The sequence below is a fragment of the Klebsiella sp. K5-306 genome (assembly GCF_051835185.1).
Taxonomy (GTDB): Bacteria; Pseudomonadota; Gammaproteobacteria; order Enterobacterales; family Enterobacteriaceae; genus Klebsiella; species Klebsiella oxytoca.
In genome coordinates this window covers 1-115,343 of record NZ_JAIFJY010000005.1, presented here as the reverse complement: position 1 = coordinate 115,343, position 115,343 = coordinate 1, and the positions used below count along the sequence as shown (strand labels likewise).

Sequence of the window (115,343 nt, the reverse complement as noted above, 5' to 3'; positions counted from 1 at the left end):
CATTGACGGCGACGGCGGCTGGCTGCTGCCGGGACTTATCGAGCTCCATACCGACAACCTGGACAAGTTTTTCACCCCGCGACCGAAGGTGGACTGGCCCGCCCACTCGGCGATGAGCAGCCACGACGCGCTGATGGTCGCCAGCGGCATCACCACCGTGCTGGATGCCGTGGCTATTGGCGATGTCCGCGACGGCGGCGATCGTCTGGAGAACCTGGAAAAGATGATCAATGCCGTGGAGGAGACGCAAAAGCGGGGCCTCAACCGCGCCGAACACCGGCTGCATCTGCGCTGCGAACTGCCGCATCACACCACTCTGCCGCTGTTCGAGAAGCTGGTTGGCCGCGAACCGGTGAGCATGGTCTCCCTGATGGATCACTCCCCTGGCCAGCGCCAGTACGCCGACCGCAGCAAATACCGCGACTACTACCAGGGCAAATACCATCTGACCAACGAACAGATGGACGCCTTCGAAGAGGAGCAGATGGCGCTGGCGGCTGCCTGGTCACAGCCCAACCGGCAGCGCATCGCCGCGATCTGCCGCGAGCGGAATATCGCGCTGGCCAGCCACGATGACGCTACCTGCGAACATGTGCTCGAGTCACGCCAGCTTGGCAGCGTTATCGCCGAATTTCCCACCACTATCGCCGCAGCGCAGGCCTCGCGCCAGCATGGGATGAGCGTCCTGATGGGCGCACCGAATATCGTGCGCGGCGGCTCGCACTCCGGGAACGTCGCCGCCCATCATCTGGCGGCCAGCGGACTGCTGGATATTCTCTCCTCCGACTATTATCCCGCCAGCCTGCTGGATGCCGCTTTCCGCATCGCTGACGACGAGGGCAACGCTTTTACCCTCGCGCAGGCTATTCGTCTGGTAAGTCAAAACCCGGCGCAGGCGCTGGGGCTGCACGACCGCGGGGCGATTGCCGAAGGTAAGCGGGCGGACCTGGTGCTGGCGCGCCGTCACGGCGAGCATATCCATATCGATCACGTCTGGCGGCAAGGTAAGAGGGTCTTCTGATGGCAGGAAAACTGATTTGGCTGGTCGGTGCCTCCGGCTCCGGTAAAGACAGCCTGCTGGCGGCGCTGCGCCAGCGTGAGCATCCACAGCTGCTGGTAGCGCACCGCTACATTACTCGTTCGCCCAATGCGGGTGGTGAAAACCATATCGCCCTCAGCGAGCGAGAGTTTTTTACCCGCGCCGAGCAGCATCTGTTTGCCCTCAGCTGGCATGCAAACCACCATTACTACGGTATTGGCATCGAGATTGACCTGTGGCTGCACGCCGGGTTCGACGTGGTCGCTAACGGTTCACGCGCGCACCTTGCGCAAGCGCAGGCGCGCTATGCTGACGCCCTCCTGCCTATCTGTTTGCAGGTTTCACCGGAGGTGCTCAGACAACGCCTGGCGCGGCGCGGGCGGGAGAACGAAACAGAAATCGCCCAGCGCATGGCGCGCGCGGCGCGCTATACGCCGAGCGCGTGTCTGACGCTAAATAACGATGGTCGCCTTAGCCAGTCGGTGGACGCTCTGGTTTCGCTGATTCGCATTCACGGCAACCGACGCGAACGGCAGCCAGCCTGACGCGCGAGGAGAAAGCATGAGCCTGAGTATCCGCTTAACCGGCACCGGCGGCGCGCAGCTGGTGCCGGTTTTTGGCTGCGATTGCCCCGCCTGTCGCCGCGCCCGCGCCGACGAAGCGCATCGTCGTCGCCCCTGTAGCGCGATAGTTAAATTCAATAGCGCGGTGACGCTGCTCGATGCCGGGCTGCCGGATCTGATGACGCAGTGGCCCGCCGGCAGCTTTCAGCAGTTTCTGCTCACCCATTATCATATGGATCACGTACAGGGGCTGTTCCCCTTGCGCTGGGGCGTGGGCGAATCCATTGCGGTATACGGCCCCCCGGATGATCAGGGCTGCGATGACCTGTTTAAGCATCCGGGCCTGCTGGATTTCAGCCACACCGTCGAACCATTTGTGCGGTTTGAACTTCAGGGATTGCGCGTCACGCCGCTGCCGTTGAATCACTCAAGGCTCACGTTTGGCTATCTGCTGGAGTCGGCCCATAGCCGGGTCGCCTGGCTCTCCGATACCGCCGCGCTGCCGGAAAAAACGCTGAAGTTCCTGCTGAATAATCAGCCGCAGCTTATCATCATCGACTGTAGCCACGAGCCGCGCCCGCAGCCGCCGCGCAACCACTGCGACCTGAACACCGTGCGGGCCATTAACCAGGTCATCGGCTGCCCGCGAGTGATCCTCACTCATATTAGCCACCGCTTCGACGCGTGGATGATGGAGCACTCTCTGCCGGCGGGGTTTGAAGCGGGATTTGACGGCATGGAGACTGTGCTGCCTTAACCAAACTTCATTGTCCCTTCACTTAACCTCACTATCTTCCCTGCGAACTTAACCATCTGAAGGGATTCACATGACCACAACACGACGCACGCTTCGCCATGCCTGCTGGTATGCATTCATTGGCCCCTATATTGGCCTGCTGTGGGCCATCGTCGCCATCGTCATACAGTCGCGCCGTTCGGTGGGTAGTTTCTTTGAATTTGTCTTTTCTGAACTGCCGTATTTTCTCATCGTCCCCTGGGCTGCTGGCGCCATCCCGGCGCTACTGACCGGGATTGCCGTCGCTTTTTTGCCCACGGGCATTCATGCGATTCATTACCGGCGTATCCTCGCCAGCGCGACCATTGGCCTGGCCATATGCGCGGCAATACCGCTAACCGGCGTGCTGCTTTTCTCCGATACCGATCTGACGACCTTTATTCTGCGTGGTCATGGGTTCCGGGTAATCGCAGGTTCTGGCCTGTTCTCTGGACTGATTATGGGATGGCTGATAGCCTATCTGCCGGGCAGGGAGCAGAGAAAAACGCCAAATGAATAAGTTCCTGCATCATATCGGCTGGTTTGCGGGGCTCGGGCCGATGATTCTCAGGCTTCCGCCGCGGATCGCGGCACATCGGTAACCCTTATCCAGACGGCCCGGATCCTCCGACGATCGCACACCAGCAGCCCCTGCCCCGGTATTCAACACGCGTGAAAACGCTGGATAAAGAGCCCCTGGCAGCGTTAACATAGCGGCGCTTTCCTCTCCGTATTATCGCGGCTGCTGAACCCGATTAATCTGAGAGAGAAAAGACCATGGAAACAACCCGTAGCCGGGGCTGGCGCATGGCGCAAAAGCAGCGCAATAAGTCTCGCGATGTTCACACCGCCCTCTTACGTTTTCGTCGCGAGAAAAACTGGAAGCATCTCTATTTGCGTTCAGAAAAATTGCTACGCGCCGCGCAGCTGGGAATGGAATATCCCCGTAAAACTCGTCGCCAGCTGGCGCATCAGGGAATGGAAGAGCTGTTATCGAATTGATCAACGTGCTGTTTGTTTGTAGCCGCAATCAATGGCGAAGCCCGACGGCGGAACAGGTGTTCCGCCGTTATCCTGGCATGAACGTGCGCTCTGCGGGCACGAGCCGGAACGCCAGAAAACCCCTTACTCCTGAACTGATTAACTGGGCGGATATTATCTGCGTGATGGAGCAGAAACATAAAAATCGACTGGTCGCTGAATATCGTCGCCTGGTCGAAAATAAACCGCTTTACGTGCTGGATATCCCCGACGACTACCGCTATATGGACCCCGAACTTGTCGCCCTGCTGAAAGAGCTGGTCCCCGCCCTGCCCGAACTGAGCTAATTTTCTATCACCGTTTTACCCTGACTTCATCCTCGCTTCACAGTAGTGAAATACCTTTCCCGACGGACAAAAAAACAGGGAAGGAAACGATCGTGACAGGACGAATGATTCATCATGCAGGCTGGTTCGTGGCCCTTGGGCCGTTAATACCGCTACCGCTCATTCTCTTTTTACCCAGGGTCATCTCAGTTGATGAGCTCCTCAATCATCTTCCGGAAGTATTATCCCTCACCTGGGGTATTGGCTTTTTACCCGCATTGTTAACCGGCATTTTCATGGCTATCCTGACGGGCCACGCTGATTGCGCCTGGTACTATCGAATGCTGGCAGGCGGGATTGCCGGGCCTCTGATAACGGCCATTTGCTGCGGCATCATCGGCGCTTTTATTCCGATGTTTTTCTATTTAATCCCGCTGTTGCTTATCTCGGCGCTGCCGTCCGGCATCGTTATGGGACTGCTGATTCCCTGGCTCCCGCCGCGGATCGCCCGGCATCAGTAATCATCATCCAGACGACGCCAGTCGTTTTCTAACTGTCGCCGATCGCTGTCCAGCTGGCGCTGACGCTCGTCAAGCTGGCGGCGGCGATCTTCAAGCTGTCGTCGTCTGTCTTCATACTGCCGCTGGCGATCGGCGCTTTGCTGACGGCTGCCCTGATAGCGCCCATCATCATAGTCATCGTCGTCGGAACGGCTATCGCCCGGGTGGTAAGCATCGTTAATAGCCTGCTGAATATTGCCGATAGCGTCGTCGATCACATCGGCGTGCGCCAGCTGGCCGGCGAGGGATAGGGTGCAAAAAAGCAAAGCGGTAGTATAACGTTTCATAAAGCCAGTCTCATCGGTGGGCTGGCTTTACGTTAATCAAGCGCTACCGCGGCGAGTAGCGGAGGAATCTCAAATCCGCTGCTGCTCAATCGCGCCGATCGCGTCTACCCGCCCCTGGTGGCGCCCCCCCTCGAATTCGGCATCCAGCCAGGCATCGACGATCATTTTTGCCAGTTCAAGGCCGATCACCCGCGCGCCAAAGGCCAGAATATTGGTGTTATTATGCTGCCGTGAAAGCTGCGCCGAGTAGGGCTCGCTGCACACCACCGCCCGAATACCGGGATGCTTATTGGCAGCGATAGAGATGCCGACGCCGGTGCCGCAGATCAGGATCCCGCCGTCGACCTCACCAGCGGCAACGGACTCAGCGACGGCGCTGGCATAGCGCTGATAATCGGTACGTTCCGTAGACCATGCGCCTTTATCCACGACGTCAATCCCGCGCTGGCGCAGATGCGCAACGATATCATCTTTCAGGATAAAACCGACATGATCGCAGCCAAATGCAATCCTTTTCATACTTAGCCTCGCCTGTTGTTAACTTTACAAGGATGGTTGGCGTTGTGATTTAAACGCCTAAAAATGCCCCCGGAAACGCTGAAAATAGCATCATCCGGCTCCTTTCTACACGCTGATATTTTACAAATCAAGTCGAAAACGTTATTTAACGCCATATGCACTTTTCAGAAAAAGAACCATATAAATCACACAATAGTATGATTTATAATGAATTTATTGCATGTAAAAGTAAAAATGAATTTTAGCAAAACTTCACAATAAACATAACTTTATAAAAAAATAAATTTTGTGAAGTTGGCGGTATCTTTTTTGTTTTGCCTGTGGTGATATAGTGTCGTCTTCATTTTATGGACAAAGAGAAAGCGATGAGTCAGTCAGAATCCAGTTCGCTCCCTAACGGTATCGGCCTTGCCCCCTGGCTTCGCATGAAGCAGGAAGGCATGACCGAAAACGAGAGCCGTATCGTCGAATGGTTGCTTACCCCCGGCAATCTCAGCGATGCGCCGGCCATTAAAGACGTCGCGGAAGCGCTGTCGGTATCAGAAGCCATGATCGTTAAGGTTTCTAAGCTGCTCGGGTTTAGCGGTTTTCGTAACCTGCGCAGCGCGCTGGAGGCCTACTTTTCGCAATCTGAGCAGGTGCTACCGACCGAGCTCTCCTTTGATGAAGCGCCGCAGGATGTGGTGAACAAGGTGTTTAACATCACTCTGCGCACCATTATGGAAGGCCAGTCGATCGTTAACGTCGACGAGATTCACCGCGCGGCGCGCTTTTTCGCTCAGGCTAACCAGCGCGATCTTTACGGCGCGGGCGGCTCCAACGCCATCTGCGCCGACGTGCAGCATAAATTTTTACGTATCGGCGTGCGCTGCCAGGCCTACCCGGACGCGCATATCATGATGATGTCCGCCTCGTTGCTGAAAGAAGGCGATGTGGTGCTGGTGGTTTCACACTCCGGGCGCACCAGCGATATTAAATCCGCGGTGGAGCTGGCTAAAAAGAACGGGGCAAAAATTATTTGCATCACCCACAGCTATCATTCGCCGATTGCCAAATTAGCTGATTTTATTATTTGTTCGCCAGCACCAGAGACGCCTTTATTAGGCCGAAACGCCTCAGCGCGTATATTACAACTGACATTATTAGATGCATTCTTTGTTTCCGTTGCCCAGCTTAATATTGAACAAGCGAATTTAAACATGCAAAAAACCGGCGCAATTGTTAATTTCTTTTCTCCAGGCGCGCTGAAGTAAATAAAAGCCGATCCCACATCAGTGGGATCAATAAAATTGTATCTTACACCGAGAGTATTGATATGAATAAATATCTGAAACTTTTCAGCGGCGCGGCTATGGGCGTAATGTTATCCACCAGCGCCTTTGCCGCCGCCGATTATGCCGTGGTCTTAAAAACCTTATCCAACCCATTCTGGGTGGATATGAAAAAGGGTATTGAAGACGAAGCCAAAACCCTGGGCGTGAGCGTCGATATTTTTGCCTCACCTTCTGAAGGGGATTTTCAGTCGCAGCTGCAGCTGTTTGAAGACCTGAGCAATAAAAACTACAAAGGTATCGCCTTTGCACCCCTCTCATCGGTAAACCTGGTGATGCCGGTGGCTAAAGCCTGGAAAAAGGGCATCTATCTGGTCAACCTCGATGAAAAAATCGATATGGATAACCTGAAGAAAGCCGGCGGCAACGTAGAAGGTTTTGTCACCACCGATAACGTGGCGGTCGGGGCAAAAGGCGCAGAGTTTATCATCGACAAACTGGGTGCTGAAGGCGGCGAAGTCGCTATTATCGAAGGCAAAGCCGGTAACGCGTCCGGTGAGGCCCGCCGCAATGGCGCCACCGAAGCTTTCAAAAAAGCGAGTCAAATCAATCTGGTTGCCAGTCAGCCTGCCGACTGGGACCGCATCAAGGCGCTGGACGTCGCCACCAACGTGCTGCAGCGTAACCCGAACGTTAAAGCGATCTACTGCGCCAACGATACCATGGCAATGGGCGTCGCCCAGGCCGTCGCTAATGCCGGCAAAACCGGCAAGGTACTGGTGGTCGGTACCGACGGCATTCCTGAAGCGCGCAAAATGGTCGAAGCCGGACAGATGACCGCCACAGTCGCCCAGAACCCGGCGGATATTGGCGCTACGGGTCTTAAGCTGATGGTCGATGCTGAGAAGAGCGGCAAAGTCATCCCTCTGGATAAAGCCCCGCAGTTTAAGCTGGTGGACTCCATTCTGGTGACGAAATAAGACTGACCTTGTACTGACGGTTGCCCTCACCCCGACCCTCTCCCCCACGGAGAGGGTGAAAATATAAGGAAAATCTATGCTCACGCCATATATTTCAATGGCGGGGATCGGCAAATCCTTTGGCCCGGTTCACGCATTAAAATCGGTTGATTTAACTATTTACCCCCATGAAATACATGCGTTATTAGGGGAAAATGGTGCCGGTAAATCAACGCTGATGAAAGTTCTGTCGGGAATACATGAACCGACCAAAGGCACCATTACGATTAATAACGTTAACTACGACAAGCTTGATCATAAATTAGCGGCCCAGCTCGGCATTGGAATTATTTATCAGGAACTCAGCGTCATTGATGAATTAACGGTGCTGGAGAATTTATATATTGGCCGCCATCTGACGAAAAAAGTCTGCGGCGTCAACGTGATCGACTGGAAAGAAATGCGCGTGCGGGCGGCGATGATGCTGCTGCGCGTCGGGCTGAAGATCGACTTAGACGAAAAGGTGGCAAACCTCTCCATCAGCCACAAGCAGATGCTGGAAATCGCCAAGACGCTGATGCTTGATGCCAAAGTTCTGATCATGGATGAACCGACCTCCTCGCTGACCAATAAAGAGGTGGACTATCTGTTTCTGATCATGAATCAGCTGCGGAAAGAGGGCACCGCCATTGTCTATATCTCGCACAAGCTGGCGGAAATACGCCGCATCTGCGACCGCTACACGGTCATGAAAGACGGCAGCAGCGTCTGCAGCGGGATGGTCAGCGAAGTGAATAACGATGACATCGTTCGTCTGATGGTTGGCCGCGAACTGCAAAACCGCTTCAACGCCATGAAAGAGAGCACCGGCAATATCGCCCGCGAGACGGTGTTTGAAGTGAAAAACGTCACCAGCCATGACAAGAAAAAGGTACGCGATATCTCGTTTAGCGTGAATCGCGGCGAAATTCTCGGTTTTGCCGGACTGGTCGGTTCCGGGCGCACCGAACTGATGGACTGCCTGTTTGGGGTTGATAAACGTAGCAGCGGTGAGATTTACCTCAACGGCAAAGCGATCTCCCCCCGCTCGCCGCTGGACGCTTTAAAGAAAGGCATGGGCTACATCACCGAAAGCCGCCGGGAAAACGGCTTTTTCCCCAATTTTTCTATCGCCCAGAATATGGCAGTCAGCCAGAGCCTGAAGCGCGGCGGCTACAAAGGGGCCATGGGGCTGTTCCGCGAAGGCGACGAACGCAAAACGGCGGAAGAGCAGCGCAAGCTGCTGGCGCTGAAGTGCCATTCGGTCGATCAGAACATTACCGAGCTATCCGGCGGTAACCAGCAGAAGGTGCTGATATCGAAATGGCTATGCTGCAGCCCCGAAGTGATCATTTTTGACGAGCCGACGCGCGGTATCGACGTGGGCGCAAAAGCCGAAATTTATAAAGTGATGCGCCAGCTGGCCGATGACGGAAAAGTCATCCTGATGGTGTCATCCGAACTACCTGAAATTATCGCCGTCTGCGACCGCATTGCCGTGTTCTGCGAAGGGCGACTGACGCAAATCCTGACCAATCGCGACGATATGAGCGAAGAGGAGATTATGGCATGGGCACTACCACAAGAGTAAAAGGCGATATGGACGAGAAAAAACCGTTTAACTTCGCGCTGTTCTGGGATAAATACGGCACCTTTTTTATCCTCGCTATCATCGTCGCCATCTTCGGCACCCTGTCGTCGGAGTACTTCCTGACGACCAACAACATTACGCAGATCTTTGTCCAGAGTTCGGTCACCGTGCTGATCGGCATGGGCGAGTTCTTCGCGATCCTCGTCGCCGGGATCGACCTGTCGGTCGGGGCGATCCTCGCGCTCTCCGGGATGGTCACCGCCAAGCTGATGCTGGCGGGCGTTGACCCGTTCCTTGCGGCGCTGATCGGCGGCGTGCTGGTCGGCGGCGCGCTGGGCGCCATCAACGGCTGTCTGGTCAACTGGACCGGGCTGCATCCGTTCATTATTACCCTCGGCACCAACGCCATCTTCCGCGGTATCACGCTGGTTATCTCTGATGCCAACTCGGTGTACGGCTTTTCATTTGATTTCGTTAACTTCTTTGCCGCCACGCCGCTGGGCATCCCGGTGCCGGTGATCTTCTCGCTGATTGTGGCGCTGATCCTATGGTTCCTGACCACCCGTATGCGCGTCGGCCGCAATATCTACGCGCTGGGCGGCAACAAAAACTCCGCTTTCTACTCCGGTATCGACGTCAAGTTTCACATGCTGCTGGTGTTCATCATTTCCGGTATTTGCGCCGGACTGGCGGGCGTGGTCTCCACCGCGCGTCTCGGCGCAGCAGAGCCGCTGGCCGGTATGGGCTTTGAAACCTACGCCATCGCCAGCGCCATCATCGGCGGTACCAGCTTCTTCGGCGGCAAAGGACGCATCTTCTCGGTGGTCATCGGCGGCCTGATTATCGGCACTATCAATAACGGACTGAACATTCTGCAAGTACAAACCTACTACCAGCTGGTGGTAATGGGCGGATTAATCATCGCGGCTGTCGCCCTCGACCGTCTTATCAGTAAGTAAGGAATTTATCATGAAAATTGCTCCCTCTTTAATGTGTATGGATCTGCTGAAATTTAAAGAACAGATCGAGTTTATCGACCAGCATGCAGACTATTTTCACATCGATATCATGGACGGTCATTTTGTGCCGAACCTGACCCTGTCGCCGTTTTTCGTCGGCCAGGTCAAAAAGCTGGCCAGCAAACCGCTGGATTGCCATCTGATGGTCACCCGCCCGCAGGATTACATTAGCCAGCTGGCGCAGGCGGGGGCGGATTTTATCACCCTGCATCCGGAAACCATCAACGGCCAGGCCTTCCGCCTGATCGAAGAAATTCGACGCCACGGCATGAAAGTCGGGCTGATCCTTAACCCGGAAACCCCGGTTGAGACCATGAAGTACTACATTCATAAAGCCGACAAAATCACGGTAATGACCGTCGATCCGGGCTTTGCCGGACAGCCGTTTATCCCGGAGATGCTGGAGAAAATCGCTGAACTTAAAGCCTGGCGCGAGCGCGAAGGGCTGAACTACGAGATCGAAATCGATGGCTCCTGCAATAAAGCCACCTATGAAAAACTGATGGCGGCGGGCGCGGACGTCTTTATCGTCGGCACTTCGGGCCTCTTTAATCACGCCGAGAAGATTGAAGAGGCGTGGCAGATCATGGTCGAGCAAATTCTGGCGGCAAAAAACGAGGTACAGCCTCATGCAAAAACAGCGTAACGTCGTCGCGGGCGTGGATATGGGAGCGACTCATATCCGTTTTTGCCTGCAAACGGCGCAGGGCGAAGCGCTGCACTGCGAAAAGCTGCGTACCGCGGAGGTGATTAACGCCGACGGCCTGGTTAACGGCATTAAAAACCTGCTACAGCAGCAGCTAAACCAACATGATGCCCGCTGCTGCGGGCTGGTGATGGGGTTTCCGGCGCTGGTGGCAAAAGACAAGCGGACGATTATCTCCACCCCCAACCTGCCTCTGGCCGCTGACGATCTGTATAACCTGGCGGACCGGCTGGAAGCGGCGCTGGGCTGCCCGGTGGAGTTTTCCCGCGATGTGAATCTGCAGCTCTCTTTTGATGTGCAGCAGAACGGCCTGCAGGAGCAGGAGGTGCTGGCGGCCTATCTTGGCACCGGTATGGGCTTCGCGGTCTGGCTAAACGGCGGGCCGTGGACCGGCGCCCACGGCGTGGCGGGCGAGCTGGGGCATATCCCCCAGGGCGATGACGCCCTCACCTGCGCCTGCGGCAACCCCGCCTGTCTGGAAACCGTCTGCTCCGGCATTGCGCTAAAGCGCTGGTATGAACAGCAGCCGCGCGCGTACGAACTGGGCGAGCTGTTCGTTCATGCCGCACAGGAGCCGTTTGTGCAGCAGTTGCTGAATCATGCCGCCCGCGCCATCGCCACCAGTATTAACCTGTTCGACCCCGATGCGGTGATCCTCGGCGGCGGCGTAATGGATATGCCCGCTTTCCCGCGCGACGCCCTAATCACCAGGGTTAAAACCTACGTTCGCCGTCCGCTACCGTATCAGGCCGTACGCTTTATCGCCGCTTCCTCCTCGGCGTTTAACGGCGCCCGGGGCGCGGCGGCGCTGGCGAGAAGCCGTTATTTGACCTAGCCCAATAAGCGCAGCACCGCTTTCAAGCCTGCCCGCTATCCTCCCCGGAAGCGGAGCTGCGCCCCTCCCGGGCTATCCATCATCGTCTGTCCGAGCGCGTCACCTGCTCCCGCGTCGACACGTCAAAACTGACGATAGCCTGTTTTTCGTCAGCATTTCGCCCAAAAAAACAACGTATCATCAGGCGATACCCACAATGAAAACATGGCATAGAAGATGCATAGTGACGGCGCGATAGCGCGTATGCGCCAATTGATTAACTGGAGCAAGACCGATGAAAAAAGTCGTCACGGTTTGTCCGTATTGCGCATCAGGTTGCAAAATCAACCTGGTGGTCGATAACGGCAAAATCGTTCGGGCGGAAGCGGCACAGGGGAAAACCAACCAGGGAACCCTGTGTCTGAAAGGCTATTACGGCTGGGACTTCATTAACGATACCCAGATCCTTACCCCGCGCCTGAAAACCCCTATGATCCGTCGCCAGCGCGGCGGCAAGCTGGAATCCGTCTCCTGGGATGAGGCGCTCGATTACGTCGCCACTCGCCTCAGCGCTATTAAAGAGAAATATGGCCCGGACGCGATTCAGACTACCGGCTCGTCCCGCGGAACGGGTAACGAAACCAACTATGTGATGCAAAAATTCGCGCGCGCCGTTATTGGTACCAATAACGTCGACTGCTGCGCTCGCGTCTGACACGGCCCATCGGTTGCAGGTCTGCACCAATCGGTCGGTAACGGCGCTATGAGTAATGCCATCACCGAGATCGACAATACCGATCTCGTGTTTATCTTCGGGTATAACCCGGCAGATTCACACCCTATTGTGGCGAATCACGTGATTAACGCCAAACGCAACGGGGCAAAAATCATCGTCTGCGATCCGCGTAAAATTGAAACCGCGCGCATTGCCGATATGCACATTGCGCTGAAGAACGGCTCGAATATCGCGCTGCTCAACGCTATCGGGCACGTGATTATCGAAGAAGACCTCTACGATAAATCCTTCGTCGCCAGCCGTTCTGAGGGCTTCGAAGAGTATCGCAAAATCGTCGAAGGCTACACGCCAGAGTCGGTGGAAGAGATCACCGGCGTGAGCGCCCAGGAGATCCGCGCCTGCGCCCGTATGTATGCCAGCGCGAAATCCGCCGCGATCCTGTGGGGCATGGGCGTGACCCAGTTCTACCAGGGCGTGGAAACCGTACGTTCGCTGACCAGCCTGGCGATCCTCACCGGCAACCTCGGCAAGCCGAGCGTCGGCGTCAACCCGGTGCGCGGCCAGAACAACGTTCAGGGCGCCTGCGACATGGGCGCGCTGCCGGATACCTATCCGGGCTATCAATACGTTAAGTTCCCGGAGAACCGCGAGAAGTTCGCCAAAGCCTGGGGCGTCGATAGCCTGCCGGCGCACACCGGCTACCGCATCAGCGAGCTGCCGCACCGCGCGGCGCATGGCGAAGTGCGGGCGGCGTATATTATGGGGGAAGATCCGCTCCAGACCGACGCCGAGCTGTCCGCAGTGCGTAAGGCATTCGACGATCTGGAACTGGTTATCGTCCAGGATATTTTCATGACCAAAACCGCCTCAGCGGCCGACGTTATCCTGCCGTCCACCTCGTGGGGCGAGCACGAAGGCGTCTATACCGCAGCGGACCGCGGCTTCCAGCGCTTCTTTAAAGCGGTAGAGCCGAAATGGGACCTGAAAACCGACTGGCAGATTATCAGCGAAATCGCTACCCGGATGGGCTACAAGATGCACTACAACAACACCCAGGAGATCTGGGACGAGTTGCGGCATCTGTGTCCGGATTTCTACGGCGCCACCTACGAGAAAATGGGCGAGCTAGGCTACGTCATGTGGCCGTGCCGCGATGAGTCCGACGCCGATCAGGGGACCTCTTATTTGTTTAAAGAGAAGTTCGATACCCCGAACGGTCTGGCGCAGTTCTTCACCTGCGACTGGGTCGCGCCGATTGACAAACTCACCGAAGAGTACCCGATGGTGCTGTCGACGGTGCGCGAAGTCGGCCACTACTCGTGCCGTTCGATGACCGGTAACTGTGCGGCGCTGGCCGCGCTGGCGGATGAACCTGGCTATGCGCAAATCAACACCGCCGATGCCGAACGTTTGGGCATTGAGGATGAGGCGCTGGTGTGGGTGAACTCGCGTAAGGGCCGTATTATCACCCGCGCGCAGGTCAGCGATCGTCCGAATAAAGGGGCGGTCTATATGACCTACCAGTGGTGGATTGGCGCCTGTAACGAGCTGGTTTCCGAGAACCTGAGCCCGATAACCAAAACGCCGGAGTACAAGTACTGCGCCGTCAACGTTGAGCCGATTGCCGACCAGCGTGCCGCTGAGCAGTACGTCATTGATGAGTACAACAAGCTGAAAGCCCGCCTGCGCGAAAGCGCGCTGGGTTAATCGGACCGCCTCCCCGGAGGCGGTGCTTCGCACCTGGCCGGGCTACCGGACCGCAGAAGACTGTGAATCAATCCCCCCGGATGGCGGCTAACACCTTATCCGGGCTAGCGGACCGCAGACGACTGTGAATCTGTAGCCCGGGCAAGGCGCGTCGGCGCCGCCCCCGGGGAAACAGACGGCACGATTATTCGGATAAACCATAAGTATCCCCCACGAGTTCCCGGCGTTTTCTTCTTCTTCCCCTGCCTTTATACTGCTCGTTATGTCCTCTACCGATAATAAAAAATGAAATACCTCTATTTACTGCTGGTGATAGCAAGCTTCACCTCAGGCGCCATGGAACCAGGTAGCCAGTATAGACAGCAGGCCGAAGCCGGCGATCCACGTGCACAATATTACCTGGCGGATACTTACGTCAGTTTCGGCGATTTTCCCCAGGCCGAATTCTGGGCGCAGAAAGCCGCAGACAACGGCGATGGCGACGCGCTGGCGCTGCTGGCCCAGCTCAAAATCCGCAATCCTCAGCAGGCCGACTACCACCAGGCTAAAGTGCTGGCGGAAAAGTCCGTACAAACAGGCAGCAAGGCGGGGGAAATTGTTCTCGCCCGGGTGCTGGTGAACCAGCAGGCCGGTACGCCGAACTACCCCCACGCCATCACTCTGTTACAGCACGCCGCGCAGGATCCGGAAAGCGATTCAGCCGTTGACGCTCAGATGCTGCTGGGGCTGATTTACGCCAGCGGCGTTCATCTTCCGGAAGATGATGTCAAAGCGACGCAGTACTTTAAAGAGAGCTCTGCCCTCTCCCGTACCGGCTACGCCGAATACTGGGCCGGGATGCTTTTCCTGCAGGGGGAAAAAGGCTTTATCGAACCGAACCGGCAGAAAGCGCTGCACTGGCTCAACGTTAGCTGTCAGGAGGGGTTTGATACCGGCTGTGAAGAGTTCGACAGGATAAGTAAAAGATAAGAAAAAGCCCGGCGCAGCCCATACGCCGGGCTTGTTGGAGATGTTCACCAGCCGATCTGGCTGGAGTGTTTCGGCCGGGTCAGGCGTTAGCCGCCGACAGAAACGCGACGCTTTTCTCTCAGGCCCGGTGCGATGTCACCGGGCTTTCTGTTTTATTGCGCCGTTTTATCAAATTTGCCCAGCACTTCACGCTCATACGCCAGCGCTTTTTTGCGGTCAAATTTGTGTTCCCACTTGGCGATAACCAGCACCGCCAGCGCGTTGCCCACCACGTTCAGCGCGGTACGCGCCATATCGAGGATACGGTCAACGCCGGCGATAAACGCCAGACCTTCCAGCGGAATGCCCACGCTGCCCAGCGTCGCCAGTAGCACCACGAAGGAGACGCCCGGTACGCCGGCAATCCCTTTCGACGTCACCATCAGCGTCAGCACGAGGGTAATTTCCTGCCAGATGGACAGATCAATACCGTACAGCTGGGCGATGAAGATAGCCGCAATACTCTGATACAGCGTCGAGCCATCGAGGTTAAAGGAGTAGCCGGTCGGCACCACGAAGCTGGTGATCGACGCTGGCGCGCCGTAGGCTTCCATCTTCTCAATAATACGCGGCAGCACGCTCTCGGAGCTGGCGGTAGAGTAGGCCAGAATCAGCTCATCCTTCAGAATGCGGATCAGGGTCCAGATGCTCAGTCCGCATACCCGCGCCACGATGCCAAGCACCACCAGCGCGAAGAACAGAATGGCGAAATAAACCAGAATCACCAGCTTCGCTAGCGGCCACAGTGAAGCGAAGCCGAAGGTCGCCACGGTCACCGAGATCAGCGCGAACACGCCCACCGGCGCGTAGCGCATCACCATATGCGTCACTTTAAACATGGTTTCAGAGATAGAGCGGAACACCGTGACCAGCGGTTCACGATGGGTAGCGGGCAGCGAGGAAAGGCCTAGACCAAATAGCACCGAGAAGAAGATGATCGGCAGCATGTCGCCCTTCGCCATCGAAGCCACGATATTGGTCGGTACCAGCGAGAGGATGGTGCCCATCAGGCCATGCGCGTGGCTCTGTACTTCTGCCGTGGTGTTTTGATATTTCGAAATATCCACCGCCGCCAGCTGCGACATATCAATGCCGCTTCCTGGCTGAAAGACATTAGCCAGGGTAATCCCCAGCACGATGGCCACCGTGGTGATCACTTCAAAATAGATAATGGTTTTCGCGCCGATACGGCCCAGCTGCTTCGCATCGCCTACGCCGGCAATGCCGACCACCAGGGTCGAGATGACGATCGGTACGACGATCATTTTAATCAGATGGATAAAGATATCGCCCGCCGGGGTCAGCAGGTTCGAGATTAACCAGTCACGGCTTTCGGCGTGGTAATGCAGGTAACTGCCCAGAAGTATGCCCAGCACCAGAGCCAGCAAAATTTGCCAGGCCAGGCTGACTTTTGTTTTTTTCTTCACTACAGACTTCCTCGATGAAAGGCGCCATTCCAGGAGGTAATGGCACCCACTGAAAGGGGTATGAATTGTGTTGCGTTGCTTTATGGGGTTATTTAACGCGCAATATCAGTATCATTTGCACGGCATGCTGCGCAAGTCTTTAAGAACAGCGGTTTACTCTGGTTTTATGCATAAACTCGCTAATATCCCCAACTTATCTTGCATAAGTATTTGTTATAAAAAATATTTAATAAATTCATTTTCTATAAATCCATTTCAGAAATTATTTCACCTCAAAGTTTCATTTGATTGATTTTCATTCAGTTCAATCAATGCGTGATCTGTCCCCCAAATAGCAAACAAAGCCGCCAAAGCCCCTACTATTAACGTTTATTTGACATATATTTAACAACCTACAGGAGAAAAAAAGCCATGAGCCAAATACATAAACACTCTATTCCCGCTAATATTGCGGAACGCTGCCTGATTAACCCGGAACAGTACGAGGCGCAGTATCAGCAGTCCGTCACCGACCCTGATGCCTTCTGGGGCGAGCAGGGCAAAATTCTCGACTGGATCAAGCCCTACACGCGCGTGAAAAACACCTCGTTCGCGCCGGGTAATATCTCCATCAAATGGTACGAAGACGGCACCCTTAACCTGGCCGCTAACTGTCTCGATCGCCATCTGGCGGAGCGCGGCGACCAGACGGCCATCATCTGGGAAGGCGACGACGCCAGCCAGAGCAAAAATATCACTTATCGCGAACTCCACCGTGATGTCTGCCGCTTTGCCAATGTCCTGCTCGACCTCGGCATTAAAAAGGGCGATGTCGTGGCTATCTATATGCCGATGGTGCCGGAAGCCGCGGTGGCCATGCTGGCCTGCGCCCGCATCGGCGCTATCCATTCGGTGATTTTCGGCGGCTTCTCACCGGAAGCGGTCGCCGGACGTATCATCGATTCCAACTCCCGCCTGGTGATCACCTCTGATGAAGGCCTGCGCGCCGGTCGTGCGATCCCGCTGAAGAAGAACGTCGACGACGCGCTGAAAAATCCGCACGTGAAGAGCATCGAAAACGTGGTGGTGTTTAAACGTACCGGCGGCAAAATCGACTGGCAGGAAGGCCGCGACCTGTGGTGGAGCGATCTGATTGAGAAAGCCAGCGCGGAACACCAGCCTGAAGAGATGAACGCTGAAGATCCGCTGTTTATCCTTTATACCTCCGGCTCGACCGGTAAGCCAAAGGGCGTACTGCATACTACCGGCGGTTACCTGGTCTATGCGGCCTCAACGTTTAAATACGTTTTTGACTACCATCCGGGCGACATCTACTGGTGCACCGCCGACGTCGGCTGGGTCACCGGCCACAGCTACCTCCTGTACGGTCCGCTGGCCTGCGGCGCGACGACGCTGATGTTCGAGGGCGTACCGAACTGGCCAACCCCGGCGCGCATGTGCCAGGTGGTCGACAAGCATCAGGTCAACATTCTTTATACCGCCCCCACGGCGATCCGCGCGCTGATGGCGGAAGGCGATAAGGCTATTGAAGGCACCGACCGCTCTTCCCTGCGCATTCTCGGCTCCGTCGGCGAACCAATTAACCCGGAAGCCTGGGAGTGGTACTGGAAGAAGATCGGCAACGAGAAGTGCCCGGTGATGGACACCTGGTGGCAAACCGAAACCGGCGGCTTTATGATCACCCCGCTGCCCGGCGCCATTGAGCTGAAGGCCGGTTCCGCGACGCGTCCCTTCTTCGGCGTTCAGCCGGTGCTGGTGGATAACGAAGGCACGCCGCTGGAAGGCGCCACCGAAGGTAACCTGGCGATCGCCGACTCCTGGCCGGGCCAGGCGCGTACGCTGTTTGGCGACCACGAACGCTTCGAACAGACCTACTTTTCGACCTTTAAAAATATGTACTTCAGCGGCGACGGCGCGCGCCGTGACGAAGATGGCTACTACTGGATCACCGGTCGCGTCGATGACGTGCTGAACGTTTCCGGCCACCGTCTCGGAACCGCCGAAATCGAATCGGCGCTGGTGTCGCATCCGAAAATCGCCGAAGCGGCGGTGGTCGGCATTCCGCATAACATCAAAGGCCAGGCCATTTACGCTTACGTCACTCTCAACCATGGCGAAGAACCGACGCCGGAGCTCTACGCCGAGGTGCGCAACTGGGTCCGTAAGGAGATTGGCCCGCTGGCGACGCCGGACGTGCTGCACTGGACCGATTCGTTACCGAAAACCCGTTCGGGCAAAATCATGCGCCGTATACTGCGCAAAATTGCCGCGGGCGATACCAGTAATCTCGGCGATACCTCAACGCTTGCCGATCCTGGCGTGGTGGAAAAACTGCTCGAAGAGAAGCAGGCCATCGCTATGCCATCATAAACTAACCGATCCCCTACACCCTCTCCCCACCAGGGGAGAGGATATAAATACCCACTCCCCAAGGATTTCAGGTAGCAGGAAAGCGGTAAACAGGCTGACTCCCGACAGTTAACTGCCGGGGGGATAAGTGTTGCCGACGACCGGCGCGTGGATGACAAAAGGGAACCTCTGGAGACGCTATGATGAACGATCAGATTTGTCAGCGGATAGAAAATAGTGCGCATTTTAAGGAGCTTGTTGCAGCCCGGCAAAGGTTTGCCGCCATCCTGTCACTGATTATGCTGGTGATTTATGTGGGCTTTATTCTGCTTATCGCCTTTGCCCCCGGCTGGCTGGGCACGCCGCTGCATGCGGGAACCAGCGTCACCCGGGGTATTCCGATTGGTATCGGCGTGATCGTTATCTCTTTCGTATTAACCGGAATATACGTCTGGCGGGCAAATGGTGAATTTGATCGGCTGACAAAAAGCATTCTCAGCGAGGTTAAAGCATCATGAAGAAAGTCCTGACGGCGCTCGCCGCCACGCTCCCTTTGACCGTCAATGCCGCAGATGCCCTCACCGGCGCGGTACAGCGCCAGCCGACCAACTGGCAGGCGATCATCATGTTCCTGATTTTTGTCGCCCTGACGCTGTATATCACTTACTGGGCGTCAAAACGCGTACGGTCACGCAGCGACTACTACACCGCTGGCGGCAACATTACCGGTTTCCAGAACGGTCTGGCGATTGCCGGCGACTTTATGTCGGCGGCCTCGTTTCTCGGTATTTCCGCACTGGTTTACACCTCCGGCTACGACGGGCTGATCTACTCGCTCGGTTTCCTCGTCGGCTGGCCGATTATTCTGTTCCTGATCGCCGAACGCCTGCGTAACCTCGGCCGCTACACGTTTGCCGACGTGGCCTCCTATCGTCTCAAACAGGGGCCGATTCGCACCCTTTCCGCCTGCGGTTCGCTGGTGGTAGTGGCGCTCTACCTCATCGCCCAGATGGTCGGCGCGGGTAAGCTGATTCAACTGCTGTTCGGCCTCAACTACCACGTCGCGGTAGTGCTTGTCGGCGTGCTGATGGTGCTCTACGTCCTGTTTGGCGGCATGCTCGCCACCACCTGGGTGCAGATTATTAAAGCGGTCCTGCTGCTGTTCGGCGCCAGCTTTATGGCCTTTATGGTGATGAAGCACGTCGGCTTCAGCTTCAATAATCTGTTCACCGAAGCAATGGCGGTGCACCCGAAAGGCTCGGCGATTATGAGCCCCGGCGGACTGGTAAAAGATCCGATATCGGCGCTCTCGCTCGGCCTCGGGCTGATGTTCGGCACCGCGGGTCTGCCGCATATTCTGATGCGTTTCTTCACCGTGAGCGATGCCAAAGAAGCGCGTAAGAGCGTGTTCTATGCCACCGGCTTTATGGGTTACTTCTATATTCTGACCTTTATCATCGGCTTCGGCGCCATCATGCTGGTGGGGGCGAATCCGGCGTTCAAAGACGCGGCCGGGCAGCTTATCGGCGGCAACAATATGGCGGCAGTGCATCTGGCGGATGCGGTCGGCGGCAACCTGTTCCTTGGCTTTATCTCAGCGGTCGCCTTCGCCACGATTCTGGCGGTGGTTGCAGGCCTGACGCTGGCGGGTGCATCGGCGGTGTCTCACGACCTGTACGCTAACGTGTTCCGCAAAGGCGCGACCGAGCGTCAGGAACTCAAGGTGTCGAAAATTACCGTACTGATCCTCGGCGTGGTGGCGATTCTGCTGGGTATCCTGTTCGAGAATCAGAACATCGCCTTTATGGTCGGCCTGGCGTTCTCCATCGCCGCCAGCTGTAACTTCCCGATTATCCTGTTGTCGATGTACTGGTCGAAGCTGACCACGCGCGGGGCGATGATTGGCGGCTGGCTGGGTCTGCTGACCGCGGTGATTTTGATGATCCTCGGTCCGACTATCTGGGTGCAGATCCTCGGTCACGAAAAGGCGATATTCCCATATGAATATCCGGCGCTGTTCTCTATCGCCGTGGCCTTTATCGGTATCTGGTTCTTCTCTGCTACCGATAGCTCCGCGGAAGGCGCGCGCGAGCGTGAACTGTTCCGCGCCCAGTTTATTCGTTCTCAGACCGGGATCGGTATTGAGAAAGGTCAGGCGCATTAATGATTACCCCTACCCCGGCCTGACGGCTGGGGTAGGGGTGATTCTAGTTATAGGTAAATGTTATCGTTCCGCTGGCGTTGGCCGTTCCAGGCGTCACTTCAGCCCCGGTTTTGTAATAGTTAGTCGAAAAGATGAGCGAGTTCGATGCAGCAGCGCCGCCGGGATTATTCGGGTAGGTGAAGGTTGCGTAGCTGGCCTCAGCTCCGGCATTCAACGTTACACTTCTGCTGGATGTACTTAAATAAAAACTGGTGTTTAACGGTATGACCTTCCCGTTGAGGCTTAACTGCACACCCACACCGGTTGCTACGTTTTCCCCCGCCGTTAACGCAATAACGCTCCTGTTCGGATTATCGCCTTCGGCTTCAGTCGCCGTCACACGCATTGATATATTGGTTCCGGGTTCGCAGGAAAGCATCAGCGTTTGCTGGGCGGAGCCGGCTGTCGAGGAAAGAGTAAACTCACTCGTTTTCACGGAGCCCATAGGGAAATTCAGCGCGGTCGTACCTGCCGTACAGCCCATCGGCGTCAGCTTGATTTGCGTCGTACCGCTGATGTGCAGTTGGGAAATAACCATCGTGCCAGTGCTATCTTTAAGCGAAACCGATGAGATAGGGTCCTTTATCGACAGAGAGCTGTTGCTGGCGATTGCGCCTCCCGTGGCCACCAGCTGTAGCTGGTAGGCGGGTGAATAGTTTGTTGTGGCATAGATATCTAAAAACCCCCCTGGTTTTCCAAGATAAAACTCTGAGTCGCCAATATAATGCTCAGTGTAATCAGGGAGAAAATCGTCAGTATCGCCATCATATTCACCGGTAATATTCAGCCAGACTTTCACTCTTAAACCAATACCCGGTACGGATGTCGTATAGATATGATCGCCAGTAAGTGCGCCTGCATTTGCTGAAGACCATTCAAAACGGGCATACATCTTCCCCTCACAGTTCCAGACCTGAGTATTCGAACGCGTTATTCTCCCGGAGTCATAAAGGACCGTTCCGGCAGAATAACTCCCCGCATTAATTAATATTTGTTCGGGTAGATTTGCCATCGTCACATCACCATAATTGGCCCCAGAGCTACAGGACCAACCATAAATAGGGAAAACCAACATCAATAGTAATAAAAAATATTTATTCATATATATCCCTAAACACCTTCCGTCATTTGTATGACACGTTGAAAGTGACCGTATAGGCAACGTTTCCTGGCGTTACTTTGCCGTATGGCGTATACATTCTGGCCGCCATATCAAAGGCGTGTCCGCCAGGGGAGGCCGTAAATGCATAGGTATAACTCTCGTTTGGACCCAGCGTTTTCCCATCCGCGGCACTCACAAGCTGTAAGCCAACATCCTTTGCCCCATCAATCAGCTCACTGACATAAATTGTGGGATAAGTACTATCAAACGGAGCGCCGCTAAACGTTATCGTCACTGAAGACGTACCGGTTGAGCAGTTATCAAATGCCAGGGAAACGGTTGTGGTATCGCTACTGGCCCCCGGCTTACCGGTCAGACGCTGAGAAGAAACCGTCCCCAGGCTGATAGCATTGGACGGTTTTACAAAAACCTCACAGACAGGTTCTTCAATATTGCCGGTGACATTAAAATTGACGGTACTCGTAGCGTCATAGGCCCAGGCAGATGAAGCACTGGCCAGTAGCCCTGCTATTGCAGCTATCGCTAGCCGCAATGGCGATTGAGCATGGTGTATCCGCATCGCTATCATTTTAGTGGTGTGCTCAAAACACAATATATTGAGATTGTTCATCGGCAATCCGCCGTATAAAAAACAATATCGTCAATTGATTTGTTAGATGATAAATCATAATTGACATAACACTGGCGAGTTAAAGCATCGCCCCACTTCACAAATAAGCGGCCTTTTTCTGGCAGCCCGGTCAAATAGGCCTGCCCGGAATCACCGACAATAGCGCTGCGTTTTTGTTTATACTCCTGACTTTCATCCTCTAGCGTAATCACCGCGCCAAACGGCACATCTTTATGATGAAATTGCAAGGTCATCATGGCCTTATAGCCAATCCAGGTATCATATTTAACTTTTACGATCGCATTGCGCGTCGGGACCACCGTTCTGACAATATTATCTATTTCCGCTCCCGAGACCTGCTGTTCATCAAGGGAGAGATTGTTTTCATGATAAGGGCGAACGAAAGGCACTACGGCATACCCGGCAGAATCGGTCATGACGTTAGTCTGCCCGCGTACCGCGATATCCCTGACGCCAGGCGCTTCAATCAGCGCAACGCTCTCGCCCAGATAGCGTGACAGCGTTATCCCGCCGGAATGGGCGAGCATCCCACCGCGTAGCGAATAATTATAGTGGGCGCTGTTGCTGTCATAACCGTATCCGGCGGTGACTTCACCTTTTGAGCCCTGGTAGTTGAGGTTGATGTTCCCTGAGGTGCTTTTATCGCTGGCGTTATATCCCTCCTGCACGTTCCAGTTCAGAGAACGATCGGCGAAAGCGGAGCCATTTAAACCAAGACTGTGAGTGGTGTCTCCCACCCGGCTGCTGTTCATATTGTAGCTGGCTGATATATCGGCGCCGAAAGGAATACTCACGGTTAGCGAAATAATGCTGTCGCTGGAAGGCGAGTTATTTTCATTCTGGCCGCTGCTCTGCACATTGCGGTTATAGGCGTAGTTAATGAAGTAGGACATCCGGCCAAACGTATTGCTATAACTCACGCCCAGCGACTCCATCCGCGAGTTATTCCAGTAAGACTCACTGACCAGCGAAAGGGAGAGTGAACCGAATCCGGAGAAAATCTGCGACGCTGAAGCGTCAAAGCGGTCTTTAGTCCGACCGGATGACGAACAGCAGGCGCGATGAGAGTCCGCCCGATCGATAAAGTTCTGCAGAGAATAATAACCATGCGTTGAGTAACGGTACCCGGCAACGGAAAAGTTTGTCCCCGTCTGTGGAAAATCTTTACTAAAGCGCACGCGGTATGACTGCCCTTCGCTGGATGAGGCGTTATCCGATGAGGAATTTTCTTTTATGTCAGCCCAGGACTGAGAAGCATCAAAAGAGAGCGCCCCGACTGAACCCAAATTAAACCCGGCCCCCAGCAGGAGATTACTGTATTTATCCTCTAATTGCTGAAAGCCGCCGTACAGCGTGACGTTGCTCAACGCTCCCCAGGCAACGTTGGATTGCAGAAACTGATACTCCTTTCCGCCCGCGCTTCCCGAGCGCGTCTTGCCGCCGCTGAAAGCGTAATCAACCTGCCCTTCACGTTGTAATATTGCCAGTGAAGCAAACGGCACCACAAAGCTCTGCTCACTACCGTCTGATTCTTTCACCGTCACGTAGAGATCGCCCGCGCTTCCCGTGGGATAAAGATCGTTTATCTCAAAGGCGCCGGGAGAGACCGTTGTTTTATAAATGCTGTATCCGTTTTGATAAACCGTCACGTCTGCGGTCGAGCGCGCGATGCCTTTTATGACCGGTGCGAAGCCGTTCAGGCTGTCCGGGAGCATCTCTTTATCAGAGTTCAGCTGCAGGCCGGTGAAGCTGATGCTGTCAAACACCGCCGAAGAAGTATAGGTTTGCCCCACTATCAGCTGACCTTTCAGGGCGTGGATATCGCGTGAAATATAGCTATAGACGGAGTCCCACTGACTGCCATCGTCATTATGATTGAGGGTGCTGTAATTACGTAAACGCCACGGCCCAACGTTCAACCCCGGCTGCAGGCTGACAAACTGGCTGGAGGTGGAAACGCCTCCATCTCGCGGATCGGTTTTTTGCCCGGAAATGTTGTAATTCAATAGCCCGGCGGTAATGCCCTGCTGCCATCGGCTTTCCGGGACATACCCCCGCGGACGGTGCACTAAAGCCACCTGGGGTAAGGTAAAGTCGATTCGCTGTTGCGAGAGCTGTACCGCCGTCTCCCATCCGGGGATCGCAGACAGTTTTGCGCACTCCGAACCCGCCACGGTAAGCTCAGGATAATCTTCGGTTTTAATCGACCACTCTTTCAGGCGCGCGACGGAAAGACATGGCCGGGATGAAGCGGCGTTATTTTGATCCTGTCGCGTAAAAATGACGGACTCAGAAGCCACAAACGTATGGTTAATATAGACATCCAGGTTGTAGTCACCTGGCGGAATGGTCTCTTCAGAAATATAGGTTAAGTCAACGGCGGAGGTACCGGTTTCGTTTACCTCCAGCAGATGGGGATTGAAGTACTCACCTGCCATCGCCGGGAGAGGTATTGTGGCAAAGCTGAAAATGAAGGCGGCATAGCCGCTGGTCAATAAAAAGGTATAACGCTTTCCAACGTTATTGAATGATGGCGGTATATTTCGGTCCAGGCATTCCATAATCATTGATCACGCTCCATGTGATTTTCTTTTTGCCCGCAGAAGAGGCATTTGCTACCGGTATTTTTATTGTTGAAAAGGGGGCAACAAACCACGCTTCAGGTACTGCTTTGCCGTTAACCAAAACTTCAGAGAAATTCATATATAGAGGAGAAATATTTTTCACTTTTATATCTCGCCCTTCAGCAGACCACTGCAGCTTTTCGGCAAAATTTTCTGGTATGGCGCTTTTCAATGCGGCGGGTCGAAAAATAAGCTTTATCCTGGAATTAATCGCAAACTGAACCATATTTTTGTCCGGCGCGTTCTCCATGGCGGGAATCCCTTTAATATTCAACCAGAACATGGATTCCCGATCCTCCGCTAAAGGTTTACCCGAACGTAGAATGCGTACAAATCCTTGCTCTCCGGACTTCAGGCGAAATAGCGGAGGCGTTGTGATGAATGTATCTTTCGCTGGCGAGGCCGCATCGACAACGGAGATCCAGGACTGAACGATATTGGTCACATTATCCTTATTTTGAACAGATACCGTCGTCGACTTTTGTGTGCCATCGAATATCACCCGCGTGCCGCCCACGACTACGCTTGCCTGCGCCGCAAACGCACACAAATAAAAACAAATAAAGTAGAATAATCTGTTCATAATGGAGTCCAGTAAGGGAAAGAGTTACCCTTTCCCTTGGTATTTATTAGCGTCTGAATTAATAGTACGTAACGTTGTAGGTTACCGTTGTCTGAACGGCGCCTTTAGTCGGTTCAGCACTGCCTGCTTTCGCCATTTTTACGGTGAAAGGAATGGTCGCAGCGCCGGAGGAAATATCCACATCGGCGCCTTCAGTATTATTTTTAAGCAGCGCACCCTGGTTATCAAAAATAGCCACGGCAACGCCCGTCGCAGGCGATGCGGAAGCCTGGTTCTTAAAGTAATCGCTGTTAGTTTCATCGGCTTCACCGCCAAAGGTGACTCTGGCCTTAGCGTTACCGCCATCAGCCACTTTCGGGCAACCGGTCAGGGTGAAAGAAAAACTCTTAGCCGCGCCATAGGTATTCGCCTTCAGATCCGCGACGGAGGAGGTCCCCATCTCAATAGATGAGACGCCGTTATCGATAGTAGCTGTACAGGTAGTATCAGAGACCGTGCCGGTAAAAGTAATGGTGTTATCCGCCTGCGCCATTGTCACCAGTGAGCAGCCCGCCGAGAAGGCGACTATTTTAGCCAGAGTTATTGCATTCATTTTCATTGGTATTCTCCTGTTTATTAAGATTAACAATCAGTCCATCAATTGTTTATGGCAATCTATTAGAGAAGGGAAACAGGCATCAACTCAATCTATAAGTTATATCAGCGCTTAGGGAAATAAACTGCCTGCTTACAATATTATTTTAAATATTGAAGCAAAAGCTCAAGCTCCACATGAATCCATTCAATAATAAAAGCTCACCTCAATAAGATATCCAAAAACAAGATTACCCTCAATAACTAATGAAGAATAATCCTAAAATCATAAATGAGATTAACCTATAAGATAAATACATGATTTAAAAATAAACAAATAAAAACAACAGATTGCAAAAACCACTCATTCATACTGCAAATAAATATAGTGATTTATATTTGTGAATCAAGTTAAAATGAAGCAGCATTGAAACATTTAGTTACACTTAAACGTAAAATAAGTGAGATTATCATCGATGGATAAACTTCATCTACTTTTACATGACTTCATGTTTTCAACGATTCAAGTGCTGATTATATTGGTTGAGGTATATCAAATATGAAATGACAACTGAAATAAATATTGATGATATATATTTTTTCTGTGGTCTATTTCCTTGCGGAGGATAAACCACAGAAAATAATAGTCAGAACATTGCCCAGCGCACCAGCGGCGCGGTCAATACCATCACAACGCCGGAAAGCATCATCACCAGGCTGGCGACCACGCCCTCCTGCGGCCCCAGTTCATAAGATCGCGCGGTACCGGCGCCGTGGGATGCCGCGCCGAAACCCGCTCCTTTAGCCATCCCTTCGCGAATAGAAAGACGCAGAAACAGCACATCACCCACCGCCATGCCGAATACCCCGGTGACCACGACAAACAGGGCGACTAAATCAGGCTGACCGCCCAGCGGTTTAGCTGCCGCCAGCGCAAAGGGCGTGGTCACCGAACGTACCGCCAGGCTACGCTGGATCTCATCGGGCAAGGTAAACAGCCGCGCCAGCCACACCGAACTGGTCACCGCAACAACCGACGCGGTCGTTACTCCGGCCGTCAGCGACATCCAGTGGCGTTTAATAATCGCCAGATTGTCATACACCGGCACGGCGAAAGCGATAGTCGCCGGGCCCAGCAGCCATAGCAGCCAGTGGGCCTCCCCCATATAGCTTTGATAAGAGATATGGCCGAATACCAGCATCATCACCAGCAGGATCGGGGTGAAAACCAGCGGCATCAGGGGCAGTTTATGGAAGCGGCGATAAAGCCGTTTATTGGCAAAATAGAGCCCCAGCGTGACAAGAAGACACAGGACGCTCAGCTGGAAATCACTCATGTTTCATCCTGCTGACTTCATAGCGATACACTTTATCAACCACCCATGCCGTCGCGCCCAGCACCATCATGGTACTTAAGCCAATCACCAGAAAGATGCGCCAGCCCTCCACCATCAGCAGTTGCGCGTAGTTGACGACCGCCACTACCGCCGGCACGAAGAACAGCAGCATCTCGGCCAGCAGCCAGCGGGCGCCGGCGCGTACCCAGTTTAAAGGGATCACCCGGCAGACTATCAGCGTCAACATCATCAGCATGCCGACAAGGTTCGCCGGAAGCGGCAGGTGCAGCCAGTTAACAAAATAGTCAGCGCAGACGAACAGTCCGGCGTAGATCAGTACCTGAACAGGTACCTGAAGACGTTGCATAACGAAGGGCGTCACGCGAGCTGGCGCAAAGGCCATGAGCGGTATTCCTGAAAAAGAAGACAGGCGAGCAGTATAGAGAGCCGCCGGGCCCGGCAGAAATGAATTAAAATCATCACAGGTATAGTCTCAGGGAATAATTATGGATATCCGAACGCTGCGCTATTTTGTCGAAGTGGTGCGCCAGCAAAGCTTTACCCGCGCAGCGGAGAAGTTGTTCGTCACGCAGCCGACCATCAGTAAGATGCTCAAGAATCTGGAAGATGAGCTGAACTGCACGCTGCTGATCCGCGACGGTCGTCGGCTGCTGCTGACCGATACCGGTCGGGTAGTTTTCGAGCGCGGACAGGCCATCCTTGGTGAATTTCATCAGCTGGAGTCGGAGCTAAGCGATATTAATCATCTGCATAAGGGCGTACTGCGTCTCGGCATTCCGCCGATGGTCGGGATGTTGATGGCCGAACCGATTAGCCGCTTTCGCCAGCGCTATGCGGGTGTGGAATTGAAAATCTCCGAATTCGGCGGGCTGACCGTGCAGCAGGCGGTAAGCAACGGTGAACTGGATTTAGCCATGACCGCGCTTCCCGTTGATGAGGCCAGCGGCTTAACCACGCTCTCGCTGTTCAGCCATCCGCTCTGCGTGCTGACGCCGAGAACGGCGCAGTGGGAAGGCATCAGTTCGTTGTCGCCGGAAGCGCTCGCCGCACATCCGCTGGTGATCTACAACGAGGATTTCGCCCTCAGCCAGCAGCTGATGCGGCTATTTACTCAGCATGAAGTTAAGCCGCGTATCGCCGTGCGCAGCGGACAGTGGGATTTTCTGGCCGCGATGGTACAGGCCGGAATTGGCGTCGCGATTTTACCGGAGCCGATTTGCCAGCGCCTCGACCCGCAGAGCTTTTGCTGGATACTGTTACAAAGCGATCTACGCTGGGAACTGGGAATGATTTGGCGGGAAGGCGTGTACATGTCGCACAGCGCGCGGGCGTGGCTGGAGTGCAGTAAGGCGTTCTGGCTGAAGTAAGATGCCGAAAGCGGCACGCTTAACCGCGGCGTCAACGCCTTATCCGGGCTACAGATTCCCCATCGTCTGAGGGGCGGTAGCCCGGACAAGGCGACTCAGGCGCCGTCGCGGACGAGTACGGTGTTACTGATCCTCGATAAGCAGCGCTTCCAGCAGGTCGAGATCGTGCAGCAGCTTCTGCAGCGTCTCGTTACTGATCTGCCGGGTGGCGCGCAGATGGTACAGCTCCCCGCGTTCAGAACGCAGCGCCGCCAGACGGAACCGGCGCTCGAGGCTCTCTTCCAGCATCGAGGTTTCCACATCGTTACGCCCATCAACGCGACGGCGCAGGTTACCAATTACCCGCGAGCTGACCTCAGTCAGCAGCTGATTATCGATGTTTTCTTTGGTATCCGCCGCCAGACGCTCTTCCATTTTCTGAATCGCGACAATCGCCACATCCGCCGTTGCCGCCCGCGCCAGGCGCTCCTCTTTGCGCTGCTGTACATGGTCGGTCGACTCGATATGGCGCAGCAGAATCGGCAGCACAATCACGCCGACAAACAGAGAGAACAGAATCACCCCGGCGGCAAGGAATACCAGCTCATAGCGCGCCGGGAAGACGTTGCCGTCCGGCAGCAGCAGAGGAATCGACAGCACACCGGCAAGGGTAATGGCCCCGCGAACGCCAGCGACGGAGGAGATCAGCAGCTCGCGCGTGGTCCAGGAGCCGAACTCCATCGGTTTCTTTTTCAGGAAACGCTGGCTCAGCTTGCGCATCGTCCACAGCCAGCCAAAACGCACCAGCATCAGGGCGGCATAAATCAGGATGATATCGGTAAACAACATCCAGGTTTCGACGTTGGGATCCGCCTCTGCGGCCACCAGCGAGCTGGAGAGAATATCCGGCAGCTGCAGGCCCAACAGCAGGAACACCATGCCGTTAAACACGAACTCCAGCATCGCCCAGGTGCTGTTGGCGCGCAGGCGCATCGCCAGCGGCGCGCTGCGCATCACGCCGGAACGGGTGATGGTCATCCCCGCCGCGACTGCCGCCAGGATGCCGGAAAAGCCGATGTGTTCAGCGATCAGGTAAGAGGCGAACGGCAGCAGGAACAGCAGCACAATTTGCGTTGCCGGTTCATCGCCGCCCCAGCGGCTAAGGAAGCGCATTGAACGCCCGTACAGCCAGCTGACCACAAAGCCCGCGAGAATACCGCCGACCGCCACCTTGAAGAACTCCACCGTCGCGCCGCCGACGGTAAAGACCATCGTGCCCATCGCCACCGCAACGGCAAACTTCAGGGAGACCAGGCCGGACGCATCGTTCATCAGCGCTTCGCCCTGCAAAATTCCCATAATTTTTTTCGGAATACGCCCTTCGCCGACGATGCCGGACAGCGCGACGGCATCCGTTGGCGACAGGACGGCCGCGAGGGCAAAAGCCGGAATCAGCGGGATACCGGGAACGATCCAGTAGATGAGATAGCCAATACCGACCACCGTCACCACCACTAACGCCAGCGCCAGACCGAAGATTTCTCGCCCATGCTCAATAAACTCGCGGGTCGGCGTCTTCCAGCCATCGGCAAATAGCAGCGGCGGGATGAACAGAACCAGAAAGAGTTCAGGATCGAATTCAACATGCAATCCGAAGGTAGGCCAGGCCAACAGCGCGCCGATGGCGATTTGGATTAAAGGTAGTGGAACCTGAAAGGGCAGTACGCGTGTAACCACCCCGGAGAGAGAGACCACGAGGGTCATGATGAGTATGGTAAAGAATATTTCCATGTGTTCCCTGTTTGCTGCGTTTTCTTTTTTACATCTGAGGCGTCATGTCTCGGCATAATACGCTACTCAGATTAACGCAAAAGGAAACAGGATGTGGCTTAAAAATTAAACGGGCGGCCAAAGCCGCCCGCCGTTAGCAGGAAAAGTTAAATCGCCCAACCGCCAGCATAGAAGATGACCAGCGCCGCGGCGATAATCACCGTCCCCAGGTTCAGCTTACGCCATTCGCCGGATACCAGACGGCCAATCACCAGCGCCGCAAAACCAATCATGATGCCGGTAACGATGTTACAGGTCAGCACGATAAAGACCGCGGTGATGAGCCCCGCCATCGCATCAACAAAGTCGTTGAAATCGATTTTCGCCACGTTGCTCAGCATCAGCAGGCCGACGTACATCAGCGCCGGCGCGGTAGCATAAGCCGGAACCAGATAGGAGAGCGGAGAGAGAAACAGGATCAGCAGGAACAGCACGCCGACGGTCACTGCGGTCAGGCCGGTTTTACCGCCCGCCGCCGTACCGGCAGCAGACTCGATATACACTGCCGCCGGCGCCGCCCCGACCAGGCCGGAGAAGACGCTGCTCAGGGAGTCGGTGGTCAGCGCTTTGCCGCCGTTGATAATCTGCCCGTCTTTATCCAGCAGGTTCGCCTGACCGGCCACCGCGCGGATCGTGCCGGTGGCGTCAAACACCGCGGTCATCACCAGCGCAAGCACGCTTGGCAGCACGACCGGGTTGAGCGCGCCCACGATATCCAGGCTGCCGATCAGCGAGTTGCCTTTATCGTCGCTCAGCGACGGCATGGCGAAGATGCCGGAGAAGTGAACGTTAGGATCGAAGATCAGGCCGATAATCGAAACGCCGATAATCGTCAGCAGGATACCGCCCGGCACTTTCAGTTTTTCGAGGCCAATAATCACTGCCAGCCCGACCAGCGACATAATCACCGGGAAACTGTCAAAATTACCCAGCGCCACCGGCAGACCGTCCAGCGGGTTTTTGATCACCAGACCAACGCCGTTGGCGGCAATCAGCAACAGGAACAGACCGATACCAATCCCCGTGCCGTGCGCAACGCCCTGCGGCAAGTTACGCAGGATCCAGCTACGAATGCCGGTTGCGGAGATGACGGTAAACAGTACGCCCATCAGGAAGACCGCGCCCAGCGCGACCGGAATGCTGATCTGTTGGCCCAGCACCAGGCTAAAAGCGGTAAAAGCGGTCAGCGAGATGGCGCAGCCAATCGCCAGCGGCAGGTTCGCCCACAGCCCCATCACCAGCGAGCCGACGCCGGCAACCAGACAGGTGGAAACAAATACCGCAGCTGGCGGAAAACCCGCTTTGCCGAGCATCCCCGGCACCACGATGACGGAGTAGACCATCGCCAGGAAGGTGGTAAGACCGGCAACGATTTCCTGACGCACGGTACTGCCGCGAGCAGAAATTTTAAACCAGGCGTCCAATGAACCGCCGGTACGCGCTGAAGGCGTAGACATAGAAAACTTCCCCTGAGAATTTTTATCGTTCGTCTGGATGCGAGGTGGACCATCCACTGCCAGTTAAACGCGATCTCCTTGTGCTACATCGCAGCGCCAGGGGCTGTGAAAAGCAAACGTTTAACTCCGCGCATACAATACGGTGTGAAGAATGACTTTGCTCCCCCCTGTCAGCAGAGGAAATGATGAGCAAAATAAAAAGGCAAACGATTATCCAGCCTTTAGACGGGCCTTTTCAACAGAAGTTTGTCGGATTTAGCTAAATTTCGCTTATGACGTTCATGAAATAACCAGCCGATGCGCAAACGTTATCGTCCATGCGCAATCCGGTAACATTTTTGTATTGCGCTGATAGCAATTTTCCCCTGTCATCGGCTTTAGTAATGGTTCATTCGCCGGGTAAGGTAAATGGGCCCCCACGCTCAATCGCCTTCTGCCAGGCCGGACGCTGCTCTACCCGCTGAACCCACTGCGTCAGATGCGGTAAATCCCCCACCCCGCCGCGCGCCAGCAACGCCATTGCCGGAAAGCTCATCTGAATATCAGCCATACTCAGCTCAGCGCCGGCAAACCAGCGCTGGCGAGAAAGGTGCGATTCAATAAAGCGGGCATGGGTCTCAACCTGTCGGTTAAGCCAGGCCTTTTGCACCCCTTTGCCTAATGCATTGCCCAGCGTGCGTATGCCAAACGGCACCGGGGGCTTGCCCAGGCTGGAAAACACCAGCTTCATCAGCAGCAGGGGCATCAGCGAACCCTCGGCATAGTGCAGCCAAAAGCGGTATTGCAGTTTATCTTCCACCGACTCAGGCTTTAAGCGCCTGGCGCTATCATAGGTTTCCTGTAAATACTCCAGAATGGCGCCGGACTCCGCCAGAATATGGCCGTTATCTTCTACGACCGGCGATTTGCCCAATGGATGAACGCTTTTTAACTCCGCTGGCGCGAGCATATCCTTTCCCCGCTGATAAGAGACAACCTGATAAGGCAGCTGCAACTCTTCCAGCGCCCATAATACGCGCTGCGATCGTGACTGATTGAGATGATGTACCGTTAACATGGGCCTCTCCCGCTGTTTGTTCAAATTAACTATAGGAACAGGCAGCGAATGACGGGAATTTTTCGGCAACCTGAGGCGGCAAAATCAGAGAAAAGAGCCACACTTAAGTTGTCGGCGCAAACCGGAACCTCCATCAACATATTGCGCAATACTGAGGTGAGCCGACGTCGGGGGAAACCCTCCTGCGTACCAGCGGGATAGTGCGAAAGACCAAGACCGGAAAACAACTAAAGCGCCCTGTTGTGGCGCTTTAGTTTTTTAATCCTCTTCCAGCAGCCGTGCGCCGGTCCCCTCTTCTCCCAGCTTATCGCCCGGGTTGCGTAACGGACAGTCGCGGCGCGACAGACAGCCGCAGCCGATGCAGCCATCAAGCTGATCGCGCAGCGCGGTCAGGGTGTGAATCCGTCGGTCCAGCTCCTCCCGCCACTGGGACGACAGCATCTTCCACTCTTTGGCGCTGAGGTTATGCCCTTCCGGCAGTACGCCAAATGCATCACCGATAGTGGCCAGCGGAATACCAATGCGTTGCGCAATCTTAATGATCGCCACCGCACGCAGGACGTCGCGCCGGTAGCGCCGCTGATTGCCCGCGTTGCGCTGGCTGTGGATCAGCCCTTTGCTTTCATAAAAGTGCAGCGCGGAGACGGCCACGCCGGTTCGTTTTGCCACTTCGCCGGGAGTCAGCAGCATTTTGATGCGGGGAGATTTCTTTTCCATAAAGCGCTTTACCTCAAGTTAACTTGAGGAATTATACTCGCCCGCAGACAAAACGACGAATCGAGAATTGAGAGAGGCCGCTTTATGTCCCATCAGGATATTATCCAAACGCTTATTGAATGGATTGATGAACATATCGATCAACCACTTAACATTGATGTAGTCGCCAGAAAATCGGGATACTCAAAATGGTATCTCCAGCGGATGTTCCGCTCCGTGATGCATCAAACGCTAGGTGATTACATTCGCCAGCGCCGTCTGCTGCTCGCTGCGGAAGCGCTAAGAACCACCCAGCGCCCTATTTTTGATATCGCGATGGATCTCGGCTACGTATCGCAGCAGACTTTCTCACGGGTGTTCCGCCGCGAATTCGACCGTACGCCTACCGACTATCGCCATCAGATTTCCGCCTGATAACGTTGTTGCCAGGGGCAGAGGCTGGTGCGGTCGTTAGCCAGCCACTGCATATACTCCTGCGGCGGCATCGCTTTCGCAAAGAGCCAGCCCTGGCAATATTGCACGCCCCGCTTTTGTAGCCAGGCGACCTGCTCTGCCGTTTCCACGCCTTCAGCGACGATCTTTAAATGCAGACTGTTCGCCATCTGGATGATATGTTCGGCAATCAGGTGGCTGGTGGTGTTGTTTGACAGCGTATCGACAAAAGATTTATCAATCTTGAGGATATCGACGTTGAGCGCATGGAGATTGTTCAGATTGGAGTAGCCGGTGCCGAAGTCATCGATAGCGATTTCATATCCCGCGTCGCGAAAAGCCTGAATCACCGGCGTCGTTTTCGGGACGTCAATAAACCCGCGTTCGGTCACTTCGATTTTTATTTGTTCCGCCTTGATGGCGTAGCGCCGGACCTTCTCATTGATATGCTCAATCAAGCGCGCGGATTGAAAATCAGCAGCCGAGAGATTAATCGCTACGTACAGGTGCGGATGCCGCGCCAGAAATTCGCCGAGATCGGAAAATACCTCATCGATGACATAGTCGGTAACCTGGGCGATCATCCCTTCGTTTTCCGCCAGCGGAATAAACTCCGCCGGACTCATCACCGGGCCATCAAACCCCGGCCAGCGCAATAACGCTTCGGTACCAACGCAGCGGTGATTTTTAATATCGATAATCGGTTGATAGTGCAGGCACAGCTGGCGACGGCTTAACGCGCGCTGCAGCATATTACGCGGAGAGTGGTACTGCTGCCGCGTGCGCGACCACACCAGTAACAGCAACACGCTGCAAATCAGCCCCAGCGGCAGAGTCAGCGTCACCTGATTATAAAAATTCTGGTAATAGCTGACGCGCGAGGTGGACATGATGACGGCAATCGGGCGAACGGTGGAATGGGCGATGGCATAAACGCGGCCATCCTGCTGAAAGAGCGCCTCTTCAGCGCGAATCAGATGACGTAATTCCTCAGGGTCGGCGTTCTTGCTGACGGAAAAAAAATGGTTCGTTTTGGTATCAAACACGCCCCAGGCGAGATTGCTGTCACTGGATATCAGCGCGCTGAACGAGAGCGGATTAATCACCACCACATAGTGGCCGCGCTGCAGATAGTTCATCGCATAGCCAGGGTAGAAAGGCGTTTCGCGGTAGTAGTAAATCGCGATATCCGGCTTTTTGGTATAGGTTGCGGCCGGAATTTGCCACCCCATCTCGCGGCGTACCGCAGTGGAGCAGAAAAAATGGCTGCCGTTGGCGTAGATTAAGTCGTCGATATAGAGCAGACCGCGTACAATGCCGAGCAGATATTGCTGATGATACGGCGAACACACTTCTCCCTGATACAAACGGGCCTTATCGCGCGCTTCGTCAGCTTCTCGAATAACCAACTCCGTTTTTTGTAGCGCCAGCCGAGAAAACAGCCGCAGCTGATCGGCGGTTTCCGCTTTGGCGCGGATTTGCGCAAACCACAATGCCAGCACCACCGGTAGCAGAATGACCAGCACGATGCCAACAATTCTCAACGCCTTGTGTGGCGCGCTACGACTCATTTACGCTTTTTATCCATGCGATACGCCTTAATCAAGGTGAAAGGCCCCGATGATTCCTCTTACTGTGATATGAATCAGGGTATCTCAGCAACCCACGCTTTGACGTAAAAACCTCATGACTATGAATGATGAATAATACTTGCTAATGCAAGACGTGAGAAACATTCTCAACATAATGAGATTAGCCCCACTATCTAATTCGGTTTATCCGTATAATTCGCCGGAATATGTAATAAAATCCGCAGAACCTAAACCTTATTAAAAAAGAAATGCGCTCGACTATCGCTTATAATCGACCTTCGCAATGAAAGCTCTCCCCCCCCTTATTAACCACGAACTTTTCAGGGTCAATAAGCGCAAGAAAACTCCCATTTTGGACTGGTGAATAAAAGAACAAATGTGATATAGTTCACATTAGCTGATGAAACAAAAACGTTGTTTCATTACGTTCCTGTTTGCCTGAAGATAGCCAGAGCATCGCATCACCGTCAGTCTCGCCAGGTTGTCAAAGGCTTCCAAATTTCGTTGAGGATAGGTTGATGGCTTCCATTACTACCAGTGTCGTACTTTTGCGCTGGCCGCTCGTGAGCGCAGTGCTGATGTTTCTGGCCAGCTCGTTGAACATTCAGCTGCGTAAAAGTGATTATGCCGGTTTAGCGGTAATCTGTAGCTGTATTGGCCTGGCCGCGGCCTGCTGGTTTGCCACCGGTCTGTTGGGCATTACGCTGCTGGACGTGGCGAAAATCTGGGGCAATATCAAGGACGTGATGATTGAAGTCATGAGCCAGACTCCGCCTGAATGGCCGATGATGATGACCTGATTTCGGGCCGCCTTATCCGGGCGGCCACGCCCACACCATCGTGAATGCCCGCACTGGCGAAGCGCCGTTAGCGAAAATCCCCGGTCCGCACTGTGCATAGCCGGGCGACAGGGCCAACAAAAGGGTAGCCCGGAGGACAGGGACTACGTGCCGCCTCCGGGAGGATGCGTCTCTTCTGGCCACCAGAGAAGAGTAAGGCCTTAACCACCGGGAACCTGCTGCACTCTCCCCCTTTGCGACAATACATCACCTGCATGAACAACAACAATGGCCAGATACGGGCCAGGTTTTACCGTATCTGCTGGCCCAGATCGTGCTGCCCCGACGGCAGCCCCGGTACTGCACGTGGAAAGTCGTTCGGGCAGCGTTTTATGGCACAGAGCGCCTGGTAACGGCAGGAGTCTGCCGTCGTGGCGGTAGAATGATAAGGACAGGAAGGCCGCTCCCGCAGCTTCTCCCACTGCGCTTCATCGTATCGCGTGATGTTATAAACTTTTACCGCATGATATTGCTCGTTGATTAACACGCTCGATGAGTAGAGTTTTATCGACTCTCCCGGCAGTAATAAAATGTCGGCCTCATACCACAGAATAAACTTTAAAAACCGCAGGCTGGAAATTGAGGAAAAAGCTACCCCGGAATGCGGGCAGACAAGAGTATTATGAATAGTCCATTTCATTTTCTATCCTTGCGTGCATTGCTGATTAATGACTCTATATATTGATAGCATTCATCATAGATAACCGCAAGGCGATCGATTAATAATGTGATATCAGACAATACTCAAAGCGCTTTATACTCACTAAGATGTAGCGTGAATATTGCATTATAAAAATGAATGGTTAGCCATAATAATCAACGATAGCGCCAGCAATGAACATACATAAATAAGTATATATTGACAATAAATTACAGGCTACCAAAAGCGGTAGCCTGTAATATTACACCGGGAGTGAGTCAAAAATATCTAAGCGATTGTGCGCATATTAAACGCGGGCATCACCAGGTTTTACCAATATTAAACTGGAACTGCTCAGCTTTATCTCCATCGTATTTTTTAAATGGCTCAGCCCAGGAAAACACCAGCGGGCCTAACGGCGACATCCACTGCACCGCAATCCCGGCAGACATACGGATATGCGAAGGGTCGCCATAGTCCGGGATCCCTGCCGCCAGCGTCTGACCGGTATTTTGCCAGGTGGTACTCCATACCGTACCGGCATCGAGGAATAGCGACGTTCGCAGGCTGTCGGCATATTTGTCATTCACAAACGGCGTCGGCACAATAAATTCGCTGTTCAGGACCGCCATCGCGTTACCGCCAACCGCATCGGATGAAGAATCCAGCGGACAGGTGCTGTAGCTGCTTTCAGAACCATTACAACGATAATACGCTGCTTTTGGGCCAATCGTATTGGACGAAAATCCGCGAACCGACGACGATCCACCGGCATAAAAGTTATCGTAAAACGGCACCGATTTGCCGTTCAGCCCATCGGCATAGCCCGCACGCAGGTGCTCCATCCACACCCAGCTTTTGTTCTCGGTCAGCGGCATATACTGGGTGGTATCGAAAGTCACTTTGTAATAGCTGTTATCCGAACCGGGTACGGTAACCTTGGCGGTCAGGCTGCTTTTATTCCCCGCCCGGGGGAAGAAACCGCGATCCAGATTGTTATAGCTCCAGCCAACGCTGGCAAAATAGTCATTGGCGCTATAGGTCGCACCGCTATCGCCATCTTTGGTGACAACGTCAGGATAGATGCCCCGCGAGTTAAGATAGCTCCAGGTGGTGAGCTCCGGGTCCATATTGGTCAGGCGGTTATGGACATAGTCCAGGCCCAGGTTAAGAGCGTTATTCTCGCTAATCGGGAATCCCAGCGTACTGCCGACGCCGTAGCTTTGCTGGTTGTAACTCCCGGAATCGGCATCCGAGGCGTCGTAGCTGTTGTAAAAGATTTTACCGCCGAGGCTAACGCCATCCACGGTGAAGTAAGGGTTTGTCGCTCCCAGCTCAAGATAGGACTGGTAACTGTTGCGCGTGCCGTTGAAGCTGACGCTATTACCGGTTCCCAGCCAGTTATCCTGGGTGACGCCGAGCTGGTAGCTCACGCCGCTATCGGTGCCGAAGCCCAGACCCACGTTAAAGGAACCGGTATTGCGCTCCTTCACCTTATAGACCACGTCCACCTGATCCTGGCTACCGCTTACCGGTACGATCTGCTTGTCGACGGTTTCGAAAAATCCTGTACGATCCAGCCGCGTTTTTCCCTGCTCGACCTTCTCATCATTCAACCACGCACCTTCCATCTGGCGCATTTCGCGACGTAGCACCGCATCACGGGAAGTATCGTTACCCTGAAAGCGAATCTGGCGTACCGAATAACGGCGTCCGGCATCGACACTGATATGCAAAATGACGCTTTTTTCCGCATCATTAATATCCGATGTGGTGTTCACCTGCGGCCAGGCATAGCCGTATTTTCCCAGCAGCGTCTTAATACTGTTCTCGACTGCCGTGATTTCCGCACCGCTATACCATTTCCCCGCTAAAGGCTTCACCAGCGCCTCAATTTCCTGATTATGCTGCGCCATATCGCCGGTCACCATCGTACTGGCGACTTTATAACGAGCACCTTCGGCAATATTAATGGTGATATATAGCGATTTTTTATCCGGCGTAATACTCACCTGGCTTGAATTTATGCTAAAACGCGCATAGCCGCGATCGAGATAATAGCTACGAAGGGTTTCAAGATCCGCCGCCATCTTTTGCTTTTGATATTTCTTATCGCCAATCACGTTCCACCACGGAACGCTGTCACGTAGCTGCAGCTGATCCAATAATGTTTCTTCACTAAAAGCCTTGTTGCCAATAATATTTATTTGCGCAATTTTCGCCGAGACCCCCTCCTGAAAGACAAACTTTAAATCAACGCGGTTACGCGGCAGCGGGGTGACGACGGCATGAACCTGAGCGCTGTATTTTCCTGTACTGTAATAGAAATCCTGTAATCCTTTTTCTATTTCCGTAAGGGTATTGCGATCCAGCGCGCTGCCTTCTTCAATGCCGCTGGCGGCCAGGTTCTCTTTCAGGGCATCGTCCTTAACGGATTTATTGCCGGAAAAACTGATTTTAGCGATGGTAGGCCGCTCTTTTACCTGTACTACCAGCGTGCTGCCATCGCGCAGGATCTGTACGTTGTCAAAATTGCCGCTGGCATACAGGGCGCGGACCGAGTCGCTGATATCCTCATTAGAAACCTCTTCTCCTGTATGAACAGGCATGCTCAGTAGCGCGGCGCCGACAGTAACGCGCTGTAGACCCTCGAAACGAATGTCATCAACCGTATATGAAGTTGATGCATAGAGCGTTAAAGGGGAAATCAATAGACCGGCGATGATACTCGTTTTTTTTAGCATGAAGGTGTCGTCTAGAAGATATTTAGCAATAGCAGATACCTGCCGGGAATAATGCTGTTCATTGCACCAGACAGTTGCTGACGCAATCTTAAATAACCTGAACGAGGCGCAGAATTGCACGCAATTATGACGAGAAAATGGAGAAAATATGGATACGAGAGAATATTGAAAAAAATATTTTTCTACGGAACCTTCCCTCTTGAGCCTGGTCAGATAAGCATTTCCTCATAACATCGAAACTCTATAGTTTTTGTTTTTTTAACTAAAAAAACAAAAAGCCCCCTTTCTCATTGGTTGAAAGGGGGAAAAGATCTTGTTAGGAATGATGCTCTCTGGAATAAACCAGGAACAGGGAGAAATTAACGCATAATCCCGTAGATAAAATGAAGAGATATTGAATAAATTATGCAGTCAGATTTCTATAGTAATGAAATGGGTAGACATTATGCCGCGAAATGAAATTCAGCGTTCAGTGCTTAACGAACTGGTGCAATGGATAAAAAACAATCTTGCAAAGAAGCTCACAATGCAGGCGCTAAGCCGCTTTTCCGGCTACTCCGAATGGCATCTCTTTCGCCTGTTTCGCCACTATTTTAATATGTCGCCGATGGCGTATATCCGCCAGCAGCGAATGCAACTATCCCTTAATTTATTGCAGATCAACCCGCCTTTCCGCATCGTTGATATTTGTCTGATGGCTGGTTATGAAGATATCAGCGCCTTTAACCGAACCTTTAAAAGGTATTATACGATGACACCAACACAGTTTCGCAGAAGCCTGAACCTGACCTGATAGAGGCTCCCCCTCCTCCGCATTGCTGCGGTTGGGAATGGAAGGGGGAAGAGGAACTACTTTAGAATGGAAATGGCAGGATGCCACCGTTAACCGTTTCCGGGATCAAGCAGATCCGATTAACAGGATTCATTGTAGGCTGCTAAGTTGAATTAATTGTGTAGAGGCCGTGGAGATTTTGTCATAATTTATATCACTGGTTTTTCCCGGCATAAAAAATAACAAGCCGGAATAGTTCATTATTCCGGCGGGTGTTTGAATCGTTAATCAGAAATGCGTATTCACGCTGACATAAAACGTCCGCCCCGATTCATTATAAGTTTCCGCACCTGCACCATACAGATAAGCGCCGGTCGTCGAATTTCCCGTCGTCTGCGCGTTACCAGCACGGTAGTGGCGAATATCGAACAGGTTGTCCACTCCGCTGGTCAGGCTCAGGTTTTTATTCACATCCCAGGTCGCGCTAAGACCGACAATGCTGTACGGGCTCACTTCGTTCAGCTCGCTGCCGGAAACAGACTCGCCTTTATAATTGAAGCGTTTAGGTTTCTGGCGGCCATACCAGGTGAACGTGCTCTGAAGCGAAAGATCGTCGCGTGCCTGCCAGCTCAGGGTAGAGTTCAGCGTAAACTGCGGGATCACCGACAAGCGATCGCCGGTGGTCTTATTCTTACTCTGCAGCATCCACGTCAGGTTGTTGCTCCAGTTGACCGTTTCGCTTACCGGGAGATTCAGCGAGCCCTCCAGCCCTTCAACCAGCGCCTTCGGTACGTTTTCCCATTGGTAAATATTGGTGGTGCCGTTGCTGGCCGTCCCCACCGCCGAGTAGCCCGATTCAATCTTGTTATGGTAATCGTTACGGAAGTAAGTCAGCCCGGCCTGATAGCCATTGTGCTTATACTCAAGGCCAATCTCTTTATTGACGCTGGTTTCCGCCTTCAGATCGCTATTCCCCATCAGGTAACAGGCTGAGCTGCTGGCATAGCAACCCTGGCCGTTGCTGTAGAGGATATAGTTCGGGTTAAGCTGATAAAGGTTCGGCGCTTTATAGGCGCGGGCGATCCCCAGCTTCAGCGTCCAGTCATCCGCCAGCCCCTGCGAGAGATTCAGCGATGGGCTCCAGTTATTACCGACGATGCTGTGATGATCGAAGCGCAGAGCGGGCGTCAGCATAGTGCTATCGGTCAGCGCGATATTGTCTTCGGTAAACAGCGAGAAGATCTCGGCGCTGGAATAAGGACTACGACCGGTTGCCGAAACGCCGTCAATGGAGCCATAAGAGAGTGACTGGGTAGTCGACACGCCATCCTTCATCCGCTGCTGGTTCCACTCGGTACCCAGCGTCAGATTCTGCTCAAATCCCAGGGTAAACGGAATATTGACCTCGCTGTGCAGCAGCACATCCGACAGGTCGATATCGGAGAATTCGCTGCTGGAGAAGATCCCTTCCGTTCCGCCCGCCAGCCCCTCGTTCATGCGCGAGTTACGGGTGTGCTCATACTGCGCCCAGGTATTGCTGGTCACGCCGTTATCCCAGCCGCCGGTCCACGTCACGCCGTAAGTCTGACGATAGAGACGGTTAGTCTCTTTACCGTACATACTTTTCACCAACGTGCTGGTGTTAGTATTCTGGGTATCCCCTGCATACAGGTTGCCCTGGCGGCTGTAGCCGGTTTCAAACTCCAGCGCCTGCATTGGCGCAAACTCCCAGCGCAGCTTGCCGTGAATATCTTTATTCACTACCCCTTCGCGTCCTGCAGGATACGATCCCGCATAGCTACCGGTTCGCGCTGCTTCATGACCGGAATTAATATCCTGGGCATCGGCCTGCGTTTTGCTCAGATTTCCCCATAAATTAAAGCTGACCTCATCCGATAGCGGGCCGTTGAGGCTAAAGTTTGTCCGTTTCGTCGCGCCCTCTTTACGGTGCTGAGGCGCGTTCATATAGGTATTCCATGAACCATGCCACTCGCTGGTGGCCGGTTTAGTGACGATATTGACCACTCCGCCCATCGCGCCGTTACCGTAGCGGGCCGCAGCAGGGCCGCGAATGACGTCGATATGGTCGATCATTTCCGCCGGCACCCAGCTGGTATCACCGCGGGTATCGCGGTCGCCGCGCCAGCCATAGCGCACGGAATTACGGCTGGTCACCGGTTTACCATCCACCAGAATCAGGGTGTTCTCCGGCCCCATGCCGCGGATATCGACCTGGCGGTTATTGCCGCGCTGCCCGCTGGTAGAGTTACCGGTAAGGTTGACGCCGGGCTGGGTACGAATCAGCTCGGAGACATCGCGCGCGGGCGGATGTTTACGGATTTCTTCGGCGGTGATGGTGGATACTCCGGGGGCTTGCAGCGTTTGCGCCGCCGCGGTGACCACCATGGTTTCATCGTCATTTACCGCAGTCGTTTCAGATTTCTTCGTATCGTCTGGAGTCGTGCCATCAGCGGCCTGCGCTGGCAGCATCCCTCCCCAGATGGCCATCGGGATCAGCGCGGCCAGCGAGTAGTGTGAACTGTGTTTCATGGAATATGCCCTGTTTTCTTTTTTGCTGTCGGGGCACGCCTTCTTCTTCCGTCAGATAAACAACGGCAATGACTTCCCTGCATAGAGCAACATCTCTTTTTGGCGTAGTCAGGCCCTCCCGCTTAAATAGCGAGATAGCAATCATAATGGGTGGCCAAAATAGATTTATTACTCTGGCAAAAACGAAGAAATAAACGCACCACGCTATTCTTTGATAGCCTTTGCCGAACAGCAGTAATAGGATTATTGTGCCACACAACGTTATTAGAAATGAGATTCATTATCAAGTCGATAATTATTTATCGTATGAATGTTTTTTGTTAATGCAATAAAAACAAAAAGATAGAAATGGTAAAAGTGCATTTAGAGGAAAGCGAAATTAAAAAAATGAATAATATCCACATTAAAAAAACATAATTCAATCATATTGCCTCCACAATTAATTAGAGATTTATAGTTTTATAATCTCGCCAAAAATACCGAGCATGCTAATTAATAAAATAATTAAAATAACCGGCTAACCGACTCTCAAACTTGTTCGCGGACATGCTAACGGCCAGAAATTGACTAAAATAAGACCATCCCCCTGCGGAGCACCGCGCCATGAACACTTCGTCGTTCTATCGATACCTTGTCGGCTGGCTGGCATGCTTTGCCGCGCTACTGTGCCTCACATCCGGTTACGCGGCTACAGAGAACAAACGATCAGAACCAGCGGAACGCGACGCCCTGGAAGTCAACGTTGACGATATGCTACAGCCATGGAGGGGAGATTTACCGGGTATGCTCGACCGGCGAACCATTCGCGTATTAACCCCCTTCAGCAAAACTTTTTTCTTTATCAATAAAGGCACCCAGCGCGGCGCGACTCACGATATATTTATGGAGTTTGAACGCAGTCTCAATCAAAGCCTGGCGAAAGAGAAAAAGCTCAAGCATCGTCACCTTAAAGTGCGGATCATCTTTGTTCCGGTGGCCCGTGACCAGCTCATCAGCGCGCTTAACGCAGGAAAAGGGGATATTATTGCCGCCAACCTGACGATCACGCCTGAGCGTCAGCAGGAGATGACCTTTACTGCACCGCTCTATTCTCACGTTCAGGAGCTGCTTCTTTCTGGTCCCGGCTCTCCCAAAGTGGACAATCTACAGCAGCTTTCCGGTAAAACGGTCTTCGTCCGCACCTCATCCAGCTATTACGCGAGCCTGGTCGCGCTCAACGCACGCTTTGCGCAGCAATCGCTGCCCCCCATCACCATCGAACCGGCGCCCGAAGCGCTGGAAGATGAGGATCTGATAGAGATGCTCAGCGCGGGCCTGATCCCATTGATCGTGGTCGACCGCCACAAGGCCCTGTTCTGGAAACAGGTCTTCCCCAGGATTCAGGTTCATCAGAACATTGTTCTGCGCGACGAAGGTAATATCGGTTGGGCGGTACGTAACAATAGCCCGCAGCTGCTGGCCCTGCTTAATGCGTTCATCAATAAGAATCGCCAGGGCAGCAGGCTGGGTAATACGATACTGCTGCGCTACCTGAAGGATGCCAGCTACGTTAAAAACGCGGCGGGGCAAAAAGAACGGCGTAAATTTCTGGCCATGGTGGAGATCTTTCGCAAATATGGCGATCGCTACGATGTTGACTGGCTGCTGATGGCCGCTCAGGGGTATCAGGAATCGCGGCTTAATCAGTCGGTGCGTAGCCACGTCGGCGCCATTGGCGTTATGCAGGTCATGCCGAGCACCGGTAAGGAGCTCAACGTCGGCGATATTAAGCAGCTCGACCCCAATATTCATGCGGGGGTGAAATACATGCGCTGGATGATAGACCGCTACTATGGCGATGAACCGATGACCCAGCTTGATAAGGCGCTGTTCTCGTTCGCCTCTTATAACGCGGGCCCCGGGCGCATTGCCCGGCTACGGGCGGATACTAAAAGGCGCGGTTTTGACCCGAACGTGTGGTTTGGCAACGTTGAGTATCTGGCCGCCGAGAAAATCGGCTCCGAGACCGTAAGCTATGTCAGCAATATCTATAAGTACTACATTGCTTATCGGCTGATCGTGGATGAAATGGCGCGTAAGCAGCAGGCGACCGCGGCTTCTAAAAATCAGGTCGCGTCGGCAGTAAATCCGCCTGCCACACCTGCCACACCTGCCACACCTGCCACACCTGCCACACCTGCCACACAGTGAATTAATGCAGATAAGCTGTGTCAGAAAATAGAAAAAGCCCCAAACAGGGGCTTTTTCAGAGAGGGCTTTACGACGCTAACGCTTCGTTAGAACGGAATATCGTCGTCAAAGTCCATCGGCGGCTCATTGGAAGGCGCTGCCGGAGCCTGCTGCTGCGGACGCGACTGCGCGCCGCCGCTGAACTGGTTTCCGCCCTGCGGCTGCTGAGGCTGGCCCCAACCGCCCTGCTGCTGACCACCGCCTGCCGGGGCGCCCGCGCCCTGCTGACGACCGCCGAGCATTTGCATCGTGCCGCCAACGTTGACTACAACCTCGGTGGTGTATTTTTCCTGACCGGATTGGTCAGTCCATTTACGGGTGCGCAGCTGGCCTTCAATATAGACCTGAGAACCTTTGCGCAGATATTCGCCGGCCACTTCCGCCAGTTTGCCGAACAGCACAACGCGGTGCCATTCAGTCTGCTCTTTCATCTCACCGGTCGCTTTATCACGCCAGGATTCGGAAGTAGCCAGCGTAATGTTGGCAACTGCGCCACCACTCGGCATGTAGCGTACTTCCGGGTCCTGGCCCAGATTACCGACGAGAATCACCTTGTTTACGCCTCTGCTGGCCATGTTTGTGTCTCCTGAATGCGTTTCTTAATAGTGTAAACGCGCGAGTGTACCATTTCCAGGTGCTATGTTGATAGCTGGGAAGTATGTTCCAGAGAACTCTCGCGGTACGACATTTTTGCATACCTCGCCGGGAAATGCATTCCAATACTGTATATTCAAACAGGTTAAATTGTGTCATAATTAGCCGTTTCTGCCGTTTGTCCTTCTAACAAACCAGGCAATCCGCGTATCTACCGGGAAAGGTGAATGGATAAGATCGAAGTTCGGGGCGCCCGCACCCATAATCTCAAAAATATCAACCTCGTCATCCCGCGCGACAAACTCATTGTCGTCACCGGGCTTTCGGGTTCAGGCAAATCCTCACTGGCTTTCGACACGTTGTATGCCGAAGGGCAGCGTCGCTACGTTGAATCGCTCTCCGCCTACGCGCGGCAGTTCCTGTCGCTGATGGAGAAGCCCGACGTCGACCATATTGAAGGGCTGTCGCCGGCGATTTCCATTGAACAGAAATCAACGTCCCACAACCCCCGCTCTACGGTAGGCACCATTACCGAAATTCACGACTATCTGCGCCTGCTGTACGCGCGCGTCGGCGAGCCCCGCTGCCCGGATCACGATGTGCCGCTGGCGGCGCAAACCGTGAGCCAGATGGTGGATAATGTTCTCTCCCAGCCTGAAGGTCAGCGCCTGATGCTGCTGGCGCCGATCATTAAAGAGCGCAAAGGCGAACATAACAAAACGCTGGAAAACCTCGCCGGGCAGGGCTATATCCGCGCGAGGATCGACGGCGAAGTCTGCGATCTCTCCGATCCGCCGAAGCTGGAGCTGCAAAAGAAACATACCATCGAAGTCGTGATCGACCGCTTTAAGGTCCGCGACGATCTCAGCACGCGTCTGGCCGAGTCCTTTGAGACCGCGCTGGAGCTGTCGGGCGGCACCGCCATCGTCGCCAATATGGACGATCCGAAAGCCGAAGAGCTGCTGTTTTCCGCCAACTTCGCCTGCCCGATTTGCGGCTACAGCATGCGCGAACTGGAACCGCGCCTGTTCTCCTTCAACAACCCGGCAGGCGCTTGCCCGACCTGCGACGGCCTCGGCGTCCAGCAGTATTTCGATCCGGAGCGCGTGATTCAGAACCCTGAGCTGTCGCTGGCGGGCGGAGCGATTCGCGGCTGGGATCGGCGCAATTTTTACTACTTCCAGATGCTGAAGTCGCTGGCGGAACATTATGAATTCGACGTTGAAGCGCCCTGGGGCACGCTCAATACCAGCGTACAAAAGGTCGTGCTGTACGGTTCAGGCAAAGAGAATATTGAATTCAAATATATGAACGATCGCGGCGATACCTCCGTACGCCGTCATCCGTTTGAAGGCGTGCTGCATAATATGGAGCGCCGTTATAAAGAGACGGAATCCAGCGCAGTACGCGAAGAGTTAGCTAAATTCATTAGCAATCGTCCCTGCGCCAGCTGTGAAGGGACGCGCCTTAAGCGCGAAGCGCGACACGTGTTTGTGGAAAATACGCCGCTGCCGACCATCTCAGACATGAGCATCGGTCACGCGATGGACTTCTTCAACAACCTGAAGCTCTCCGGCCAGCGCGCGCAAATTGCCGAAAAAGTACTGAAAGAGATTGGCGATCGTCTGAAATTCCTCGTCAATGTCGGCCTGAACTACCTGACGCTCTCCCGTTCGGCGGAGACCCTCTCCGGCGGCGAAGCGCAGCGTATCCGCCTCGCCAGCCAGATCGGCGCAGGCCTGGTCGGCGTGATGTACGTATTGGATGAGCCCTCTATCGGTCTGCACCAGCGCGATAACGAACGCCTGCTGGGAACCCTTATCCACCTGCGTAATCTCGGCAACACGGTGATTGTCGTTGAGCACGATGAAGACGCTATTCGCGCCGCTGACCACGTTATCGATATCGGCCCTGGCGCCGGCGTGCACGGCGGTCAGGTCGTTGCCGAGGGTAAGCTGGAAGATATCATGGCGGTGCCGGAATCACTGACCGGCCAGTTCATGAGCGGCAAGCGTAAAATTGAGGTGCCGAAACAGCGCGTACCCGCGAATCCAGAGAAAGTGCTGAAGCTGTCCGGCGCGCGCGGTAACAACCTGAAAGACGTAACGCTGACGCTGCCGGTGGGGCTCTTCACCTGTATTACCGGCGTTTCAGGGTCGGGTAAATCCACGCTGATCAATGACACGCTGTTCCCGATTGCCCAGCGCCAGCTCAACGGTGCCACCATTGCGGAACCGGCGCCGTACCGCGATGTACAGGGTCTGGAACATTTCGATAAAGTGATCGACATCGACCAGAGCCCAATCGGTCGTACGCCGCGCTCCAACCCGGCCACCTATACCGGCGTCTTTACTCCGGTCCGTGAACTGTTTGCCGGCGTACCTGAATCACGTTCGCGTGGCTACACGCCGGGCCGCTTCAGCTTTAACGTGCGCGGCGGCCGCTGTGAAGCCTGCCAGGGCGACGGCGTAATCAAAGTCGAGATGCACTTCCTGCCGGATATCTACGTACCGTGCGACCAGTGCAAAGGCAAACGCTATAACCGCGAAACGCTGGAGATTAAGTACAAAGGCAAAACGATTCATGAAGTGCTGGATATGACCATTGAAGAAGCCCGTGAGTTCTTCGATGCGGTTCCGGCGCTGGCGCGTAAGCTGCAAACGCTGATGGACGTCGGGCTGACCTATATTCGCCTTGGCCAGTCGGCGACTACGCTCTCCGGCGGCGAGGCCCAGCGCGTCAAGCTGGCGCGCGAGCTGTCCAAACGCGGTACCGGGCAGACGCTGTATATCCTTGATGAACCGACCACCGGTCTGCACTTTGCCGATATTCAGCAGCTGCTGGAAGTACTGCATCAGCTGCGCGATCAGGGTAATACCATCGTGGTGATTGAGCATAACCTGGATGTCATCAAAACGGCTGACTGGATCGTTGACCTTGGGCCGGAAGGCGGAAGCGGCGGCGGAGAGATCCTCGTTTCCGGAACCCCGGAAACGGTCGCCGAATGCGAGGCTTCATATACCGCTCGCTTCCTCAAGCCCATGCTGAAGTAACCTCACCTGCCTCTTCTCGTCCCGGGAAGAGGCATCATTTCCTCTCATTTTTCTCCCGCTGATATTTTGTGATTTGCGGCCGCACGACATCTGTCATCAGATAGCGTCACGGCCATAAATTGCAGGATGCATCATGTCTTTCAAACACGGATTTTATCAATTCACTCTTATCGCGGCGCTATTGGTGACGACCGCCTGCAGCTGGGTAGACGGCTACAGCAATACGGCCCACCAGCAGCTATTGATGCTGGAACAGCTTCATCTGCAGTTCATCAGCGATGCGGCGACAGCGCCGGTCGACCAACGCTTATTAAGACAAGAGGATCGCCAGATTCGTCAGCTATTTAGCCTGGCATTAAGCGACGGTGATGCGCTGCGGCAGAATAATCTGCGCGTGCTGGAGAAGAATTATCAGCGGCTTTACACGCATGTTTCCCGCCAGGATGCAGCGCTGACGCCCTTCACGGCCGGAGCTCTGGCGCAACAAACGGAATATCTTTATCAGCAGGCCATCAGCGGCGAACAGCTGCGCTCAGGGAGATAACCATGTCCATCATTAAAGAAGTCAGCGCCCAGGTGACCGGCGCAGGCGTGAATACGGCAGAATGGCTACAGCTTATGGAGGCGATAGTAAATGATGAAGACAGCGGCATTCGCGACGCCGGAATGCTCACGCTTCAGGCATTACAGGAGAAAGCGCGCGGCTGGTTAAGTCAGGACGACCTCATTCTGCTCCTCGAAGGGCAGCGCGATATTGCCAGCATTCGCGCCAGCAATGAACAGATCGCCATGCAGACGCACCTGCACTCCACGCTGCTTCGCCTGTTTGATGTGACCCTGCTGGCGCTGCTGGGGAGGATTTAACGCTATGGCAATAGTTTACGCTTAGCCTCGGAAAGAGAATCAAGCGCCTGCTGGTATGAAGCATCCACCAGGTAGTAAATTTGCGAATCAGGCAGGGAGCCATCCAGAAACACCGTACTCCAGTGGGCTTTATTAAGGTGTTTGCTGGGGCGAACATCGCGATGCTGCTGCCTTAGCAGTTCCGCAAGCTCGGGGCTGGTTTTTAACGATACCGCAGGCCGATTGTCCTCCACCTCTTTTACCATCGCAAACAGGACGTCCGCCGCTTTGATCTGCGTCGCTTTCCAGTCGCTATGTACGCTTTGTTCAGCGCCCGGCTTTGCCATGCAGTACTGCAATAAATCCGAAATTGTCATTTTTATTCCCCCATTAGCGTCGCGATGATATGGCGCGATCCGCCGTGAATACGATGCTCCCCTAGCCAGATACCCTGCCAGGTCCCCAGCCTGACGCGTCCGTCCTGAACGGGCAGCATCAGCGATACGCCCAGCATCGAAGATTTAATGTGCGAGGGCATATCATCAGGACCTTCATAATCGTGTTCATACGGCGCATTATCCGGTACGGCATGCAGAAAATGTTGTTCCATATCGTAGCGGACGGTCGGATCGCAGTTTTCATTTAGCGTCAGGGAAGCAGATGTATGCTGGAGCAGCAAATGCAGCAGGCCAGTTTTAACTCCCGAAAGCTGGGGAATCTGGCTTAAAACCTCATCAGTGACCAGATGAAAGCCCCGTGATTTCGGGCCTAAGGTCAGAGTTTGCTGATGCCACATAAACCGCTCCTTTTACCGATCAACCTTCCTAAGTGTGCAGCAATAAGCGAAAAGGTAAAACCTCCGACGCGCTATTTTGCACAAAAAAACGGCAGCGCGTCGGCTGCCGTTTGAGCTAATGATGTTTACGCCGATGGATGGCTTAATATTCTGAATTCACAATGACCTCTTCGCCCTGAGCGCCCGCCATCGGCAGCGGCTTATAGGAGGAATTCGAGGCTCGCAATATACGGATCCCACGCGCGCCTACCTCTCGGGCGGCGGAGATATCGTTATCCGAATCGCCGTAGAAGACTTTGATCCCTTTCTCCTGCAGCCACTGCGTTTTGGTGTTCTGACCGGGCTTATCGCCAGCAAAAATAACCGGGTTCATATTCGCTGCCGGGATGAGAAAATCATCCTGTAGGGTTTTCGTTACCGTTTCGGTTTTGGTCTGGCTACGTCCGGTCACAAAATAGATGCTATCGCCGCGCTTCACGTGCATCGCAATCAGCTGGCGCGCCACCTCTTTCGGCATGCTGAATTCATCCCAGCCGTTGTTCATTTTTTCCCAGAACTCCGGATTTTTCAGGTAATCATCGCTGCCGGGGGAATAGGTTTTCTGCCCGCGCCAGAAGCCCGGGCTGGAAAACAGGACGGTATCATCAATATCAAACCCGACGGCCATCGGCTGGCGCCCCAACAGGCTATTTTCAATCTGGGCCACGGAAACCCAATGGATCGGCGCCTGTTCGGCGAGTTTCGCCATATTGGTGCCCGTCCACAGCGGCTGCGGTGTGGAAGCGCGAGCAACGACGGAGCTATTTAGCGTGAACAGTAAGCAGACGGCCCCAAAGGCCAGGGTGATCTTGCGCATATTTTTCCCTAAATAATCGAATCGTTATAATTTTCAATAATGTGTACGCTTATTAATGCATCAAGACCTTACCCCCCGCTGGCGCGGATAGGAAGATTTTTCTGCTCTGATGTCATATAAAAAGAGAATGATCACACTTCAGGTAGGGAATTACCCGCGTCATGATTTGACGCGGGCAAAAAAGGTCAGGAAAAACTTATATTACAGCAGCAAATGCCTGCGCGACGCGCCGCACGTTGCCTGAATTCAGCCCGGCTACGCACATACGGCCGCTGGCGATCAGGTAGACACCGAACTCATCGCGCAGGCGGTCAACCTGGGCTGGGCTGAAACCGGTATAGCTAAACATGCCGCGCTGCTTAAGCAGGTAGTCAAAATCACCGCCCGGCACCGTCTCTTTCAGCACATTCACCAGCTCGTGACGCATGGCCAGAATACGGGTACGCATCTCTTCCACTTCCGCCAGCCATGAGGCTTTCAGCTCGCTGTCGCCCAGTACCGCCGCCACGACCTGCGCGCCAAAGTTCGGCGGGCTGGAGTAGTTGCGCCGTACGGTCGCTTTCAATTGCCCCAGTACACGACCCGCGGTTTCTGCATCTTCACAGACGATCGACAGTCCGCCCACGCGTTCACCATACAGGGAGAAGATTTTCGAGAAGGAGTTGCTCACCAGCAGCGGGATCCCGGCGCGCGCAATGGCGCGGATAGCGTAGGCATCTTCTTCCATGCCGGCGCCAAAGCCCTGATAGGCAATATCGAGGAAAGGAATTAAATGACGCGCTTTCAGCACCTCAACGACGTCGTCCCACTGCGCATTGCTGAGATCGGCTCCCGTTGGGTTATGGCAGCACGGATACAGTAGCACGATATCGCGCTCCGGTAGCGATTTGAGTTTTTCCAGGAACGCCTCAAAACGCACGCCATTGGTTTTATCATCAAACCATGGGTAAGTACTTACTTCGAATCCAGCCCCTTCGAATATCGCGATATGGTTTTCCCACGTCGGATCGCTAACCCACACCTGCGAGCCCGAGAAGTAGCGTTTCAGGAAATCAGCGCCGACTTTCAGGGCGCCGGAGCCGCCCAACGTCTGAATGGAGGCCACGCGATGTTGCGCCAGTACCGGATGATCGGCACCGAACAACAGCGGCGCGATAGCGTGACGGTAGGCGTTCAGTCCTTCCATAGGTAAATAGATTGAGGCGCCGTGCGGCTGAGCATTAAGGCGCGCCTCCGCTTCGGCAACCGCCTGCAGCTGCGGAATAATGCCGTCTTCGTTGTAATAAAGACCGATGCTGAGGTTTACTTTGTCACTACGTGGATCGTCTTTAAAACGCTCCATCAGGGAGAGAATGGGATCGCCAGCGTAGGCGTCAACTTTCTGAAACACGTGATGTTTCTCCAGGTTTACATGAGGCAAGTCATAACACAATAAACTGGATGCGAAAGAAGATCGAGGGGATGTTGACCTTCTTTATTCCCTATAGCATAAAGCCTCATAAACTGGAGCAGCACGACGTAAAAAAGGATAAGGAATTTATGGATAGCCCCCCGATTGCGGACGTTGATTTTACAATGCTCTGGAAGGAAAGCGGTTATACGATAAAAAATTACGTTAAACCCGCCTCTGATAATCGATTTATAACGCCGCAGACAAGGACAAACGCCATGACTCCCGAGATATTACTATTGCGTGGGAAAATCAATCAACTTTCTGAAATTACTGAATATATTGAGTTAGAACTCACAGATAACCCTCAATGGGAAGCGCCGTCTGATACCAGCTATTTAAATGAAAAAGATTGGGCTGATCCCGATATTGTTGACAACGTCAGGGCGATGCAGGCCACCAATAAACTTATCAGTTGGTTTGGTGAGGATAATGAGGGGTACGTGGGACTATGGCGTGGTCCGGATAATATTCCTCTGGAGCAGGCACAGGTGGTACGTCTGGATTCAGAAGGGCAATATGAACTGGTAGCAGACACCATCGCAAACTATCTGGCAATCAGTTGTGACGAAGACGAATTCCCACATATCCGCCAGTTACTCACAACCGCCGGGTTTAGCGTGGCGAATTCTATCGATGAGATTTGGCAACGCATTGATGACTCAATTGTTCAACCTAATGATTATCGCAACCAGCTTTATAACGACGCACGAATCCTACGCGGAGAAGACCCAGTAGAATGAAGTGGCAGCCAGCAATTCTACGGAATAAGTCAGAATGGGCTGGTGGACCATGCCCCGGCAACGCTGCCAGGGCAAACGAGAAAGAACGTTAATCCACGTACTTCATCGACACCCGTGAAGTCAGGCGCGTAATAAGTTCGTAAGCACTTACTTTTGTGATTTCGGCAATACGTTCGACGGGTAAACCTTCGCCCCACAGCACGACCGCATCGCCAGCCTTATCCTGCGCTTCAGGCCCAAGATCGACGCAAATCATATCCATCGCCACGCGTCCGACAATCGGCACCTCACGCCCGTTAACCAGCACCGGCGTTCCGGACGGCGCGGCGCGCGGATAGCCATCGCCATAGCCCATCGCCACAACGCCTAAACGCGTATCGCGCTCGCTGATCCAGGTTCCGCCGTAGCCCACCGGCTCGCCGGCTTTATGCTCGCGGACCGCAATCAGGCTGGAGGTCAGGGACATCACCGGCTGGCAGCCAAAATCCGCGCCGGTGGATCCACCGTCGAGCGGCGACACGCCGTAGAGAATGATCCCCGGACGCGCCCAGTCGAAGTGCGACTGCGGCCACAGCAATATACCGCCGGATGCGGCGATAGAACGCAGCCCCGGTTTCCCTTCCGCGAAGGTGGTAAAGATATCCAGCTGACGTTCGGTCGCGCCGCACTCTGGCTCATCCGCACGGGCAAAATGGCTGACGATATTTACCGGCTGACGGACGTTTTTACACTGGCTCAGGCGCTGATAGAAGGCTTCGGCCTGTTCGGGCAGAACGCCTAGTCGGTGCATTCCGGTATCCAGCTTCATCCATACGGTGATCGGTTCGGGTAAGTCGGCATCTTCCAGCGCCGCCAGCTGTTCCGGGCTGTGTACCGCAGTATGCAGACGCTGGGCGGAAATAATCGCCAGGTCAGCGGCTTCAAAGAACCCCTCCAGCAGCAGAATCGGCTGGGCGATACCGCCCGCGCGCAGGCGCAGGGCTTCTTCAAGACGGGCAACGCCAAAAGCATCGGCGTCCGGGAGCGTTCGCGCGGTCTCAAGAAGACCATGTCCGTAGGCGTTCGCTTTCACCACCGCAACCAGTTTGCTGGCAGGCGCCAGTTCACGTAATCGTTGCAGGTTGTGTCGCAGAGCGCGGCGGTTAATGACTACAGTTGCCGCTTGCATTTGAATTCCTTAATAAAAGCATCTCCTAAATCCTTCGTGTTGCAGGAAGGCGACAAGCCTGAGAATCCCCGGGAGCTTAGTAAACTAAGTGACCGGGGTGAACAGGCGTAGTCAACGCATCTGCGGCATGAAGGATGACGGAGATTTATTCGTCGTCGTATTGTGGCCCAGCATAATTATCAAAACGCGACCACTGACCGTTAAACGTCAGGCGCACCGTCCCGATAGGACCGTTACGCTGTTTACCAATAATAATTTCGGCGATGCCTTTTAAGTCACTGTTTTCGTGGTAAACCTCATCACGGTAGATAAACATGATTAAGTCGGCATCCTGCTCAATGGAGCCAGATTCACGCAGGTCGGAGTTCACCGGGCGCTTATCCGCACGCTGTTCCAGGGAGCGGTTAAGCTGCGACAGCGCCACCACCGGCACCTGCAGCTCCTTCGCCAGCGCCTTGAGCGAGCGGGAAATTTCGGCGATTTCCAGCGTACGGTTATCGGAGAGCGACGGCACGCGCATCAGCTGCAGGTAGTCGATCATAATCAGGCCGATGCCGCCGTGCTCGCGGGCGATACGCCGCGCGCGTGAACGCACTTCCGTCGGCGTCAGGCCGGAGGAGTCATCAATATAGATGTTGCGTTTTTCCAGCAGAATCCCCATGGTGCCGGAAATGCGCGCCCAGTCTTCATCATCCAGCTGACCGGTTCGAATACGGGTCTGGTCAACTCGCGACAGCGAGGCCAGAGAACGCATCATAATCTGCTCCGAGGGCATCTCCAGACTGAAGATAAGCACCGGTTTATCCTGCAACATCGCCGCGTTTTCCACGAGGTTCATCGCAAACGTCGTTTTACCCATCGATGGACGCGCGGCAACAATAATCAGATCCGACGGCTGAAGACCGGCGGTCTTTTTATTGAGATCGTCATAGCCGGTATTGACCCCGGTGACGCCGTCATGCGGCTGCTGGAAGAGCTGCTCAATTCGCGCCACGGTGGCGTCGAGCACGTCGGCGATATTTTTCGGTCCTTCATCTTTATTCGCGCGGCTTTCGGCGATTTTAAAGACCCGGGATTCGGCGAGGTCGAGCAGATCTTCGCTGGTGCGGCCCTGGGGATCGAAACCGGCTTCGGCGATTTCATTCGCCACCGAGATCATCTCGCGTACCACCGCGCGCTCGCGGACGATATCGGCATAAGCGCTGATGTTCGCCGCGCTTGGCGTATTTTTCGATAATTCCGCCAGGTAGGCGAATCCGCCGACGCTGTCCAGCTGCCCCTGACGCTCCAGCGATTCGGCGAGCGTAATCAGGTCGATCGGGCTGCCCGACTCCTGCAGGCGCGCCATTTCGGTGAAAATATGGCGATGCGGGCGAGTATAGAAATCTTCCGAAACAACGCGCTCGGCAACGTCGTCCCAGCGTTCGTTATCCAGCATTAAACCGCCCAACACCGACTGTTCCGCTTCAATCGAGTGCGGCGGGACCTTTAACCCATCGAGCTGATAATCTCGCTCGCGGGGTTCAGTCTGTGGTTTGTTGAAGGGTTTATTTCCTGCCATAGTGAATGGAGTTACCGAGATAGTGAATGGGTCGAAAGATTACCACATTTCTGGAGGAAGCATGGCAACACGAATTGAATTTCACCAGCACGGAGGGCCTGATGTTCTGCAAGCGTTGGAGTTCACGCCGAAAGATCCCGCAGAGCACGAAATTCAGGTAGAGAACAAGGCCATCGGCATCAACTACATTGATACTTATATCCGCAGCGGCCTCTATCCACCGCCGTCCTTGCCGAGCAGCCTCGGCACCGAAGCCGCTGGCGTCGTGAGCAAAGTCGGTAACGGCGTGAAGCATATTAAAGCCGGCGACCGGGTGGTCTACGCGCAATCGGCGCTGGGGGCCTATAGCTCCGTGCATAACGTACCTGCCGATAAGGCCGCTATTTTACCGGACGCCATCTCTTTCGAGCAGGCGGCAGCGTCGTTCCTGAAAGGGCTCACGGTTTATTACCTGCTGCGTAAAACCTATGAGATCAAAGCAGGCGAGCCGTTCCTGTTCCACGCGGCGGCCGGCGGCGTCGGGCTCATCGCCTGTCAGTGGGCCAAAGCGCTGGGCGCTAAGCTGATCGGTACCGTCGGCAGCGCGCAAAAAGCCGAACGCGCTAAACAGGCCGGCGCCTGGCAGATCATTAACTATCGCGAAGAGAATATCGTCGAACGCCTGAAAGCGATCACCGACGGTAAGAAAGTTCAGGTGGTTTATGATTCCGTCGGTAAAGATACCTGGGAAGCGTCTCTTGATTGCCTGCAGCGCCGGGGGCTGATGGTGAGCTTCGGCAACTCTTCGGGCCCGGTGACCGGCGTGAATCTCGGCATTCTCAACCAGAAAGGTTCGCTGTACGTTACCCGCCCGTCGCTGCAGGGCTATATCACTACGCGCGAAGAGCTGACGGAGGCCAGCAACGAGCTGTTCTCGCTGATCGCCAGCGGGGTGATAAAAGTGGATGTTGCGGAGAGTCAGAAATATGCATTGAGCGATGCCCGCCGCGCGCATGAGGTGCTGGAAAGCCGGGCGACGCAGGGCTCGAGTTTGCTGTTGCCATAGTTATGGCTTTTCCCTAAATGAGCCGGGCGACAGGAAGAGAGTAAGTGAATGAATCCCCAGGAGCTGACAACAGTAAGCGACTGGGGTGAATGACAAATCTGTCAGAAACAGATTTGAACGCCGCAAAGCGACGGCCCGTAAGGGCGAGTCTCATGGATGAGACGAGTCACTCAGCAACCAACGCCCCTGCAGCCTGAAGTATGACGGGAGAAGAAGAAAAGTTTAGGGCTTCCCCCTGGGAAGCCCTTACTTTTTTTGTTCGGCTGTATGTAGGGTACAGCTCGATGAATTCGTTAACGCGCTAATAGTGACAGATTTAATAAGCAAAGCCTACGCTGTTTTATGCAAAAATCTTCAGGTTGTGACATACCGCTCAATACCTTAGTAACGCCAGCGGTTATTACCGCGATAACGGTTCCCGGTTGGCGATTTTATCACCCGAATAACCCACACCACGACTACGGCCAGCAGCAGCCAGGGCAGCAGCTTAATCATTAACGCAAACAAACCACCGACAAACATCAGCGCGGTCGCGACCACAATCGCGGCAATAATTCCCAGCAGTGAAACGCCGGTGACCAACAGCATGACAAAAAAGCCAATAACAAATAAGAGTTCCAGCATCGTCTTTCCCCTAAAGAAATGTAATCTACCTTGCTGGATATTACAAAAATCATGCCAAATATAAGTTATTGAATAAAAACAAAAACGCCCGACATGTCAGGTGCCAGGCGTGGTGAATTTGACCAGATTTTAGCGAAAAACTAACGCTTGTCGGCAACCAGTTTCAGCGCCTGTTCCAGTACATTGATGTCCGCCCCGGCTTTATGCGCATTTTCGCTCAGATAGCGACGCCACTGGCGCGCGCCGGGAATGCCCTGGAAGAGCCCCAACATATGACGCGTCACGTGCCCCAGGTAAGTTCCGTTACTCAGTTCGCGTTCGATATAGGGATACATCGCCCGGACCACGGAAACCGGGTCAGCATCGACGCCTTCCACGCCGAAAATTTCCCGATCCACCGAGGCCAGAATACCCGGATTCTGATAGGCCTCACGGCCTACCATCACGCCGTCCATATGCTCAAGATGCTCCTTTGCCTCTTCCAGCGACTTAATACCGCCGTTGATCGCCATGGTCAGATGCGGGAAATCGCGCTTAAGCTGGTAAACGCGTGGATAGTCCAGCGGCGGGATCTCGCGGTTCTCTTTGGGGCTCAGGCCTGAAAGCCAGGCTTTACGCGCGTGGATGATGAACATCTCGCATTCGCCTTTCCCGGATACCGTTTCGATAAAATCGCACAGAAACTCATAGCTGTCCTGGTCGTCAATGCCGATACGGGTTTTTACCGTAACCGGGATCGACACGACGTCGCGCATCGCTTTAATACAGTCAGCCACCAGCTGCGCGTTCCCCATCAGGCAGGCGCCAAACATACCGTTCTGTACGCGATCGGACGGACAGCCGACGTTGAGGTTAATTTCATCATAGCCGCGCGCCTGCGCCAGCTTTGCGCAGTGCGCCAGCGCAGCCGGATCGCTACCGCCGAGCTGCAGGGCGACCGGATGCTCTTCCTCGCTGTAGGCCAGATAGTCGCCCTTACCGTGAATAATCGCACCGGTGGTCACCATTTCGGTATACAGCAGCGTGTGGCGCGACAGCTGACGCAGAAAATAACGGCAGTGTCTGTCGGTCCAGTCGAGCATGGGCGCGATGGAAAAACGGTGGGCAGCAAAAGCAGTAGGCGTTGATTCTGACATCATGGCGAATAAATAAGCATCCGGGTAAAAAGGGGCGCTACTATAGCACAAAGATAAACCACTGGCGCATAGCGTCGGCGCGCCCCCTTTCCATCCCGCAATAAACGCTATTTTTTCCGCGGCTTGCCGTCGTGAGGGCCGAAAAACTGCGGCGGATGGTCAACCCAGCGATCCTGACGCGTAGCGGCATAGCCGGGGTTAAGCGGATAGTAGATACGATTAAATTTCTTGTTTGCCTCACCAACGACTAACAGGCGGACCTCCTGTTCGGTGTTATTGAGGAACGTGTGGCAAATACCGGTTCCGGCAGGAAAACCGACGCTATCCCCCGGCTCCAGCTTCCACAGGTAGCCGTTAATCCACACTTCCGGATAGCCTTCCAGCACGTAGATAAACTCTTCTTCGTCGCTTTCCGCATGTGGATAAGAAGTGCGGCGCCCGGGCGGCAGACGCTCATGGTGGATCCCCAGGCGATTGAGCCGCAGACCGCGCGCCAGCGGCGCACCGATGGAGAAAAGCTCGGTACTGTCAGGGTAGGTGGAATCATCCGCCCCTTCCAGTTCACGCCAGTGTCGAATGCAATCAGGTCGTTTCATCGTTTTCTCCCGAAAATGAGATGCATCAGGTATAGCATAAGGGGGCAAGCCAGAGCGACCCCAGGAGCGTGACGGCTGGGACGAATTGACGCTGCCAAAGCGTATGTGACGCGAAGTGTGACGGGTATAGTCCGCCGGGTCTCGGCGTTTCATCGGTATCGTGATAAAGTAACAGTTTGAGATTCACGCAACCAGAGGACGCTCATGGATAAGACCACTTCGCAACAAATGTTAGCGCATGCTGAAAAGCTCTGCGCGCAGCGTGGCGTGCGCCTGACCCCGCAGCGCCTCGAAGTATTGCGTTTGATGAGCCTGCAGCAAGGGGCAATCAGCGCCTACGACCTGCTCGATCTCCTTCGTGAAAAAGAGCCCCAGGCTAAACCGCCGACCGTCTATCGGGCTCTGGAGTTTTTACTGGAGCAGGGGTTCGTGCATAAAGTGGAATCGACCAATAGCTACGTGCTCTGCCACCTTTTCGATCAGCCAACCCACAGCTCAGCGATGTTTATTTGCGACCGCTGCGGCGGCGTGAAAGAAGAGTGCGCGGAAGGCGTCGAAGATATAATGCATACGCTGGCGGCAAGAATGGGATTCGCGCTGCGCCACAACGTGATTGAAGCTCACGGCCTCTGCGCTGCCTGCGTCGAGGTCGAATCCTGCAGTACGCCGGGCCACTGCCATCACGACCATACCATCCAGATTAAAAAGAAAGCCCGCTGAGGCGTTAGCCGCAGCGGGAATCAAGGGTAGCAGTACCTCCATGTACCGATCGTGCAGGCAATAACAGTGGGTTAAAACACGACGTTTTCGCTACCAGCGGTAGTCGTTTTTGGTTTCCCAATCGGTCACTTCTTTGTCTGCCTGGTCTTTTTCATATCCATAGCGTTCCTGGATTTTACCGACCAGCTGGTCACGCTTACCCTCAATGACGGTCATGTCATCATCAGTCAGCTTGCCCCATTTCTCTTTCGCTTTACCTTTGAACTGTTTCCAGTTACCGCCGATTTCGTCTTTATTCATCATGCATTCCTCATCGTTCGGTTATCGTTCGGTGAATGAACAGCCCGCTGTGTTTCGGACATGACTTAACTATAGATGAGTATTCTGAGTAAGATTTATTATTCGGAATCTTTAACCATCAGATGTACTAAATGCATTACGAAAACCAGGTTCCGCGCCGCCAGTGCCGCCGCCAGATCGCTGCCAGGGAAACGCCGCGCAGAGCGAGAAATACCGTCAGCGCCAGCCACAGTCCATGGTTACCGAGCGTGGGTACCGTCAATAGCGTCAGGGCAAACCCCGCCGCCGCCACCGCCATGCTGTTACGCATCTCCGCACCGCGCGTCGCACCGATAAACATGCCGTCCAGCAGGTAGCACCAGACGCCAATGACCGGCAGAATCATCTGCCAGACCAGATAGCGGTCGGCCAGCTGCTGCAGGGAAGGCAGCGAGGTCAACAACGCAATAATCTGTTCGCCGGCAAGTCCGTAAATCAGCGCAAACGCCAGCGCCACTATCCCTGACTGGCGGCAAGCCGCATGCCAGACAGCCAGCAGCCGGCTATCGTCGCGCGCGCCGTAGGCCTGCCCGGAGTGCGCCTCAACGGCGTAGGCAAAACCGTCCAGCGCGTAGGCGGTAAAGGTCAGCATCGTCATGAGAACCGCATTGACCGCGACGACATCGGCGCCGAGGCGAGCGCCAAATACCGTTACCGCACCGAAGCAGAGCTGTAGCAGCAGCGAACGCAGCATGATGTCGCGATTCAGCGCCAGCAGGCGACGTATATCGCCGCGCCAGGCGTTTTTTAGCATTAACAGGGAAACGCCGCGCAGCGCCAGCACGCGCCTTGCCATCAGCAGGCCGATAAAGAAAGTGGCGTATTCTGCCGTGACCGTTGCCAGCGCCGCCCCCTGCACGTTCATATGCAGGCCCATCACCAGCCATACATCGAGCACAATGTTAAGAACATTGCCGACCACCAGCAGGATCACCGGCGCTCTGGCGTACTGCACGCCCAGCAGCCAGCCCAGCAGGACCAGGTTCGCCAGCGATGCCGGCGCGCTTAGCCAGCGGATCTCAAGGAAGCGTCTGGCCTGTTCGAGCACGGCTTCGCTGCCGCCGACGATGTGCAGCGCCAGGTCGATCAACGGCATCCGCAAGAGCACAATGGCCGCCCCGGCGGCCAGCGCCAGGCACAGCGGCTGCACCAGCGCACGCGCCAGACGCTGCGGATCTTTAGCGCCGTACGCCTGGGCCGTCAGCCCAGTGGTACTCATTCGCAGGAACAACAGCAGCATAAAGAGGAAGCTGGTTGCCGTTGCGCCAACCGCCACGCCCCCCAGATAAACCGGGCTATCGAGATGACCAATAACGGCGGTGTCCACCAGCCCGAGCAGCGGAACGGTGATATTGGAGAAGATCATGGGCAGCGCTAAGCGCCACAGGGCTTTGTCGGCGGCGTTAAAAAACATGGAGAGAGTGCCAAAAAGAGGAAAAACGACGCAGCATCATGCATCAGATGATGCCGCGAGAGGAAGAGTTTACTGCCAGTTGCCGTTGCGAATAACGCCGACGGCCAGGCCTTCAATGGTGAAACTTTGTTGACGAAGATCCACCACGATTGGCGAAAATTCGCTGTTTTCCGGCAGCAGTTCGACGACGTTACCCTGCTTTTTCAGGCGCTTTACGGTTACTTCTTCGTCAATACGCGCCACAACTACCTGGCCGTTACGCACATCCTGAGTTTTATGGACTGCCAGCAGGTCGCCATCAAGAATGCCGATGTCTTTCATCGACATACCGCTGACGCGCAGCAGAAAATCGGCATTCGGTTTAAACATGGCCGGATCGACCTGATAGTGGCCTTCAATATGCTGCTGGGCCAGCAGCGGTTCCCCTGCTGCTACGCGGCCAATAAGCGGCAGGCCCGTTTCTTCTTCCGTCAGCAGACGAATACCGCGGGAGGCGCCGGAAACGATTTCGATTGCGCCTTTACGCGCCAGCGCTTTCAGGTGCTCTTCCGCCGCGTTTGGGGAACGGAACCCCAAGCGCTGAGCAATCTCCGCACGCGTCGGCGGCATGCCCGTCTGGCTGATATGATCCCGAATGAGATCAAACACCTCTTGCTGCCTGGTCGTTAACGCTTTCATTCCGCCCCCTGGGTGTATATACAGTTATGCTGTGAGTATATACAGCTAACGGTGATTTTGGAACCACATTTCACACAAAAATCAGGAGTTTCTTTTCGTTTTGCGAGCCGCTACGACAGGAGTTAGCGGTAATTTGCCCATAAAAGGGTTCCCCAGGTGATCAGCGCGATGACAATCGCCAGCAAAACCGCCGCAGAGCCCATGTCTTTCGCGCGCCCGGAAAGCTCATGATGCTCAGGGCCGATACGGTCCACGACCGCTTCAATCGCGCTGTTGATAATTTCAACTATCATCACTATCAGGACCGAGCCAATTAACAGCACCCGGGTAATGGCATCGACGTCTAACCAGCAGGCAATCACCACGGCAATGATGGCCGCGATGCCTTCCTGACGAAATGCGGCCTCGTTGACCCATGCCGCCCGGAATCCTTTCCAGGAATACCCTGCCGCTTTAATAATTCGGGTTAACCCAGTGGTATTATTGGCCATCAAACAAACCTTTTTATGTAAATGACGTCAATGAGTGTACGCGTTTGCCGCGTTACAACGGAAATTTTGCGCACTTTCTGTTATTCTTGCGGCGCATTTGCATGATTAACCAGAGGCTTCACATCGTCTATGTCTGGCTGGCAACGAATTTACTATAAATTACTGAATTTACCATTAAGGGCGCTGGTAAAAAGCAAGTCGATTCCGGCACAACCTGCTCAGGAGTTAGGCCTGGATACCTCGCGGCCCATTATGTACGTCCTGCCCTACAATTCGAAGGCGGACCTGCTGACGCTGCGCGCGCAATGTCTGGAGCATGAGTTACCGGACCCGCTGGAGCCGCTGGAGATCGACGGCGCCCTGCTTCCGCGCTACGTATTTATCCACGGCGGACCGCGCGTATTCACCTATTACACGCCGAAAGAAGAGTCTATCAAGCTCTTTCACGACTATCTGGATTTGCATCGTAATCATCCCGATCTTGATGTGCAAATGGTGCCAGTCTCGGTCATGTTCGGTCGCGCGCCGGGGCGTGAAAAAGGCGAGGTTAACCCGCCTCTGCGCATGCTCAACGGCATTCAGAAATTCTTCGCCGTTCTGTGGCTGGGCCGCGACAGCTTTGTGCGTTTCTCGCCTTCGGTCTCGCTGCGTAAAATGGCGGACGAACACGGCACCGATAAAACTATCGCTCAGAAGCTGGCCCGCGTGGCGCGTATGCACTTCGCCCGTCAGCGTCTGGCGGCGGTCGGTCCGCGCCTGCCTGCGCGCCAGGATCTGTTCAATAAACTGCTGGCGTCGAAAGCCATTGCCCGTGCGGTAGAAGACGAAGCGCGCAGCAAGAAAATTTCTCATGAAAAGGCGCAGCAAAACGCTATCGCCCTGATGGAAGAGATCGCCGCGAACTTCTCCTACGAGATGATTCGCCTGACAGACCGCGTGCTGGGCTTTACCTGGAACCGTCTGTATCAGGGCATTAACGTGCATAACGCCGAGCGCGTGCGCCAGCTGGCGCACGAAGGCCACGAGATCGTTTATGTCCCGTGCCACCGCAGCCATATGGATTATCTGCTGCTCTCGTACGTGATTTATCATCAGGGCCTGGTTCCGCCGCATATCGCCGCCGGTATCAACCTGAACTTCTGGCCTGCCGGGCCGATTTTCCGGCGCGGCGGCGCTTTCTTCATTCGCCGTACGTTCAAAGGCAATAAGCTCTATTCGACGGTATTCCGCGAATACCTCGGCGAGCTGTTCAGCCGCGGCTACTCCGTCGAATACTTCGTTGAGGGCGGCCGCTCTCGTACCGGACGCCTGCTGGATCCGAAAACCGGTACCCTGTCGATGACCATTCAGGCGATGCTGCGCGGCGGTAATCGTCCCATCACCCTGGTGCCGATCTACATCGGCTACGAGCACGTGATGGAGGTTGGTACCTACGCTAAAGAGCTGCGCGGAGCGACAAAAGAGAAAGAGAACCTGCCGCAGATGCTGCGCGGCTTAAGCAAGCTGCGTAATCTCGGTCAGGGCTACGTTAACTTCGGCGAACCGCTGCCGCTGATGGCCTACCTGAATCAACATGTGCCGGACTGGCGCGAGTCGATCGATCCTATCGAAGCCGTTCGCCCCTCCTGGCTGACGCCGACGGTAAATAACATCGCCTCAGACCTGATGGTACGCATTAACAATGCCGGTGCGGCCAACGCTATGAACCTGTGCTGTACGGCGCTGCTGGCATCGCGTCAGCGTTCCCTGACCCGCGAGCAGCTTACCGAACAGCTGGAGTGCTACCTCGCCCTGCTGCGCAACGTGCCGTACTCTGCGGACGCGACCACGCCTGCGGCGTCTGCCAGCGAGCTTATCGACCACGCGCTGCAGATGAACAAGTTCGAAGTCGAGAAAGACACGATCGGCGATATCATCATTCTGCCGCGCGAGCAGGCCGTCCTGATGACCTATTACCGCAACAACATCGCCCATATGCTGGTGATGCCGTCGCTGTTAGCCGCCATCGTCACTCAGCATCGTCGTATTACCCGCAGCGAAATATTGCGTCACGTCGAGATGTTCTATCCGTTCCTCAAGGCCGAGTTGTTCCTGCGCTGGGAAAAAGCGGAGCTGGCGGGCGTCGTCGATGCGCTGATTGCCGAGATGCAGCGTCAGGGGCTTATCGCCGTGAATGACGATGAGGTGAGCGTCAATCCGTCTCATGCCCGTTCCCTGCAGCTGCTGGCCGCAGGCGCGCGCGAAACGCTGCAGCGCTACGCCATCACCTTCTGGCTGCTGAGCGCTAACCCGTCAATCAACCGCAGTTCGCTGGAGAAAGAGAGCCGCACCGTGGCGCAGCGCCTGTCCGTTCTGCACGGTATCAATGCGCCGGAGTTCTTCGATAAGGCGGTATTCAGCACGCTGGTGCTGACCCTGCGCGACGAAGGCTATATCAGCGATACCGGAGATGCCGAGCCGGAAGAGACGTTGAAGATCTACCGTATGCTGGCGGATCTGATTACTTCTGATGTGCGTTTGACGATTGAAAGCGTTACCCAGGATGAGCATAACGTTTAAAGCGATATCCCGGCTTGCGCCGGGCTACCAGACCCTGCGGTTTAGTAGCCCGGCTAAAGCTTTTACAGCGCCGCCGGGGAACCCCGCCACATTTACTGCATATACCCCATCGCCAGGCCGAGAAACAGTACCAGCCCCACGTAGTTATTATTCATAAACGCCTTAAAGCAGCTATCGCGTTCGCGTTTAAATATCAGCTTTTGCTGCCAGACAAACAGCGCCGCGGCAATAAACAACGACCAGTAATATTCCCAGCCCAGCCCGCTCAGCCAGCCTACTGCCGCCATCAGACCCAGTACCGCCACCTGTAAAATACCGATGATTAAGCGATCGTTGTCGCCAAACAGAATCGCCGTCGATTTGATACCGATTTTGACGTCATCATCACGATCGACCATCGCATACTGGGTATCGTAGGCCACCGCCCACAGGATGTTGGCGAGGAACATCAGCCAGCAGCTGAGCGGCAGCGATTCGCTTACCGCCGAAAAGGCCATCGGGATCGACCAGCCAAATGCCGCGCCCAGCACCACCTGCGGCAAGTGGGTGTAGCGTTTCATAAATGGATAGACCCATGCCAGCGCCAGCGCCGCTATCGACAGCAGAATGGTCATGGTGTTCAGGGTCAGCACCAGCAGGAAAGAAAGCAGCACCAGCACGACAAACAGCGTTCGCGCCTCCTTTTCGCTGACGTCGCCGCTCGGCAGCGGACGGCGGGCCGTCCGTTTAACGTGGCCGTCAAATTTACGATCGGCATAATCATTGACCACGCAGCCTGCGGCGCGCATTAACCAGACGCCGGCAACAAACACGGCGAGGATCCACAGCGGCGGTATCCCCGGCGTGGCCACCCACAGCGCCCACAGCGTCGGCCACAGCAGCAGCAGCGCGCCGATCGGTTTGTCAGTACGCATCAGGCGGTGAAACGCCAACAGCTTGTTCTGCGTCAGACTCCACTCCATTTCATTTTCCTCTCAATACAACGGCGATGCAGGCAAAAACAGCTCCGTCAGCAGCAGCGGTTTGCCGCTCAACCGGAGGCGGGAACGACGCCCCCAAAGCTCTGCATTACGACCAATTTCAATAAAATCGCGGGTTAGCGTCGATGACGTGAAGAGATAGCGGCCCAGCGGCGTTTGTCCCAGCTGTTGCAGCGCCAGTTCGGGGCCGCTCAGCGTCGACTCCGGCACGATAGTTCGGCCAGCAAGCCAGGGTTCGCCATTAGCGCAAAGGATAATTTCCCGCAGCCAGTAGCGGGATTCGACGGGTAACAGAGGCGCTTCATCTGCCAGCGCTTCGCGTCCAACAAAACCTTCGTTAACCATGATGACGCTGACTCGCTTCCCCTGTTGCTCAAAGCGTTTGGTCATTGAGTCTTCCAGCAATAGCCAGTCGCGCAGATGCGCGTCCAGCGGGGGCATTGCGGCAAAATAACGCAGCGCACGCAGTTGCGTAAGCGCAGGATGTGGCATGCCTGAATCTCCGGTACAAAACGTAAAGGTATTGTATCGCAGAATGGGACATCGGGGGCGGGCAAACGTCAATATACGATCATCCGCGCAACAGCCCTGCAACAGAAGCTGCCGCGCGATAAAAAAAAGTGCGCCCTGACGGACGCACCTAAAGGCTGTGCCTAAACATCAGCATTGTGGGGAGACGGTCACCCCTTGCCTTTTACACTGCTGATAAAGGTGGAACGAGCAGATTTCGAGCCAAGACGTTCAGCTTCGTTCATCAATTTCAGGGCCTTGTCGATATCGCCTTTCGCAACCGCCTGCTTAATGCCGTTATTGAAGTAGGTTTCGGTATCATCAAGCATCGGTTCGGTTTTCGCCGCTGGAGCCGGGGCCGGGGCGGCGACCGGCGCGCTATAGGCAGGAGCAGCGGTATTACCGACGGTAACAGGCCCCGGACCAGACGAACCGAACAGCGGGCCAACCAGCACGCTGGAGCCGGTAGAGGTTTTTACCTTCAGGCTGATGGTACCGTCCGTGACGTGTTTCGCGATGGGATCCGGAATATCCGGCACCGCATTGCCGGTGCCTTTGGCGTATGCCTTCGCCGGATCGATTAATTTAGTGGTCTGCTGTAAATCCTGCGGCGTGGTAAAGACCAGCACATAAATTTTCTGCTGTCCCAGCGCCGGAGTCAGGCGCATTACGCCCTCCAGACGATCTGAGCTCATCACGCCCGGTTCAAGATAAGTAAAGTAGCTGCTGGGGAAGAATGCAGATGGCGTCATATTCTGATCAAGAATCAGCACGTTCGGTGCATATACCGCAGCTTGTTTTTCCACTTCGCTGGTTAACGTAATATTGAGCTCGCCAATATTCGCCGGAACGCTGTATGCGGCGACCGGACCACTGATTCCGGGGACATTGAGCGTCTGCCCGGCCACGGTGAGCTTTGTGGTTTGCGTTTTGGATTGATCGACCGGCGTCCAGGTGAGCTGCTGCAACGCGGAGGCCGGAATCGACGGCGCGGCAGAGGTGTTCTGCGGCACGAAATTAACATCAGCAAAACTGACTGCGGGTACGCAGGCCATCAGGCCGACGGACAGGCAGAGGGCAACGAGACTTTTCTTCATTTTCATTGTTATCACCTCAATTCCGATGGCCGAGCGGTAGCCAGGCAATAGCGCGCTGGGCCTAAGATAGAGGGGCTTGCGCCCCTCTTTTAGTTACGAACGGTCAGGCTCGATTACCACCAGATTTCCATCTGGGCACCGAAGGTCCACTCGTCGCTATCGCCACGGCTAAAGGTTTTAGCACTGGTGTCGTTATACGCTACGCCGCTATCGTTATAGCCCCATTTCTCATCCCATTTGGCGTACGTTGCGAATACGCGGATTGCCGGACGGGACCAGATGCTGTCACCAGCCTGCCACTGCTGGGCCAGGGTCACTTTATACTGGCTGTTACGATCGCTGGTGCGTTGAGATTTGACGTTGTCGTAGCCGATTTCCATCAGGGTGCTCATGATAGGCGTCCACTTGTACATTGGACGAACGCCGACGGTCCACCACTGGGTACCATTGTTGTTGTCGCGGTCGATATCCTGGTACATACCGACGTACATCAGATCCCAGCTATCGCCGAGAGAGATCGCACCGTGGTCCAGCACGCGCCACATAGATCCATCGTTATTAATGCTGCCACCCTGCGGAACACCTTTACCGCTGGAGGTCATAGAGTCAGTTGCATACTGCAGAACAAATTTGTTAAAGCCTTTCAGCATGCTCTGAGTATGCTCAGCGGTAAGCATCCAGCCATCTTTGGAAGCGCCCGGCTGCAGAGAATAATCATCAGGGATGTTAGTGTGGCCGTAGTCAACGCCCAGCTCCAGCGTGCCGCCCGGGTTAGTTTCCAGACCGGCTAAACGCACGTCGAATACATCGTTCGGCACGATATTGTCGTAAACGCGATTACCGAACTGGTCGCGATCGGCGAAGGTACCGGAGCCGCCTGATTCAGAAGAACGCGTTGCTGCCAGAGAGAGTTTACCGAAGCCCAGATCGATGTTTTCAATACCCGCACCAGGACCAGAAATATCCCAGTAGTAGAAGTCGATCATATGAACGTCATGACGCTGATAGAAGCGCTTACCGGCCCAGATGGTGGAACCTGGCAACCATTCGATCAGGTTTTTACCCTGCACGTTAGCTTCACGGAATGCCGGACTGGTGGATTCCCAGTCGTTCTGCTGCGACACAGAGTAGGCGACGTTAGTATCGAAGTAGAAGCTCTTATCACCTTCTTTCCAGACTTCCTGGCCCAGTTTCAGTTCCGCATAGGTTTCACATTCGTTACCAAGACGGTATTTGCTTTGAGCACCGGTTGCCTGGAAGCACTGTTGCTCACCGCCGCTGCCGGTCCAGCCGATACCAGAACGAGCATAGCCGTGGAAATCAACGGCCAGCGCCTGAGCAGACATAACGCCTGCCGCAACGGCGACCGCCAGTGGAAGTTTGCGCAGAGTAATCATCATTCTATCTCCTGAGATCATTGCTTTTCTTTGAACGCTTCGCCTGTTGTTGCGCCTGTTTATCGACGCTGCAGGGTGCACGTTTTTTTTAATGGGAAGCCTTACACGCCCGGCTCTTTATGCAGCCGACGACAAGCGGTGCCATCCTCACGGAATAAATGGCAACGCTCCGGCGGCAAACCGATGGCGAATGTGGCTCCCTCTTCTACCAGCACCACGTCGTTCTGGCGGTAAACCAGGTTCTGACGGATGGATGGGATCTGAATATGAATTTGCGTTTCGTGGCCGAGCTGTTCGACCACCTGGACTTCACCTTCGAGGGTGACGTCGGCAATATCGCTGGGCAGCAGATGCTCCGGACGGATACCTAAAGACATGTTGGCGCCAACCTGAACGCGGGCGCTGTCCACCGGCAGCCAGACCTGCTGGCGGTTCGGCAGCTCCACCTGCACCTGCTCAATGGCGGTAGCGGTGACTTTGACCGGCAGGAAGTTCATCTTCGGCGAGCCAATAAAGCCCGCGACGAAACGATCCGCCGGGTAGTGATAGAGTTCGAGAGGCTTCCCGACCTGCGCGACGCGACCGGCATCCAGCACCACAATCTTGTCGGCCAGCGTCATCGCTTCGACCTGGTCGTGGGTCACGTAAATCATCGTGCGGCCAAGGCGTTTATGCAGACGGGATATTTCAATACGCATCTGTACGCGCAGCGCGGCGTCAAGGTTTGAGAGCGGTTCATCCAGCAGGAAAACGCGCGGTTCAGCCACCAGGGTACGGCCAATCGCCACGCGCTGGCGCTGGCCGCCAGAAAGCGCTTTCGGTTTACGTTCCAGCAGATGGGCAAGCTGCAGAACTTCCGCCACCTGGGTCACGCGCTGGTTGATCAGTTCTTTTTTGGCGCCGGCCAGCTTAAGGCCGAAAGACATGTTTTCCGCGACGGAAAGGTGGGGGTAAAGCGCATAAGATTGAAACACCATCCCGATACCGCGCTCGGCGGGCGGAACATCATTCATTCGGGTATCGCCAATCAGCAGATCGCCGCTGGTCACCGTTTCCAGCCCGGCAATCATACGCAGCAGGGTGGATTTGCCGCAGCCTGATGGCCCAACAAACACGACGAACTCCCCATCCTGGATTTCGAGATTAATATCTTTCGATACCACCACGTCACCCCAGGCTTTCGTTACATTTCGCAGCTGTACGCTCGCCATGCCCTTCTCCCTTCGTTACAACCTGTCACTTAACGACACATTCAAGATGGGCTGACTATGCGGCATTCATAAGTGGGGTAAATCCTCCACCCCCCGGCTTTTTTATGGGGGAGGAGGCGGGAGGATGAGAGATGACGTCTCGCCGCCGGGGGGGACGGGCGGATGCCGATTTCGTGATGTCGCCTGCAAAATTAGCCGCCTTTTTATGTGCGCCAGGACTCATAACCGGCATTTCTGCAATGGAGATCACACAAACGGAGGATGGGGCGTAGACATGGGGAGGATGGAAAGAGGTTGTTAAAAAAGGAAACTCATCATCGTTAAGCCACTCAAGTGTATCCACGAGCACATCACCAAATAGGACGGGTATATGAAAATCAAAACTGGCGCTCGCATCCTCGCGCTGTCTGCATTGACCACGATGATGTTTTCCGCCTCTGCCCTCGCAAAAATTGAAGAAGGTAAGCTGGTTATCTGGATTAACGGCGACAAAGGCTACAACGGCCTCGCTGAAGTGGGTAAAAAGTTTGAGAAAGACACCGGCATCAAAGTCTCCGTAGAACATCCGGACAAGCTGGAAGAGAAGTTCCCGCAGGTTGCCGCGACCGGCGACGGCCCCGACATCATTTTCTGGGCTCACGACCGCTTCGGCGGCTACGCACAATCCGGTCTGCTGGCGGAAATCACCCCGGATAAAGCTTTCCAGGACAAACTCTATCCGTTCACCTGGGATGCGGTTCGCTACAACGGCAAGCTGATTGCCTACCCGGTTGCCGTTGAAGCGCTGTCGCTGATCTATAACAAAGACCTGGTAGCGAACCCGCCGAAAACCTGGGAAGAGATCCCGGCGCTGGATAAAGAACTGAAAGCGAAAGGTAAGAGCGCGCTGATGTTCAACCTGCAAGAACCGTACTTCACCTGGCCGCTGATTGCTGCCGACGGCGGTTACGCGTTCAAGTTTGAAAACGGTAAGTACGACGTGAAAGACGTGGGCGTAGATAGCGCTGGCGCGAAAGCGGGCCTGACCTTCCTGGTCGACCTGATCAAGAACAAACATATGAACGCCGACACCGACTACTCCATCGCGGAAGCGGCCTTCAACAAAGGCGAAACTGCGATGACCATCAACGGTCCGTGGGCGTGGTCTAACATCGATAAGAGCAAGGTTAACTACGGCGTTACCCTGCTGCCAACCTTTAAAGGTAATGCGTCCAAGCCGTTCGTTGGCGTACTCAGCGCCGGTATTAACGCCGCCAGCCCGAACAAAGAACTGGCGAAAGAGTTCCTCGAAAACTATCTGATGACCGACCAGGGTCTGGATGAAGTTAACAAGGACAAACCGCTGGGCGCGGTTGCGCTGAAATCCTTCCAGGAAAAACTGGAAAAAGATCCGCGTATCGCCGCCACCATGGCTAACGCCCAGAAAGGTGAAATCATGCCGAACATCCCGCAGATGTCCGCCTTCTGGTATGCCGTTCGTACCGCAGTTATCAACGCCGCTAGCGGTCGCCAGACCGTCGATGCCGCCCTGAAAGACGCGCAGGCTCGTATCACCAAGTAATACGGTTTCCCTTATTCCTTAGGGAGTAAGGTTTGTTGAATACGTTGTTACACGAAATCTTTCGCGCTACATCGAGGCGGCAAGGATGCAAATCCCCAGGCGCTTACATCCGTAAGTGATTGGGATGCGTATCCGCAGCCAACAAAGAGGTAGCGCGAAGGATAAAGTGTAAAGAGGATGATCCCCATGGATGTCGTGAAAAAGAAACACTGGTGGCAAAGTCCGCAGCTCACATGGTCTGTGATCGGCTTGCTGTGCCTGCTGGTGGGTTACCTTGTTGTTTTGATGTACGCCCAGGGGGAGTACCTGTTTGCCATCATGACGCTGATTTTAAGCTCGGTTGGCCTGTATATTTTTTCCAATCGCAAGGCCTATGCCTGGCGCTATGTTTACCCGGGTCTCGCCGGGATGGGGCTGTTCGTCCTGTTCCCGCTGATCTGCACTATCGCTATCGCTTTCACCAACTACAGCAGTACTAACCAGCTTACCTTTGAACGCGCCCAACAGGTGCTGATGGACCGTTCCTTCCAGGCGGGTAAATCCTACAACTTCGCGCTTTATCCGGCGGGAGATGAGTGGAAGCTGGCGCTGACCGATGGCGAGAGCGGCAAAAACTATCTTTCCGACGCTTTTAAATTCGGCGGCGAACAGAAGCTGGCGTTAAAAGAGGCTGATGCTCTGCCGGAAGGCGAACGCGCCACCCTGCGCGTGATTACGCAAAACCGCACCGCCCTGAACCAGCTGACCGCCGTCCTGCCGGATGAGAGCAAAGTCATCATGAGCTCCCTGCGTCAGTTCTCCGGTACCCAGCCGCTGTACGCGCTGGCCAATGACGGTACGCTGACCAACAACCAGAGCGGCGTGAAATATCGGCCAAACGCCGAGGTCGGTTTCTATCAGGCGATTAACGCCGACGGCAGCTGGGGCAGCGAAAAGCTCAGCCCGGGCTACACCGTGACCATCGGCTGGGATAACTTCACCCGCGTGTTCCAGGATGAAGGTATCCAGAAACCGTTCTTCGCGATTTTCGTCTGGACGGTGGTCTTCTCTGTTCTGACCGTGATTCTCACCGTTGCGGTCGGCATGGTGCTCGCCTGTCTCGTCCAGTGGGAAGCCCTGAAAGGCAAAGCGATTTATCGCGTACTGCTGATTCTGCCTTATGCCGTACCGTCGTTTATCTCAATTCTGATCTTCAAAGGGCTGTTCAACCAGAGCTTTGGTGAGATCAACATGATGCTCAGCGCGCTGTTCGGCATCAAGCCGGCCTGGTTTAGCGACCCGACTACCGCGCGCACCATGATTATCATCGTCAACACCTGGCTGGGCTATCCGTACATGATGATCCTGTGCATGGGCCTGCTGAAAGCGATTCCTGACGATTTATATGAAGCCTCGGCAATGGATGGCGCCACGCCGTTCCAGAACTTCTTCAAAATTACGCTGCCGCTGCTGATCAAGCCGCTGACGCCGCTGATGATCGCCAGCTTCGCCTTTAACTTTAACAACTTCGTGCTGATTCAGCTGTTGACCAACGGCGGGCCGGACCGGCTCGGCACCACCACGCCGGCGGGCTACACCGACCTTTTGGTGAGCTATACCTATCGCATCGCCTTTGAAGGCGGCGGCGGGCAGGACTTCGGCCTCGCGGCGGCTATCGCCACGCTGATCTTCCTGCTGGTAGGCGCCCTGGCGATTGTTAACCTGAAAGCCACACGTATGAAGTTCGATTAATTGGAATAACCAGGCGTCATTGGCGCGGGCAGTTTGAGCTCGGCCAGCGCGCAAGAACCGGAGCGTACACGTAGTACGTGAGGATTCTGAGCACTGCCCGAGTTCAAAATGACAAGCAAAATAGCCTGGAGCGGTATCAAGGGGAGTAAAAATATTATGGCTATGGTTCAACCCAAATCTCAGAAGCTGCGTTTATTAACAACGCACCTCCTGTTGCTGATTTTTATCGCGGCGATTATGTTCCCGCTGCTGATGGTCATCGCTATCTCGCTGCGCGAAGGGAACTTCGCCACCGGTAGCCTGATTCCCGAAAGTATCTCCTGGGAGCACTGGCGGCTGGCGTTAGGCTTCAGCGTCGAACACGCTGACGGCCGCGTCACGCCGCCCCCCTTCCCGGTTCTCCTGTGGCTGTGGAACTCCATCAAGGTGGCCGGCATTACCGCCATTGGCATCGTCGCGCTCTCTACAACCTGCGCTTACGCTTTTGCCCGTATGCGCTTCCCGGGTAAAGCCACGCTGCTTAAAGGAATGCTGATTTTCCAGATGTTCCCCGCGGTTCTGTCGCTGGTCGCGCTGTATGCCCTATTTGACCGTCTCGGCCAGTACGTACCGTTCGTTGGACTGAATACCCACGGCGGCGTGATCTTCGCCTATATGGGCGGTATCGCGCTGCACGTCTGGACAATCAAAGGCTACTTCGAAACCATCGACGGCTCGCTGGAAGAAGCGGCGGCGCTGGACGGCGCGACGCCATGGCAGGCTTTCCGCCTGGTGCTGCTCCCGCTATCGGTACCGATTCTGGCGGTGGTGTTTATTCTGTCGTTCATCGCCGCGATTACCGAAGTGCCGGTGGCCTCTCTGCTGCTGCGCGATGTGAACAGCTATACCCTTGCGGTCGGAATGCAACAGTATCTCAACCCGCAGAACTATCTGTGGGGCGACTTTGCCGCCGCGGCGGTGCTCTCCGCCATTCCGATTACCGTAGTGTTCCTGCTGGCCCAGCGCTGGTTGGTTAACGGCCTGACCGCAGGCGGAGTGAAAGGTTAATTTTCATCGTTAGATACTCTAATTAATTCGAGTTGTCGAAAGGCGACAAGCCCGATAATCCCCAGCAGCATAGATAACTATGTGACTGGGGTGAGCGGGTGCAGTCAACGCATCAGCAACTTGAAGTATGACGAGTATACCCGCCCCAAATTTCAGAGGAGGGATGACGGTTTCGCGGTAATGCACGACCCCAACCGGGCATTACCGCCGTCGCCCTCAGCTGAAAAAGTAAGGCAAATGCCACTGCTATCCTCAACTGGACCCTACATAAATTCTATTTGTGACTGTTGGTCAGCGGCCCTGGAGGCCGCTTTTTTTTTATTCGCGTTTCAGGTACCCGACGTCTCGCAATGAAACTCCCCCTTGCGCGGAAGTCCAGAAGTTCGCAGGCAAAGTGCTGAGCGTTAGCCACCCGCAGCGCCTTGATGCAGCTGCACCCACCCACCAACGTCTCTTCCGAAGAGAGATAATCCGCCACTCTTTTAAAGAAATTTATTATGTTATTTTGCATTTAGGTTACGATTATTTTCTTTTGCGCGATTCATCACTGCAATTTCATTTACCGCCGTTCTTTTAACAATTAAATAGAGTTGAGATCACATTAAGAATATAACGTAATTGCAATATTAAATTTGATAATTGCCATCCCCGGGTGATGAATACACCATCATTATTACCGATAAGAAGAAATGTGTATTTAAGGCTGGTCAGGATGAAGACCCAATATAATTCAAGCTATATCTTTTCGATTACGTTAGTCGCCACGTTAGGAGGACTATTATTTGGCTACGATACCGCAGTCATCTCCGGTACGGTAGAATCCTTAAACACTGTTTTTGTGGCTCCGCAAAACCTGAGTGAATCTGCCGCCAACTCACTGCTGGGCTTCTGCGTTGCCAGCGCCTTGATTGGCTGCATCATTGGAGGCGCGCTTGGCGGCTATTGTAGTAACCGTTTTGGCCGCCGGGATTCGCTAAAAATTGCCGCGCTTCTGTTTTTAATCTCTGGTATCGGTTCGGCCTGGCCTGAATTAGGTTTCACCCCGATAAACCCTGACAACACGGTGCCAGTTTATTTAGCCGGATATGTACCAGAATTCGTTATTTACCGCATTATTGGAGGCATTGGCGTAGGTTTAGCATCAATGCTTTCACCGATGTATATTGCGGAACTGGCGCCGGCAAGCATACGAGGGAAACTGGTTTCCTTTAACCAGTTCGCGATTATTTTTGGGCAGCTATTGGTTTACTGTGTTAACTATTTCATTGCAAAATCAGGTGATGCTAACTGGCTGAATACCAATGGTTGGCGATATATGTTTGCCTCAGAATGCATTCCCGCACTGCTGTTTTTAGGGCTACTGTATACCGTACCGGAAAGTCCGCGCTGGCTGATGGCGCAGGGCAAACAGGAACAGGCGGAGGGTATTCTGCGCAAAATTATGGGCAGCAAGCTCGCCGTCCAGGCAATGCAGGAGATCAATCTGTCACTGGAAAATGGCCGTAAAACGGGCGGTCGTCTGCTGATGTTTGGCGCAGGCGTCATTACTATCGGCGTTATGCTGTCTATATTCCAGCAGTTTGTCGGCATCAACGTCGTGCTCTACTACGCTCCGGAAGTCTTCAAAACGCTGGGAGCCAGCACTGATGTCGCCCTGCTGCAGACCATTATCGTGGGCGTTATCAACCTGACTTTCACCGTTCTGGCCATCATGACGGTTGATAAATTTGGCCGCAAGCCGCTGCAAATTATTGGCGCGCTCGGGATGGCGCTTGGCATGTTCAGCCTTGGCACCGCCTTTTATACTCAAGCATCCGGTTTGGTGGCGCTGCTGTCGATGCTGCTTTACGTCGCCGCATTTGCCATGTCCTGGGGCCCGGTTTGCTGGGTGCTGCTGGCAGAAATCTTCCCTAACGCGATTCGCGGCAAAGCTCTCGCCATTGCGGTTGCCGCGCAGTGGCTGGCGAACTACTTTGTCTCCTGGACCTTCCCGATGATGGATAAAAACTCCTGGCTGGTTGCCCATTTTCACAACGGTTTTTCCTACTGGATTTACGGTTGTATGGGAATTCTGGCGGCGATGTTTATGTGGAAATTTGTGCCGGAAACGAAAGGCAAGACGCTGGAAGAACTCGAAGAGCTGTGGGCACCCGCAGAAGAGAAAACGCTTCAGGCCTCTATCAGATAATAACCACAGCACGCCGCTACCGGAAGCGGCGTGCTGTCTGTTTACTCGCGTTTCAGTCGGTTGGAGTTACACAGCCAGAGCGTAATCACCAGAATCAGGATCGCGGCGGAGTAAATCAGCACCGCCATGGGCGACTCATGATCGATGATAATCAGGCGTACGATGGCGGTGATGCCGATATAAACAAAGTAGCGTAGCGGGAAGTGAAATCCCGATTCAAAGTACTTCACAATCAGCGCGATAAACTCGAAATAGAGGAAGTAGACCACCAGCCCTTCCACCAGCTTGTATTTACTGACAGGTTCAGGGGTAAACAGGACGTGCGCCAAATGCAACGTCTCTTTACCGAGGAATACGATCAGAATGACCCCCAGGCACAGCAGGCCAAGATTCAAAACGGTTTGCATGGCGGTTGCAATAAAACTCACCAACGGACGATAAACCGGCGGCATAGGTACTCCTCATCATCATGATTTACTGTGACCTGTATAACGCAAAAGTGTGATCCAGATCTACATTTGTTGTCCCCTTCTCCTCACTGCCCGCCTTGCTCGTATACGACGAAATACGTAAAAAGAGAAAATCTTACTTTCGTCATCGCTGTGAGGCGGTTAACTAAATCCCTTTTTATGTTCAAAAAACAGAATATAAATACTCGGTAAATCAGTTAATTAACCATAATAAGATCACAGTTTTACATTCTTTTAATAAGCGAAAATTTTTCTCTTTAATGCATAAATAACAGGGTTATTAGAGTAAGTTTTTCCTTCAGAATTATCTTAGGATACTCGCCAGTTAATAACCCACAATTAGCGGATTGATTTAAAATATGATTAATGAACGCGCATCCATTTTTATAAAATGGCTAAAACAAGAAGTGGCTCCGGCATTAGGTTGTACCGAACCCGTCGCTATTTCTTTTACTACCGCTTACGCTGCGAAACATTTAGATACGGCCTGTCAAAGTATTAACGGTTTTATTTCTGCGAATCTGTACAAAAACGCGACGGGCGTAACTATTCCAGGAACATCCGTTAGCGGTGTCGCGCTTGCCGCCGCCATTGGCGCTTTTGGCGGCGATGCCGATAAGGGTTTAAAAACGCTGGAGGGGATTACCCAGCAGCATGTCGAATTAGCGCAAAAGCTAATCGCCGATGGCCAGGTTAATATTCGCGTGGAAGATACTCCCGATTTTATCCATCTGGATCTGACCCTGACCGGTGGCGAAAAGAGCTGCCGCGTGGTAGTTAAAGGCACGCATACCAATATCGTTGAACTTTATATTAATGGCGAAGCGCAGGCTTTGGCTAATAAACAGAATACGGTAACGCAGCAGGAAGCGTTAGAAACCTTTTCGCTTGTCGAAGCCTTCAATTTTATAAGCGAAGTCGATTTTTCCGACATCGAATTTATTCTCGAAGCCGCCCGCCTCAATTCGGCGCTGGCAAATGAAGGCAAGAGCAAGAAATATGGTTTAAACATCAATGGTACCTTCTCTGATGCAGTAAAAAAGGGTCTGCTCAGCAACGACCTGCTCAGTAAAGTCATCATCAATACCGTCGCCGCATCCGACGCGCGGATGGGCGGCGCTCCCGTCGTCGCCATGTCAAACTTTGGTTCCGGTAACCAGGGTATCGCCGCTACCATGCCGGTAGTGACGGTCGCGGAGCATCTTAATGCCGATGAAGAGACGCTCGCACGGGCGCTCGCGCTCTCCCACCTGACCGCGATATCGATCCACTCCCGCTATACGCGTCTGTCCGCGCTATGCGCGGCGTCTACGGCAGCAATGGGAGCAGCTGCCGGGATGGCGTGGCTATTTACTCGCGATATGGAAACCATTAACACCGCGATTATTAATATGGTCAGTGATATTACCGGTATGATTTGTGACGGCGCTTCTAATAGCTGCGCGATGAAAGTTTCATCCGTCGTGTCCAGCGCATTTAAGGCTGTATTGATGGCCATGCAAAATAGCTGCGCAAGCTCTAATGATGGGATCGTTTGCGCTGACGTTGAGCAAACGATTAATAATCTCTGTCGTCTGGTTGTTAAGCCCATGGCCTATACCGACAAAGAAATTATCAACATCATGGTTGCTAAATAATCATTAACTAATCTTTCCACGTACCTTACATAAATAATTAATTTCTTAAATAACAGATATTGCTTATGAACAAAAAAGTTATCCTACGGGGCGCCAGCGCCATTCTTCCCTTGTGTATCGGCGACTTTCCCTTTTCATTTATCGTCGGCGCGCTAAGCGTGAGCGCCGGAATGAGCGTCTGGCAAAGTACGGTCTGGTCCACCATTGTTATTGCGGGTTCAGCACAAATGCTGGCGTTGAATATGCTCAAAACCGGGGCGAGCCTCGGGGTAATTATATTCACCACGCTGATTATTAATCTCCGTCATATACTTTACAGCGCATCAATTTCCAGTACCGTACGCGAGGCGTCCTTTTTTAAAAAATGCTTTATGGCCTATGCTCTGACCGATGAGGTGTACGCCACGACGGTGAAAGAGATGGAGGAGAATAAAAAGGATAAATATCTGTTCTACTCTTCAGCCATGCTGACATTTTGGTTCGCCTGGGTTTTAGCCGATTTCCTTGGCGCTCTGGTTGGCGCCTCATTTCCACATATTGAAAAATACGGTCTGGACTTCGCGATGGTCGCCGCCTTTATCGCCATCGTCGTTCCGCAAATCAAGAGCCAGGCCTGTACCGTCGCCGCCATTGTGGCTGCCGTATCCGGCGTACTTTTGGTCGTGCTGCCCTATTCGTTAGGCATTGTCGTCGCATCCGTATTGGGCGTAATGGCGGGCCTGAGCGTCGATCTCGCCGAAGAGCGTAAACAAGCGCAGGCCGCCGCTAAACTCTCTCTCGAAGGAGCGCTGGAAAATGAGTAATAGCTTTTTTATCGCCCTGACGCTGGGTATGGCCGCCGTGACCTTTCTTATTCGCTTCTCGTTCATTGGTCTCGCCGGGAAAATCCAGATGTCGAACCGGGTCAGCAAAACGCTGCGCTTTGTGCCGGTGACTGTTCTGCCAGCCATCATCACGATTCAGATCCTGAGCGTGAACTCCAGCATGGAGTTTGATTTAAAAAACCCGAAAGTCATCGCCGCGATTATCTGCACGCTTGCCAGCTTCCGACTGGGGCTGGTCTGGGTCGTCGTCAGCGGCGTTGGTTCACTGGTTTTACTTAACTATTTCATGTAACCACTTATCAAGAGGAATCAACAGAATGATTATTTCCACCGCGTCCGCGCCTGCCGCCATCGGTCCGTATGTTCAGGGGGTAAACCTGGGTACCATGACGATGACCTCAGGGCAGCTCCCGGTTAATGCGCAAGATGGCACCATGTCTGACGACATCGCTGTGCAAACGCGCCAGTCGCTGGAAAACGTTAAGGCTATCGTGGAAGCGGCGGGCTTGCAGGTGAAAAATATTGTTAAGACGATGGTTTTCGTCAAGGATCTGAACGATTTTGCTACCATCAACGCGGTCTATGAAGCGTTCTTCGTTGAACACAACGCGGCGTTTCCAGCCCGCTCCTGCGTTGAGGTCGCCAGACTGCCTAAAGATGCGGGTATTGAAATCGAGGCCATCGCCGTCGCCTGATCCCCAGCCGGAGGCTCTCCTCCGGCATCTTCTCCTCCCCCACTTTTGAGGTTTACCCGCAGCGAACTTTACGGGCAAAATATCGCCACTTCTTTGCGAGGAACGCAGAATGCTAAAGATTCGTCTTGCACGTCCGGAAGATGCGGCTTTACTCAACGATATGGCGAATGCCAGCTATCGTCATCACTTTACCCATCTCTGGCATAACGCCGATGAAATGGAGCGCTACCTGCAGCAAGAGTATGCCGTGGCCTCACTGGAGCGCAGCCTGGCCGATACGCAGTGCTGCTGGTTAATTGCTGAGGCAGAGGAGCCAATCGGCTTTGCTAAATACGCCTGCCGCCAGGACATCAATCCCGAAGGCCCAACCGGTACGCTATTGCATAAGCTCTATCTGTTACCTGCAACAACGGGCCATCGCTATGGCGAGCAGCTTTTTCACGCCGTCGAGAAGCGAGCAAAAGTTGCCGGTGAACGCTGGCTCTGGCTGGAGGTGCTCGCCGCGAATACCCGCGCCCGCCGTTTTTATGAACGTCAGGGAATGCAGCACGTAAAAGATGTCATCTTTCATTCTGCGACCCAGCAAAGCACATTACACATTTTGGCTAAACCGATCTGAGAGGCAGCATGCATACCCTTCGTGAAACCGCCATTCGCAACGTCGCCAGCGGCGAAAACGTGGTGATTTACCAGCCCGCCAACCTCTATGACTGCACGCTAGGCGATAACGTCTTCGTCGGCCCCTTCGTTGAAATCCAGGGCCATACCCGCGTTGGCAGCGACAGCAAAATTCAGTCCCATACCTTTATCTGCGAGTACGTGACCATCGGCGAACGCTGTTTTATCGGCCACGGCGTAATGTTCGCTAACGATATGTTCCGCGACGGCAAGCCCAACGCCGACCGCGAAAGCTGGGGAAGAATCATCATTGGCAACGATGTGTCTATCGGCAGCGGCGCAACCATTCTGGCGGTCAGCATTTGCGATGGCGTCGTGATTGGCGCGGGCAGCGTGGTGACAAAATCCATTACAGAGAAAGGCGTGTGGGCAGGAAACCCGGCAAAACTGCTGCGGCGGCTATAAAAAATGCCGGCCACCTGGGCCGGCATTGACAACGTTTTAGCGATTATGCGCGCCAGGATTTATAGCGGTTAATCAGGCCGTTAGTGGAGCTGTCGTGGCTGCTGACTTCAGAACCATCCTTCAGCTCCGGCAGGATGCGGTTCGCCAGCTGTTTGCCCAGCTCAACGCCCCACTGGTCGAAGGTGAAGATGTTCATAATCACGCCCTGGGTGAAAATCTTATGTTCATACAGGGCAATCAGCGCGCCCAGACTGAACGGCGTGATTTCACGCAGCAGGATGGAGTTAGTCGGGCGGTTGCCTTCAAACACTTTGAACGGCACCACGTGTTCCAGCGTCGCGGGATCTTTACCCTGATCGCGATATTCCTGTTCAACCACTTCGCGGGATTTACCAAACGCCAGCGCTTCGGTCTGCGCAAAGAAGTTAGACAGCAGCTTCGGATGATGGTCAGACAGCGGGTTATGCGTAATCGCCGGAGCGATAAAATCGCACGGCACCATTTTGGTCCCCTGGTGAATCAGCTGATAGAACGCGTGCTGACCGTTGGTGCCTGGCTCGCCCCAGATGATCGGGCCCGTCTGGTAATCCACGGCGTTGCCGTTACGGTCAACGTATTTACCGTTGGATTCCATGTTGCCCTGCTGGAAGTAGGCGGCAAAGCGGTGCATATACTGGTCGTACGGCAGAATCGCTTCGGTTTCAGCGCCGAAGAAGTTGTTGTACCAGATACCGATCAGCGCCAGCAGCACCGGCAGGTTTTTCTCAGCCGGCGTGGTGGAGAAGTGTTTGTCCATCGCGTGCGCGCCGGAGAGCAGCTCGACGAAGTTGTCGAAGCCCACGGACAGGATGATGGACAGGCCGATAGCAGACCACAGAGAGTAACGACCGCCAACCCAGTCCCAGAACTCAAACATATTGGCGGTATCAATACCGAATTCACCTACCGCTTTACCGTTGGTGGAGAGCGCGGCGAAGTGTTTCGCTACGTGTTTCTCATCGCCAGCGGTCGCCAGGAACCAGTCGCGCGCGCTGTGGGCGTTGGTCATGGTTTCCTGGGTGGTAAAGGTTTTCGACGCCACCAGGAACAGCGTGGTTTCCGGGTTCACCGTTTTCAGCACTTCGGCGATATGGGTACCATCGACGTTAGAAACAAAGTGCATATTCAGGTGATTTTTGTACGGACGCAGCGCTTCGGTCACCATGAACGGGCCAAGATCGGAGCCGCCGATACCGATGTTCACGACGTCGGTAATCGCTTTACCGGTGTAGCCTTTCCAGCTACCGGAGATAATAGCTTCAGAGAAGATTTTCATCTTCTCAAGCACGGCGTTCACTTCCGGCATCACATCTTTGCCATCAACCAGAATCGGAGTATTGCTGCGGTTACGCAGCGCAACGTGCAGCACCGCGCGATCTTCCGTGCGGTTAATCTTCTCGCCGGAGAACATGGATTTAATGGCGTCAGCCAGGAAGGTCTCTTTGGCCAGATCCTGCAGTTTGGCCAGCGTCTCTTCGGTGATGCGGTTTTTGGAAAAATCCACCAGCATCAGATCGTCGAACGTGGCGGAGAATTTAGAGAAACGGTCGCTATCTTTCGCGAACAGATCCGCGATGGTAACGTCTTTCATTTCATCAAAGTGTTTCTGTAATGCCTGCCAGGCAGAGGTCTGCGTTGGGTTGATGTTTTTCATTAGCAATACTCTTCTGATTTGAGAATTGTGACTGCGGTCGATTGTAGCGCCGGTGACGAAAAATTGTGATGATTTTTATGTTATGCCGATGATACGCGTCAGAAATTGGGGCAATTTGAGGCAAAACGTCCCTGATAGTATAGACATCATAAGGCTTTTTTCTGTCAGCGACCCGCGCATGAAAAATCCGCATAACCCTGACGTTGACATACTTCGCCTGAACCCTTTATATAACGGCAGTACCTACATATACGTAGGTAGGTATGGATCGCGCATTTCACGCTACAGCGAAAGGGTATTGCAGGGGGGTATAATGTCCCGCGTCCCCCTGGCAAAGTGAAAGACGTCGGTAATTGCCAGAAGAGGTGCGTTGCCCAGGTAACCGTATTGGAGGAGCCAGTCCGGGGAAAATACGTGAGGGGGAGCAACGCCGAGGTGAATAAGCGTCTGGTTACGCTCATCACCGGCCACAGGGGCTGAATCCCCTGGGTTGTCACCAGAAACGTTCGCAGTCGGGCGTTTCATACTCGCCATCTGATGCGCTGCATCGGCAAGCGGGTCTACAAGGTGGAGCACTTCTGGGTGACATCGTAGTTTGTTTATCGCTCTGCGCCCACCCTGTTTTTCGCTCTTCCCTTGTGCCATGGCTGAATAATTTGGCCTGGCTTATTAAGACATTTTGTTGCAATCCGGCTGCGTCCAGCCCCGCCAGGATTGGTTGTCAGGAATCGTTTTAATAAGTCAGGCCCCCTGACACGAGGTTGTTATGACAGACTTAGTTGTAGCCAAATTCGGCGGTACCAGCGTTGCCGACTTTGATGCCATGAACCGCAGCGTAGACGTCGCGCTGCTGGATGCCAATACCCGCGTGGTGGTGCTTTCCGCCTCGGCTGGCGTGACCAACCTGCTGGTCGCCTTAGCGGAAGGGCTGGAACCTGGCGAACGTTTCGCAAAGCTCGATGCCATGCGGCAAATCCAGTTCAATATTCTGGAGCGTCTGCGTTATCCGAACGTGATACGCGATGAAATTGAACGCCTGCTGGAAAACATCACCACCCTGGCGGAAGCCGCCTCCCTGGCCAGTTCAAGCGCGTTAACCGACGAACTGGTCAGCCATGGCGAACTGATGTCTACTCTGCTGTTTGTCGAGATCCTGCGCGAGCGCGGTATCGCCGCCCAGTGGTTCGACGTGCGCAAGGTTATGCGCACCAACGATCGCTTTGGCCGCGCGGAACCGGATATCGCCGCCTTATCTGAACTCACCGAGCAGCTTCTGGCTCCGCGTCTGGCGGAAGGCCTGGTGATCACCCAGGGCTTTATTGGCAGCGAAGCGAAAGGCCGTACCACCACGCTTGGCCGCGGCGGCAGCGACTATACCGCCGCGCTACTCGGCGAAGCGCTACACGCTACCCGCGTCGATATCTGGACCGATGTTCCGGGTATCTATACCACCGACCCGCGCGTTGCGCCGGCGGCCAAACGCATTGACGTTATCGCCTTTGAAGAAGCGGCGGAAATGGCGACCTTTGGCGCGAAAGTGCTGCATCCGGCCACCCTGCTTCCCGCCGTACGTAGCGATATTCCGGTATTCGTCGGCTCCAGCAAAGAGCCAAAAGCGGGCGGCACGCTGGTGTGCAAAAATACGGAAAATCCGCCGCTGTTCCGCGCGCTGGCGCTGCGCCGCAAGCAGACTCTGCTGACCCTGCACAGCCTCAATATGCTGCACTCGCGCGGTTTTCTGGCCGAGGTATTCAGCACGCTGGCGCGTCACAGTATCTCCGTCGATCTGATCACCACTTCTGAAGTGAGCGTGGCGCTGACCATGGATACCACTGGTTCGACTTCGGCCGGCGACACCCTGCTCACCCAGTCGCTGCTGACCGAACTGTCCTCGCTGTGCCGCGTTGAGGTTGAACAGGACCTGGCGCTGGTTGCCATCATTGGTAACGAACTGTCTAAAGCGTGCGGTGTCGGTAAAGAGGTGTTTGGCGTGCTGGAGCCGTTTAATATTCGCATGATTTGCTACGGCGCATCCAGCCACAATCTGTGCTTCCTGGTACCGGGTGCGGATGCCGAAAAAGTGGTGCAGAAGCTGCATCATAATCTGTTCGAGTAACAGCGATAAAAATGGCCCGCCATTTCTGCCGGGCCATTTTTAGTTTCCCATCACCGTGGTCATTAGCAATCTGTCCAACTCCCTGATGTCACCGCTCCGGCTCTCAGGCAGCGCTGGCGGGATCGCGCCTCTGAGCAGCTCGGACTGAATAAACGCATGCAGTAATGGCCGCCGCGGACCATATTCAGCCTCGTCGGCGCGCTGTTTGCGCGCCAGCAGCTCGTCGATTTCCTGACGCAGGCCCGCCTCCAGACAGCTTCCCGCCAGCAGTTCAGCAAAGCGCATCGGCGGCGCCCCTTTTCCCGCCTCAACCCAGCGGACGGCCAGTAGCGGACGCAGCACGTAAAAGTACTTTTTCAACCGCACCTGTTCACCCTGCAGATAGCCGCGAAAATTCTTTCTGGCCATCGAGTAGTAATGCCAGCGGGCGCGTACCGGAGAAAACCACTCCGGTATCAGCCGCTTAAGCGCCTGAACTGTCGCATCATCCTGCTGATACACCACCGGCGAGTCCAGCCATTCGATCAGCGTCGGATTTGCCCCTTTCAGCAGACCCAGCGCCTTACGCCACTCCCAACCGCAGACGTCCAGCTCAGCGTCGATGGGCAGCTCGATAACATCGCGCGGCGCATCCACCCGCAGGTACCACTCAGGGGGATGAACATAGAGAAACCGCACATCATAATCGCTGTCCGGCGAGGCAAAGCCCCAGCCCCGGCTGCCGGACTCGCAGGCGTAGAGCACCCTGACGCCGTAGCGCTGCTCCACCTCCTGTAACTGCCGCCGCACCTTATGGCGCATGGCGGCATCCACACCGTTATACGTCATGTTGTTTATCCTTTTAGATTGACCAGTCCATGCAGCACCTGGTCCAGGCCGCCAAAGACCGAGATTTTATCGATACGCTCCGCCACCCTTTCCAGCGTTTCCAGCTCTTTTAAGCGCAGCGCGACCGGGTTGTTTTCCATCACTTTCGCGGTGTTGAGCAGCGAACGCGTCGCCGCGGTCTCTTCACGCCGGCGGATCACGTTCGCCTGCGCCGATTTCTCCGCCTCCACCAACTGCGACAGAATAGCTTTCATGTCGCCGGGCAAAACAATATCTTTCACGCCCAGCGAGGCGACTTCGATACCAAATGCCGCCATGCGCTCGGTTACCTGCGCGCTCACCACCTCATCAATGATGTGCTTATCTTCCAGTAGTTCATCCAGCGTTCGCGTTCCGACGGCTTCACGCAGCGCAAACTGCAGTTCGCGATACAGATGGTCCAGCGGCTTCGTCAGCTGCCCAAAAGCCCGCAACACATCGCTGTAGCGCCAGTTCGCCGCCAGATTTAAACGCAGATTCACTTTATCTTTGGTCAGAATCTCCTGACCGCCGACTTCCAGCAGCTGCAGGCGGGTATCGACCACTTCAGCTTCCACCAGGTGATTGATCTTCCAGTAGGCGCTCAGGCCCGGCGGCAGCAGCGACTGCGTCTCACCATCGACTTTCAATACCCCGACGTGCCAGGCTGGCACCGATACGGTCAGGATCGCTTCGCGACCTTTTACCGTCCCGTGACGTCTCGGCTGCAGCACCGCGTTCATGATCGCCTCGGGGACCTCAACCTGCCGGGTATCCAGACGTAGCAGCTGCATCTCGTCACCGGCGGCCCAGTAAAGTCGACGCGTCGCTGGCGGCAGAATTTCCTGCAGCACGCCGTTGTGATAGAGCGCTCCGGCCTCGTTATCCGTCAGGTCCGCCGCCAGGCAGTACTGTTCGATCCATTCCGCCTGAAAGCGCCGTAAATACTCGGCCAGCGCCTCCGGCACTTCGCTGCCGTCCCTGTTAACGATTAGCACTTCAGGAACGTTGAACCACGGCAGGCGATACTCGCCCGCTTCCAGAATCTGATAGTAATCTCCCTGACGAGAGAGAAGTCCCAGTTGGCCTTTCCGTATAGTGATTTTTTTAGCCATTTTTTATTCCTTATAAAAAGCAGGCGCGGGTGCAGGGGCGAAGCCGCAGGGGAACTCCCTTTTGCCTGCGGCACGGCGCCTTTACCGGCGGCCTGCTGTGGGGAGTGCTGACTGCACAAAACCCCGTGTATCTCTATGATTAAAAAACCAGTTTTCATTGGAGTGAAATCGGGAATCGAACCCATTGGTGGTTATCGGCTGACGGAACGCGCCCGAAAGACGGTCAGTACCGTTTCTGACGTGCCGGCGGGGTTTAACCCCCTGCGAATTCAGCGAAATAACGAAAGGGTTATTGCCAGATGCGTGCCAGAACGAAAAAGTGATGAAATAAATTTTTATCTCATTGATTAAAAGTGATTTATTTTTTAACTCGGTTTTTGCCGTTGCCCGGCTCGGGAGAATTTTTTATCTTTTAGTATCGATACTTATCTTATGAGATAAATAATGAACAAGCGTCGGGTGGTGATTGGCGTTCTCGGAACGGTACTGGATAAACGCGGCAAGCGGGCTAATCGTTTAAAGAAATGGCGGCCCACCGTTGGGCTATGCCAGCAGGCCGATTTTCCTGTCGACAGGCTGGAGCTCATCCACCAGCCGCACGATGAAAGCCTGGCGCAAAAGCTGATCGAAGATATCGCCCTGCTTTCGCCGCAAACCGAAGTACGCCCGCATAGGGTCGAGATAAACGATCCGTGGGATTTTGAAGAGGTCTACGCGGCGTTTCTCGACTTCGCCAGCCGCTACAGCTTTGATACCGAAAACGAAGAGTATCTGGTGCATATCACTACCGGGACTCACGTGGCGCAAATCTGCTGGTTCCTGCTGACGGAGGCGCGCTATCTTCCCGCCAATCTGCTGCAGACCGGTCCTGCGCCGAAAGGCTCACCGGATGAAGCCATCGCTGTCGGTATTTACTCGGTTATCGATCTGGACTTAAACCGCTATGCCGCGCTCACCAGCCGCTTTCAGCGCGAGCAGCAGCAGTCGGTCTCTTTCCTGAAAGCCGGGATAGAGACGCGCAATGCGACGTTCAACAAGCTTATCGATCGAATTGAGCGCGTGGCGATCCGATCGACCGATCCGATCCTGCTTACTGGCCCAACGGGCGCCGGTAAGTCCTTTCTCGCCAGACGTATCTATCAGCTGCGCCAGTCGCGTCATTTAGTGGCGGGAAAATTTATGGCGGTTAACTGCGCCACCCTTCGCGGCGATAACGCAATGTCTACGCTGTTTGGCCATGTCAAAGGCGCGTTTACCGGCGCGGTCGCGCCGCGCGCCGGACTATTACGCGAAGCCGACGGCGGCGTGCTGTTTCTTGATGAAATCGCCGAGCTGGGGCTGGACGAGCAGGCCATGCTGCTGAAGGCCATTGAAGAAAAAACCTTTTTCCCGTTTGGTTCGGACAACGAGGCGCACAGCGACTTTCAGCTAATCGCCGGAACGCATCGCGATATGCAGCAGTGGGTGGCGGAAGGACGCTTTCGCGAAGATCTTTATGCGCGCATCAATATGTGGCGCTTTGCCCTCCCCGGCCTGGCGCAGCGGCGGGAAGATATTGCGCCAAACGTGGAGTATGAACTACGGCGACTGGCCAGCGAACGGCAGACGCAGATCCGCTTTGATAAAGAGGCCCGCGAGCGCTATCTGGCCTTTGCCTGCTCGCCGCAGGCGCAGTGGCGCGGCAATTTTCGCGAACTCAGCTCATCCGTGGCGCGTATGGCGACGCTGGCCGAGCAGGGGCGCATTACGCAGGCCGTTGTGGAAGAGGAGATTATGCTGCTGAAAGAGAGCTGGCAGCTGACGACGTCTTCTCCTGACATAGCAATGGAAATCGATCTCTTCGATCGCCGGCAGCTGGAAACGGTGCTGGAGGTCTGCCAGCGCAGCGCTTCGCTCTCCGAAGCCGGACGCGAGCTGTTCGCCGTCTCCCGTCAGAAAAAGGCCAATCCTAACGATGCTGACCGCCTGCGCAAGTATTTAGCGCGCTTCGGACTCAGCTGGGAGCTTATCCGCAGCGGAACATGAGCATAATTTGTTTGAATAATATTTCTTAGCACGATAAACAATAGCTATGGCCGGGCTCGATCCCGGCCGGTCAATAACAAGCAAACACAACTTATGTGCAAGGAAAACAACATGCTCGCCACGCTTACGCGGCTGTTCCCATTATGGGCGCTGCTGCTCTCGGTTATCGCTTATTACACGCCATCCACTTTTACTCCCGTTGGCCCTTGGGTCCCGACGCTGCTGATGCTGATTATGTTCGGCATGGGCGTGCATCTGAAAGTCGACGACTTTAAGCGCGTGCTTTCCCGCCCCGCGCCGGTTGCCGCAGGGATTTTTCTCCACTACCTGGTGATGCCGCTCGCCGCCTGGCTGCTGGCGCTGATTTTTCACATGCCGCCGGAGCTTTCCGCCGGCATGGTGCTGGTGGGCAGCGTCGCCAGCGGTACGGCATCCAACGTGATGATCTTTCTGGCAAAAGGCGATGTTGCGCTCTCAGTCACCATCTCCTCGGTATCCACCCTGGTCGGCGTGGTCGCGACGCCGCTGCTGACGCGTCTGTACGTGGATGCGCATATTCAGGTAGATGTGATGGGAATGCTGCTCAGCATTCTGCAAATTGTGGTGATCCCAATTGCACTGGGGCTGGCGGTGCATCATCTGCTGCCGAAAGTGGTGAAGGCGGTGGAACCGTTTCTCCCGGCCTTTTCGATGGTCTGCATTCTGGCGATTATCTGCGCCGTGGTGGCAGGCTCCGCGTCGCATATCGCTTCCGTTGGTTTTGTGGTGATTATCGCCGTTATCCTGCATAACACTATCGGTCTGCTCGGCGGCTACTGGGGCGGGCGACTGTTTGGCTTTGACGAGTCCACCTGCCGCACGCTGGCGATCGAGGTGGGAATGCAGAACTCCGGCCTTGCCGCCGCGTTGGGGAAAATCTACTTTGGCCCGCTGGCCGCGCTGCCCGGGGCGCTGTTCTCGGTCTGGCACAACCTGTCCGGCTCGCTGCTGGCCGGTTACTGGTCAGGGAAGCCGATTGCGGATGAATCGCGTAAAACGGAAAAAGAGAGCTAACAACCCGTAATTTTCCCGGCTTGCGCTGCGCTTAGCCGGGCTACGGTCCGTGCAGCTTGCGGGTTTTGTAGCCCGGACAGGTGCGCAGCACCGCCTCCGGGATTTTCTGCGAGGCACAACAATTTACCGTGAGACGTCCGCCCCTTTACCGTACACTGAAGCCACAGGCTAACTGAGGGCACCACTATGGCACTCCCCCGCATCACTCAAAAAGAGATGACCGAGCGCGAACAGCGCGAACTGAAAACCCTGCTCGACCGCGCGCGCATCGCCCATGGCCGTCCGCTGACCAACGCGGAGACCAACAGCGTGAAAAAAGAGTACATCGATAAACTGATGCTCCAGCGCGAAGCCGAGGCTAAGAAAGCCCGCCAGCTCAAGAAAAAGCAGGCTTACAAACCGGATGCGGAGGCCTCGTTTTCCTGGTCGGCAAATACGCCAACGCGCGGCAGACGCTAACGCCCTTTCTTTTTACGCCCAGGCGCAGTAAAGCGTTTGCCGTTCGACGCCGGACGGGAAGACTTCTCGCTGGTTTTTTCCATCGCGACTACCGGGCGCTTAATGCCGGCCGTTTTCGGCTTCGCCTTTGCCTTCGGTTTCGCCTCTGAAGACGAGTTCTCAATCAGCTTGAAGAGATCGATCAGCTCATCGTCGGTCAGATCGCGCCACTCTCCCAGCGGGATCCCCGTCAGGCTGACGTTCATGATCCGCGTCCGCTCAAGCTTCGTCACTTCATAGCCAAAATATTCGCACATCCGGCGGATCTGGCGATTCAGCCCCTGAACCAGGGTAATGCGAAACACAAAAGGCGCTTCTTTTTTCACTTTGCACTTCTTCGTTACCGTGCCGAGAATCGGTACGCCCGCGCCCATTCCGCGAATAAACTCATCGGTCACCGGCTTATCAACGGTGACCAGATACTCTTTTTCATGGTCGTTACCGGCGCGCAGGATTTTATTCACCAGATCGCCATGGTTGGTCAGAAAGATGAGCCCCTGCGAGTCTTTGTCCAGACGGCCGATTGGGAATACGCGTTTGCTGTGGTTAACGAAATCAACGATGTTGTCGCGCTCCCCGTCTTCGGTAGTGCTGACGATGCCAACCGGTTTATTCAGCGCAATCAGTACTAAATCATCCGCTTCGCGCGGCTCAATCAACCGGCCATTGACCTTGACTACGTCGCCAGCTTTAACCTGGTCGCCAATAGTGGCGCGTTTGCCGTTGATAAAAACGTTGCCTTGTTCGATAAAACGATCGGCTTCACGGCGCGAGCAAATTCCGCTTTCGCTGATGTATTTATTGAGTCGGGTTGACGAGTCGGGCAGCATAACTTCTCCTGAAACACTTCATCCTTCAAGTTGTCTCTGCGATGGCTACACTCACTGATCCCAGTCACATAGATTTCTATGCTGCCGGGCGTCGCTCCCTTGCCGCCTTGATAAAACTTGAATGCTTTCTGTTTAAAAACGAAATATACCCTACCTTGCAGGCGATAAAAAAGAATCGCGCGCTCGCCGCCTGACGCTAAATGTGATCTGTCCCGCCTTTCAACACAAAAGTGTACTTCAGAAAGCCCAGCAACTTTGCCCGGCGAAATAAAGCAGAATCAGGCCCTTATCAATTACGGCACAAACGTGCCGGAAACCGGCGATTAGCAACGCAAATGTGCAACAGAAACGGTCAGAAGATTGCTATGAAAAAGAGGAAAATTTCTTTAAAGCGGGCGCCTGATGGGGTTATATCAGATCGTGAGCGCCAATATCTGATTTGCACAAATGTGCAGGAGCCGACAGTGACGATGGAAAACAGCGACGATATTCGTCTGATCGTAAAAATCGCCCAGCTCTATTATGAGCAGGATATGACCCAGGCGCAGATTGCCCGCGAGCTGGGGATATACCGCACCACCATCAGCCGTCTGCTGAAGCGCGGCCGCGAGCAGGGCATCGTCACTATCGCCATCAACTATGACTACAACGAAAATCTGTGGCTTGAGCAGCAGCTGAAACAAAAATTTGTCCTCAAGGAGGCGGTGGTGGCGGCCTGCGACTCGCTGCTGGAGGAGGATCAGCTCAATCTTATCGGCCTGCATGGCGCACAATTGGTCGACAGGCTGCTGGAGCCGGGCGATATCGTCGGTTTCTCCTGGGGGCGTGCGGTACGCGCGCTGGTGGAGAATCTGCCGCAGGCCAGCCAGTCCCGTCAGGTTATCTGCGTCCCGATTATCGGCGGCCCCTCCGGCAAGCTGGAGAGCCGCTACCACGTGAATACGCTGACCTACGGCGCCGCGGCGAAGCTGAAAGCGGAATCGCATCTCGCCGATTTCCCGGCGCTGCTGGATAACAAATTAATTCGCAACGGTATTATGCAATCCCAGCACTTTAAAGCTATTGCATCTTACTGGGATAACCTGGACGTCGCGCTGGTGGGGATCGGTTCACCGGCTATCCGCGACGGCGCCAACTGGCATGCGTTTTACGGCAGCGAAGAGAGCGACGATCTCAACGCCCGCCAGGTCGCCGGTGATATCTGCTCGCGCTTTTACAATATTGATGGCGCGCTGGTAGAAACCGCCATGAGCGAGAAAACGCTGTCTATTGAGATGGCGAAACTCAGGCAGGCGCGTTATTCGGTAGGTATCGCCATGGGCGAGGAAAAATACTCCGGTATTCTTGGCGCCTTAAATGGACACTATATTAACTGTCTGGTGACGAATCGAGAAACCGCCGAGTCGCTACTGAAGTAAATTACAACGATATGATTTCACGCAGCGCTGCTGCGGGGGATCCCTTTATCTGAAGAAACAGGAGTCGATAATGGATACGTGGTTAAACTTAAAAGATAAAATTATTATTGTTACCGGTGGCGCATCAGGAATTGGCCTGGCGATTGTCGATGAATTATTAGCCCAGGGCGCAAATGTGCAGATGAGCGATATTCACGGCGGCGATAAACATCAGCTCGGTGAAAATTATTGTTTCTGGCCAACAGATATTTCCAGCGCCAGCGAAGTGAATAATACCGTCGACAGTATTATTCAGCGTTTTGGCCGTATTGACGGACTGGTTAATAACGCTGGCGTCAACTTCCCGCGTTTATTAGTCGATGAGAAAGCGCCGTCCGGCCGCTATGAATTAAATGAAGCGGCATTCGAAAAAATGGTCAATATCAATCAAAAAGGCGTATTTCTGATGTCACAGGCGGTAGCCCGCCAGATGGTTAAACAGCGCAGCGGCGTGATTGTTAACGTCTCGTCGGAAAGCGGCCTCGAAGGCTCTGAAGGCCAGAGCTGTTACGCCGCGACTAAAGCCGCGCTGAATAGCTTTACCCGCTCATGGTCGAAAGAGTTAGGTAAACACGGTATTCGCGTCGTGGGCGTTGCGCCGGGCATTCTGGAAAAAACCGGGCTGCGCACGCCTGAGTACGAACAGGCGCTGGCCTGGACCCGTAATATTACCGTCGAGCAGCTGCGCGAAGGCTATAGCAAAAATTCGATTCCGATTGGTCGTTCGGGTCGGCTCAGCGAAGTCGCTGATTTTGTTTGCTATCTGCTCTCAGATCGCGCCAGCTATATCACCGGAGTCACCACTAACATCGCGGGCGGAAAAACGCGCGGCTAAGGGGGAAAAATGGTTAACGTCATCTTCTGCGCCCACGGCCAGCTGGCCTGCGCCATGCTCGACTCGGTGCGCATGGTTTACGGCGATGTCAACGTCAGCGCAGTGGAGTTTGTACCGGGTGAAAACGCGGGCGACATCGCCGGTAAGCTTGAAAAGTTGGTAAGTACTCACAAAGACGAAGAGTGGCTTATTGCCGTCGATTTACAGTGCGGAAGCCCGTGGAATGCCGCCGCCGGGCTAGCGATGCGCAACCCGCAGCTCCGGGTCATCAGCGGCCTGTCGCTGCCGCTGGCTCTGGAGCTGGTCGATAATCAGCAAACGATGAATGCAGAAGCGCTGTGCCAACACCTGGAACTTATCGCCAGCCAGTGCTGCGTCACCTGGCGGCAACCGGAAACCGTTGAGGAGGATTTCTGATGAACATTACGCTCGCGCGCATTGACGACCGTTTGATTCACGGCCAGGTCACCACCGTTTGGTCAAAAGTGGCCAACGCCCAGCGCATTATTATCTGTAATGACGACGTGTATAACGACGACGTTCGCCGCACGCTGCTTCGCCAGGCCGCGCCGCCGGGCATGAAGGTCAATGTGGTGAATATCGAGAAAGCCGTCGCCGTTTATCACAACCCGCAATATCAGGACGAAACGGTCTTTTATTTATTCACAAACCCGCAGGATGTATTAACCATGGTGCAGCAGGGGGTGAAAATAGCCACCCTGAATATTGGCGGCATGGCCTGGCGACCGGGTAAGAAACAATTAACCAAAGCGGTGTCATTAGACGCAGCGGATATTAATACCTTTCAGCAGTTAGATAAGCTGGGGGTTAAACTTGATTTACGCGTCGTAGCCTCAGATCCGTCGGTTAATATTCTCGATAAAATAGCAGAGCAGTCCGTTACAGAATAATAAAACGCGCCTTTTATTTCACCCTGGCATTCTGGCTGCATCGCGGCGGCAAATGAGAAAGTCACCAGCAGCATAGATTACTATGCGACTGGGGCGAGAGAATGCAGTCAACAAAGAGGCAGCCTGAAGAACATCGTGTAAATGCCGTAAAAGGCAGGGATTTCTATACCCTCGAGGTGACAAATTATGGAAATAAGTACCCTACAAATAATAGCCATATTTATTTTTTCCTGTATTGCCGGAATGGGCAGCGTGCTGGATGAATTCCAGACTCACCGTCCATTAATCGCCTGTACCGTGATTGGCTTAATTCTCGGCGATTTAAAAACCGGGATTATGCTCGGCGGGACGCTGGAGCTGATCGCGCTCGGCTGGATGAACGTTGGCGCGGCGCAGTCTCCGGATTCGGCGTTAGCCAGCATTATTTCCGCCATCCTGGTGATCGTTGGCCAGCAAAGCATCGCTACCGGAATAGCGATTGCGCTGCCGGTCGCGGCCGCAGGCCAGGTACTCACCGTGTTCGCTCGTACCATTACCGTAGTGTTCCAGCACGCGGCGGATAAGGCAGCGGAAGAGGCGCGCTTCAGAACAATCGATCTGCTGCACGTGTCGGCGCTGGGCGTTCAGGCGCTGCGCGTCGCCATTCCCGCACTCATCGTTTCTCTGTTTGTCAGCGCGGATATGGTCAGCAATATGCTCAACGCCATTCCGGAATTCGTCACCCGCGGTCTGCAAATCGCCGGCGGTTTTATCGTGGTGGTCGGCTACGCCATGGTGCTGCGCATGATGGGCGTGAAGTATCTGATGCCTTTCTTCTTTCTCGGCTTCCTCGCGGGCGGCTATCTCGACTTTAGTCTGCTGGCTTTCGGCGGCGTGGGGGTCATCATCGCGCTGATTTATATCCAGCTCAACCCGCAGTGGCGTAAACCTGAACCGCAGGCCGCCGCCCCCTCTTCCACCGCCCTTGACCAGCTTGACGACTGATGGAGCCCAACATGGAACAGAAAAAAATTACCCAAGGCGACCTGGTGAGCATGTTTCTGCGATCCAACCTGCAGCAGGCCTCATTCAACTTCGAGCGTATCCACGGGCTTGGTTTCTGCTACGACATGATCCCGGCCATCAAGCGCCTCTACCCGCTGAAGGAGGATCAGGTTGCCGCGCTGAAGCGCCATCTGGTGTTCTTCAATACCACTCCGGCAGTCTGCGGGCCGGTTATTGGCGTGACCGTCGCGATGGAGGAAGCGCGGGCCAACGGCGCCGCTATTGACGATGGCGCCATCAACGGGATCAAAGTCGGCCTGATGGGGCCGCTGGCAGGCGTGGGCGACCCGCTGGTATGGGGCACGCTGCGGCCAATTACCGCCGCCCTCGGCGCCTCGCTGGCGCTCTCCGGAAATATTCTTGGTCCGCTGCTGTTCTTCTTTATTTTCAACGCGGTTCGTCTGGCGATGAAGTGGTACGGACTGCAGCTTGGCTTCCGTAAAGGGGTCAATATCGTCAGCGATATGGGCGGTAACCTGCTGCAAAAACTGACCGAAGGCGCCTCCATTCTTGGCCTGTTTGTGATGGGCGTGCTGGTCACCAAGTGGACCACCATCAACGTCCCGCTGGTGGTCTCGCAAACCCCGGGCGCCAACGGCTCAACCGTCACCATGACCGTACAAAACATCCTCGATCAGCTTTGCCCCGGCCTGCTGGCTCTGGGCCTGACGCTGCTGATGGTGCGCCTGCTCAATAAGAAAGTGAACCCGGTCTGGCTGATTTTCGCCCTCTTCGGTTTGGGGATTATCGGTAACGCACTGGGCTTCCTGTCCTGATTATTCCGCCCGGCGATGCCGGGTCTACTTCAACAAGTTAACCCCAAAGATGGCGCAGTACGGCGAGGCGGCAACTGAATTTATCCCTGGGAGCGTGGATTCACTGCGTGATCCGGGGACATGAAGGAAGCCAATACAGCCGTCATGCGAAAGATGAAGGGGGTGAGGTGGTAAACATGCAAACAACAACAGCCCTGCGCCTGTACGGCAAACGCGATCTGCGCCTGGAAACCTTTGCACTTCCGGCGATGCAGGATGATGAAATTCTCGCCCGGGTGGTCACCGACAGCCTGTGCCTCTCTTCGTGGAAAGAGGCGAACCAGGGCGAGGACCACAAAAAGGTGCCTGACGATGTGGCGACTAACCCGATCATCATCGGCCATGAGTTCTGCGGAGAGATCATCGCCGTCGGCAAAAAATGGCAGCATAAGTTTCACGCTGGCCAGCGCTATGTGATTCAGGCCAATCTGCAGCTACCGGATCGCCCGGACTGCCCCGGTTATTCCTTCCCGTGGATCGGCGGCGAAGCCACCCACGTGGTGATCCCTGACGAGGTGATGGCGCAGGATTGCCTGCTCACCTGGGAAGGCGATACCTGGTTTGAAGGTTCGCTGGTGGAGCCGCTTTCCTGCGTAATCGGCGCGTTCAACGCCAACTATCATCTGCAGGAAGGCAGCTATAACCATGTGATGGGCATTCGCCCGCAGGGGCGCACCCTGATCCTCGGCGGCACCGGCCCGATGGGTCTGCTGGCTATCGACTACGCGCTGCATGGCCCGATCAACCCGGCGCTGCTGGTGGTCACCGACACCAATAAGCCAAAACTCAGCTATGCGCGCCAGCACTATCCCTCCGAGCCGCAAACGCTGATTCACTATCTGGATGGGCACGATGCCAGCCGCGAAACGCTGATGGCGCTCTCCGGCGGCCACGGTTTTGACGATATTTTTGTCTTCGTCCCTAATGACCAGCTCATCACTCTGGCATCCTCGCTGCTGGCCCCGGACGGCTGCCTGAACTTTTTCGCCGGCCCGCAGGATAAGCAGTTCAGCGCGCCGATCAATTTTTACGATGTGCATTACGCCTTCACTCACTACGTCGGCACCTCCGGCGGCAATACCGACGATATGCGCGCCGCCGTAGCGCTGATGCAGGCAAAAAAAGTCCAGACTGCAAAAGTGGTGACCCATATTCTGGGGCTGAATGCGGCGGGCGAGACCACCCTGGATTTACCGGCGGTGGGCGGCGGTAAGAAGCTGGTTTATACCGGGAAAAACTTCCCGCTGACGCCGCTGGGAGACATTCGCGACCCGCAGCTGGCGGCGATTATGGAACGTCACCACGGTATCTGGTCAAAAGAGGCGGAAGAGTATCTGCTGGCCCACGCGGAGGATATTGCTCATGATTAATCGCGATACGCAGCTATGCATGTCGCTGGCCGGTCACCCGGGCAACTTTGGTACCCGCTTTCATAACTATCTGTATGAAAAACTCGGGCTGAATTATATCTATAAAGCCTTTACTACCCAGGATATTGCCGCAGCGGTGAAGGGCGTCCGCGCATTGGGCATCCGCGGCTGCGCGGTCTCAATGCCGTTTAAAGAGAGCTGCATAGCGTATCTTGACGCGCTTGCCCCTTCGGCAAAGGCGATTGATTCGGTCAACACCATCGTCAACGACGACGGCAGGCTAACCGGGTTGAATACCGACTACATCGCGGTGAAAAGCCTGATTGACAGCCATCAGCTCGACTCCTCTGCCAAAGTGATGATCCAGGGCAGCGGCGGGATGGGCAAAGCGGTCATCGCCGCCTTTCGCGATGCCGGTTTCCGCGATGTGATTATCGCCGCCCGCCATCGCGATCGTGGACTGGTGCTGGCAAAGCAGTACGGTTTTCAATGGCAGCCAAAGCCGGAAGGGATCGCGGCGGATATTCTGGTTAACGTCACGCCGCTCGGCATGGCGGGCGGTGCGGAAAGCGAAACCCTGGCCTTTAGCCCGACGATGGTGGAACGGGCCGACGTGGTATTTGACGTGGTCGCTCTGCCGCCGGAAACCCCGCTCATCAAACTGGCGAAGAAGCGGGACAAACACGTTATCAGCGGCGCGGAGGTGATTGCCCTGCAGGCGGTGGAGCAGTTTGCGCTCTACACCGGCGTGCGTCCGGACGCGGCGCTGGTCGCTGAAGCCGCGGCCTTTGCCAGAGGATAAGGGCAAACGAAGAGCGCCAGGGAGGGCGCTCTAATAACCATTGATCGGAAAGTCGATTGCAGCGCGCAGCGCAGCCCTTCCCTTGCCTGTGAATCATCAACGTGAAACTAAGCGGTTCCCGCTAACCTGTCACGCCCGGTAGAGTCACTCTGCGAGGCTCTTTCCAGATTAATTCAGAGAGTCGCTGCGCCAATAATCGCCGCTCCGCTTTGCTCAGCGCGTCTCAGCGTGAGCCACGTCAGCAAGCGGTGAGATATCCTGTGATAACATCCCAGCCCGAATAATCATCTGGTCAAATGGAGAAATTATGGAACTGCTGCTATTGAGTAACTCAACGCTGCCGGGCAAAGCCTGGCTGGAACATGCGCTGCCGACCATTGCCGGGCAGCTAAATGGTCGCCGTTCCGCGGTATTCATCCCTTTTGCCGGGGTGACGCAAACCTGGGATGATTACACCGCGAAAACCGCCGCCGTCTTCAGCCCAATGGGCGTTACGGTTACCGGTATTCACAGCGTCGCGGACCCGGTTTCGGCGATTGAGAACGCGGAGATAGTTATCGTCGGCGGCGGCAATACCTTTCAGCTGCTGAAAGAGTGTCGCGACCGCGGCCTGCTGGCGCCGATGGTGGATGTAGTGAAGCGCGGGGCGCTGTATATCGGCTGGAGCGCGGGCGCTAACCTTGCCTGCCCGGCAATTCGCACCACCAATGATATGCCGATTGTCGACCCTAACGGTTTTTCTGCACTGGGGCTGTTTCCGCTGCAAATTAACCCGCACTTCACCAACGCGCTGCCAGAAGGCCACAAAGGGGAAACTCGCGAACAGCGGATTCGCGAGCTGCTGGTGGTTGCGCCAGAGTTGACGATTATCGGCCTGCCGGAAGGCAACTGGATACAGGTGACGCAGGGCCACGCCACTCTCGGCGGCCCGAATCCGACGCTGGTTTTCAGAGCCGGAGAGGAAGCGGTAACCCTGAACGCAGGCCATCGTTTCTGACCCCCCGCCCTTGTCCCGGAGGCGGCGCTGCGCGCCTGTCCGGGCTCCCCCCCCGCAGACCGCGGTAAACCTGTAGCCCGGCTAAGCGCAGCGCGAGCCGGGAATGTAAGGCGGCGTCAGCGCTTAATAATCATCGCGCTCATCGTCCTCATCCGGCTGCTCCATCACGCTATAGGCTACCGAGCAGAACAGCGAGTTCAGACGCTTCATATCGCCCAGCAGCGCCAGGTGCAGCGTACTGGTTTCGATACTCTGCACGTTTTGCTGATGCAGGCGATCAACGTGAGCATGCGAGTAACGACGGTTCATAATGCGAAAACGGTGTTTGCTACGGCGCAAACGGCGGGCGCTCGGTACGTCGCCGGAAAAGAAAACCGACATCGCTAGCTGTAGATTGCTGAGCAGCTGATCGTAGAGCGCATCCAGCTCTTTCAACCCCTCCATGGAGAACGCGCGCCGCGCGGCCAGCGATTTATCGGCGATTTCGCTGCCCATTCGTTCAACGATATCCGAAGCCTGCTCGAGGTTGAGCGCCATTTCGATAATTTCCGCCCAGCGGCGGGATTCCTCATCGGCCAGCTCCTCTTTTGGCATCCGCGCCAGATAGAGCTTAATCGCGGTGTAAAGTACGTTGATATCGTCCGCCAGCCGCCGCAGCTCTTTCTCTTCACGCGGTTCACCGTGCATCACTTTATGCAGGCTTTCCAGCATCTGCTCCATGGCATCGCCGATACGCAGGGTTTCGCGGGCGGCGTTAGCCAGCGCCAGAGCCGGGGTGTCCAGCGCTGAAGTATCAAGATGCTTTGGCTTCAGTCGTGCATCCAGCTCCGGCTCATCGCGAATCAGTCGCTTACAGAGGTTAGCCATCGGCCCGGCGAACGGCACCATGGCGATACAGCGGATCAGGTTGTAGAAGACGTGGAAATAGATAACCAGTTCGGATTTTTGCAGCGGAAGCTCATCCATAACGTTTGCCAACAGATGGACAAACGGCAGGATAATCAGACTACCCACCAGCTTAAACAACAGGCTGCCGAGCGCAACGCGGCGCGCGGCGGCATTAGCGCCGCTGTTGTTTAGCATCGCCAGCAGCCCGGATCCGAGGTTGGCGCCAATCACCAGGCACAGCGCCACCGGGAACGAAATCACGCCGGTGGCGGTTAACGTAGCGGTCAGCAGCACCGCTGCCAGGCTTGAATAGCTGATGATGGCAAATACCGCGCCGATCAGCGCATCCAGCATAATATCGCCGGTCAACGAGGCGAAAATCACCTGCACGCCGTTAGCCTGGGTGATGGGATGCACCGCCTGAACGATCAGCTCCAGCGCCAGCAGAATCAAGCCCAGGCCAATCCCCACGCGCCCGAGCTGGCCCGCACGCGTTTGCTTGCGTCCAAGGAAGAAAATGACGCCGATAAAAATCAGCAGCGGCGAAAGCCAGGACAGGTCGAAGGTCAGCACCCTCGCCATCAGCGCGGTACCAACGTCAGCGCCCAGTACCATCACCAGCGCAGGGGCTAACGCCACCAGATCCTGGGCGACAAAAGAGGTGACCAGCATGGTGGTGGCGTTGCTGCTCTGGACCAGAGCGGTAACCCCGATCCCCGCGCAGAAGGCGAGCGGTTTTTTCTCCACGCTGCTGCTGAGCACACTTCTCAGGCGAGCGCCGTAGACGCGCATCACGCCGGTACGAACAATATGGGTGCCCCACACCAGTAGAGCGACGGCGGACAACAGGTGTAGCAGAGTTAACACGGAATCAGCTTCTCCTTATATTTATTTGTTCCAGAAACTCATAAACCGTTACAGGCCGGATAGCGCTTCGCTTATCCGACGGCAACGATCGCAAGCTCCCTTCAGTATAAGGGTTTATGCACAATAAAGAGACAGGGCGCTCGTTGAGCGCCCTGTTAGTTGTAAGGAAAGATAACGGCTGGTGGATCAGTCGGCATCGTAACCGAGGTTCGGCGCCAGCCAGCGCTCCACTTCCGCCACGCTCATCCCCTTACGTAACGCATAGTCCTCCACCTGATCGCGCTGAATTTGCGCTACCGCGAAGTACTTACTGTCCGGATGGCTGAAGTACCAGCCGGAAACCGACGCGCCGGGCCACATGGCAAAGGATTCCGTCAGCTTCATGCCGGTACGTTTTTCCACCTCCAGCAGCTCCCAGATGGTCGCCTTTTCGGTGTGCTCAGGACAGGCGGGATAGCCCGGCGCCGGGCGTATTCCCTGGTAATTCTCGCGGATCAGCTCCTCGTTGCTGAGGTTTTCGTTCGCCGCATAGCCCCAGTAGACCTTACGCACCCGCTCATGCAGATACTCGGCGAAGGCTTCCGCCAGACGGTCGGCAATCGCCTTCACCATAATCTTGTTATAGTCATCGTGCTGTGCCTCCCAGGCGTCGGCCAGCGCGTCTTCCTCAAGGCCGCCGGTCACCGCAAAGGCGCCGATATAGTCCGCCTTCCCCGACAGCTTCGGCGCGACAAAATCCGCCAGGCAGTAGTTGGCAAAGCCGACTTTCTCGGTCTGCTGGCGCAGATGATGCCCCACCGTCAGCACATGAGTCCGGGTTTCATCGCGATAGATTTCAATATCGTCGCCGACGCGGTTAGCCGGGAACAGCCCCACGACGCCGCGTGGATTAAGGGCCTTCCCGGCACTGAGCTTATCCAGCAGTTCGTTGGCGTCTTTAAACAGGCGCTGTGCCTCTTCGCCCACGACTTCATCTTCCAGAATGCGCGGATACTTACCGGCCAGCGACCAGGTCATAAAGAACGGCGTCCAGTCGATATAATTACGCAGGGTTTCAATACTGGCTTCCACCTCATGCACGCCCAGACGATGAGCCACCGGCGGGGTGTAGCTTGCCCAGTCAAAGGCCAGGTCGTTATCGCGCGCGGCTTCCAGCGTGACGGGGGGAGTGCGCGGCTTTTTACGTCCGTGCTGAATACGCACCGTTTCGTACTCTTTGCGGGTACGGGCGACAAAATCATCGCGCTGGCTATCGGACAGCAGGGCGGCGACCACGCCGACGGTGCGCGAGGCGTTCTGCACGTAGACCGTCGGGCCGCTGTAGTTCTGCTCGATTTTCACTGCCGTATGCGCTTTCGAGGTGGTTGCGCCACCGATCAGCAGCGGAATAGTAAAGCCCTGACGCTCCATCTCCTTCGCCACGTTGACCATCTCATCCAGCGACGGCGTAATCAGCCCGGAGAGGCCAATCAGGTCGGCGTTAACCTCGCGGGCGGTTTTCAGGATTTTATCCGCAGGCACCATCACGCCCAGATCGACGATTTCATAGTTATTACACTGCAGCACGACGCCGACAATATTCTTGCCGATATCGTGAACGTCACCCTTCACGGTGGCGATGACCATCTTGCCGTTGCTGGAACCTTTCTCTTTGCTGGCCTCAATATAGGGTTCGAGGTAGGCCACCGCCTGCTTCATTACGCGGGCGGATTTCACCACCTGAGGCAGGAACATTTTCCCTTCACCGAACAGATCGCCAACCACGTTCATACCGTCCATCAGCGGTCCTTCGATAACCTCGATCGGGCGCGCGGCCTGCTGTCGGGCTTCTTCGGTATCGAGCTCAATAAATTCGGTAATGCCTTTAACCAGCGAGTACTCGAGACGTTTTTTGACGTCCCAGCTGCGCCATTCCGCCTGCTGGGCGTTGGCGGTATCGTCAGTTTTGCTGCCGCGATATTTCTCCGCCAGATCCAGCAGGCGTTCGGTGCCATCATCGCGGCGGTTCAGAATCACATCTTCAACAGCGTCGCGCAGCTCGGCGGGAAGGTCGTCGTAAATTGCCAGCTGTCCAGCGTTGACGATACCCATATCCATGCCGTTACGGATGGCGTAGTAGAGGAATACTGCGTGAATCGCCTCGCGCACCGGGTCGTTACCGCGGAAGGAGAACGACACGTTAGAGACGCCGCCGGAGATCAGCGCGTGCGGCAGTTCGCGTTTGATATCTTCACAGGCGCCGATAAAGTCCTGGGCATAGTTGTTGTGCTCTTCAATTCCGGTCGCCACGGCGAAAATATTCGGGTCGAAGATGATGTCTTCCGGCGGGAAGCCCACCTCTTCGGTAAGAATGGTGTACGCCCGGCGGCAAATTTCAATTTTACGTTCGCGGGTATCGGCCTGACCCACTTCATCAAAGGCCATCACCACGACGGCGGCCCCGTAGCGGCGCACCTTTTTCGCATGCTGGATAAACGGCTCAACGCCCTCTTTCATCGAGATGGAGTTAACGATGCCTTTGCCCTGAATACACTTCAGGCCCTTTTCGATAACCTCCCATTTGGAGGAGTCGATCATAATCGGCACGCGGGCGATATCCGGCTCACCGGCAATCAGGTTGAGGAAACGCGTCATCGCCGCTTCGGCGTCGAGCATCCCCTCATCCATATTGATATCGATAATCTGTGCGCCGCTTTCCACCTGCTGGCGCGCCACATCCAGCGCTTCGTTATATTTTTCTTCTTTAATCAGGCGTTTGAATTTCGCCGAGCCGGTAACGTTGGTGCGTTCGCCGACGTTCACAAACAGGCTGTCATCGCCGATATTCAGCGGCTCAAGGCCGGAAAGACGGCAGGCGACGGGGATCTCCGGCAGTTGGCGCGGCGGCAGGCCGGCCACCGCGCGGCTCATGGCGGCGATATGTTCCGGCGTGGTGCCGCAGCAGCCGCCGACAATATTCAGGAAGCCGGCCTCCGCCCATTCGCGAATTTGCGTCGCCATCGTGTCGGCGTCCAGATCGTATTCACCAAAGGCGTTCGGCAGGCCGGCGTTCGGGTGGGCGGTAACGTAGCATTCGGCGATACGCGACAGCTCCTGCACGTACTGGCGCAGTTCGTCCGGCCCCAGAGCGCAGTTGAGGCCGAAAGTGAGCGCATCGGCGTGGCGCAGCGAGTTATAAAAGGCTTCGGTGGTCTGGCCGGACAGCGTGCGCCCGGAGGCGTCGGTGATGGTGCCAGAGATCATAATCGGCAGATCGACCCCCAGCGCTTCAAACTCCTCTTTGACCGCAAAGATCGCCGCTTTGGCGTTGAGGGTATCGAACACCGTCTCAATCAGAATCAGATCCGCCCCGCCTTCCACCAGCGCTTTGGTGGATTCACGATAGGCTTCCACTAGCCCGTCAAAGGTGATGTTGCGAAAGGCCGGGTCATTGACGTCAGGAGAAATGGACGCAGTGCGGTTAGTCGGGCCGAGAACGCCTGCCACGTAGCGTGGTTTTTCCGGCGTGCGCGCGGTCCAGGCATCGGCGCTGGCGCGGGCCAGTTTCGCCGCCGTAAAGTTGATTTCCGCCGACAGGGATTCCATCTGGTAATCCGCCATCGCGATGGTCGTCGAGTTAAAGGTGTTGGTTTCAATGATATCCGCCCCGGCCGCAAAATAGGCATCGTGGATGGCGGTGATCACTTCCGGCTTGCTGAGAACCAGCAGGTCGTTGTTGCCCTTCAGGTCGCACGGCCAGTCGGCAAAACGCTCGCCGCGGAAGTCCTGCTCACTCAGACGATAGCTCTGGATCATGGTGCCCATGCCCCCATCCAGAACCAGAATACGTTCTTTTAACTGCTGATGCAGTTGCTCAACTTTGCTGCTCACACTCGCTCCCGACAACGCTCAACCAGACCGAAAAAACTCAACGGACCATACTGGCACAAACCGAAGGGGTGGAAAAGAGAACAGCGGGCAAGATGAGACATGTTCAGCTTCACTCATCCGATCAGTCGGGTAGTGATTGCATTATCGCCAAATAAAACGAAAATCATTTCCACGATACAGAAAAAAGGAGTCCGCGATGGCGACCCCCGCTCCCGCAAAACGCGGCAGAAAACCTGCCGCCTCCGCCGCCGCTCCGGCTGGCGGGCAAGTTCAGTCCCTGACCCGCGGCCTGAAGCTGCTCGAATGGATTGCTGAATCTCACGGCAGCGTGGCGCTGACCGAACTGGCCCAGCAGGCCGGCTTGCCTAATTCCACCACCCACCGCCTGTTAACCACGATGCAGCAGTTGGGTTTTGTTCGTCAGGTCGGTGAACTGGGCCACTGGTCGGTGGGCGCCCATGCTTTCGTCGTCGGCAGCAGCTTCCTGCAAAGTCGTAACCTGTTGGCGATCGTCCATCCGATTTTGCGTCAACTGATGGAAGACTCCGGCGAAACGGTTAACCTCGCGGTGCTGGACCCGAGCGATCATCAGGCGATCATTATCGATCAGGTGCAGTGTACCCAACTGATGCGTATGTCGGCGCCGATTGGCGGTAAGCTGCCGATGCACGCTTCTGGCGCCGGTAAGGCGTTTTTGTCGCAGTTGAGTGAAGATCAGGTCACCGGCCTGCTGCACCGTCAAGGTCTGCACGCTTACACCCACGCTACGCTGGTATCGCCGGTGCATCTGAAAGAGGACCTGGCCCAGACGCGTAAGCGCGGCTATTCGTTTGATGACGAAGAACACGCGCTAGGACTGCGCTGCGTAGCGTCATGCATTTATGATGAACATCGTGAGCCGTTCGCCGCTATCTCTATTTCCGGGCCCATTTCCCGCATTACCGATGACCGCGTGACCGAGTTCGGCGCCATGGTGATCAAAGCGGCGAAAGAAGTGACGCTGGCGTATGGCGGAGTGCGATAAATGAGCGATCTGAAATCCTACTGGCAGGATAAATACCCTTCTGCTTTTTGCTGGTCTTTCGGCGATTCAGCGGAGCTGGCCGACGAGCTGGCGGCCCTGGTCATCGCGGGGAAGAAGCGCGGCACCTGCGGTTCGCTTGCCAGCTATCAGCAGGAGCAGCCGCCCGTGACGCCGGGGGCATATCACATTGTGCTGGACGGCCAGGGCAAAGCCGTCTGCGTGATACGCACCCTGATGCTCAGGCTGATCCGGTTTAATGAAATGAGTCCTGAGCTCGCCGCGCTGGAGGGCGAAGGTGATTTGAGCCTAGCTTACTGGCAATCGGCGCATCAGGCATTCTTTGAACGCGAAGGCACCTGGGCGCCGGATATGGAGCTGGTGTACGAAGAATTTGCGGTTATAGAGGCCGCCTGAACCTGGCCGCCTGTTTACCCTGCCTGTTGCAGGTTGCCATAGCGCACGCAAAAGCGCTGACGGCGACGATAGGCGTAGACGTCTTCCACGTGGCCGTTGCGAATACGTTTTTGCAGCTCCCGCCAGTAGTCGGCGCGCAGCAGGTCGGCGTGCATCTCTTCAAATAGCGGCCCGATACGCGGGTCGGCGCACAGCCAGTGGCGAAACTCCTCCGGAAAAACATCGCCCGGCGAGACGCTGTACCAGGGCTCGCTGGCAAGCTCATCTTCCGGATAGCGCGCTGGCGGGATCTCGCGGAAATTCACCTCCGTCATATAGCAAATTTCATCGTAATCGTAGAACACCACCCGGCCGTGACGCGTAACGCCAAAATTCTTAAATAGCATATCGCCCGGGAAAATGTTGGCGGCAGCCAGCTGACGAATGGCGTTCCCGTACTCCTCGACTGCATCGCGCAGCGCCTGCCCGTCAACCTGCTCCAGCCAGATATTCAGCGGCACCATCCGCCGCTCGATATACAGATGGCTGATCGCAATCCGATCGCCGAGGTCGGTAATTTTCCCACCGGCTTCGGTTTGTAACAGGGCCATCAGCTCGGGCGCAATTTGCCGTTTCTCCAGCACGAAGTTCTCAAACTCCTGGGTGTCGGCCATCCGTCCCACGCGGTCATGCTCTTTGACCAGCTGGTAACAGGCGCGCACGTGAGCGGCAGTCATCTCTTTCTGCGGCGCGAAGCGGTCCTTGATGACCTTAAATACCCGGTCAAAGCCCGGCAAGGTAAACACCAGCATGACCATCCCGCGGATCCCCGGCGCTTCAACAAATTGTTCATTGCTGCGGGAAAGATAGTGCAGGTATTCCCGATAGCTTTCCGTTTTCGCATGCTTCTGGCAGCCAATCGCCATGTACAGTTCGGCGGTGGTTTTACCCGGCAGAATCTCGCGCAGCCACTCGACCAGCGCGCCGGGCTGCGGCGCGTAAACCATAAAATAGGAGCGGGCGAAGCCAAAAACGATACTGGCTTCGGCATGCGTCGTCAGGCAAGCATCGACAAACAGTTCTCCTTCATCGGTACGATGGATTGGCAGAAGAAAAGGCAGCGTGGCCATCGGCGTAACCAATTTGCCTACCAGCCAGGCTGCCTTATTGCGGTAAAAAAGTTCATTCGCCACCTGTAGATACGACCGGGAGAGCAGCTCGCCGCCAAGCGCTTCCTGCAGGCAAACGGTGATATACCCGATATCGCGCGCTCTGTTTTGCCACGGCAGGCGGAGAGGAAGATCGGATAACACTTTGCGTAATAACGTGTCCCAGCCGCGCTCGGGGAAGAAATCTTTCGCCAGCGGCCGCGGTATAGAGCGCAGGCGCCGCTCGGGCTGCGAGCTGAAAATAAAAAGCCGCTCGGGAGTCAGCGAGCGGTGGTCAAACAACCGACAATAGACGGAATTGAAAAAGCTCTCCGCAATTTCGAAGCGAGGGTAATCCGGTAGCAGGCGGGTATAGTGTTCTTTTACCCGCAGCAAAAAGTCGCTATCGGTATTTTTGCCATCGGTAATGCAGCGCAGCTGCTCGACGACCAGGCCGACATGGTGATCGTAGAGATGGATGCGCTGCTTCATCGCCTGCTGGACGGCATGCCAGTCGGCCTGTTCAAAGCGCTGCTGGGCGCCGGAAGTGACTTCAAGAAAACGACCGTACTGGGCGTCGAAACCCTGCAAAATAGTTTGCGCAATCAATAATTCCAGGCCACGTGTCATACCTTCCCCTCTCCCTCTCCCCCGGAGAGAGGGAGAGGGGAAATGATCAGAACTGATCTTCTTCTGTAGAGCCGGTTAACGCCGTTACTGATGAGGTTCCGCCCTGGATAATGGTGGTGACCTTATCGAAGTAGCCAGTCCCGACCTCCTGCTGATGGGAGACAAAGGTATAGCCATCTTTCGCCGCCGCGAATTCCGGCTGCTGAACCTTCTCAACGTAGTGCTTCATCCCCTCGCCCTGGGCGTAAGCGTGAGCCAGATCGAACATGTTGAACCACATGCTGTGAATACCGGCCAGGGTGATGAACTGATATTTGTAGCCCATATCCGCCAGTTGCTGCTGGAAGCTGGCAATGGTTTTATCATCCAGCTTTTTCTGCCAGTTAAACGACGGCGAGCAGTTATAGGCCAGCAGTTTGCCCGGATATTTCGCATGGATCGCATCGGCAAAGCGCTTCGCCAGCTCAAGGTCCGGGGTGGAGGTTTCACACCACACCAGGTCGGCATAGGGCGCGTAGGCCAGCCCGCGGCTGATCGCCTGTTCGATACCGGCATGGGTGCGGAAGAAACCTTCGCTGGTACGGTCGCCGGTAATGAACTGACGATCGTAAGGATCGCAGTCTGAGGTAATTAAATCCGCCGCATCGGCGTCAGTGCGGGCAATCACCAGCGTTGGCACGCCCATTACGTCTGCCGCCAGACGCGCGGCAACCAGTTTCTGAATCGCTTCTTGCGTGGGAACCAGCACTTTGCCGCCCATATGGCCGCATTTCTTCACCGAAGCCAGCTGATCTTCGAAGTGTACGGCCGCTGCACCGGCCTCAATCATCGATTTCATCAGCTCAAACGCATTAAGCACGCCGCCAAATCCCGCTTCCGCATCGGCGACGATCGGCAGAAAATAATCGGTATAACGCGGATCGTTCGGTTCAATACCCGCAGACCACTGGATCTGATCCGCGCGGCGGAAGGTGTTATTGATCCGATCGACCACGGCCGGTACTGAGTTAGCCGGATAGAGCGATTGATCCGGATACATGCTGGAGGCCAGGTTGGCGTCCGCCGCGACCTGCCAGCCAGAAAGGTAAATCGCTTCAATGCCCGCTTTCGCCTGCTGTAACGCCTGGCCCCCGGTCAGCGCGCCCAGGCTGTTGACGTAGCCTTTTTTTGCTTCACCGTGCAGCAGTCGCCACATCTTTGCCGCGCCCAGCTGCGCCAGCGTACATTCCGGGTTAACGGAGCCGCGTAGCTTCACCACGTCTTCGGCGCTGTATGGACGAGTAATGCCTTCCCAGCGCGGGTTGGTCCACTCTTTGTTTAATTCTTCGATTTGTTGGGTACGGGTTTTCATGTGCAGATGCTCCATATTATTTTCCTGGCTTCCCAGGCATTATTGGTGATGACAGTTTGGTCACGGCCAGCGCGCAAAAACCGGAGCGTACTTATAGTACGTGAGGATTTTGAGTACTGCCCGGGGCCAAAATGGCAAACAAAGTAGCCTGGGCCGTCAGGCCAGCAGGCGGTAACCCGGCAAAGTCAGGAAGTCAATGAGCTCATCGGAAGTGGTGATCTGTTCCATCAGGCGCGCGGCCTCGTCAAAGCGCCCGCTGCTGTAGCGGTGCTCGCCCAGTTCGTCCTGAATCACCCGCATCTCTTCGGCCAGCCACTGGCGGAACAGCGCTTTAGTTACCGGTTGACCGCTGCTGAGCGTTTTTTCGTGATGGATCCACTGCCAGATTGAGGTACGTGAGATCTCGGCCGTTGCCGCATCCTCCATGAGGCCATAAATCGGTACGCAGCCGTTGCCGGAAATCCACGCCTCAATGTACTGCACCGCCACGCGAATGTTGGCGCGCATGCCCTCTTCGGTTCGTTCGCCCTCGCAGGGGGCCAGCAGCTGTTCAGCGGTAATTGGCGCATCGTCTTCACGGGTGACAAATAGCTGATTTTTGTTCTCACCGAGCACGCTATTAAAGACGGCCATCGCGGTGTCAGCCAGACCGGGATGCGCAATCCATGTGCCATCATGGCCGTTATTCGCCTCCAGCGATTTGTCCGCTTTTACCTTGTTCAGCACCTGATTGTTCCGCTCAGCATCTTTGCTCGGAATAAAGGCCGCCATGCCGCCCATCGCAAATGCGCCGCGCTTATGGCAGGTCTTAATTAACAATCGTGAGTAGGCACTGAGGAATGGCTTATCCATCGTCACCACCTGACGATCCGGCAGAACGCGGTCCGGGTGATTCTTCAGCGTTTTGATATAGCTGAAGATATAGTCCCAGCGCCCGCAGTTCAGACCCACAATATGGTCACGCAGGGCATGCAGGATTTCGTCCATCTGGAATACGGCGGGCAGCGTTTCAATCAGCAGCGTGGCTTTGATGGTGCCGCGCGGCAGCTCAAAACGGTCTTCCGTAAAGCTAAAGACTTCACTCCACCACGCAGCTTCCTGCCAGGCCTGGGTTTTCGGCAGATAGAAATAGGGGCCGCTGCCTTTTTCCAGTAACGCTTTGTAGTTATGGAAGAAATAAAGAGCAAAGTCGAACAGGCTGCCGGGAATAGCTTCCCTGCGCCATGTCACGTGTTTTTCCGGCAGATGCAGGCCGCGCACGCGACAGATCAGCAGCGCCGGGTTCGGTTTGAGCTGATAGATTTTGCCAGCTTCATTGGTATAGCTGATGGTGCCGTTAACCGCATCGCGCAGGTTAATTTGTCCCTCAATGACTTTGCTCCATTCAGGCGCCAGTGAGTCTTCGAAATCCGCCATAAAGACTTTTACGTTCGCATTCAGCGCATTGATCACCATCTTACGCTCTACCGGACCGGTGATTTCCACCCGGCGATCCTGCAAATCCACAGGGATACCGCGAATTTTCCAATCACCATTACGAATGGAAGCTGTTTCCGAAATAAAATCAGGTAGCTTACCGTCATCAATTTCCTGCTGCTGCTGGAGACGCGCCGCCAGGAGTTTATTGCGCTCAGGCGTAAAGCGGCTCACCAGTTCAGTCAAAAATTCGACTGCCTCAGGCGTTAAGATTTGCTTCTCCTGGTCGCCATATGGCTGGCTAAAAGCCAGTTCGTCAGTAATTGTCGCCTGCTGCGTCATGTGCTGCTCCTCTTGGTTGATCCAGTTGGCGCGAACGTAAGATCGTTGTGTAGTTTTCGTTCAGCACAATTAAGACTACGCATTTATTTTTCAAAATCAAAAACAATTTCCATTTTTAATTTAATTATCATTTAACCTATTGATAACAATATAAATAAAGTTTAATCACAATATGAGCCGCATTTCGGAAATAAAAAAGGCACCCGAAGGTGCCAGAGGCAAAATGCTGAAACGCTTTAGGATCGCGTTGTGTAGAAGATTAATCCAGAGTCGGATTCATATGGCGTAGATCGTATGGCGTGATCTGGTAGACGTAATAATTCAGCCAGTTGATAAACAGTAGATTGCCATGGCTTCGCCAGGTGGCGCGCGGTTTGTTCTGCGGATCGTTTTGCGGGAAATAATTGTGTGGAACCTGGGGATCGAGGCCCGCTTCCACATCGCGGAAGAACTCGCTGGCCAGGGTGTTTGCATCATATTCTGGATGACCGGTCACGAAGGCGATACGCTTGTCTTTGCTGGCGAACAGGTAGGCATCGCCCTCTTCCGTTTCCGCCAGAATCTCCAGGTCGGTGTAGTCGCGTATCAGCGCCGCCGGGAAATCGGCATAGCGCGAGTGCGGCGCGAGAAAGCTATCGTCAAAGCCGCGGGTTAATAAGGCATGTGGTTGCAGGATATGGTGTTCGTAGACGCCGGAAATCTTCTCAGAGCGCGTCTGTTTAGGGATACCATAGAGGATATTGAGGGCCGCCTGTACAGCCCAACAGACAAATAGCGTTGAGGTAACATGATCTTTAGCCCATTCCAGCACCTGTTTGATCTGCGGCCAGTAGGCAACGTCATTAAACTCAACCAAACCTAAGGGCGCGCCGGTAACAATCAGGCCATCAAAATTCTGATCGCAAATATCTTCAAAGTTGCAGTAGAAGTTGTTCAGGTGTTCCGCTGGGGTATTACGCGATTCGCGGGCATCGATGCGCAGCAGCTGGATATCAAGCTGCAGAGGAGAGTTGGAAAGCAGTCGCAAAAACTGATTCTCAGTCTCGATTTTCTTCGGCATCAGATTAAGGATGAGCACCTTCAGCGGGCGGATTTCCTGAGTCGTCGCGCGAGTTGTCGTCATCACAAAGACGTTTTCATTACGCAAGAAATTGACGGCCGGTAGCTCGTCCTGCACCCGAATTGGCATAACTTTATTACCTCATAACATACGTATAAACGTTTAGACATCCAGACAGCTGAAGATACCCAGGAATAATGTGAATGTCGAGCCTGCAAATGCAGGGTGAGAAAATTTCACGGAGATATTTACGTTAGAATATAAGAACAAATAAAAGGAGCACGTATGGTTATTAGTATCCGCCGTTCACGGCATGATGAAGGGAAAAAACTGATTGCGATCTGGTGTCGATCGGTCGATGCAACGCACGGTTTTTTATCAAAAGCATATAGAGCGGAGCTGGAAGAGCTGGTGAGCTCATTCCTACCCGAAGCGCCGCTGTGGGTAGCAGTAACGGAGGAAGATGAGCCGGTCGCCTTTATGCTTCTAACGGGGGAACATATGGATGCGTTATTTGTTGATCCTGCCGTTCGCGGCTGTGGCGTGGGTAAGCTTTTGATTAAACACGCCTTGTCGTTAGCGCCCAGACTGACGACTAACGTTAACGAGCAGAATGAACAAGCGGTCGGATTTTATAAGAAAATGGGCTTTAAGGTGACAGGCCGTTCTGAAACGGACGATCTTGGAAAACCGTATCCGTTATTGAATTTGGTACATGAGTAATGAAAAGGCCGGATAAGGGTAGACCGATGTCCGGCAGTTTCAGACGACAAAAACGCAAAAAGCCCATCCGTCAGGATGGGCTCTTCACTTGTTTGATGCCTGGCAGTTCCCTACTCTCACATGGGGAGACCCCACACTACCATCGGCGCTA

The 115,343-nt window shown here is 54.8% G+C and carries 105 protein-coding genes and 1 riboswitch (1 of these 106 running past the window's edge); of the genes, 57 read left to right on the top strand and 48 right to left on the bottom strand.

Annotation, left to right across the window (positions count from 1 at the left end; translation table 11 throughout):
• The 7 genes from phnM to K2184_RS09860 all read left to right on the top strand — a co-directional run.
• Positions 1–1,021, top strand: partial view of an alpha-D-ribose 1-methylphosphonate 5-triphosphate diphosphatase gene (phnM, locus tag K2184_RS09890; RefSeq protein ID WP_016808416.1) — the 3' portion only. 116 nt of this gene lie to the left of the window's left edge; only the last 1,021 of its 1,137 coding nucleotides appear in the window; its start codon lies beyond the left edge, outside the window; it ends in the stop codon at positions 1,019–1,021.
• Positions 1,021–1,584 (top strand): ribose 1,5-bisphosphokinase, encoded by a 564-nt coding sequence (gene phnN, locus K2184_RS09885; protein ID WP_004117297.1) that lies wholly within the window; start codon positions 1,021–1,023, stop codon positions 1,582–1,584. Before phnM ends, phnN begins: the two co-directional genes overlap by 1 nt.
• Before the next feature lie 16 nt (positions 1,585–1,600).
• Positions 1,601–2,359: a phosphonate metabolism protein PhnP gene (phnP, locus tag K2184_RS09880; protein ID WP_163525816.1), complete on the top strand. Its 759-nt coding sequence runs from the start codon at positions 1,601–1,603 to the stop codon at positions 2,357–2,359.
• 70 nt (positions 2,360–2,429) lie between these two features.
• Positions 2,430–2,897: a hypothetical protein gene (locus tag K2184_RS09875; RefSeq protein WP_023329128.1), complete on the top strand. Its 468-nt coding sequence runs from the start codon at positions 2,430–2,432 to the stop codon at positions 2,895–2,897.
• 257 nt (positions 2,898–3,154) lie between these two features.
• Positions 3,155–3,379, top strand: coding sequence for a hypothetical protein (locus tag K2184_RS09870; RefSeq protein WP_004109405.1), 225 nt, complete (start codon positions 3,155–3,157; stop codon positions 3,377–3,379).
• The gene (locus K2184_RS09865) at positions 3,379–3,705 is read left to right on the top strand and encodes a low molecular weight protein tyrosine phosphatase family protein (protein WP_026055915.1); all 327 of its coding nucleotides are present in this window, start codon (positions 3,379–3,381) and stop codon (positions 3,703–3,705) included. Before K2184_RS09870 ends, K2184_RS09865 begins: the two co-directional genes overlap by 1 nt.
• Positions 3,706–3,797: 92 nt before the next feature.
• On the top strand, positions 3,798–4,205 hold the full coding sequence (locus tag K2184_RS09860; protein WP_004109407.1) for a hypothetical protein: 408 nt from the start codon (positions 3,798–3,800) through the stop codon (positions 4,203–4,205).
• Here K2184_RS09860 and yjdP read toward each other — a convergent pair.
• Together yjdP and rpiB are read right to left on the bottom strand one after the other, a co-directional pair.
• On the bottom strand, positions 4,199–4,531 hold the full coding sequence (gene yjdP, locus K2184_RS09855) for a DDRRRQL repeat protein YjdP (RefSeq protein WP_004109408.1): 333 nt from the start codon (positions 4,529–4,531) through the stop codon (positions 4,199–4,201). The genes K2184_RS09860 and yjdP overlap by 7 nt on opposite strands.
• A 69-nt stretch (positions 4,532–4,600) precedes the next feature.
• Positions 4,601–5,050, bottom strand: coding sequence for a bifunctional allose-6-phosphate isomerase/ribose-5-phosphate isomerase RpiB (gene rpiB, locus K2184_RS09850; protein ID WP_439237754.1), 450 nt, complete (start codon positions 5,048–5,050; stop codon positions 4,601–4,603).
• A 365-nt stretch (positions 5,051–5,415) separates the two neighbouring features.
• Here rpiB and K2184_RS09845 point away from each other — a divergent pair, with 365 nt between their 5' ends.
• The 8 genes from K2184_RS09845 to K2184_RS09810 all read left to right on the top strand — a co-directional run bounded on the left by K2184_RS09845 (position 5,416) and on the right by K2184_RS09810 (position 14,861).
• Complete coding sequence (locus K2184_RS09845; RefSeq protein WP_004137474.1) at positions 5,416–6,303, top strand: MurR/RpiR family transcriptional regulator; 888 nt, start codon at positions 5,416–5,418, stop codon at positions 6,301–6,303.
• 62 nt (positions 6,304–6,365) lie between these two features.
• Complete coding sequence (gene alsB, locus K2184_RS09840; RefSeq protein WP_070557068.1) at positions 6,366–7,301, top strand: D-allose transporter substrate-binding protein; 936 nt, start codon at positions 6,366–6,368, stop codon at positions 7,299–7,301.
• A gap of 76 nt (positions 7,302–7,377) precedes the next feature.
• Complete coding sequence (gene alsA / locus K2184_RS09835) at positions 7,378–8,910, top strand: D-allose ABC transporter ATP-binding protein AlsA (protein ID WP_004109412.1); 1,533 nt, start codon at positions 7,378–7,380, stop codon at positions 8,908–8,910.
• Complete coding sequence (gene alsC / locus K2184_RS09830; RefSeq protein WP_004109413.1) at positions 8,889–9,869, top strand: D-allose ABC transporter permease; 981 nt, start codon at positions 8,889–8,891, stop codon at positions 9,867–9,869. Before alsA ends, alsC begins: the two co-directional genes overlap by 22 nt.
• 10 nt (positions 9,870–9,879) lie before the next feature.
• Positions 9,880–10,575: a D-allulose 6-phosphate 3-epimerase gene (gene alsE / locus K2184_RS09825; protein WP_004109415.1), complete on the top strand. Its 696-nt coding sequence runs from the start codon at positions 9,880–9,882 to the stop codon at positions 10,573–10,575.
• The gene (alsK, locus tag K2184_RS09820; RefSeq protein ID WP_004109417.1) at positions 10,559–11,470 is read left to right on the top strand and encodes an allose kinase; all 912 of its coding nucleotides are present in this window, start codon (positions 10,559–10,561) and stop codon (positions 11,468–11,470) included. Before alsE ends, alsK begins: the two co-directional genes overlap by 17 nt.
• 274 nt (positions 11,471–11,744) lie before the next feature.
• Positions 11,745–13,892, top strand: a complete 2,148-nt coding sequence (gene fdhF / locus K2184_RS09815; protein WP_077598860.1) for a formate dehydrogenase subunit alpha — start codon at positions 11,745–11,747, stop codon at positions 13,890–13,892.
• A gap of 285 nt (positions 13,893–14,177) precedes the next feature.
• Complete coding sequence (locus tag K2184_RS09810) at positions 14,178–14,861, top strand: tetratricopeptide repeat protein (RefSeq protein WP_004109426.1); 684 nt, start codon at positions 14,178–14,180, stop codon at positions 14,859–14,861.
• Positions 14,862–15,013: 152 nt separating this feature from the next.
• Here K2184_RS09810 and gltP read toward each other — a convergent pair whose 3' ends face one another.
• On the bottom strand, positions 15,014–16,327 hold the full coding sequence (gltP, locus tag K2184_RS09805; protein ID WP_004109428.1) for a glutamate/aspartate:proton symporter GltP: 1,314 nt from the start codon (positions 16,325–16,327) through the stop codon (positions 15,014–15,016).
• Between the two features lie 411 nt (positions 16,328–16,738).
• Here gltP and acs point away from each other — a divergent pair, with 411 nt between their 5' ends.
• The 3 genes from acs to actP all read left to right on the top strand — a co-directional run bounded on the left by acs (position 16,739) and on the right by actP (position 20,840).
• On the top strand, positions 16,739–18,697 hold the full coding sequence (acs, locus tag K2184_RS09800) for an acetate--CoA ligase (RefSeq protein ID WP_004109430.1): 1,959 nt from the start codon (positions 16,739–16,741) through the stop codon (positions 18,695–18,697).
• Positions 18,698–18,879: 182 nt separating this feature from the next.
• Positions 18,880–19,194 (top strand): DUF485 domain-containing protein, encoded by a 315-nt coding sequence (locus K2184_RS09795; protein WP_004127871.1) that lies wholly within the window; start codon positions 18,880–18,882, stop codon positions 19,192–19,194.
• Positions 19,191–20,840 (top strand): cation/acetate symporter ActP, encoded by a 1,650-nt coding sequence (gene actP, locus K2184_RS09790; protein WP_004109434.1) that lies wholly within the window; start codon positions 19,191–19,193, stop codon positions 20,838–20,840. The genes K2184_RS09795 and actP overlap by 4 nt, the downstream gene beginning before the upstream one ends.
• Positions 20,841–20,883: 43 nt before the next feature.
• Here actP and K2184_RS09785 read toward each other — a convergent pair whose 3' ends face one another.
• From K2184_RS09785 to K2184_RS09755, 7 genes are all read right to left on the bottom strand, one after another.
• Positions 20,884–21,981, bottom strand: a complete 1,098-nt coding sequence (locus K2184_RS09785) for a type 1 fimbrial protein (RefSeq protein WP_023320183.1) — start codon at positions 21,979–21,981, stop codon at positions 20,884–20,886.
• 22 nt (positions 21,982–22,003) lie between these two features.
• Positions 22,004–22,612 carry a fimbrial protein gene (locus K2184_RS09780; RefSeq protein WP_196557113.1) on the bottom strand — a complete coding sequence of 203 codons (609 nt, stop codon included), beginning with the start codon at positions 22,610–22,612 and terminating at the stop codon, positions 22,004–22,006.
• The gene (locus K2184_RS09775; protein ID WP_163525669.1) at positions 22,609–25,200 is read right to left on the bottom strand and encodes a fimbria/pilus outer membrane usher protein; all 2,592 of its coding nucleotides are present in this window, start codon (positions 25,198–25,200) and stop codon (positions 22,609–22,611) included. Before K2184_RS09775 ends, K2184_RS09780 begins: the two co-directional genes overlap by 4 nt.
• Positions 25,154–25,840 (bottom strand): fimbrial assembly chaperone, encoded by a 687-nt coding sequence (locus K2184_RS09770; protein WP_163525668.1) that lies wholly within the window; start codon positions 25,838–25,840, stop codon positions 25,154–25,156. Before K2184_RS09770 ends, K2184_RS09775 begins: the two co-directional genes overlap by 47 nt.
• Before the next feature lie 58 nt (positions 25,841–25,898).
• The gene (locus K2184_RS09765; RefSeq protein ID WP_004109443.1) at positions 25,899–26,438 is read right to left on the bottom strand and encodes a fimbrial protein; all 540 of its coding nucleotides are present in this window, start codon (positions 26,436–26,438) and stop codon (positions 25,899–25,901) included.
• A gap of 622 nt (positions 26,439–27,060) precedes the next feature.
• Positions 27,061–27,750, bottom strand: a complete 690-nt coding sequence (locus K2184_RS09760) for an LrgB family protein (RefSeq protein WP_017145119.1) — start codon at positions 27,748–27,750, stop codon at positions 27,061–27,063.
• Entirely contained in the window at positions 27,743–28,153 is a 411-nt protein-coding gene (locus tag K2184_RS09755) for a CidA/LrgA family protein (protein WP_004109448.1), read from the bottom strand. Before K2184_RS09755 ends, K2184_RS09760 begins: the two co-directional genes overlap by 8 nt.
• 103 nt (positions 28,154–28,256) lie before the next feature.
• Here K2184_RS09755 and K2184_RS09750 point away from each other — a divergent pair, with 103 nt between their 5' ends.
• Complete coding sequence (locus tag K2184_RS09750; protein ID WP_016808426.1) at positions 28,257–29,138, top strand: LysR family transcriptional regulator; 882 nt, start codon at positions 28,257–28,259, stop codon at positions 29,136–29,138.
• Between the two features lie 123 nt (positions 29,139–29,261).
• Here K2184_RS09750 and K2184_RS09745 read toward each other — a convergent pair whose 3' ends face one another.
• The 4 genes from K2184_RS09745 to soxR all read right to left on the bottom strand — a co-directional run bounded on the left by K2184_RS09745 (position 29,262) and on the right by soxR (position 34,178).
• Positions 29,262–30,908, bottom strand: coding sequence for a Na+/H+ antiporter (locus K2184_RS09745; protein ID WP_004109468.1), 1,647 nt, complete (start codon positions 30,906–30,908; stop codon positions 29,262–29,264).
• Between the two features lie 146 nt (positions 30,909–31,054).
• Positions 31,055–32,404, bottom strand: a complete 1,350-nt coding sequence (locus K2184_RS09740) for an NCS2 family permease (protein WP_004109470.1) — start codon at positions 32,402–32,404, stop codon at positions 31,055–31,057.
• 388 nt (positions 32,405–32,792) lie between these two features.
• Complete coding sequence (locus K2184_RS09735) at positions 32,793–33,461, bottom strand: glutathione S-transferase family protein (RefSeq protein ID WP_004109473.1); 669 nt, start codon at positions 33,459–33,461, stop codon at positions 32,793–32,795.
• A gap of 258 nt (positions 33,462–33,719) precedes the next feature.
• A complete protein-coding gene (gene soxR, locus K2184_RS09730) occupies positions 33,720–34,178 on the bottom strand; it encodes a redox-sensitive transcriptional activator SoxR (RefSeq protein WP_004109476.1) in 459 nt (152 codons plus the stop codon).
• 84 nt (positions 34,179–34,262) lie between these two features.
• Between soxR and soxS the strand changes: the two genes are divergently transcribed.
• Positions 34,263–34,592 (top strand): superoxide response transcriptional regulator SoxS, encoded by a 330-nt coding sequence (gene soxS / locus K2184_RS09725; RefSeq protein ID WP_004109478.1) that lies wholly within the window; start codon positions 34,263–34,265, stop codon positions 34,590–34,592.
• Here the strand turns inward: soxS and K2184_RS09720 are convergent.
• Positions 34,577–36,181 carry an EAL domain-containing protein gene (locus K2184_RS09720; RefSeq protein ID WP_004109480.1) on the bottom strand — a complete coding sequence of 535 codons (1,605 nt, stop codon included), beginning with the start codon at positions 36,179–36,181 and terminating at the stop codon, positions 34,577–34,579. The genes soxS and K2184_RS09720 overlap by 16 nt on opposite strands.
• Positions 36,182–36,720: 539 nt before the next feature.
• Here K2184_RS09720 and K2184_RS09715 point away from each other — a divergent pair.
• The gene (locus K2184_RS09715; RefSeq protein WP_004109483.1) at positions 36,721–37,002 is read left to right on the top strand and encodes a YjcB family protein; all 282 of its coding nucleotides are present in this window, start codon (positions 36,721–36,723) and stop codon (positions 37,000–37,002) included.
• 289 nt (positions 37,003–37,291) lie between these two features.
• Here the strand turns inward: K2184_RS09715 and iraM are convergent, their stop codons facing one another.
• Together iraM and bamA are read right to left on the bottom strand one after the other, a co-directional pair.
• Positions 37,292–37,681 (bottom strand): anti-adapter protein IraM, encoded by a 390-nt coding sequence (iraM, locus tag K2184_RS09710; protein ID WP_004109486.1) that lies wholly within the window; start codon positions 37,679–37,681, stop codon positions 37,292–37,294.
• A 320-nt stretch (positions 37,682–38,001) separates the two neighbouring features.
• A complete protein-coding gene (bamA, locus tag K2184_RS09705) occupies positions 38,002–40,425 on the bottom strand; it encodes an outer membrane protein assembly factor BamA (RefSeq protein ID WP_004109489.1) in 2,424 nt (807 codons plus the stop codon).
• A gap of 445 nt (positions 40,426–40,870) precedes the next feature.
• On the opposite strand from bamA, the gene K2184_RS09700 reads away from it, so the two are divergent.
• Entirely contained in the window at positions 40,871–41,218 is a 348-nt protein-coding gene (locus K2184_RS09700; protein ID WP_016808427.1) for a helix-turn-helix domain-containing protein, read from the top strand.
• Between the two features lie 267 nt (positions 41,219–41,485).
• Here K2184_RS09700 and K2184_RS09695 read toward each other — a convergent pair whose 3' ends face one another.
• Positions 41,486–43,747, bottom strand: a complete 2,262-nt coding sequence (locus K2184_RS09695; RefSeq protein ID WP_004117251.1) for a TonB-dependent siderophore receptor — start codon at positions 43,745–43,747, stop codon at positions 41,486–41,488.
• Positions 43,748–44,350: 603 nt separating this feature from the next.
• Here K2184_RS09695 and K2184_RS09690 point away from each other — a divergent pair.
• The gene (locus tag K2184_RS09690) at positions 44,351–45,937 is read left to right on the top strand and encodes a lytic transglycosylase F (protein ID WP_049107342.1); all 1,587 of its coding nucleotides are present in this window, start codon (positions 44,351–44,353) and stop codon (positions 45,935–45,937) included.
• A gap of 86 nt (positions 45,938–46,023) precedes the next feature.
• Here the strand turns inward: K2184_RS09690 and ssb1 are convergent, their stop codons facing one another.
• Entirely contained in the window at positions 46,024–46,551 is a 528-nt protein-coding gene (gene ssb1, locus K2184_RS09685; protein WP_004097799.1) for a single-stranded DNA-binding protein SSB1, read from the bottom strand.
• Between the two features lie 246 nt (positions 46,552–46,797).
• On the opposite strand from ssb1, the gene uvrA reads away from it, so the two are divergent.
• From uvrA to K2184_RS09670, 3 genes are all read left to right on the top strand, one after another.
• Positions 46,798–49,623 carry an excinuclease ABC subunit UvrA gene (gene uvrA / locus K2184_RS09680; RefSeq protein WP_004109498.1) on the top strand — a complete coding sequence of 942 codons (2,826 nt, stop codon included), beginning with the start codon at positions 46,798–46,800 and terminating at the stop codon, positions 49,621–49,623.
• Between the two features lie 133 nt (positions 49,624–49,756).
• Positions 49,757–50,167 carry a hypothetical protein gene (locus tag K2184_RS09675; RefSeq protein WP_049594218.1) on the top strand — a complete coding sequence of 137 codons (411 nt, stop codon included), beginning with the start codon at positions 49,757–49,759 and terminating at the stop codon, positions 50,165–50,167.
• A gap of 2 nt (positions 50,168–50,169) precedes the next feature.
• Positions 50,170–50,487: a hypothetical protein gene (locus K2184_RS09670; RefSeq protein ID WP_004109504.1), complete on the top strand. Its 318-nt coding sequence runs from the start codon at positions 50,170–50,172 to the stop codon at positions 50,485–50,487.
• A 2-nt stretch (positions 50,488–50,489) separates the two neighbouring features.
• On the opposite strand, the gene K2184_RS09665 is transcribed toward K2184_RS09670, so the two are convergent.
• The 4 genes from K2184_RS09665 to tyrB form a co-directional block, all read right to left on the bottom strand.
• Positions 50,490–50,843, bottom strand: a complete 354-nt coding sequence (locus K2184_RS09665) for an MmcQ/YjbR family DNA-binding protein (RefSeq protein WP_004097793.1) — start codon at positions 50,841–50,843, stop codon at positions 50,490–50,492.
• A gap of 2 nt (positions 50,844–50,845) precedes the next feature.
• Positions 50,846–51,262: a secondary thiamine-phosphate synthase enzyme YjbQ gene (locus tag K2184_RS09660; RefSeq protein WP_004109507.1), complete on the bottom strand. Its 417-nt coding sequence runs from the start codon at positions 51,260–51,262 to the stop codon at positions 50,846–50,848.
• Between the two features lie 142 nt (positions 51,263–51,404).
• The gene (aphA, locus tag K2184_RS09655; RefSeq protein WP_004109510.1) at positions 51,405–52,118 is read right to left on the bottom strand and encodes an acid phosphatase AphA; all 714 of its coding nucleotides are present in this window, start codon (positions 52,116–52,118) and stop codon (positions 51,405–51,407) included.
• Positions 52,119–52,314: 196 nt separating this feature from the next.
• Positions 52,315–53,508 carry an aromatic amino acid transaminase gene (tyrB, locus tag K2184_RS09650; protein ID WP_439237753.1) on the bottom strand — a complete coding sequence of 398 codons (1,194 nt, stop codon included), beginning with the start codon at positions 53,506–53,508 and terminating at the stop codon, positions 52,315–52,317.
• Positions 53,509–53,579: 71 nt separating this feature from the next.
• On the opposite strand from tyrB, the gene K2184_RS09645 reads away from it, so the two are divergent.
• Positions 53,580–54,311 carry a hypothetical protein gene (locus K2184_RS09645; protein ID WP_224258352.1) on the top strand — a complete coding sequence of 244 codons (732 nt, stop codon included), beginning with the start codon at positions 53,580–53,582 and terminating at the stop codon, positions 54,309–54,311.
• 88 nt (positions 54,312–54,399) lie between these two features.
• On the opposite strand, the gene alr is transcribed toward K2184_RS09645, so the two are convergent.
• Together alr and dnaB are read right to left on the bottom strand one after the other, a co-directional pair.
• Positions 54,400–55,479: an alanine racemase gene (gene alr / locus K2184_RS09640; RefSeq protein ID WP_004109522.1), complete on the bottom strand. Its 1,080-nt coding sequence runs from the start codon at positions 55,477–55,479 to the stop codon at positions 54,400–54,402.
• A 145-nt stretch (positions 55,480–55,624) separates the two neighbouring features.
• Complete coding sequence (gene dnaB / locus K2184_RS09635; protein ID WP_004097788.1) at positions 55,625–57,040, bottom strand: replicative DNA helicase; 1,416 nt, start codon at positions 57,038–57,040, stop codon at positions 55,625–55,627.
• Between the two features lie 61 nt (positions 57,041–57,101).
• On the opposite strand from dnaB, the gene K2184_RS09630 reads away from it, so the two are divergent.
• Positions 57,102–58,085, top strand: coding sequence for a quinone oxidoreductase (locus K2184_RS09630; protein ID WP_004109524.1), 984 nt, complete (start codon positions 57,102–57,104; stop codon positions 58,083–58,085).
• Positions 58,086–58,466: 381 nt separating this feature from the next.
• Here K2184_RS09630 and pspG read toward each other — a convergent pair whose 3' ends face one another.
• From pspG to K2184_RS09615, 3 genes are all read right to left on the bottom strand, one after another.
• On the bottom strand, positions 58,467–58,709 hold the full coding sequence (gene pspG / locus K2184_RS09625; protein ID WP_163525667.1) for an envelope stress response protein PspG: 243 nt from the start codon (positions 58,707–58,709) through the stop codon (positions 58,467–58,469).
• A 140-nt stretch (positions 58,710–58,849) separates the two neighbouring features.
• Positions 58,850–59,848: a tRNA dihydrouridine(20/20a) synthase DusA gene (dusA, locus tag K2184_RS09620; protein ID WP_016808434.1), complete on the bottom strand. Its 999-nt coding sequence runs from the start codon at positions 59,846–59,848 to the stop codon at positions 58,850–58,852.
• A 104-nt stretch (positions 59,849–59,952) separates the two neighbouring features.
• Positions 59,953–60,441 (bottom strand): cupin domain-containing protein, encoded by a 489-nt coding sequence (locus tag K2184_RS09615; RefSeq protein ID WP_004109530.1) that lies wholly within the window; start codon positions 60,439–60,441, stop codon positions 59,953–59,955.
• 204 nt (positions 60,442–60,645) lie between these two features.
• On the opposite strand from K2184_RS09615, the gene zur reads away from it, so the two are divergent.
• Entirely contained in the window at positions 60,646–61,161 is a 516-nt protein-coding gene (gene zur, locus K2184_RS09610) for a zinc uptake transcriptional repressor Zur (protein WP_004097781.1), read from the top strand.
• Positions 61,162–61,251: 90 nt separating this feature from the next.
• Here the strand turns inward: zur and K2184_RS09605 are convergent, their stop codons facing one another.
• The 4 genes from K2184_RS09605 to K2184_RS09590 all read right to left on the bottom strand — a co-directional run bounded on the left by K2184_RS09605 (position 61,252) and on the right by K2184_RS09590 (position 64,083).
• Positions 61,252–61,461: a CsbD family protein gene (locus K2184_RS09605; RefSeq protein WP_016808435.1), complete on the bottom strand. Its 210-nt coding sequence runs from the start codon at positions 61,459–61,461 to the stop codon at positions 61,252–61,254.
• 136 nt (positions 61,462–61,597) lie between these two features.
• Positions 61,598–62,914 (bottom strand): MATE family efflux transporter DinF, encoded by a 1,317-nt coding sequence (dinF, locus tag K2184_RS09600; RefSeq protein WP_049593762.1) that lies wholly within the window; start codon positions 62,912–62,914, stop codon positions 61,598–61,600.
• A 69-nt stretch (positions 62,915–62,983) separates the two neighbouring features.
• Complete coding sequence (gene lexA, locus K2184_RS09595) at positions 62,984–63,592, bottom strand: transcriptional repressor LexA (protein WP_004109543.1); 609 nt, start codon at positions 63,590–63,592, stop codon at positions 62,984–62,986.
• Positions 63,593–63,714: 122 nt separating this feature from the next.
• Complete coding sequence (locus K2184_RS09590; RefSeq protein ID WP_004109553.1) at positions 63,715–64,083, bottom strand: diacylglycerol kinase; 369 nt, start codon at positions 64,081–64,083, stop codon at positions 63,715–63,717.
• Between the two features lie 129 nt (positions 64,084–64,212).
• On the opposite strand from K2184_RS09590, the gene plsB reads away from it, so the two are divergent.
• On the top strand, positions 64,213–66,642 hold the full coding sequence (gene plsB / locus K2184_RS09585) for a glycerol-3-phosphate 1-O-acyltransferase PlsB (protein ID WP_070557088.1): 2,430 nt from the start codon (positions 64,213–64,215) through the stop codon (positions 66,640–66,642).
• Between the two features lie 92 nt (positions 66,643–66,734).
• Here plsB and ubiA read toward each other — a convergent pair whose 3' ends face one another.
• From ubiA to malK, 5 genes are all read right to left on the bottom strand, one after another.
• Positions 66,735–67,604 (bottom strand): 4-hydroxybenzoate octaprenyltransferase, encoded by an 870-nt coding sequence (ubiA, locus tag K2184_RS09580; RefSeq protein WP_004109559.1) that lies wholly within the window; start codon positions 67,602–67,604, stop codon positions 66,735–66,737.
• A 12-nt stretch (positions 67,605–67,616) separates the two neighbouring features.
• A complete protein-coding gene (ubiC, locus tag K2184_RS09575; RefSeq protein WP_004109561.1) occupies positions 67,617–68,114 on the bottom strand; it encodes a chorismate lyase in 498 nt (165 codons plus the stop codon).
• A gap of 188 nt (positions 68,115–68,302) precedes the next feature.
• Complete coding sequence (gene malM / locus K2184_RS09570; RefSeq protein WP_016808437.1) at positions 68,303–69,235, bottom strand: maltose operon protein MalM; 933 nt, start codon at positions 69,233–69,235, stop codon at positions 68,303–68,305.
• 107 nt (positions 69,236–69,342) lie between these two features.
• On the bottom strand, positions 69,343–70,629 hold the full coding sequence (locus tag K2184_RS09565; protein ID WP_004109566.1) for a maltoporin: 1,287 nt from the start codon (positions 70,627–70,629) through the stop codon (positions 69,343–69,345).
• Between the two features lie 98 nt (positions 70,630–70,727).
• Positions 70,728–71,837, bottom strand: coding sequence for a maltose/maltodextrin ABC transporter ATP-binding protein MalK (gene malK / locus K2184_RS09560; RefSeq protein WP_004097762.1), 1,110 nt, complete (start codon positions 71,835–71,837; stop codon positions 70,728–70,730).
• Between the two features lie 370 nt (positions 71,838–72,207).
• On the opposite strand from malK, the gene malE reads away from it, so the two are divergent.
• From malE to xylE, 4 genes are all read left to right on the top strand, one after another.
• A complete protein-coding gene (gene malE / locus K2184_RS09555; protein WP_004109568.1) occupies positions 72,208–73,398 on the top strand; it encodes a maltose/maltodextrin ABC transporter substrate-binding protein MalE in 1,191 nt (396 codons plus the stop codon).
• 186 nt (positions 73,399–73,584) lie between these two features.
• On the top strand, positions 73,585–75,129 hold the full coding sequence (gene malF / locus K2184_RS09550; protein WP_004109570.1) for a maltose ABC transporter permease MalF: 1,545 nt from the start codon (positions 73,585–73,587) through the stop codon (positions 75,127–75,129).
• Between the two features lie 156 nt (positions 75,130–75,285).
• A complete protein-coding gene (gene malG, locus K2184_RS09545) occupies positions 75,286–76,176 on the top strand; it encodes a maltose ABC transporter permease MalG (protein ID WP_004109572.1) in 891 nt (296 codons plus the stop codon).
• Between the two features lie 712 nt (positions 76,177–76,888).
• Positions 76,889–78,364, top strand: a complete 1,476-nt coding sequence (gene xylE, locus K2184_RS09540) for a D-xylose transporter XylE (protein ID WP_004109574.1) — start codon at positions 76,889–76,891, stop codon at positions 78,362–78,364.
• Positions 78,365–78,405: 41 nt separating this feature from the next.
• Here xylE and psiE read toward each other — a convergent pair whose 3' ends face one another.
• Complete coding sequence (gene psiE / locus K2184_RS09535) at positions 78,406–78,816, bottom strand: phosphate-starvation-inducible protein PsiE (protein ID WP_004097754.1); 411 nt, start codon at positions 78,814–78,816, stop codon at positions 78,406–78,408.
• Positions 78,817–79,193: 377 nt separating this feature from the next.
• Here psiE and K2184_RS09530 point away from each other — a divergent pair, with 377 nt between their 5' ends.
• The 6 genes from K2184_RS09530 (at position 79,194) to K2184_RS09505 (ending at position 83,073) form a co-directional block, all read left to right on the top strand.
• Entirely contained in the window at positions 79,194–80,471 is a 1,278-nt protein-coding gene (locus tag K2184_RS09530) for an L-cysteine desulfidase family protein (protein WP_004109578.1), read from the top strand.
• Between the two features lie 65 nt (positions 80,472–80,536).
• Entirely contained in the window at positions 80,537–81,274 is a 738-nt protein-coding gene (locus tag K2184_RS09525; RefSeq protein WP_004109581.1) for an AzlC family ABC transporter permease, read from the top strand.
• Positions 81,267–81,587, top strand: a complete 321-nt coding sequence (locus tag K2184_RS09520; protein WP_004109584.1) for an AzlD domain-containing protein — start codon at positions 81,267–81,269, stop codon at positions 81,585–81,587. Before K2184_RS09525 ends, K2184_RS09520 begins: the two co-directional genes overlap by 8 nt.
• Positions 81,588–81,612: 25 nt before the next feature.
• A complete protein-coding gene (locus tag K2184_RS09515) occupies positions 81,613–81,990 on the top strand; it encodes a Rid family detoxifying hydrolase (protein WP_004109587.1) in 378 nt (125 codons plus the stop codon).
• Positions 81,991–82,099: 109 nt separating this feature from the next.
• A complete protein-coding gene (locus K2184_RS09510; RefSeq protein WP_004109593.1) occupies positions 82,100–82,609 on the top strand; it encodes a GNAT family N-acetyltransferase in 510 nt (169 codons plus the stop codon).
• An 8-nt stretch (positions 82,610–82,617) separates the two neighbouring features.
• Positions 82,618–83,073 (top strand): acyltransferase, encoded by a 456-nt coding sequence (locus K2184_RS09505; protein ID WP_023320168.1) that lies wholly within the window; start codon positions 82,618–82,620, stop codon positions 83,071–83,073.
• Positions 83,074–83,116: 43 nt separating this feature from the next.
• On the opposite strand, the gene pgi is transcribed toward K2184_RS09505, so the two are convergent.
• Positions 83,117–84,766 carry a glucose-6-phosphate isomerase gene (gene pgi / locus K2184_RS09500; RefSeq protein ID WP_023320167.1) on the bottom strand — a complete coding sequence of 550 codons (1,650 nt, stop codon included), beginning with the start codon at positions 84,764–84,766 and terminating at the stop codon, positions 83,117–83,119.
• Between the two features lie 352 nt (positions 84,767–85,118).
• A riboswitch (Lysine riboswitch) is annotated at positions 85,119–85,352 on the top strand.
• A 180-nt stretch (positions 85,353–85,532) separates the two neighbouring features.
• Here pgi and lysC point away from each other — a divergent pair.
• Entirely contained in the window at positions 85,533–86,882 is a 1,350-nt protein-coding gene (gene lysC, locus K2184_RS09495; protein ID WP_004117205.1) for a lysine-sensitive aspartokinase 3, read from the top strand.
• Between the two features lie 39 nt (positions 86,883–86,921).
• On the opposite strand, the gene K2184_RS09490 is transcribed toward lysC, so the two are convergent.
• The gene (locus tag K2184_RS09490) at positions 86,922–87,710 is read right to left on the bottom strand and encodes a nucleotidyltransferase domain-containing protein (protein WP_032728772.1); all 789 of its coding nucleotides are present in this window, start codon (positions 87,708–87,710) and stop codon (positions 86,922–86,924) included.
• Positions 87,711–87,715: 5 nt separating this feature from the next.
• Positions 87,716–88,843, bottom strand: a complete 1,128-nt coding sequence (locus tag K2184_RS09485; RefSeq protein WP_032728771.1) for a slipin family protein — start codon at positions 88,841–88,843, stop codon at positions 87,716–87,718.
• Positions 88,844–88,978: 135 nt separating this feature from the next.
• On the opposite strand from K2184_RS09485, the gene K2184_RS09480 reads away from it, so the two are divergent.
• The 4 genes from K2184_RS09480 (at position 88,979) to K2184_RS09465 (ending at position 92,380) form a co-directional block, all read left to right on the top strand.
• Positions 88,979–89,194, top strand: coding sequence for a hypothetical protein (locus K2184_RS09480; protein WP_196552881.1), 216 nt, complete (start codon positions 88,979–88,981; stop codon positions 89,192–89,194).
• Between the two features lie 93 nt (positions 89,195–89,287).
• The gene (gene rtcR, locus K2184_RS09475) at positions 89,288–90,868 is read left to right on the top strand and encodes an RNA repair transcriptional activator RtcR (protein ID WP_049129297.1); all 1,581 of its coding nucleotides are present in this window, start codon (positions 89,288–89,290) and stop codon (positions 90,866–90,868) included.
• A gap of 111 nt (positions 90,869–90,979) precedes the next feature.
• Entirely contained in the window at positions 90,980–91,921 is a 942-nt protein-coding gene (gene panS / locus K2184_RS09470) for a ketopantoate/pantoate/pantothenate transporter PanS (protein WP_016808446.1), read from the top strand.
• A gap of 186 nt (positions 91,922–92,107) precedes the next feature.
• Positions 92,108–92,380: a DUF3811 domain-containing protein gene (locus K2184_RS09465; protein ID WP_004109613.1), complete on the top strand. Its 273-nt coding sequence runs from the start codon at positions 92,108–92,110 to the stop codon at positions 92,378–92,380.
• Here K2184_RS09465 and rluF read toward each other — a convergent pair.
• Positions 92,377–93,249, bottom strand: coding sequence for a 23S rRNA pseudouridine(2604) synthase RluF (gene rluF / locus K2184_RS09460; protein ID WP_017145134.1), 873 nt, complete (start codon positions 93,247–93,249; stop codon positions 92,377–92,379). The two genes, K2184_RS09465 and rluF, sit on opposite strands and share 4 nt — an antisense overlap.
• A 470-nt stretch (positions 93,250–93,719) precedes the next feature.
• Here rluF and K2184_RS09455 point away from each other — a divergent pair, with 470 nt between their 5' ends.
• The 9 genes from K2184_RS09455 (at position 93,720) to pepE (ending at position 101,480) form a co-directional block, all read left to right on the top strand.
• Positions 93,720–94,667 (top strand): sugar-binding transcriptional regulator, encoded by a 948-nt coding sequence (locus K2184_RS09455; RefSeq protein ID WP_196552885.1) that lies wholly within the window; start codon positions 93,720–93,722, stop codon positions 94,665–94,667.
• Positions 94,668–94,737: 70 nt separating this feature from the next.
• Positions 94,738–95,541 carry an SDR family oxidoreductase gene (locus K2184_RS09450; protein ID WP_004109619.1) on the top strand — a complete coding sequence of 268 codons (804 nt, stop codon included), beginning with the start codon at positions 94,738–94,740 and terminating at the stop codon, positions 95,539–95,541.
• Positions 95,542–95,550: 9 nt separating this feature from the next.
• Positions 95,551–95,958 carry a mannose/fructose/sorbose PTS transporter subunit IIA gene (locus K2184_RS09445; protein ID WP_004109623.1) on the top strand — a complete coding sequence of 136 codons (408 nt, stop codon included), beginning with the start codon at positions 95,551–95,553 and terminating at the stop codon, positions 95,956–95,958.
• On the top strand, positions 95,958–96,452 hold the full coding sequence (locus tag K2184_RS09440) for a mannose/fructose/sorbose PTS transporter subunit IIB (RefSeq protein ID WP_004109627.1): 495 nt from the start codon (positions 95,958–95,960) through the stop codon (positions 96,450–96,452). The genes K2184_RS09445 and K2184_RS09440 overlap by 1 nt, the downstream gene beginning before the upstream one ends.
• Before the next feature lie 186 nt (positions 96,453–96,638).
• Positions 96,639–97,436, top strand: a complete 798-nt coding sequence (locus tag K2184_RS09435) for a PTS mannose/fructose/sorbose transporter subunit IIC (protein WP_004109631.1) — start codon at positions 96,639–96,641, stop codon at positions 97,434–97,436.
• 11 nt (positions 97,437–97,447) lie between these two features.
• Positions 97,448–98,272, top strand: coding sequence for a PTS system mannose/fructose/sorbose family transporter subunit IID (locus tag K2184_RS09430; RefSeq protein ID WP_004109634.1), 825 nt, complete (start codon positions 97,448–97,450; stop codon positions 98,270–98,272).
• A 176-nt stretch (positions 98,273–98,448) separates the two neighbouring features.
• The gene (gene sorE, locus K2184_RS09425) at positions 98,449–99,681 is read left to right on the top strand and encodes an L-sorbose 1-phosphate reductase (RefSeq protein ID WP_016808449.1); all 1,233 of its coding nucleotides are present in this window, start codon (positions 98,449–98,451) and stop codon (positions 99,679–99,681) included.
• Positions 99,674–100,483, top strand: coding sequence for a shikimate 5-dehydrogenase (locus tag K2184_RS09420; RefSeq protein WP_163525665.1), 810 nt, complete (start codon positions 99,674–99,676; stop codon positions 100,481–100,483). Before sorE ends, K2184_RS09420 begins: the two co-directional genes overlap by 8 nt.
• Before the next feature lie 307 nt (positions 100,484–100,790).
• Complete coding sequence (gene pepE, locus K2184_RS09415) at positions 100,791–101,480, top strand: dipeptidase PepE (protein WP_163525664.1); 690 nt, start codon at positions 100,791–100,793, stop codon at positions 101,478–101,480.
• A gap of 123 nt (positions 101,481–101,603) precedes the next feature.
• Here pepE and K2184_RS09410 read toward each other — a convergent pair whose 3' ends face one another.
• Entirely contained in the window at positions 101,604–103,235 is a 1,632-nt protein-coding gene (locus K2184_RS09410; RefSeq protein ID WP_004109645.1) for a Na/Pi cotransporter family protein, read from the bottom strand.
• 186 nt (positions 103,236–103,421) lie between these two features.
• Positions 103,422–107,105, bottom strand: coding sequence for a methionine synthase (gene metH, locus K2184_RS09405; RefSeq protein ID WP_004117169.1), 3,684 nt, complete (start codon positions 107,103–107,105; stop codon positions 103,422–103,424).
• 196 nt (positions 107,106–107,301) lie between these two features.
• On the opposite strand from metH, the gene iclR reads away from it, so the two are divergent.
• Together iclR and K2184_RS09395 are read left to right on the top strand one after the other, a co-directional pair.
• Complete coding sequence (iclR, locus tag K2184_RS09400; RefSeq protein ID WP_004117167.1) at positions 107,302–108,129, top strand: glyoxylate bypass operon transcriptional repressor IclR; 828 nt, start codon at positions 107,302–107,304, stop codon at positions 108,127–108,129.
• A 9-nt stretch (positions 108,130–108,138) separates the two neighbouring features.
• A complete protein-coding gene (locus K2184_RS09395) occupies positions 108,139–108,543 on the top strand; it encodes an ASCH domain-containing protein (RefSeq protein WP_097365664.1) in 405 nt (134 codons plus the stop codon).
• 14 nt (positions 108,544–108,557) lie between these two features.
• Here the strand turns inward: K2184_RS09395 and aceK are convergent, their stop codons facing one another.
• The 4 genes from aceK to metA all read right to left on the bottom strand — a co-directional run bounded on the left by aceK (position 108,558) and on the right by metA (position 114,598).
• The gene (gene aceK, locus K2184_RS09390; protein ID WP_023320158.1) at positions 108,558–110,300 is read right to left on the bottom strand and encodes a bifunctional isocitrate dehydrogenase kinase/phosphatase; all 1,743 of its coding nucleotides are present in this window, start codon (positions 110,298–110,300) and stop codon (positions 108,558–108,560) included.
• Between the two features lie 46 nt (positions 110,301–110,346).
• On the bottom strand, positions 110,347–111,651 hold the full coding sequence (gene aceA, locus K2184_RS09385; RefSeq protein ID WP_024274896.1) for an isocitrate lyase: 1,305 nt from the start codon (positions 111,649–111,651) through the stop codon (positions 110,347–110,349).
• A 156-nt stretch (positions 111,652–111,807) separates the two neighbouring features.
• Entirely contained in the window at positions 111,808–113,409 is a 1,602-nt protein-coding gene (aceB, locus tag K2184_RS09380) for a malate synthase A (RefSeq protein WP_004117150.1), read from the bottom strand.
• 259 nt (positions 113,410–113,668) lie between these two features.
• Entirely contained in the window at positions 113,669–114,598 is a 930-nt protein-coding gene (metA, locus tag K2184_RS09375) for a homoserine O-acetyltransferase MetA (protein WP_004109666.1), read from the bottom strand.
• Positions 114,599–114,754: 156 nt separating this feature from the next.
• On the opposite strand from metA, the gene K2184_RS09370 reads away from it, so the two are divergent.
• Entirely contained in the window at positions 114,755–115,192 is a 438-nt protein-coding gene (locus K2184_RS09370) for an acetyltransferase (RefSeq protein WP_004117147.1), read from the top strand.
• The last annotated feature ends 151 nt before the right edge of the window (positions 115,193–115,343 follow it).

What these genes read in the sequence shown, in the direction of transcription:
- phnN (WP_004117297.1), top strand. Translation starts at nt 1,021, where the DNA reads ATGGCAGGAAAACTGATTTGGCTGGTCGGTGCCTCCGGCTCCGGTAAA.
- phnP (WP_163525816.1), top strand. Translation starts at nt 1,601, where the DNA reads ATGAGCCTGAGTATCCGCTTAACCGGCACCGGCGGCGCGCAGCTGGTG.
- K2184_RS09875 (WP_023329128.1), top strand. Translation starts at nt 2,430, where the DNA reads ATGACCACAACACGACGCACGCTTCGCCATGCCTGCTGGTATGCATTC.
- K2184_RS09870 (WP_004109405.1), top strand. Translation starts at nt 3,155, where the DNA reads ATGGAAACAACCCGTAGCCGGGGCTGGCGCATGGCGCAAAAGCAGCGC.
- yjdP (WP_004109408.1), bottom strand. Translation starts at nt 4,531, where the DNA reads ATGAAACGTTATACTACCGCTTTGCTTTTTTGCACCCTATCCCTCGCC.
- rpiB (WP_439237754.1), bottom strand. Translation starts at nt 5,050, where the DNA reads ATGAAAAGGATTGCATTTGGCTGCGATCATGTCGGTTTTATCCTGAAA.
- K2184_RS09845 (WP_004137474.1), top strand. Translation starts at nt 5,416, where the DNA reads ATGAGTCAGTCAGAATCCAGTTCGCTCCCTAACGGTATCGGCCTTGCC.
- alsB (WP_070557068.1), top strand. Translation starts at nt 6,366, where the DNA reads ATGAATAAATATCTGAAACTTTTCAGCGGCGCGGCTATGGGCGTAATG.
- alsA (WP_004109412.1), top strand. Translation starts at nt 7,378, where the DNA reads ATGCTCACGCCATATATTTCAATGGCGGGGATCGGCAAATCCTTTGGC.
- alsC (WP_004109413.1), top strand. Translation starts at nt 8,889, where the DNA reads ATGGGCACTACCACAAGAGTAAAAGGCGATATGGACGAGAAAAAACCG.
- alsE (WP_004109415.1), top strand. Translation starts at nt 9,880, where the DNA reads ATGAAAATTGCTCCCTCTTTAATGTGTATGGATCTGCTGAAATTTAAA.
- alsK (WP_004109417.1), top strand. Translation starts at nt 10,559, where the DNA reads ATGCAAAAACAGCGTAACGTCGTCGCGGGCGTGGATATGGGAGCGACT.
- K2184_RS09810 (WP_004109426.1), top strand. Translation starts at nt 14,178, where the DNA reads ATGAAATACCTCTATTTACTGCTGGTGATAGCAAGCTTCACCTCAGGC.
- acs (WP_004109430.1), top strand. Translation starts at nt 16,739, where the DNA reads ATGAGCCAAATACATAAACACTCTATTCCCGCTAATATTGCGGAACGC.
- K2184_RS09795 (WP_004127871.1), top strand. Translation starts at nt 18,880, where the DNA reads ATGAACGATCAGATTTGTCAGCGGATAGAAAATAGTGCGCATTTTAAG.
- actP (WP_004109434.1), top strand. Translation starts at nt 19,191, where the DNA reads ATGAAGAAAGTCCTGACGGCGCTCGCCGCCACGCTCCCTTTGACCGTC.
- K2184_RS09785 (WP_023320183.1), bottom strand. Translation starts at nt 21,981, where the DNA reads ATGAATAAATATTTTTTATTACTATTGATGTTGGTTTTCCCTATTTAT.
- K2184_RS09780 (WP_196557113.1), bottom strand. Translation starts at nt 22,612, where the DNA reads ATGAACAATCTCAATATATTGTGTTTTGAGCACACCACTAAAATGATA.
- K2184_RS09775 (WP_163525669.1), bottom strand. Translation starts at nt 25,200, where the DNA reads ATGATTATGGAATGCCTGGACCGAAATATACCGCCATCATTCAATAAC.
- K2184_RS09770 (WP_163525668.1), bottom strand. Translation starts at nt 25,840, where the DNA reads ATGAACAGATTATTCTACTTTATTTGTTTTTATTTGTGTGCGTTTGCG.
- K2184_RS09765 (WP_004109443.1), bottom strand. Translation starts at nt 26,438, where the DNA reads ATGAAAATGAATGCAATAACTCTGGCTAAAATAGTCGCCTTCTCGGCG.
- K2184_RS09760 (WP_017145119.1), bottom strand. Translation starts at nt 27,750, where the DNA reads ATGAGTGATTTCCAGCTGAGCGTCCTGTGTCTTCTTGTCACGCTGGGG.
- K2184_RS09755 (WP_004109448.1), bottom strand. Translation starts at nt 28,153, where the DNA reads ATGGCCTTTGCGCCAGCTCGCGTGACGCCCTTCGTTATGCAACGTCTT.
- K2184_RS09750 (WP_016808426.1), top strand. Translation starts at nt 28,257, where the DNA reads ATGGATATCCGAACGCTGCGCTATTTTGTCGAAGTGGTGCGCCAGCAA.
- K2184_RS09745 (WP_004109468.1), bottom strand. Translation starts at nt 30,908, where the DNA reads ATGGAAATATTCTTTACCATACTCATCATGACCCTCGTGGTCTCTCTC.
- K2184_RS09740 (WP_004109470.1), bottom strand. Translation starts at nt 32,404, where the DNA reads ATGTCTACGCCTTCAGCGCGTACCGGCGGTTCATTGGACGCCTGGTTT.
- K2184_RS09735 (WP_004109473.1), bottom strand. Translation starts at nt 33,461, where the DNA reads ATGTTAACGGTACATCATCTCAATCAGTCACGATCGCAGCGCGTATTA.
- soxR (WP_004109476.1), bottom strand. Translation starts at nt 34,178, where the DNA reads ATGGAAAAGAAATCTCCCCGCATCAAAATGCTGCTGACTCCCGGCGAA.
- soxS (WP_004109478.1), top strand. Translation starts at nt 34,263, where the DNA reads ATGTCCCATCAGGATATTATCCAAACGCTTATTGAATGGATTGATGAA.
- K2184_RS09720 (WP_004109480.1), bottom strand. Translation starts at nt 36,181, where the DNA reads ATGAGTCGTAGCGCGCCACACAAGGCGTTGAGAATTGTTGGCATCGTG.
- K2184_RS09715 (WP_004109483.1), top strand. Translation starts at nt 36,721, where the DNA reads ATGGCTTCCATTACTACCAGTGTCGTACTTTTGCGCTGGCCGCTCGTG.
- iraM (WP_004109486.1), bottom strand. Translation starts at nt 37,681, where the DNA reads ATGAAATGGACTATTCATAATACTCTTGTCTGCCCGCATTCCGGGGTA.
- bamA (WP_004109489.1), bottom strand. Translation starts at nt 40,425, where the DNA reads ATGCTAAAAAAAACGAGTATCATCGCCGGTCTATTGATTTCCCCTTTA.
- K2184_RS09700 (WP_016808427.1), top strand. Translation starts at nt 40,871, where the DNA reads ATGCCGCGAAATGAAATTCAGCGTTCAGTGCTTAACGAACTGGTGCAA.
- K2184_RS09695 (WP_004117251.1), bottom strand. Translation starts at nt 43,747, where the DNA reads ATGAAACACAGTTCACACTACTCGCTGGCCGCGCTGATCCCGATGGCC.
- K2184_RS09690 (WP_049107342.1), top strand. Translation starts at nt 44,351, where the DNA reads ATGAACACTTCGTCGTTCTATCGATACCTTGTCGGCTGGCTGGCATGC.
- ssb1 (WP_004097799.1), bottom strand. Translation starts at nt 46,551, where the DNA reads ATGGCCAGCAGAGGCGTAAACAAGGTGATTCTCGTCGGTAATCTGGGC.
- uvrA (WP_004109498.1), top strand. Translation starts at nt 46,798, where the DNA reads ATGGATAAGATCGAAGTTCGGGGCGCCCGCACCCATAATCTCAAAAAT.
- K2184_RS09675 (WP_049594218.1), top strand. Translation starts at nt 49,757, where the DNA reads ATGTCTTTCAAACACGGATTTTATCAATTCACTCTTATCGCGGCGCTA.
- K2184_RS09670 (WP_004109504.1), top strand. Translation starts at nt 50,170, where the DNA reads ATGTCCATCATTAAAGAAGTCAGCGCCCAGGTGACCGGCGCAGGCGTG.
- K2184_RS09665 (WP_004097793.1), bottom strand. Translation starts at nt 50,843, where the DNA reads ATGACAATTTCGGATTTATTGCAGTACTGCATGGCAAAGCCGGGCGCT.
- K2184_RS09660 (WP_004109507.1), bottom strand. Translation starts at nt 51,262, where the DNA reads ATGTGGCATCAGCAAACTCTGACCTTAGGCCCGAAATCACGGGGCTTT.
- aphA (WP_004109510.1), bottom strand. Translation starts at nt 52,118, where the DNA reads ATGCGCAAGATCACCCTGGCCTTTGGGGCCGTCTGCTTACTGTTCACG.
- K2184_RS09645 (WP_224258352.1), top strand. Translation starts at nt 53,580, where the DNA reads ATGTTGACCTTCTTTATTCCCTATAGCATAAAGCCTCATAAACTGGAG.
- alr (WP_004109522.1), bottom strand. Translation starts at nt 55,479, where the DNA reads ATGCAAGCGGCAACTGTAGTCATTAACCGCCGCGCTCTGCGACACAAC.
- dnaB (WP_004097788.1), bottom strand. Translation starts at nt 57,040, where the DNA reads ATGGCAGGAAATAAACCCTTCAACAAACCACAGACTGAACCCCGCGAG.
- K2184_RS09630 (WP_004109524.1), top strand. Translation starts at nt 57,102, where the DNA reads ATGGCAACACGAATTGAATTTCACCAGCACGGAGGGCCTGATGTTCTG.
- pspG (WP_163525667.1), bottom strand. Translation starts at nt 58,709, where the DNA reads ATGCTGGAACTCTTATTTGTTATTGGCTTTTTTGTCATGCTGTTGGTC.
- dusA (WP_016808434.1), bottom strand. Translation starts at nt 59,848, where the DNA reads ATGATGTCAGAATCAACGCCTACTGCTTTTGCTGCCCACCGTTTTTCC.
- K2184_RS09615 (WP_004109530.1), bottom strand. Translation starts at nt 60,441, where the DNA reads ATGAAACGACCTGATTGCATTCGACACTGGCGTGAACTGGAAGGGGCG.
- zur (WP_004097781.1), top strand. Translation starts at nt 60,646, where the DNA reads ATGGATAAGACCACTTCGCAACAAATGTTAGCGCATGCTGAAAAGCTC.
- K2184_RS09605 (WP_016808435.1), bottom strand. Translation starts at nt 61,461, where the DNA reads ATGAATAAAGACGAAATCGGCGGTAACTGGAAACAGTTCAAAGGTAAA.
- dinF (WP_049593762.1), bottom strand. Translation starts at nt 62,914, where the DNA reads ATGTTTTTTAACGCCGCCGACAAAGCCCTGTGGCGCTTAGCGCTGCCC.
- lexA (WP_004109543.1), bottom strand. Translation starts at nt 63,592, where the DNA reads ATGAAAGCGTTAACGACCAGGCAGCAAGAGGTGTTTGATCTCATTCGG.
- K2184_RS09590 (WP_004109553.1), bottom strand. Translation starts at nt 64,083, where the DNA reads ATGGCCAATAATACCACTGGGTTAACCCGAATTATTAAAGCGGCAGGG.
- plsB (WP_070557088.1), top strand. Translation starts at nt 64,213, where the DNA reads ATGTCTGGCTGGCAACGAATTTACTATAAATTACTGAATTTACCATTA.
- ubiA (WP_004109559.1), bottom strand. Translation starts at nt 67,604, where the DNA reads ATGGAGTGGAGTCTGACGCAGAACAAGCTGTTGGCGTTTCACCGCCTG.
- ubiC (WP_004109561.1), bottom strand. Translation starts at nt 68,114, where the DNA reads ATGCCACATCCTGCGCTTACGCAACTGCGTGCGCTGCGTTATTTTGCC.
- malM (WP_016808437.1), bottom strand. Translation starts at nt 69,235, where the DNA reads ATGAAAATGAAGAAAAGTCTCGTTGCCCTCTGCCTGTCCGTCGGCCTG.
- K2184_RS09565 (WP_004109566.1), bottom strand. Translation starts at nt 70,629, where the DNA reads ATGATGATTACTCTGCGCAAACTTCCACTGGCGGTCGCCGTTGCGGCA.
- malK (WP_004097762.1), bottom strand. Translation starts at nt 71,837, where the DNA reads ATGGCGAGCGTACAGCTGCGAAATGTAACGAAAGCCTGGGGTGACGTG.
- malE (WP_004109568.1), top strand. Translation starts at nt 72,208, where the DNA reads ATGAAAATCAAAACTGGCGCTCGCATCCTCGCGCTGTCTGCATTGACC.
- malF (WP_004109570.1), top strand. Translation starts at nt 73,585, where the DNA reads ATGGATGTCGTGAAAAAGAAACACTGGTGGCAAAGTCCGCAGCTCACA.
- malG (WP_004109572.1), top strand. Translation starts at nt 75,286, where the DNA reads ATGGCTATGGTTCAACCCAAATCTCAGAAGCTGCGTTTATTAACAACG.
- xylE (WP_004109574.1), top strand. Translation starts at nt 76,889, where the DNA reads ATGAAGACCCAATATAATTCAAGCTATATCTTTTCGATTACGTTAGTC.
- psiE (WP_004097754.1), bottom strand. Translation starts at nt 78,816, where the DNA reads ATGCCGCCGGTTTATCGTCCGTTGGTGAGTTTTATTGCAACCGCCATG.
- K2184_RS09530 (WP_004109578.1), top strand. Translation starts at nt 79,194, where the DNA reads ATGATTAATGAACGCGCATCCATTTTTATAAAATGGCTAAAACAAGAA.
- K2184_RS09525 (WP_004109581.1), top strand. Translation starts at nt 80,537, where the DNA reads ATGAACAAAAAAGTTATCCTACGGGGCGCCAGCGCCATTCTTCCCTTG.
- K2184_RS09520 (WP_004109584.1), top strand. Translation starts at nt 81,267, where the DNA reads ATGAGTAATAGCTTTTTTATCGCCCTGACGCTGGGTATGGCCGCCGTG.
- K2184_RS09515 (WP_004109587.1), top strand. Translation starts at nt 81,613, where the DNA reads ATGATTATTTCCACCGCGTCCGCGCCTGCCGCCATCGGTCCGTATGTT.
- K2184_RS09510 (WP_004109593.1), top strand. Translation starts at nt 82,100, where the DNA reads ATGCTAAAGATTCGTCTTGCACGTCCGGAAGATGCGGCTTTACTCAAC.
- K2184_RS09505 (WP_023320168.1), top strand. Translation starts at nt 82,618, where the DNA reads ATGCATACCCTTCGTGAAACCGCCATTCGCAACGTCGCCAGCGGCGAA.
- pgi (WP_023320167.1), bottom strand. Translation starts at nt 84,766, where the DNA reads ATGAAAAACATCAACCCAACGCAGACCTCTGCCTGGCAGGCATTACAG.
- lysC (WP_004117205.1), top strand. Translation starts at nt 85,533, where the DNA reads ATGACAGACTTAGTTGTAGCCAAATTCGGCGGTACCAGCGTTGCCGAC.
- K2184_RS09490 (WP_032728772.1), bottom strand. Translation starts at nt 87,710, where the DNA reads ATGACGTATAACGGTGTGGATGCCGCCATGCGCCATAAGGTGCGGCGG.
- K2184_RS09485 (WP_032728771.1), bottom strand. Translation starts at nt 88,843, where the DNA reads ATGGCTAAAAAAATCACTATACGGAAAGGCCAACTGGGACTTCTCTCT.
- K2184_RS09480 (WP_196552881.1), top strand. Translation starts at nt 88,979, where the DNA reads ATGATTAAAAAACCAGTTTTCATTGGAGTGAAATCGGGAATCGAACCC.
- rtcR (WP_049129297.1), top strand. Translation starts at nt 89,288, where the DNA reads ATGAACAAGCGTCGGGTGGTGATTGGCGTTCTCGGAACGGTACTGGAT.
- panS (WP_016808446.1), top strand. Translation starts at nt 90,980, where the DNA reads ATGCTCGCCACGCTTACGCGGCTGTTCCCATTATGGGCGCTGCTGCTC.
- K2184_RS09465 (WP_004109613.1), top strand. Translation starts at nt 92,108, where the DNA reads ATGGCACTCCCCCGCATCACTCAAAAAGAGATGACCGAGCGCGAACAG.
- rluF (WP_017145134.1), bottom strand. Translation starts at nt 93,249, where the DNA reads ATGCTGCCCGACTCGTCAACCCGACTCAATAAATACATCAGCGAAAGC.
- K2184_RS09455 (WP_196552885.1), top strand. Translation starts at nt 93,720, where the DNA reads ATGGAAAACAGCGACGATATTCGTCTGATCGTAAAAATCGCCCAGCTC.
- K2184_RS09450 (WP_004109619.1), top strand. Translation starts at nt 94,738, where the DNA reads ATGGATACGTGGTTAAACTTAAAAGATAAAATTATTATTGTTACCGGT.
- K2184_RS09445 (WP_004109623.1), top strand. Translation starts at nt 95,551, where the DNA reads ATGGTTAACGTCATCTTCTGCGCCCACGGCCAGCTGGCCTGCGCCATG.
- K2184_RS09440 (WP_004109627.1), top strand. Translation starts at nt 95,958, where the DNA reads ATGAACATTACGCTCGCGCGCATTGACGACCGTTTGATTCACGGCCAG.
- K2184_RS09435 (WP_004109631.1), top strand. Translation starts at nt 96,639, where the DNA reads ATGGAAATAAGTACCCTACAAATAATAGCCATATTTATTTTTTCCTGT.
- K2184_RS09430 (WP_004109634.1), top strand. Translation starts at nt 97,448, where the DNA reads ATGGAACAGAAAAAAATTACCCAAGGCGACCTGGTGAGCATGTTTCTG.
- sorE (WP_016808449.1), top strand. Translation starts at nt 98,449, where the DNA reads ATGCAAACAACAACAGCCCTGCGCCTGTACGGCAAACGCGATCTGCGC.
- K2184_RS09420 (WP_163525665.1), top strand. Translation starts at nt 99,674, where the DNA reads ATGATTAATCGCGATACGCAGCTATGCATGTCGCTGGCCGGTCACCCG.
- pepE (WP_163525664.1), top strand. Translation starts at nt 100,791, where the DNA reads ATGGAACTGCTGCTATTGAGTAACTCAACGCTGCCGGGCAAAGCCTGG.
- iclR (WP_004117167.1), top strand. Translation starts at nt 107,302, where the DNA reads ATGGCGACCCCCGCTCCCGCAAAACGCGGCAGAAAACCTGCCGCCTCC.
- aceK (WP_023320158.1), bottom strand. Translation starts at nt 110,300, where the DNA reads ATGACACGTGGCCTGGAATTATTGATTGCGCAAACTATTTTGCAGGGT.
- aceA (WP_024274896.1), bottom strand. Translation starts at nt 111,651, where the DNA reads ATGAAAACCCGTACCCAACAAATCGAAGAATTAAACAAAGAGTGGACC.
- aceB (WP_004117150.1), bottom strand. Translation starts at nt 113,409, where the DNA reads ATGACGCAGCAGGCGACAATTACTGACGAACTGGCTTTTAGCCAGCCA.
- metA (WP_004109666.1), bottom strand. Translation starts at nt 114,598, where the DNA reads ATGCCAATTCGGGTGCAGGACGAGCTACCGGCCGTCAATTTCTTGCGT.
- K2184_RS09370 (WP_004117147.1), top strand. Translation starts at nt 114,755, where the DNA reads ATGGTTATTAGTATCCGCCGTTCACGGCATGATGAAGGGAAAAAACTG.